Annotated in this window: 112 protein-coding genes and 5 pseudogenes (1 of these 117 running past the window's edge); 48 read left to right on the top strand and 69 right to left on the bottom strand. The window is 69.8% G+C overall.

Annotation, left to right across the window (positions count from 1 at the left end; all coding sequences use genetic code 11):
- Positions 1–728, bottom strand: partial view of a multidrug effflux MFS transporter gene (locus LUZ64_RS19625; RefSeq protein WP_095584700.1) — the 5' portion only. The gene continues 529 nt to the left of window position 1, outside the view; the window shows 728 of its 1257 coding nt (coding positions 1–728); its start codon is at positions 726–728; its stop codon lies beyond the left edge, outside the window.
- 116 nt (positions 729–844) lie between these two features.
- Here LUZ64_RS19625 and LUZ64_RS19620 point away from each other — a divergent pair, with 116 nt between their 5' ends.
- Positions 845–1288, top strand: a complete 444-nt coding sequence (locus LUZ64_RS19620; RefSeq protein ID WP_095584712.1) for a MarR family winged helix-turn-helix transcriptional regulator — start codon at positions 845–847, stop codon at positions 1286–1288.
- Positions 1289–1369: 81 nt separating this feature from the next.
- On the opposite strand, the gene LUZ64_RS19615 is transcribed toward LUZ64_RS19620, so the two are convergent.
- Entirely contained in the window at positions 1370–2314 is a 945-nt protein-coding gene (locus tag LUZ64_RS19615; RefSeq protein WP_095584701.1) for an amidohydrolase family protein, read from the bottom strand.
- Positions 2315–2318: 4 nt separating this feature from the next.
- The gene (locus LUZ64_RS19610) at positions 2319–3545 is read right to left on the bottom strand and encodes an amidohydrolase family protein (protein ID WP_095584702.1); all 1227 of its coding nucleotides are present in this window, start codon (positions 3543–3545) and stop codon (positions 2319–2321) included.
- Positions 3546–3628: 83 nt separating this feature from the next.
- Between LUZ64_RS19610 and LUZ64_RS19605 the strand changes: the two genes are divergently transcribed.
- A complete protein-coding gene (locus LUZ64_RS19605) occupies positions 3629–4555 on the top strand; it encodes a LysR family transcriptional regulator (RefSeq protein WP_095584703.1) in 927 nt (308 codons plus the stop codon).
- An 18-nt stretch (positions 4556–4573) separates the two neighbouring features.
- Here LUZ64_RS19605 and LUZ64_RS19600 read toward each other — a convergent pair whose 3' ends face one another.
- A complete protein-coding gene (locus LUZ64_RS19600) occupies positions 4574–5548 on the bottom strand; it encodes an aldo/keto reductase (RefSeq protein WP_095584713.1) in 975 nt (324 codons plus the stop codon).
- A gap of 60 nt (positions 5549–5608) precedes the next feature.
- The gene (locus LUZ64_RS19595; protein ID WP_095584704.1) at positions 5609–6541 is read right to left on the bottom strand and encodes an oxidoreductase; all 933 of its coding nucleotides are present in this window, start codon (positions 6539–6541) and stop codon (positions 5609–5611) included.
- Between the two features lie 260 nt (positions 6542–6801).
- Between LUZ64_RS19595 and LUZ64_RS19590 the strand changes: the two genes are divergently transcribed.
- The 3 genes from LUZ64_RS19590 (at position 6802) to LUZ64_RS19580 (ending at position 8909) form a co-directional block, all read left to right on the top strand.
- The gene (locus LUZ64_RS19590; RefSeq protein ID WP_095584705.1) at positions 6802–7644 is read left to right on the top strand and encodes a helix-turn-helix transcriptional regulator; all 843 of its coding nucleotides are present in this window, start codon (positions 6802–6804) and stop codon (positions 7642–7644) included.
- A 169-nt stretch (positions 7645–7813) separates the two neighbouring features.
- Entirely contained in the window at positions 7814–8614 is an 801-nt protein-coding gene (locus LUZ64_RS19585; protein WP_143593450.1) for an oxygenase MpaB family protein, read from the top strand.
- A gap of 112 nt (positions 8615–8726) precedes the next feature.
- Positions 8727–8909 carry a hypothetical protein gene (locus LUZ64_RS19580; RefSeq protein WP_170116945.1) on the top strand — a complete coding sequence of 61 codons (183 nt, stop codon included), beginning with the start codon at positions 8727–8729 and terminating at the stop codon, positions 8907–8909.
- A gap of 336 nt (positions 8910–9245) precedes the next feature.
- On the opposite strand, the gene LUZ64_RS19575 is transcribed toward LUZ64_RS19580, so the two are convergent.
- From LUZ64_RS19575 to LUZ64_RS19530, 10 genes and pseudogenes are all read right to left on the bottom strand, one after another.
- Positions 9246–10013: a glycosyltransferase family 2 protein gene (locus LUZ64_RS19575; protein WP_095584707.1), complete on the bottom strand. Its 768-nt coding sequence runs from the start codon at positions 10011–10013 to the stop codon at positions 9246–9248.
- Positions 10014–10048: 35 nt separating this feature from the next.
- The gene (locus tag LUZ64_RS19570; protein WP_308251776.1) at positions 10049–10714 is read right to left on the bottom strand and encodes a glycosyltransferase family 2 protein; all 666 of its coding nucleotides are present in this window, start codon (positions 10712–10714) and stop codon (positions 10049–10051) included.
- 59 nt (positions 10715–10773) lie between these two features.
- The gene (locus LUZ64_RS19565; RefSeq protein ID WP_232398627.1) at positions 10774–11409 is read right to left on the bottom strand and encodes a hypothetical protein; all 636 of its coding nucleotides are present in this window, start codon (positions 11407–11409) and stop codon (positions 10774–10776) included.
- Between the two features lie 33 nt (positions 11410–11442).
- Positions 11443–12957: a VirB4 family type IV secretion system protein gene (locus LUZ64_RS19560; RefSeq protein ID WP_095582795.1), complete on the bottom strand. Its 1515-nt coding sequence runs from the start codon at positions 12955–12957 to the stop codon at positions 11443–11445.
- 28 nt (positions 12958–12985) lie between these two features.
- Positions 12986–13444 (bottom strand): DUF6238 family protein, encoded by a 459-nt coding sequence (locus LUZ64_RS19555; RefSeq protein WP_232398625.1) that lies wholly within the window; start codon positions 13442–13444, stop codon positions 12986–12988.
- 37 nt (positions 13445–13481) lie between these two features.
- On the bottom strand, positions 13482–14954 hold the full coding sequence (locus LUZ64_RS19550) for an SCO6880 family protein (protein ID WP_095581208.1): 1473 nt from the start codon (positions 14952–14954) through the stop codon (positions 13482–13484).
- Positions 14955–15049: 95 nt separating this feature from the next.
- Positions 15050–16434, bottom strand: a pseudogene (locus LUZ64_RS19545) (SCO6881 family protein).
- 35 nt (positions 16435–16469) lie between these two features.
- Entirely contained in the window at positions 16470–17159 is a 690-nt protein-coding gene (locus LUZ64_RS19540; protein WP_095581193.1) for a hypothetical protein, read from the bottom strand.
- Positions 17159–17473 carry a DUF6112 family protein gene (locus LUZ64_RS19535; RefSeq protein ID WP_095581194.1) on the bottom strand — a complete coding sequence of 105 codons (315 nt, stop codon included), beginning with the start codon at positions 17471–17473 and terminating at the stop codon, positions 17159–17161. Before LUZ64_RS19535 ends, LUZ64_RS19540 begins: the two co-directional genes overlap by 1 nt.
- Positions 17474–17599: 126 nt before the next feature.
- Positions 17600–18745, bottom strand: a complete 1146-nt coding sequence (locus LUZ64_RS19530) for a C40 family peptidase (protein WP_095581195.1) — start codon at positions 18743–18745, stop codon at positions 17600–17602.
- A gap of 534 nt (positions 18746–19279) precedes the next feature.
- Between LUZ64_RS19530 and LUZ64_RS19525 the strand changes: the two genes are divergently transcribed.
- The 17 genes from LUZ64_RS19525 to LUZ64_RS19445 all read left to right on the top strand — a co-directional run bounded on the left by LUZ64_RS19525 (position 19280) and on the right by LUZ64_RS19445 (position 32048).
- Positions 19280–20035, top strand: a complete 756-nt coding sequence (locus tag LUZ64_RS19525; protein ID WP_095581196.1) for a DNA-methyltransferase — start codon at positions 19280–19282, stop codon at positions 20033–20035.
- A gap of 158 nt (positions 20036–20193) precedes the next feature.
- Complete coding sequence (locus LUZ64_RS19520) at positions 20194–20850, top strand: DUF4913 domain-containing protein (RefSeq protein ID WP_095581197.1); 657 nt, start codon at positions 20194–20196, stop codon at positions 20848–20850.
- Positions 20847–21326, top strand: coding sequence for a type II toxin-antitoxin system RelE family toxin (locus LUZ64_RS19515; protein WP_095581198.1), 480 nt, complete (start codon positions 20847–20849; stop codon positions 21324–21326). Before LUZ64_RS19520 ends, LUZ64_RS19515 begins: the two co-directional genes overlap by 4 nt.
- Entirely contained in the window at positions 21323–21934 is a 612-nt protein-coding gene (locus tag LUZ64_RS19510) for a DUF3631 domain-containing protein (RefSeq protein ID WP_095581199.1), read from the top strand. The genes LUZ64_RS19515 and LUZ64_RS19510 overlap by 4 nt, the downstream gene beginning before the upstream one ends.
- Positions 21928–22401 (top strand): GNAT family N-acetyltransferase, encoded by a 474-nt coding sequence (locus tag LUZ64_RS36930; protein ID WP_308251775.1) that lies wholly within the window; start codon positions 21928–21930, stop codon positions 22399–22401. The genes LUZ64_RS19510 and LUZ64_RS36930 overlap by 7 nt, the downstream gene beginning before the upstream one ends.
- A gap of 31 nt (positions 22402–22432) precedes the next feature.
- Positions 22433–23155 carry a hypothetical protein gene (locus LUZ64_RS19500; RefSeq protein ID WP_095581201.1) on the top strand — a complete coding sequence of 241 codons (723 nt, stop codon included), beginning with the start codon at positions 22433–22435 and terminating at the stop codon, positions 23153–23155.
- Positions 23156–23169: 14 nt separating this feature from the next.
- On the top strand, positions 23170–23898 hold the full coding sequence (locus tag LUZ64_RS19495) for a hypothetical protein (protein WP_095581202.1): 729 nt from the start codon (positions 23170–23172) through the stop codon (positions 23896–23898).
- 182 nt (positions 23899–24080) lie between these two features.
- The gene (locus LUZ64_RS19490; RefSeq protein WP_211305008.1) at positions 24081–24422 is read left to right on the top strand and encodes an SH3 domain-containing protein; all 342 of its coding nucleotides are present in this window, start codon (positions 24081–24083) and stop codon (positions 24420–24422) included.
- Positions 24423–24516: 94 nt separating this feature from the next.
- A complete protein-coding gene (locus tag LUZ64_RS19485) occupies positions 24517–24972 on the top strand; it encodes a hypothetical protein (protein WP_095581203.1) in 456 nt (151 codons plus the stop codon).
- On the top strand, positions 24969–25415 hold the full coding sequence (locus LUZ64_RS19480) for a hypothetical protein (RefSeq protein ID WP_095581204.1): 447 nt from the start codon (positions 24969–24971) through the stop codon (positions 25413–25415). The genes LUZ64_RS19485 and LUZ64_RS19480 overlap by 4 nt, the downstream gene beginning before the upstream one ends.
- Positions 25416–25426: 11 nt before the next feature.
- A complete protein-coding gene (locus LUZ64_RS19475) occupies positions 25427–25840 on the top strand; it encodes a hypothetical protein (protein WP_095581205.1) in 414 nt (137 codons plus the stop codon).
- Between the two features lie 33 nt (positions 25841–25873).
- Entirely contained in the window at positions 25874–26770 is an 897-nt protein-coding gene (locus LUZ64_RS19470) for a winged helix-turn-helix transcriptional regulator (protein ID WP_232398622.1), read from the top strand.
- The gene (locus LUZ64_RS19465; RefSeq protein ID WP_143593103.1) at positions 26767–27345 is read left to right on the top strand and encodes a hypothetical protein; all 579 of its coding nucleotides are present in this window, start codon (positions 26767–26769) and stop codon (positions 27343–27345) included. The genes LUZ64_RS19470 and LUZ64_RS19465 overlap by 4 nt, the downstream gene beginning before the upstream one ends.
- Entirely contained in the window at positions 27342–28607 is a 1266-nt protein-coding gene (locus tag LUZ64_RS19460; RefSeq protein ID WP_095581207.1) for an MFS transporter, read from the top strand. The genes LUZ64_RS19465 and LUZ64_RS19460 overlap by 4 nt, the downstream gene beginning before the upstream one ends.
- Before the next feature lie 49 nt (positions 28608–28656).
- Positions 28657–29526, top strand: a complete 870-nt coding sequence (locus LUZ64_RS19455) for an SPDY domain-containing protein (RefSeq protein WP_232398620.1) — start codon at positions 28657–28659, stop codon at positions 29524–29526.
- 643 nt (positions 29527–30169) lie between these two features.
- Entirely contained in the window at positions 30170–30955 is a 786-nt protein-coding gene (locus LUZ64_RS19450) for an SPDY domain-containing protein (protein ID WP_095578887.1), read from the top strand.
- Between the two features lie 49 nt (positions 30956–31004).
- Positions 31005–32048 carry an MSCRAMM family protein gene (locus tag LUZ64_RS19445; RefSeq protein ID WP_232398619.1) on the top strand — a complete coding sequence of 348 codons (1044 nt, stop codon included), beginning with the start codon at positions 31005–31007 and terminating at the stop codon, positions 32046–32048.
- Positions 32049–32235: 187 nt separating this feature from the next.
- On the opposite strand, the gene LUZ64_RS19440 is transcribed toward LUZ64_RS19445, so the two are convergent.
- Positions 32236–32964 (bottom strand): nucleotidyl cyclase domain-containing protein, encoded by a 729-nt coding sequence (locus LUZ64_RS19440; RefSeq protein ID WP_095578889.1) that lies wholly within the window; start codon positions 32962–32964, stop codon positions 32236–32238.
- A 15-nt stretch (positions 32965–32979) separates the two neighbouring features.
- Positions 32980–33510: a Pycsar system effector family protein gene (locus tag LUZ64_RS37545; RefSeq protein ID WP_095578890.1), complete on the bottom strand. Its 531-nt coding sequence runs from the start codon at positions 33508–33510 to the stop codon at positions 32980–32982.
- An 847-nt stretch (positions 33511–34357) separates the two neighbouring features.
- On the opposite strand from LUZ64_RS37545, the gene LUZ64_RS19430 reads away from it, so the two are divergent.
- From LUZ64_RS19430 to LUZ64_RS19420, 3 genes are all read left to right on the top strand, one after another.
- Positions 34358–34711: an SPDY domain-containing protein gene (locus tag LUZ64_RS19430; protein ID WP_095578891.1), complete on the top strand. Its 354-nt coding sequence runs from the start codon at positions 34358–34360 to the stop codon at positions 34709–34711.
- Positions 34712–34885: 174 nt separating this feature from the next.
- A complete protein-coding gene (locus tag LUZ64_RS19425; RefSeq protein WP_372478731.1) occupies positions 34886–35191 on the top strand; it encodes a hypothetical protein in 306 nt (101 codons plus the stop codon).
- Between the two features lie 13 nt (positions 35192–35204).
- Entirely contained in the window at positions 35205–35954 is a 750-nt protein-coding gene (locus LUZ64_RS19420) for an SPDY domain-containing protein (RefSeq protein WP_372478733.1), read from the top strand.
- Between the two features lie 206 nt (positions 35955–36160).
- Here the strand turns inward: LUZ64_RS19420 and LUZ64_RS19415 are convergent, their stop codons facing one another.
- The 8 genes from LUZ64_RS19415 to LUZ64_RS19380 all read right to left on the bottom strand — a co-directional run bounded on the left by LUZ64_RS19415 (position 36161) and on the right by LUZ64_RS19380 (position 43450).
- Positions 36161–36607, bottom strand: a complete 447-nt coding sequence (locus LUZ64_RS19415; protein WP_170116647.1) for a hypothetical protein — start codon at positions 36605–36607, stop codon at positions 36161–36163.
- An 83-nt stretch (positions 36608–36690) separates the two neighbouring features.
- Complete coding sequence (locus tag LUZ64_RS19410) at positions 36691–38421, bottom strand: relaxase/mobilization nuclease domain-containing protein (RefSeq protein WP_095578892.1); 1731 nt, start codon at positions 38419–38421, stop codon at positions 36691–36693.
- Positions 38418–38948, bottom strand: coding sequence for a plasmid mobilization protein (locus tag LUZ64_RS19405; RefSeq protein WP_232398616.1), 531 nt, complete (start codon positions 38946–38948; stop codon positions 38418–38420). Before LUZ64_RS19405 ends, LUZ64_RS19410 begins: the two co-directional genes overlap by 4 nt.
- 464 nt (positions 38949–39412) lie before the next feature.
- Positions 39413–39604, bottom strand: coding sequence for a hypothetical protein (locus LUZ64_RS19400; protein ID WP_095578894.1), 192 nt, complete (start codon positions 39602–39604; stop codon positions 39413–39415).
- Positions 39601–40956, bottom strand: coding sequence for a DUF2637 domain-containing protein (locus tag LUZ64_RS19395; protein WP_232398614.1), 1356 nt, complete (start codon positions 40954–40956; stop codon positions 39601–39603). Before LUZ64_RS19395 ends, LUZ64_RS19400 begins: the two co-directional genes overlap by 4 nt.
- The gene (locus LUZ64_RS19390; protein ID WP_095578895.1) at positions 40953–41591 is read right to left on the bottom strand and encodes a WhiB family transcriptional regulator; all 639 of its coding nucleotides are present in this window, start codon (positions 41589–41591) and stop codon (positions 40953–40955) included. The genes LUZ64_RS19395 and LUZ64_RS19390 overlap by 4 nt, the downstream gene beginning before the upstream one ends.
- A 132-nt stretch (positions 41592–41723) precedes the next feature.
- Positions 41724–42482, bottom strand: a complete 759-nt coding sequence (locus LUZ64_RS19385; protein WP_095581323.1) for an ATP-binding protein — start codon at positions 42480–42482, stop codon at positions 41724–41726.
- Entirely contained in the window at positions 42479–43450 is a 972-nt protein-coding gene (locus LUZ64_RS19380) for a hypothetical protein (RefSeq protein WP_143593117.1), read from the bottom strand. The genes LUZ64_RS19385 and LUZ64_RS19380 overlap by 4 nt, the downstream gene beginning before the upstream one ends.
- Positions 43451–44112: 662 nt before the next feature.
- Here LUZ64_RS19380 and LUZ64_RS19375 point away from each other — a divergent pair.
- From LUZ64_RS19375 to LUZ64_RS19365, 3 genes are all read left to right on the top strand, one after another.
- Positions 44113–44388 (top strand): hypothetical protein, encoded by a 276-nt coding sequence (locus LUZ64_RS19375; RefSeq protein WP_143593119.1) that lies wholly within the window; start codon positions 44113–44115, stop codon positions 44386–44388.
- 119 nt (positions 44389–44507) lie between these two features.
- On the top strand, positions 44508–45878 hold the full coding sequence (locus LUZ64_RS19370; RefSeq protein ID WP_232398612.1) for a helix-turn-helix transcriptional regulator: 1371 nt from the start codon (positions 44508–44510) through the stop codon (positions 45876–45878).
- 108 nt (positions 45879–45986) lie between these two features.
- Positions 45987–46400, top strand: coding sequence for an acyl-CoA thioesterase (locus tag LUZ64_RS19365; protein ID WP_095581325.1), 414 nt, complete (start codon positions 45987–45989; stop codon positions 46398–46400).
- 226 nt (positions 46401–46626) lie between these two features.
- Here the strand turns inward: LUZ64_RS19365 and LUZ64_RS19360 are convergent, their stop codons facing one another.
- The 16 genes from LUZ64_RS19360 to LUZ64_RS19285 all read right to left on the bottom strand — a co-directional run bounded on the left by LUZ64_RS19360 (position 46627) and on the right by LUZ64_RS19285 (position 61105).
- On the bottom strand, positions 46627–47370 hold the full coding sequence (locus tag LUZ64_RS19360) for a 3-deoxy-manno-octulosonate cytidylyltransferase (protein WP_095581326.1): 744 nt from the start codon (positions 47368–47370) through the stop codon (positions 46627–46629).
- Between the two features lie 66 nt (positions 47371–47436).
- A complete protein-coding gene (locus LUZ64_RS19355; RefSeq protein ID WP_095581327.1) occupies positions 47437–48558 on the bottom strand; it encodes an adenosylhomocysteinase in 1122 nt (373 codons plus the stop codon).
- 24 nt (positions 48559–48582) lie between these two features.
- The gene (locus LUZ64_RS19350) at positions 48583–49578 is read right to left on the bottom strand and encodes an NAD-dependent epimerase/dehydratase family protein (protein ID WP_095581328.1); all 996 of its coding nucleotides are present in this window, start codon (positions 49576–49578) and stop codon (positions 48583–48585) included.
- 32 nt (positions 49579–49610) lie between these two features.
- Positions 49611–50447, bottom strand: coding sequence for an aminoglycoside phosphotransferase/kinase family protein (locus tag LUZ64_RS19345; protein ID WP_095581329.1), 837 nt, complete (start codon positions 50445–50447; stop codon positions 49611–49613).
- Positions 50444–51100, bottom strand: coding sequence for a histidine phosphatase family protein (locus LUZ64_RS19340; protein ID WP_095581330.1), 657 nt, complete (start codon positions 51098–51100; stop codon positions 50444–50446). The genes LUZ64_RS19345 and LUZ64_RS19340 overlap by 4 nt, the downstream gene beginning before the upstream one ends.
- Positions 51097–51849 carry a phosphotransferase gene (locus LUZ64_RS19335; protein WP_095581331.1) on the bottom strand — a complete coding sequence of 251 codons (753 nt, stop codon included), beginning with the start codon at positions 51847–51849 and terminating at the stop codon, positions 51097–51099. The genes LUZ64_RS19340 and LUZ64_RS19335 overlap by 4 nt, the downstream gene beginning before the upstream one ends.
- Positions 51846–52691: a class I SAM-dependent methyltransferase gene (locus LUZ64_RS19330; protein WP_095581375.1), complete on the bottom strand. Its 846-nt coding sequence runs from the start codon at positions 52689–52691 to the stop codon at positions 51846–51848. The genes LUZ64_RS19335 and LUZ64_RS19330 overlap by 4 nt, the downstream gene beginning before the upstream one ends.
- A 31-nt stretch (positions 52692–52722) precedes the next feature.
- Complete coding sequence (locus tag LUZ64_RS19325; RefSeq protein WP_095581332.1) at positions 52723–53235, bottom strand: P-loop NTPase family protein; 513 nt, start codon at positions 53233–53235, stop codon at positions 52723–52725.
- A gap of 93 nt (positions 53236–53328) precedes the next feature.
- A complete protein-coding gene (locus LUZ64_RS19320) occupies positions 53329–54387 on the bottom strand; it encodes a CgeB family protein (RefSeq protein WP_211305016.1) in 1059 nt (352 codons plus the stop codon).
- Positions 54384–56102: a carbamoyltransferase family protein gene (locus LUZ64_RS19315; RefSeq protein ID WP_095581334.1), complete on the bottom strand. Its 1719-nt coding sequence runs from the start codon at positions 56100–56102 to the stop codon at positions 54384–54386. The genes LUZ64_RS19320 and LUZ64_RS19315 overlap by 4 nt, the downstream gene beginning before the upstream one ends.
- A gap of 6 nt (positions 56103–56108) precedes the next feature.
- Complete coding sequence (locus tag LUZ64_RS19310) at positions 56109–57059, bottom strand: thymidylate synthase (RefSeq protein ID WP_095581335.1); 951 nt, start codon at positions 57057–57059, stop codon at positions 56109–56111.
- A gap of 62 nt (positions 57060–57121) precedes the next feature.
- Positions 57122–58906 (bottom strand): hypothetical protein, encoded by a 1785-nt coding sequence (locus tag LUZ64_RS19305; protein WP_095581336.1) that lies wholly within the window; start codon positions 58904–58906, stop codon positions 57122–57124.
- Positions 58903–59613, bottom strand: a complete 711-nt coding sequence (locus LUZ64_RS19300; RefSeq protein ID WP_095581337.1) for an HAD family hydrolase — start codon at positions 59611–59613, stop codon at positions 58903–58905. The genes LUZ64_RS19305 and LUZ64_RS19300 overlap by 4 nt, the downstream gene beginning before the upstream one ends.
- Positions 59614–59703: 90 nt before the next feature.
- Positions 59704–59898, bottom strand: coding sequence for a hypothetical protein (locus LUZ64_RS19295; RefSeq protein ID WP_143593122.1), 195 nt, complete (start codon positions 59896–59898; stop codon positions 59704–59706).
- On the bottom strand, positions 59895–60212 hold the full coding sequence (locus LUZ64_RS19290; protein ID WP_095581338.1) for a DUF6415 family natural product biosynthesis protein: 318 nt from the start codon (positions 60210–60212) through the stop codon (positions 59895–59897). The genes LUZ64_RS19295 and LUZ64_RS19290 overlap by 4 nt, the downstream gene beginning before the upstream one ends.
- Before the next feature lie 98 nt (positions 60213–60310).
- On the bottom strand, positions 60311–61105 hold the full coding sequence (locus LUZ64_RS19285; protein ID WP_095581339.1) for a TauD/TfdA family dioxygenase: 795 nt from the start codon (positions 61103–61105) through the stop codon (positions 60311–60313).
- A 168-nt stretch (positions 61106–61273) separates the two neighbouring features.
- Between LUZ64_RS19285 and LUZ64_RS19280 the strand changes: the two genes are divergently transcribed.
- Together LUZ64_RS19280 and LUZ64_RS19275 are read left to right on the top strand one after the other, a co-directional pair.
- Positions 61274–61693 (top strand): NUDIX hydrolase, encoded by a 420-nt coding sequence (locus LUZ64_RS19280; protein WP_095581340.1) that lies wholly within the window; start codon positions 61274–61276, stop codon positions 61691–61693.
- 21 nt (positions 61694–61714) lie between these two features.
- Positions 61715–62878, top strand: coding sequence for a helix-turn-helix domain-containing protein (locus LUZ64_RS19275; protein ID WP_211305017.1), 1164 nt, complete (start codon positions 61715–61717; stop codon positions 62876–62878).
- Positions 62879–62898: 20 nt separating this feature from the next.
- Here LUZ64_RS19275 and LUZ64_RS19270 read toward each other — a convergent pair whose 3' ends face one another.
- Positions 62899–63105, bottom strand: a complete 207-nt coding sequence (locus LUZ64_RS19270; RefSeq protein ID WP_095581341.1) for a hypothetical protein — start codon at positions 63103–63105, stop codon at positions 62899–62901.
- Positions 63106–63350: 245 nt separating this feature from the next.
- On the opposite strand from LUZ64_RS19270, the gene LUZ64_RS19265 reads away from it, so the two are divergent.
- The 6 genes from LUZ64_RS19265 (at position 63351) to LUZ64_RS19240 (ending at position 70955) form a co-directional block, all read left to right on the top strand.
- The gene (locus LUZ64_RS19265) at positions 63351–64742 is read left to right on the top strand and encodes a helix-turn-helix domain-containing protein (protein WP_095581342.1); all 1392 of its coding nucleotides are present in this window, start codon (positions 63351–63353) and stop codon (positions 64740–64742) included.
- Positions 64739–65626, top strand: a complete 888-nt coding sequence (locus LUZ64_RS19260; protein ID WP_095581343.1) for a phosphotransferase enzyme family protein — start codon at positions 64739–64741, stop codon at positions 65624–65626. Before LUZ64_RS19265 ends, LUZ64_RS19260 begins: the two co-directional genes overlap by 4 nt.
- Before the next feature lie 395 nt (positions 65627–66021).
- Positions 66022–67020, top strand: a complete 999-nt coding sequence (locus tag LUZ64_RS19255; protein WP_420877538.1) for an Acg family FMN-binding oxidoreductase — start codon at positions 66022–66024, stop codon at positions 67018–67020.
- A 113-nt stretch (positions 67021–67133) separates the two neighbouring features.
- The gene (locus tag LUZ64_RS19250; protein WP_095581345.1) at positions 67134–68012 is read left to right on the top strand and encodes a universal stress protein; all 879 of its coding nucleotides are present in this window, start codon (positions 67134–67136) and stop codon (positions 68010–68012) included.
- 74 nt (positions 68013–68086) lie between these two features.
- Positions 68087–68521, top strand: coding sequence for a CBS domain-containing protein (locus LUZ64_RS19245; protein ID WP_232398607.1), 435 nt, complete (start codon positions 68087–68089; stop codon positions 68519–68521).
- Between the two features lie 25 nt (positions 68522–68546).
- Positions 68547–70955, top strand: a complete 2409-nt coding sequence (locus LUZ64_RS19240) for a glycoside hydrolase family 65 protein (protein ID WP_095581347.1) — start codon at positions 68547–68549, stop codon at positions 70953–70955.
- A gap of 3 nt (positions 70956–70958) precedes the next feature.
- Here the strand turns inward: LUZ64_RS19240 and LUZ64_RS19235 are convergent, their stop codons facing one another.
- From LUZ64_RS19235 to ppsA, 5 genes are all read right to left on the bottom strand, one after another.
- Positions 70959–71648 carry a pyridoxamine 5'-phosphate oxidase family protein gene (locus LUZ64_RS19235; RefSeq protein WP_095581348.1) on the bottom strand — a complete coding sequence of 230 codons (690 nt, stop codon included), beginning with the start codon at positions 71646–71648 and terminating at the stop codon, positions 70959–70961.
- Positions 71649–71806: 158 nt separating this feature from the next.
- Positions 71807–72457 carry a CBS domain-containing protein gene (locus LUZ64_RS19230; RefSeq protein WP_095581349.1) on the bottom strand — a complete coding sequence of 217 codons (651 nt, stop codon included), beginning with the start codon at positions 72455–72457 and terminating at the stop codon, positions 71807–71809.
- 32 nt (positions 72458–72489) lie between these two features.
- Positions 72490–73164: a CBS domain-containing protein gene (locus tag LUZ64_RS19225; protein ID WP_095581376.1), complete on the bottom strand. Its 675-nt coding sequence runs from the start codon at positions 73162–73164 to the stop codon at positions 72490–72492.
- A gap of 48 nt (positions 73165–73212) precedes the next feature.
- Complete coding sequence (locus tag LUZ64_RS37540; RefSeq protein ID WP_170116746.1) at positions 73213–74049, bottom strand: universal stress protein; 837 nt, start codon at positions 74047–74049, stop codon at positions 73213–73215.
- 45 nt (positions 74050–74094) lie between these two features.
- Positions 74095–76464 carry a phosphoenolpyruvate synthase gene (gene ppsA / locus LUZ64_RS19215; RefSeq protein WP_095581351.1) on the bottom strand — a complete coding sequence of 790 codons (2370 nt, stop codon included), beginning with the start codon at positions 76462–76464 and terminating at the stop codon, positions 74095–74097.
- Between the two features lie 451 nt (positions 76465–76915).
- Here ppsA and LUZ64_RS19210 point away from each other — a divergent pair, with 451 nt between their 5' ends.
- The gene (locus tag LUZ64_RS19210; RefSeq protein ID WP_095581377.1) at positions 76916–77929 is read left to right on the top strand and encodes a 2-hydroxyacid dehydrogenase; all 1014 of its coding nucleotides are present in this window, start codon (positions 76916–76918) and stop codon (positions 77927–77929) included.
- Positions 77930–77974: 45 nt separating this feature from the next.
- Here LUZ64_RS19210 and LUZ64_RS19205 read toward each other — a convergent pair whose 3' ends face one another.
- The 12 genes from LUZ64_RS19205 to LUZ64_RS19150 form a co-directional block, all read right to left on the bottom strand.
- On the bottom strand, positions 77975–78262 hold the full coding sequence (locus tag LUZ64_RS19205; RefSeq protein WP_211305019.1) for an SHOCT domain-containing protein: 288 nt from the start codon (positions 78260–78262) through the stop codon (positions 77975–77977).
- An 81-nt stretch (positions 78263–78343) separates the two neighbouring features.
- Positions 78344–79381, bottom strand: a complete 1038-nt coding sequence (gene hypE, locus LUZ64_RS19200) for a hydrogenase expression/formation protein HypE (RefSeq protein WP_095581352.1) — start codon at positions 79379–79381, stop codon at positions 78344–78346.
- Positions 79378–80493, bottom strand: coding sequence for a hydrogenase formation protein HypD (hypD, locus tag LUZ64_RS19195; RefSeq protein WP_095581353.1), 1116 nt, complete (start codon positions 80491–80493; stop codon positions 79378–79380). The genes hypE and hypD overlap by 4 nt, the downstream gene beginning before the upstream one ends.
- A gap of 10 nt (positions 80494–80503) precedes the next feature.
- Positions 80504–81841 carry a Ni/Fe hydrogenase subunit alpha gene (locus LUZ64_RS19190; protein ID WP_095581354.1) on the bottom strand — a complete coding sequence of 446 codons (1338 nt, stop codon included), beginning with the start codon at positions 81839–81841 and terminating at the stop codon, positions 80504–80506.
- Entirely contained in the window at positions 81838–82638 is an 801-nt protein-coding gene (locus LUZ64_RS19185) for an NADH-quinone oxidoreductase subunit B family protein (protein WP_095581355.1), read from the bottom strand. Before LUZ64_RS19185 ends, LUZ64_RS19190 begins: the two co-directional genes overlap by 4 nt.
- 1 nt (position 82639) lies before the next feature.
- Entirely contained in the window at positions 82640–83443 is an 804-nt protein-coding gene (locus LUZ64_RS19180) for an FAD/NAD(P)-binding protein (RefSeq protein ID WP_095581356.1), read from the bottom strand.
- Positions 83440–83841, bottom strand: a complete 402-nt coding sequence (locus LUZ64_RS19175; protein ID WP_095581379.1) for a cyclic nucleotide-binding domain-containing protein — start codon at positions 83839–83841, stop codon at positions 83440–83442. Before LUZ64_RS19175 ends, LUZ64_RS19180 begins: the two co-directional genes overlap by 4 nt.
- 50 nt (positions 83842–83891) lie before the next feature.
- Positions 83892–85070, bottom strand: a complete 1179-nt coding sequence (locus LUZ64_RS19170) for a 4Fe-4S dicluster domain-containing protein (protein WP_095581357.1) — start codon at positions 85068–85070, stop codon at positions 83892–83894.
- Positions 85071–85177: 107 nt separating this feature from the next.
- Complete coding sequence (locus LUZ64_RS19165) at positions 85178–87892, bottom strand: bifunctional acetate--CoA ligase family protein/GNAT family N-acetyltransferase (protein ID WP_095581358.1); 2715 nt, start codon at positions 87890–87892, stop codon at positions 85178–85180.
- Positions 87893–87970: 78 nt separating this feature from the next.
- Positions 87971–88237 (bottom strand): HypC/HybG/HupF family hydrogenase formation chaperone, encoded by a 267-nt coding sequence (locus LUZ64_RS19160; RefSeq protein WP_087925275.1) that lies wholly within the window; start codon positions 88235–88237, stop codon positions 87971–87973.
- A gap of 5 nt (positions 88238–88242) precedes the next feature.
- A complete protein-coding gene (gene hypF, locus LUZ64_RS19155; protein WP_095581359.1) occupies positions 88243–90531 on the bottom strand; it encodes a carbamoyltransferase HypF in 2289 nt (762 codons plus the stop codon).
- Positions 90532–90578: 47 nt separating this feature from the next.
- Positions 90579–91106 carry a hydrogenase maturation protease gene (locus LUZ64_RS19150; protein ID WP_095581360.1) on the bottom strand — a complete coding sequence of 176 codons (528 nt, stop codon included), beginning with the start codon at positions 91104–91106 and terminating at the stop codon, positions 90579–90581.
- Between the two features lie 312 nt (positions 91107–91418).
- On the opposite strand from LUZ64_RS19150, the pseudogene LUZ64_RS19145 reads away from it, so the two are divergent.
- Both LUZ64_RS19145 and LUZ64_RS19140 read left to right on the top strand, forming a co-directional pair.
- Positions 91419–91619, top strand: a pseudogene (locus tag LUZ64_RS19145) (DUF1918 domain-containing protein); the annotation flags it as partial.
- A 33-nt stretch (positions 91620–91652) separates the two neighbouring features.
- Positions 91653–92996, top strand: coding sequence for a nicotinate phosphoribosyltransferase (locus LUZ64_RS19140; protein WP_095581362.1), 1344 nt, complete (start codon positions 91653–91655; stop codon positions 92994–92996).
- A 13-nt stretch (positions 92997–93009) separates the two neighbouring features.
- Here LUZ64_RS19140 and LUZ64_RS19135 read toward each other — a convergent pair whose 3' ends face one another.
- Positions 93010–93879 (bottom strand): universal stress protein, encoded by an 870-nt coding sequence (locus tag LUZ64_RS19135; RefSeq protein ID WP_095581380.1) that lies wholly within the window; start codon positions 93877–93879, stop codon positions 93010–93012.
- Positions 93880–94059: 180 nt separating this feature from the next.
- Between LUZ64_RS19135 and LUZ64_RS19130 the strand changes: the two genes are divergently transcribed.
- Complete coding sequence (locus LUZ64_RS19130) at positions 94060–94743, top strand: helix-turn-helix domain-containing protein (RefSeq protein ID WP_095581363.1); 684 nt, start codon at positions 94060–94062, stop codon at positions 94741–94743.
- A 29-nt stretch (positions 94744–94772) separates the two neighbouring features.
- Entirely contained in the window at positions 94773–97379 is a 2607-nt protein-coding gene (locus LUZ64_RS19125) for a cation-translocating P-type ATPase (protein ID WP_211305018.1), read from the top strand.
- Here the strand turns inward: LUZ64_RS19125 and LUZ64_RS19120 are convergent.
- The 5 genes from LUZ64_RS19120 to LUZ64_RS19100 all read right to left on the bottom strand — a co-directional run bounded on the left by LUZ64_RS19120 (position 97365) and on the right by LUZ64_RS19100 (position 103880).
- Positions 97365–98165, bottom strand: coding sequence for a DUF5710 domain-containing protein (locus LUZ64_RS19120; protein ID WP_232398600.1), 801 nt, complete (start codon positions 98163–98165; stop codon positions 97365–97367). The genes LUZ64_RS19125 and LUZ64_RS19120 overlap by 15 nt on opposite strands.
- Positions 98166–98245: 80 nt before the next feature.
- Positions 98246–98902 carry a potassium channel family protein gene (locus LUZ64_RS19115; RefSeq protein WP_095581364.1) on the bottom strand — a complete coding sequence of 219 codons (657 nt, stop codon included), beginning with the start codon at positions 98900–98902 and terminating at the stop codon, positions 98246–98248.
- Positions 98899–99558, bottom strand: a complete 660-nt coding sequence (locus tag LUZ64_RS19110) for a potassium channel family protein (protein WP_095581365.1) — start codon at positions 99556–99558, stop codon at positions 98899–98901. Before LUZ64_RS19110 ends, LUZ64_RS19115 begins: the two co-directional genes overlap by 4 nt.
- Positions 99555–102371, bottom strand: coding sequence for a cation-translocating P-type ATPase (locus LUZ64_RS19105; protein ID WP_095581366.1), 2817 nt, complete (start codon positions 102369–102371; stop codon positions 99555–99557). The genes LUZ64_RS19110 and LUZ64_RS19105 overlap by 4 nt, the downstream gene beginning before the upstream one ends.
- 87 nt (positions 102372–102458) lie before the next feature.
- Positions 102459–103880, bottom strand: coding sequence for an MBL fold metallo-hydrolase RNA specificity domain-containing protein (locus LUZ64_RS19100; RefSeq protein WP_095581367.1), 1422 nt, complete (start codon positions 103878–103880; stop codon positions 102459–102461).
- Between the two features lie 1519 nt (positions 103881–105399).
- On the opposite strand from LUZ64_RS19100, the gene LUZ64_RS19095 reads away from it, so the two are divergent.
- Both LUZ64_RS19095 and LUZ64_RS19090 read left to right on the top strand, forming a co-directional pair.
- Positions 105400–105582, top strand: a complete 183-nt coding sequence (locus LUZ64_RS19095) for a helix-turn-helix domain-containing protein (RefSeq protein ID WP_095581368.1) — start codon at positions 105400–105402, stop codon at positions 105580–105582.
- A gap of 39 nt (positions 105583–105621) precedes the next feature.
- The gene (locus LUZ64_RS19090; RefSeq protein WP_095581369.1) at positions 105622–106911 is read left to right on the top strand and encodes a tyrosine-type recombinase/integrase; all 1290 of its coding nucleotides are present in this window, start codon (positions 105622–105624) and stop codon (positions 106909–106911) included.
- 483 nt (positions 106912–107394) lie between these two features.
- On the opposite strand, the gene LUZ64_RS37195 is transcribed toward LUZ64_RS19090, so the two are convergent.
- Positions 107395–107730 (bottom strand): hypothetical protein, encoded by a 336-nt coding sequence (locus tag LUZ64_RS37195; protein WP_276522578.1) that lies wholly within the window; start codon positions 107728–107730, stop codon positions 107395–107397.
- On the opposite strand from LUZ64_RS37195, the gene LUZ64_RS37190 reads away from it, so the two are divergent.
- Positions 107666–107830 (top strand): hypothetical protein, encoded by a 165-nt coding sequence (locus LUZ64_RS37190; RefSeq protein WP_276522586.1) that lies wholly within the window; start codon positions 107666–107668, stop codon positions 107828–107830. The genes LUZ64_RS37195 and LUZ64_RS37190 overlap by 65 nt on opposite strands.
- A 214-nt stretch (positions 107831–108044) precedes the next feature.
- Here LUZ64_RS37190 and LUZ64_RS37810 read toward each other — a convergent pair whose 3' ends face one another.
- On the bottom strand, positions 108045–108209 hold the full coding sequence (locus LUZ64_RS37810) for a polyprenyl synthetase family protein (RefSeq protein ID WP_170116747.1): 165 nt from the start codon (positions 108207–108209) through the stop codon (positions 108045–108047).
- A gap of 229 nt (positions 108210–108438) precedes the next feature.
- On the opposite strand from LUZ64_RS37810, the gene LUZ64_RS37535 reads away from it, so the two are divergent.
- The 3 genes and pseudogenes from LUZ64_RS37535 to LUZ64_RS19070 form a co-directional block, all read left to right on the top strand.
- Positions 108439–109341, top strand: a complete 903-nt coding sequence (locus LUZ64_RS37535; protein ID WP_232398598.1) for an SLATT domain-containing protein — start codon at positions 108439–108441, stop codon at positions 109339–109341.
- Between the two features lie 258 nt (positions 109342–109599).
- Positions 109600–109734: a hypothetical protein gene (locus LUZ64_RS37180; RefSeq protein WP_267897174.1), complete on the top strand. Its 135-nt coding sequence runs from the start codon at positions 109600–109602 to the stop codon at positions 109732–109734.
- A gap of 1060 nt (positions 109735–110794) precedes the next feature.
- A pseudogene (locus LUZ64_RS19070) lies at positions 110795–110956 on the top strand (macro domain-containing protein); the annotation flags it as partial.
- 54 nt (positions 110957–111010) lie between these two features.
- On the opposite strand, the pseudogene LUZ64_RS37805 reads toward LUZ64_RS19070, so the two are convergent.
- Positions 111011–111133 (bottom strand): annotated as a pseudogene (locus LUZ64_RS37805) (hypothetical protein); the annotation flags it as partial.
- 484 nt (positions 111134–111617) lie between these two features.
- Here LUZ64_RS37805 and LUZ64_RS19065 point away from each other — a divergent pair.
- Positions 111618–112577 carry a D-2-hydroxyacid dehydrogenase family protein gene (locus LUZ64_RS19065; protein WP_095581372.1) on the top strand — a complete coding sequence of 320 codons (960 nt, stop codon included), beginning with the start codon at positions 111618–111620 and terminating at the stop codon, positions 112575–112577.
- A gap of 319 nt (positions 112578–112896) precedes the next feature.
- Here the strand turns inward: LUZ64_RS19065 and LUZ64_RS19060 are convergent.
- A pseudogene (locus tag LUZ64_RS19060) lies at positions 112897–113145 on the bottom strand (transposase); the annotation flags it as partial.
- Positions 113146–113666 lie beyond the last annotated feature (521 nt).

Genomic DNA, 113666 nt, shown 5'->3' with positions numbered 1-113666 from the left:
AACAGCGCGGCCGAGGTGAGGCCGAGGACGAGGACGTACCCCATGAACGCGCGCCGACGGCACAGGCCGCCCATGGTGCGGAATGTGTTCGCCAGCCCCTGTGACTGCCGCTTCCGCGGGGGCAGGGTCTCGGGGACCTTGGCCAGCACTGCCACGGTGAGCAGGGCGCCGGCCAGGGCGAGGGCGACGAAGATGCCGCGCCAGGTGGTCACGCTGAGGATGGCGCCGCCGAGGACGGGGGCGGCCACCGGGGAGATGCCCAGGACCTGGGCGAGCAGGGCGAAGTAGCGGGGGACCTCGGGGCCGTCGAAGCGGTCGCTGAGGACGGCGCGGGCGAGGACCATGCCGGTGGCGGCCGCGACGCCCTGGAGCAGGCGCAGGATCAGGAGCGTCTGGACGTTCGGTGCGAGGGCGCAGGCCAGGGACAGGGCGGCGAAGGCGGCGGTGCCGCCGATGAGGAGTCTGCGCCGGCCCATCGTGTCGCTGAGGGGGCCGATGACCAGCTGTCCGGCGACCAGGCCGGCGAGGAAGGTGGTCATGGTCAGCTGGATCGCCGTGCTGTTTGCGTGCAGGGCGGCTCCCATGGCGGGGAAGCCGGGCACGTACATGTCGGTGGCCAGCGGTGCCACGGCGCTGAGGGCGCCGAGGACGGCGATCAGGGCGGCGCTGCGGCCTGCGGGGGCGGCCGTGCCGGGGGTGCTGTTTGTGGTTCGGGTCGGGGATACCATGGAAAAACCGTAACCAATACATAACCAGTTAAGCAATTGGAGGTCCGGTGCACGCGCACTCGGACAGGGTCCGCGGCCAGTGGGCGGCGAACAACCCTGGGCTGGACACGTCCTCGATGGAGATCGTCACGCTCATCAAGCGGTGCGCGTCGTTGCTGGACCGCGCGGTGGAGCCGCTCGTCGAGGGCGCCCCGCTGACGTTGCAGGAGCTGGATTTCCTGGTGCCGCTGCGGTACGAGGAAGAGCCGGTGATCGCGCGCCGGCTCGCCGAGGACCTGGGGCTGACCCAGGCGGCGGTGAGCAAGGCGCTGGCGAAGCTGGAGCGGCGGAGGCTGATCGAGCGTGCGCCCAATCCGGCCGACCGGCGTGCGTCGCTGGTGACCATCACCGAGGAGGGCAAGCGCCTGATGGACTCGCTCTTCCCCCGGCGCCTGACGGTGGAGGCCGAGATGTTCCATGCGCTGGGCGGCGCCCGCGCCGAGGTGCTCGAGGCACTGGAGCGTCTCGCCGAGGTGATGGGCGATCACGTCGAGAAGACGGCCGGCGACCGCCGGCGCTGAAGGGCCCCCGCGCGCTCACCGGGCGGTGCGGGGCTGCCCGCCGGCTGTACGGGCAGCCGGCGGGCAGCGATGTCCGGATGTTCAGCTGAAGAGCGCCTCAGTGTTGGCGCGCAAGGCCTTGGTGATGCCGTCCTCACCGAGGGCGGTGGTGGCCGCTTCGAGGCGTCCGGCCCAGGCGAGGACTTCCGGCAGCGGGGTGAAGGGCCAGTCGCTGCCGTAGTGGAGACGGGCCGGGTCGGCGACGTTCAGCAGCGCCGGCAGCATCTCGGGCAGGGGCATGCCCGCCAGGTCGAAGTGGAGCGTGCGCAGGGCGTTGCGCATCGGCTGCTGGTGTTCCTTGCCGGCCGTGCGCGCGCCGATGACGTCGACGCGCGAGGCGACGGCGGGCAGGACGGCACCGGCGTGCGGGACGATCACGCGGAGGCCGGGGTGACGCTCCAGTACACCGGAGAGCACCATGTCGGTCACCGTCCGGGTGGTGTCGAAGAGGAACTCCAGCATGGGCCGCGGATACGGCAGGGCCGGGGCATGCCCGGTACAGGGGGCGGCGGGGCTGGTGGGATGCAGGAACAACACGGCGTTGCGACGGCCGAGTTCGGTATAGACCGGCTCCAATTGCTCGTTACCCAGGTAGAGGCCGTCGAAGTTGGTCTCGAAGACCACGCCGTCGGCGCCGAGCTCGTCGAAGGCGTACGCGATCTCTGCCAGGGCTCCGTCGATGTCGGGCAGCGGCGTCGAGGCGAAGAAGGCGAACCGGCCCGGGTGGGCGCGCGCGAGCCGCGCGGCCTCCTCGTTGACCCGCCGGGCCAGAACACGGGCCGCGGCCGCGTCGCCGAAGTGGACTCCGGGGGAGGAGATCGACAGATACGCCTTGGCGATCCCGGCCTCGTCGAGCATCCGCAGGGCGGAGGTCTCGTCCCAGCCGGGGATGCCCCAGATGCCGTCGGGGCGGGAGTGCCCGTTGTCGATCAGCGCCTGGCGGTAGAAGTCGGGCAGGAAGTGGTGATGGACGTCGATCTTCGTCACGTGGTCACGCTCCCTCGCCGTCGAAGACGACTCGGCCGCTTCGGATCACCTGGTGGACACGGCCGATGGCGGTGATGTCCTGCGTCGGGTCGCCGGAGACGATCAGCAGGTCGGCGCTCTTGCCCGGCTCGACGGTGCCCAGGCGGTCGGCGATGCCGAGCAGCTCGGCATTGGTCTTCGTCGCCATGGACAGGGCTGCGGGGGCCGGGATGCCCTGGTCGTGGACCATCATCACCAGCTCGTCGCGCAGCTTCCAGCCGTGCAGCCCCGGGGAGTGCGCGTCCGAGCCGACCCCGAGCCGTACGCCCGCCTCGTAGGCGCGGCGGACCAGATGGTTGCCGTAACGCAGGGTGCGGGCGTCCCCGTCGGCGGCCGCCTCGAACTGGTGGGCCACCATGGTGGGTACGAGGTAGGTGCCGCGGTCGGCCATCAGGGCGAACAGCGCCTCGGCGGCGGCCTCGTCCTGCGGCTCCTCCGCGCGCAGCACCAGGTGCTCGATGTCGTCGACACCGCGCTCGACCGCCGTCCTGGCGTCCTCGACGGTCTCGGTGTGGGCAGCGACCCGCAGCCCACGGGCGTGGGCGGCATCGGCGATGGCCTCGGTGAGGTGCCAGGGCATCTTCAGTTCGGGGCGGGCCGGGCCGAAGATCGCGTTGTTCGAAATGATGATCTTGACGAGGTCGACGCCCGCGGCGGCGAGCTCGTCGACCATGCGCTCCGCTTCTCCGGCCGTCTTCGGCATGCGTGCGCCTTCCCGCACGGCTGCCGGCTCGCTGCCCCAGACGGTGGCGTTGGGGTGCCCGCCCTCGACCTGGAAGCTCGGCCCGCTGGTCACGACGCGGGCCCCGGCCAGGGTGCCGTTCTCGATGCCGTCCCGCACGGCGATGCTGTCGTGGAGGAAGTCGCCCAGGCTGCGCTGGGTGGTGACCCCGTACCGCAAGGCCCCTTCCCGAGCGGCGGCGTAGTCGTCGGTGGCGGCCCGGCCACCGAACGGCGGCGTGCTCCGAAAGCCCAGTCCTCCCAGGTGCACATGGGCGTCGATCAGCCCCGGAAGGACCGCCTTGCCCTCCAGGTCGACCACCGTCGCGTGGGGAGGGACCGGTGCGCCGGTCCCGGCGGCGGCGATCCGGCCGCCGGAGACGACGACGGTCGCGCCGTCGATCACGGGGCCGCCGGTGCCGTCGATCAGCAGAGCGTTGGTGAGCGCGAGGCTCGGTTCGTGCTGGTTCATGCCATCGAGTCTTCTGCCGCACCAGCCATAAAGGAAATCAATGATCCATATGGATATATCAGCCTGGTTGATAGTCTTGGGGTGTGGCCCGTCCTGATCTCAACCTGCTCATCGCCCTGCAGGCCCTGCTCGAGGAGCGGCACGTCAGCCGCGCGGCCGAGCGGATCGGGGTCAGCCAGCCGGCGGCCAGCGCGATGCTCGCACGCCTGCGCCGGCACTTCGGCGATGACCTGCTCGTACGCGAGGGCAACCGCTACCGCCTCACCCCCCTCGGACAACAACTGCAGGAACAGACCGGCAGCGTCCTGCAGCTCTCCGACCGGCTCTTCGCCACCAAATCCCACTTCGACCCCGCCACCACCGAGCGGGAGTTCACCCTCCACGTCTCCGACTACGCCATGGCCGTCATCGGCCCCCGGCTCCTGACCACCTTCCAGGAGCGGGCACCGCACGCCCGGCTGCGGTTCCGCCAGTTCGCCACTCCCGAAGCCATGCACGACGAAGCCGGCGCCTCCGCAGCGGACGGGCTGATCGCGCCCCGGGACAGCGGCGTGAGCGGACTGCCGAGCCTGGCGCTCTTCGCCGACGAATGGGTTGTCATCGCCGACCGGCACCACCCCCTCACCCGCGCCGCACCCGGTGCGGACGACATCGGCGGACTGCGGTGGGTGCTGGGGCAGTTCGAGCCGCGCGACTCCCGCTTCATGCTGCACCGCCTCGCCGAAAGCGGCCTCCAGCTGAAGCCCGAAGCGGTCACCGACAGCTTCCTGGCCTTGCCCCTGTACGTGGCCGGCACCGACCGCGTCGCCGTCGTTCAGCGACGCCTGACCAGGGCCGTCCCCCTCCCGCCGTCCCTGCGCGTGCTCCCCTGTCCCTTCGACGCCGGGCCGATCAACGAGGCCCTGTGGTGGCACCCCGTCCACACCCACGACACCGGCCACCGCTGGTTCCGCACCCTCGTTCACGACACCGCCCGCCAACTCGAAGCGGAAGAGCCCCTCGTCGGCTGAGGCGGGTCGGGGCCGGTGTCAGCCCTTGGGCATGAAGGGGGCCGCGTAGCGGTCGCCGAAGGCGCCGTTCGGCAGGATCTCCTTGATCCGGGCGAGGTCGTGGCCGGTGAGCGTGACGCCGGTGGCGCCGATGTTCTCCGCCAGACGCTCGGGGCTGCGCGTGCCGGGGATGGGGACGATGTCGTCGCCCTGCGCGAGCAGCCAGGCAAGGGCGAGCTGGGCGGTGGTGATGCCCTTGGACGAGGCCAGCTCGGTGAGGGCGGCGACGGCTTGGGCGTTGGCGTCGAAGTTCTCGCCCTGCCAGCGCGGGTCGAGGCGGCGCCAGTCGTCCGCGGTGTACTGGTCGGCCGGCTTCATCGCTCCGGTGAGGAACCCGCGTCCCAGCGGGGCATAAGGCACGAACCCGATCCCGAGCTCGCGCACGACCGGCAGGACGGTGTCCTCGACGTGCCGCTCGAAGACGGAGTACTCGGTCTGCAGGACCGAGACCGGCTGCACGGCATGAGCGCGGCGGATGGTCTCGGGGCCGGCCTCGGACAGACCCAAGTAGCGGACCTTGCCTGCCTCGATCAGCTCCTTCACCGTCCCGGCGACTTCCTCGATCGGCACGTCCGGGTCGACGCGGTGCTGGTAGAGGACGTCGATGTGATCGGTGCCGAGGTAGCGCAGGCTGTTGTCGGCGACCTTGCGGATGTTGTCGGGCCGGCTGTTGAGACCGCCGGGGCTGGCGAGGTCGTAGCCGAACTTGGTGGCCAGCACCACCTCGTCGCGGAAGCCCTTGACGGCCTCACCGAGCAGCCGCTCGTTCGATCCGGTGCCGCCACCGTAGACCTCGGCGGTGTCGAACAGGGTCACCCCCAGGTCGAACGCGCGGCGGATGGTGGTGATGTTCTCCTCGCGGTTGCTGGGGCCGTAGAACATCGTCATCCCCATCGTGCCCAGCCCCAGGGCGGAAGTGGTCAGGCCCTGGCGGCCGAGAACGCGCTTGTGCATGGTCATCTGTGGTGCCTTCCGGATGTCTTCGTCGATGGACGTGGTGGAGTCGGGCAGTGGTCAGTGGGAGGGGTAGCGGACCTGGGTGAGCTGCTCGGAGACCGACCACAGCTGACGGGCGACGTCCAGGTCCTGGGCGGCCTTGTCGGGCTGGACGACGGCGGGGTGGCCCCGGTACTCGCCGAAGCCGTCCGGGCCGATGAACTGGCCGCCCTGCACCCCGGGTGCGGTGGCCGCGTAGAGCTGGTTCCAGGCGCCCTTCTCCACGCGCTGGGCCATCAGCGGATTGGCGAGCTTGGAGAAGAAGAACCGCAGGAAGCCGGTCGGGCCGCTGGACTGCAGGTTGGTGCTCGCGTAGCCCGGATGGGCCAGGACGCTGGTCACCGTCGATCCGGTCGCGCGCAGCCGCCGGTCGAGTTCCAGGCCGAACAGGGTGTTGGCGAGCTTGGACTGGGAGTAGTAGGCGCGCGGGGCGTAGCCGCGTTCGCCGTGCAGGTCGTCGAAGAAGATGGTGCCGCCGCGGTGCTCGACAGAGCTGACCGTCACCACGCGGGCGTCGCGGCCCTGGGCGGCGGACTTCTCCAGATGGCCCAGCAACAGGCCGGTGAGCGCGAAGTGGCCGAGGTGGTTGGTGGCGAACTGCAGCTCGTAGCCCTGCGGCGTGAGCCGGTGCGGGGGCCACATGACGCCCGCGTTGTTCACCAGGACGTCCACCGGCAGGCCGTCGTCGAGGATCTTCTGTGCGAAGGCGGTCACCGAGTCCAGGTCGGACAGGTCCAGCAGGCGCAGCTCGACGCTCGCCCTCGGCTGCTCGGCCAGGAGCCGCTCCACGGCGGCGGTGCCGCGGTTACGGTCCCGGGCGGTCATCACGACGTGGGCGCCGTGGCGGGCCAGCTCTCGGGCCGTCTGGAAACCCAGACCGCTGTTGGCCCCGGTCACGACAGCCGTCCGGCCCTTCTGGTCGGGGATGCGGGCGCTGGTCCACTTGGCCATGGGATGAAGCTCCTCAGCAGTGCTCGACGGCTGCAAAGCACCGTCTACGTGCGAAAACACCGGTCCGGGAGGAGGTCTCCCAGCGGCTGTCTCCCAGCCTGCTGCAGGCACGAAGAGGTATCCACGGTGCGTTTATCGTCGGTCCGGCAGTACGTGGATAACCGGAGGCGGACGTATCAAGCTGGTCATGTCAGCGACTGCGAGCCGGCCCCGCCCCGATCTGCTCGCAGTGCCCGCCGTACCGCCAGGGAGCACCGAAGATGACCGACCGCCGAGAGCTGGGCCGCTTCCTGCGCGCCCGCCGCGAGGCCCTGCGCCCCGCCGACGTCGGCCTCATCCCCGGCGGACGGCGCCGCACCCCCGGCCTGCGCCGCGAGGAAGTGGCCATGCTGGCGAACATCTCCACCGACTACTACGAACGCCTCGAACAGGCACGCGGAGTCAACCCCTCCGAAGCCCTGATCGGCGCCCTCGCCCGCGCCCTGCGCCTGTCCACCGACGAACGCGACCACCTCTACGCCGTCGCCGGCTACCAGCCCCCACAACACCACTCCGCCGACGGCTACGCCGACCCCGGGTTGATGCACATCGTCGACGCCCTCACCGACACCCCCGCGCAGATTGTCGACGAGCTCGGCACGGTGATCGTGCAGAACGCCGCGGCCGTCGCCCTGCTGGGACCGCTGGCCAACCGTCCGGGCCGGGAGGGCAACGGCGCCTGGCTCTGGTTCACCCACCCCAGCGGCCGCGGTCTGTACCCACAGGAAGACCACGCGTCACTGGGCCGCGTCATCGTCGCCGACCTGCGCGCGGCCGTCTACCGCCACGGCCCCCACCCAGCCGGCGAGCAACTCGTCAACGACCTGCTCGAGCGCAGCGAGGAGTTTTCCGCCATCTGGGAACTGGGTGAGGTCGCCACCGTCCGCTCCGCCCGCAAGACCCTCCTCCACCCGCACGTCGGCCGCCTCGACCTGCAATGCGACGTCGTCCTGAGCCCCAGCACCGGCAACCGCCTCTTCCTCTACCGGCCCCAGCCCGGCACCGACGCCGCCGAACGCCTGGAATTCCTCCGCGTCCTCGGCCACCAGACCTTCACCACCTGACACCACCCGCCCAGCCCAGCCCGCCCAGGCACCCCGGACAGGCGCCGACGAGGGCCGGAATGCGCCCAAGGCGGCGGTCCGGACTCCTTCGCACCACCGAGCGGGAGCGTCCGTCAGCCTCGGCGGCCGCCACCCGACCCGCCCTTGATCACCTGAGCAGGAGGATCCCGTGTCACAACCGCTGCCACAGGAGCCCGACCACCAGCACGAGAGCGCAGAAGATGCCGCGCACATCATGCGCGGCATCGCCCGCCGGATGACCCCGCCGGTCGGAGCAGCCTTCACCAGCCACCTGCTCTACACCCTGGGCCTGATGCGGATCGTCGGCGAGGCCGAGGGGGCAGCCGCCGTCGACCGCGCCGGCACCGGAAAGATCCACCGCAGCGGACAAGCCCGCGCCGACGACACGATCGCCTACTTCCAGCACTGGGTCCGGCACGGTGCGGCAAGCCCGCAGGCCGCCGCATCGATCGACCGGGTCCAGCGCATGCACGTCCACTACGCCCGCAGCTACCCCTTCTCCCACGAAACGTACGTTCACGGCATCGCACTGTTCACTCTTCTGTCAGACGAGATCCTCACCCTCGCCGGCATCAACGCCTTCACCGACAGGGAGAAAGCCGCTCAGGTCCAGCACTGGCGCGCCATCGGCGCCCGTATGAACATCCGCGACCTGCCCACCACCTGGACCGGCATGCAGCAGGCCCTCCGCGACTACGAACAATCCCCCCAGTGGTACCGCCCAACCCCCGCCGGACGACGCAGCGCCGAAGCCCTCATCCACCAGTTCAACCACCGCTGGCTCCCCCGCCCCCTACACCGGCTCGGCCGCGCCGTCCTGCTCTCCCTCCACCACGACCACGTCCTTGCCGCCATCGGGCAGGACCCACCGCCCGCCTACCTGGTCCGCCTGACCCGCCGTGCGCTCCGCATCGCGTACGCAGCGCAGATACGGCTGGCAACCCGTTGACGAAGGTCATGCAGCATCACCTGGTGTCCGCGCAACGTCACAGTTGCTTGCTGTCCATCCTGAGGTAGCGGTAGGTCGTGCGCGGGGTGAATTCGAACTCTTGATCTATCTGGTGGACGGTGTAGTCGCCGGCGAGCAATCCCTGCAGTCCTTCGTCCCGATCTCCCTGGGCGTCCCCACCCTGACCGTGGACACCTCGGACGGCTACCAGCCCGGCGTCCAGGACATCATCGCCTTTCTCCGGGCGTCCGCCGATGAAGGGGCATCACCGGCGCCGACGTCAGGGAACGCATAGCTACCCGAGTAGTGCGCCTGCCCATGGGCAGACCGGACCCGTCTCCACGGCACCGACTCGACGAAATCCGCCACCCGCAGATGCCGGAACGGCACGTCCCGCACCGCCCCGCTCTCGTATCGGATCGACGCCGTGGGCACCCTTCGGGTACGACGAGCGCTGCCCGTACTCCGTACAACCATGCGTGGACGGTACGAAGGACGGGCAGCACAGGTCAGGCGAAGCCCAGAAGTGCTCCCGAGATCACTACGGACCGAGCTCGTTGCTAAGAGAGTCCCGGGGATTTGCTACGACACTGCTAACGAAACGCCGTCATTGCTAGCGGAGTCGCGGATCCTACACAAACTGTTCCGCCCGCAGCTCGCGCTCGGCGAGACCCACCAGCCAGGCGTGCCGGCGGGCGTCGAACTCCACCTGGTCCCGATACGTACTTTGCGAGCTCCACTGCTGATCGTGTGACCTCCGGTGGTACACAACGTCGCCGAGCATGAGGCCGTCACTGCGGCCACAGACGCCGAGGGCGAACTTGTAGTCCTCTCCCTTGTGGAGACCGCCGTGGCCGACCGCGCGCGCCAGGCGGGTATCGGTCAGCAGCATGCAGTGGCCGATAGGTGGCTTGCTGGCCATCGGGTCCGGCCAGAACGTCCAGACGTCGCCGGCCGCATGTCGCCCAACAGGAGTCGGGCACATCCAGGTCGTCAGGCTTCCGGACTCGGCGTGCCAGTCGGCTGACCGACCCGCGACCCAGTGCAGACCCGTGCTGATTGCGTGCTCGTTACGGATGGCCAACGACAGCGGCGGCAGCCGGTCGTCGTCATCCGCAAAGGCCACGCGGGGAGCCCGTACGTAGTTCAACGCCGTGTTGCGCGCGGGCGCTGGGCCCGGGCCCGGCCGCGAGACCACGCTCACGCGCGGGTCCTTAGTGATCACCGACGGGATCAAGTCCGGGTCGGCCTCCGGACCGTTGGGAGCGACGATCCACTCCCAGGTCACGCCTTCTTGGGCAAGGAGGCTCTCATAGAGCTCTTCCAGGAAGGGCAACCGGTTCGGCCGCAGGCCGGTAGGGGTGATCACGGCAACAGCCGGTTCGTTGGGGGTATGCATCAAGGGGACTCCAGACTGAGAGCGGGCGGGGAGGGTCAAGCGAGTTGGCTGGAGGCCCAACATGCTGAACTTGACAGGGAACCTGCATGTTTGCGGTACCGGTACACCGGCACGGGCAGTAGGACGCCGGGGGAGAGGGTCGTGACGCCGAGAGCAGCGACGTAGTCCTCGCCTTGGACGAGCCCGCCCATCGGAGCTGCGCGCATCAGTTCGGTACGAGCCAGGATCGTTGTCGGACCGATGGGGATGGTGTCCGCCGGATCCTTCCAGTACGTCCACACACTGCCGGGGTTGTGCCGCCCGGGTGGGGTGGGGCACTTCCACAGGGTGGTCGTGCCGTCGGGGTGAAGGTCTTCGCTGTATCCGGCGGCCCAGCCGACGTCTTCCGCCTTCAGTGCCTGAAGCCGAACGGCCATCGCTGTGTCGTGGAACTCATCGTCGTCGTCAGCCCAGTTGCAGAACTCGGTGCGTACTTCGTTGAGGGCGAGGTTGCGGGCGCACGCGGCTCCGACGGAGCGTGGCAGCTCCAGGGTGCGCACCCGCGGATCGTGGGCGAGTGGAGCGGGCAGCCGGGCGGGGTCGGCTCCGTCGATCGCGATCACGGCCTCCCAGGGGACGGACTGCCGGGTGAGGCTGGCGTGCATGGCGGCCAGGTACTCCAGTCGGTCTTCTCGTAGCTGGGTGGCGATGACGACGGTGATCTCGGCGCGTTCGGACACGGGGCGGGGGTTCTCCAGGTGACGGGGGGTAAGGGTGGGGGTCAGCGGCGTACGGAGATGCGGACGACGCTCGTAGTGGTGACCGACTTGGCGGGGTTCGCCGGTGGCTGGGCGGTGCGGGGTGGCGCTGTGGCCGGTATGGGGCCGTCGGGCGTCCACAGGGCGTAGTTGTCGCTGAAGCGGGCGCGGGGGTCGGTCTTCCAGCCGACGACGGGTCCGCGGGTTTCGTAGCGGTGGACGACCTCGATGCCGTGTGGGCGGAGGATGTATCCCCAGTCCAGGCCGGAGGCGGAGGTTTCGGCGACGGTCATGCGCTCGGGCGGCGATCCGTCGGGGGTGATGAGGTCGTCCAGCTCGCTGCTGGGGTAGTTATCGCCGCCGGTCAGCGCGTGGCGCAAGGGCTCGGGGGCGCCGTCGAGCAGGTCGGTACCCAGCTCGGACCAGCCGACGGCCACGTTGTCGATCAAGTGCTGGGCCATGGTCTCCAGGTCGCCGGCGAAGCGGTGCCGGAAGGCCGTGAGGAGGAGGGGGAGGTGGTGGCTGGGGTAGCCGTCCCAGTGGACGTAGATGCCGGTGAACCCGGTGTCGGTAGGGCGGGCGATGAAGGAGCGCGTGGCCAGGGGGTCCTCCGGGATGAGTCGAGGAAGAGCGGCTGCCCTTACGACGGCGGTCGGCAACCAGCCTGTGTTCCAAGGGGCTTCTGGGGCGACTCAGTGCATGCGGGCGTCGGTGTCGAAGAGCCTGCTCTCGTGTGGGTGGAGGAGGTGCTGGACGATGAAGGACCGTCCCGCGACCTTCCACAGACCGCGGCCCCGGTTGAGGTGGGCGATGGCTTCGGTCTCGACGGAGGTGAGGCCGAGCAGGGTGGCTGCGGCGTGGAGCTGGTCGGTTTCCTGCCGGTAGACGATGCGGGTGGAGCAGTCGGCCAGCAGGCCCTCGGCGAGGGCTCGGCCGCGGGATCCGGCGTCGCCGGCGGTGAGCAGGTCGGACAGGCGGTGGATGACCATCAGGTTGGCGATGCCCAGGCCGCGGGAGAGTTTCCACTGGGACTGCATGCGCTGGAGGAGGCCGGGGTGGCGCATGAGGCGCCAGGCTTCGTCGTAGACGATCCATCGGCGTCCGCCGCGAGGGTCGGTGAGGGCGGATTCCATCCAGGCGGAGGCGCAGGTCATGGCGAGGACGAGGGCGGTGTCGTCGCCGGAGCCGCCCAGGCGGGAGAGGTCGATGGTCAGCATCGGCGAGTTCGGGTCGAACCGCACGGTGGAGGGTGCGTCGAACATGCCGGCGAGGTCGCCGTGGACCATGCGGCGCAGGGCGTGGGCGAGGTCGCGGGCGGCGTCGCCGAGGTGCCCGGACATGCTGCCGCCAGCGGTGTCGAGGGCGGCGGGGTTGTTGAGGGTGGCGGCGATGTCGCCGAGCAGCGGGGTGTGGCCGGTGGCCGCGGCGTGGGTGACGACGGCGTCGAGGGCGACGTCGAGAGCGGTGTGCTCCATCGGCATCAAGTCCCGTCCGAGAACGGTACGGGCCAGGGAGCCGAGGAGCAGCAGGCGGCGTTTGCGGATCTCGCTCGCCCAGTCGGCCTCGGAGACGCTGTTGGGGCGAGGAGCGGCGTCGAGGGGGTTGAGTTTGCCGGGCAGGCCGGGGCCGAGCGCGATGGAGGTGCCGCCCAGCGCGGTGGCGACCGGCGTCCATTCGCCCTTGGGGTCGCATGGTACGTAGACCCGGTAGCCGAAGGCCACCGACCGCAGGGCGAAGGACTTCGCGAGTGCGGACTTGCCTTGGCCGATGACGCCTGCGAGCAGGACGTTGGGGTTGGTGAACCCTTCGATCTTGCCGTAGAGGGCGAACGGGTCGAAGCAGAAGCTGGCCTCGGCGTGGACGTCGCGGCCGATGTAGATGCCTTCGGCGCCGAGGCCGCCTTCGGCGAGGAAGGGGTAGGCCCCGGAGGCGGTGGCGGTGGTCATGCGGTGGGCGGGCAGCTTGAGCTTGGCGCCCCGGGCTGAGGCCGGTCCCGGACGTCCGCTGGGCGGGTAGAGGGGAGTGTGCGCTTCCTGCTCGGCGGGCTCCTGCCCGGGCGGATGGGCGGCGGCTTCGGCGCGGGCTTTGGCAGCGGCTTCGGCGAGCTGGCGGCGGGCGGCCTTACGGGCTGCGCGGTCGGTGCCGTGCGGGGTGAACAGGGGGGAGGCCGAGGCGCGACGGGCGCGGCGGGCGGGCCGGTGGGTCATCGGTGGTGCTCGATTCGGCGGTGCCCGCTCATGAGGCGCCGGGGATGGTGGGGCGGGGGAGCGGGGTGTTGAGGTCGGTGGGGGTGGTCTTGCGGCGGACGGCGTGGCCGGCGGAGAGGTGGCGCTGGCAGATGGTCAGCACCGGCGGTCCCTCCGGCAGATGCTCGGGCTGGCATTCGCTGTCCGCGTTGCCGTTGGGCGCCGGGGGCAGCAGGTGGAAGGCGTCGTGCACGGCGGCGGTGGCTTGCCACAGCCGGGCGTGCGCCGTGGCGAGGTGGCGGCCTGCTGCGGGGTGCGGGGGCCGGGTGGCGTCGGCGAGGCGGTCGAGCAGCTGGTGCAGCGCGGTGAGGTGCGCGTGCAGCACGTCGAGCTGGACGCGGTCGGCCGGGGCCGGCGCTGCCTGGCTGAGCAAGCGGCCGTGGTGGCGGATGCCGGCGGTGGCGGCGCGCAGGTAGGGGTGCGTATCGGCGGAGGAGGCAGAGGTCAAAGGAGCAGGATCCTTCCTGCCGACAGGCAGGTGCGGGTTACAGGGCGGTGCGGGCCAGGGGCAGGGCGCTCATGGTCAGGGCGTCGGGCTGCTGGAAGTCGAGTCTTCGCAGGTCGACCTGGGCGGTGACGGCGGCGGTTTCGATCTGGGCGCAGGCGGCGTCCAGCAGGGCGTCGGTTTCCGCGGAGACGGTGAGCAGGCCGGTCAGGGCGACGTCGGCGTGGCCGGCGATGAGCTGGCGTTCGCGGGTCTTGACGTCGGCGTACTCGATGGAGTCGGCTTCGGAGTCGACCTGGCCGCGGCGGGTGCGCTCGTTGGCGTCGGCGATGATGGCGGCCTTCTTGCGCTGGACGTCACGCAGGGCCGACTCGAGCCCCTGGGGCACATATATAAGGGACAGGCTGCGTCGGACTCCGGCGGTGAACATCAGCCCGTGCAGGAAGCCGGCGTTCGTTTCGGTCCGTGGCCAGTTCTCGATCCAGTACGTGGCGTGGCGGGCGGAGTCGGTGATCACCCGGTCGGACTCTTCGACCTGGACCACGGGCCCTGCGGCTGCCGGGTCGGCTTCGGCCCGGCCGGAGTCCGACCACTGCTGCAACTTGGAGAGCGCCTTGGGGTCGTAGGCGGTGCGGATGACGGCGGCGATCTCACGAGCGGTGAGCCAGCCGGTCACCATCAGCCCGGCGCTGCGGGCGGCCTGGGCGACCGAGGCGGTGGTCTGCTCCATCACGGTGAACGCGCCGGGCAGTCCGCCGCCGGCCTGGCTGATGAGCCGCTTGGCGGCCTTCATGTCCAAAGAGATCGCCAGGTACGCCTCATGCGGAGCGGCGGCCGGGCCCGCAGAGGCGACGAGGTCGGCGTAGACCTGCCCGGCCACGGGGGTCTCGGGTCGCCCCTGCTGGGCCCAGTGCCGGGCGAGGGTGTCGCCGGAGTCGGGCACGGTGCGCTCCAGGACCTGCACGGTGGCGACATGTCCGGTGCGGGAGATACCGGCCAGGGCACGGCCCCAGGACTGGACGTTGTGGTTCTGGGTGGCGGGGTCCAGGAGGGCGAACGCCCGGGAGGAGACGCGGGCGACGGCGGTGAGCGTCTGGTGGTGCGGGTCATGCACGGCGGCGGCGCCGTTGGCCGAGTCGCCGGGGGTAACCACCCGGAGCGAAGCGGTGGTTCCGGGCAGGTGGAGCAGGCCGTCCTGGCGGGGGCGGGAGACCGGCCGAGCCAGCCACAGGGTCTGGCCGGTACGCCGGCGGTGGGCGTAGCGCGCGACGATCGGTGCCCAGTCGATCAGCGACCGGCCGCGTCGGCGGATCGCGACCAGGGCCGCGCTCGCCACCCAGAGCGGGGTCAGAATGATCGCGCCGACCAGCCCGGTGCTCACCACGGTGACCAGCAGCAGCGCCAGGGTGCACGAGACGAGGACGAGCTGGGGCAGGGACAGGCCGAGCAGGATGCCCCGCCGGGATCTGTGGGGGAATTTGACCGTGAGGGGGGTGGTGGAGAGATCAGTCATGGGCTGTTCCGGGAGGCGCGGGGCGGTGGCCGGGGACGGGACGCACAGTGTGGTGCTGGGCGCGTCCCGCCCCCGGCGATGGGACGGGCGAGGGATCAGAAGCCGGTGGGTGCCGGCGGCGGGGACGCGGGTCCGTTCGCCGCTCCCGCGTTCGGCGCGGGCGGGGCGCCTTGCGGCGGGGGCGTCGCGCCGGTCGGCGGGACGGACATCCATCCGCCGCCCTGGCCGGACGCGGCTGCGGATCCCGGTCCGCCCTGGCCGCCTCCGCCTTGGCCGGGGCCGCCGCCGAACTGGCCGCTGGTGTCGTCGGTCGGACGGGTCGGCGGGGGCTGGACGGCGTTCTCCAGGCCGCTCTTCAGGCCGTCGCCGCCGGAGGAGCCACCGGATCCGCCCTGGCCACCACTGCTGGTGGGGGCAATGTCACCGGGGAAGCCGCCGGGGATGGCATCGGGGCCCTGGGGCGCTGCGGCGCCGGCGGCACCTGCTCCAGCGGCAGCGCCGCCGGTTCCGGCCGCGGCAGCCGCCTGGGCACCCTTGCGGGCAGCGCGTTCGGCGTGCTGCTTAGCGAGCTGGGCACCGGCGCCACCGGCCCGGTGGATGTCCTCGCCGTTGGTGCCTTCAGCGGCCCAGTGAACGAACTTGAAGGTGGCGTACGGGCAGAGCAGCACCAGGATCATGATGACGATGCCGGACATGACGTCGGCGAGCGCGCCGAGGCCGTCCTTGGCGTCGGTCTTGCCCATGGCGGAGATGCCGAGGAGGAAGACCACGGTCATCAGCAGCTTGCTGGCGATGAGCGTGGCGGTGGCTTCGATCCACCCCGCCGCCAGCGCCGGGCGACTTCCCAGCCGCCGCCTGCTCCGGCGAACACGGCGAGGGTGACCATGACGAGGATGCCGACCTTGCGGACCATCATCACGCACCAGTACAGGAAGGCCCCGACTGCGGCTCCGATGCCGCAGAAGGCGCACACCAGCCAGCCCAGCGGTCCGAGGGCACCGAGTTGGGAGACCTTGACCATGCGCCGCACGGCATCGGACAGCGAGGATTCCGCGGCCTTGAACAGCCCGTCGGACAGTGCGTCGACGACTTCGATGGCGACGGTGGTGGCGGCGACGGCGGAGAAAGCGAACAGGACACCGGACATGGTGCCGGTGAACGCTTGCCCCAGGGCCTGGCCGTCGCGTTTGACCGCGGCCCGGATGAGCTGGGCGCAGAACGTGGCCACCAGCAGCACGAGGCCGATCGGCAAGATCAGTTCGTAGTTGCTGCGGAACCAGCCGGCGCCCAGGTCGACCTGGGTGGTCTTGTTGACGGCCTCGGCCGCGAGGTCGGCCGCCGCGGCAGCCAGCTCGCCGGTGGATTTGGCGATCCAGTTGCCGATGCCTTCGGTGATGGCCTTGCCCGGGTCGGAGGCGAAGTTGATGGCGTCGGCTGCGGCGCAGACCTGCCCTGCGAGGGGGATGGAACAGAAGTCCACTGAAACGTTTCCTCCTTTCTTGGATCAGCGGTCCGTCACGGGGCGACGCGGGGCGCGATGGAGACCAGGGAACAGTCGTGCGAGGGTCGGCATTGTGCGGCGAGGGTGACTGAGCGGTCCTCGGCCCCGCCGCCGCCCTTCTTCCAGGTGATCTGCTGCTTGCCGGTGACGGTGACGGCGTAGATGTACGCCTCGTTGATCGCGGACGGGTTGTCGGCCAGGGCCTGCTTGAACGCCGACGGGTAGCGGGCGTCGGTGATCTTCGTGGTGGCGTACTGGGCGTTGTCGGCCATCCGTGACCACAGCACCGGGTCGGGGACCTGGGCGGAGAGGGAGGACCAGTCGGTGTACTTGGTCTCCTTGGTCATCCACGCGTTCATGCCGGCCAGTTGCTGTTCGCGGCTGGTGGTGCGGGTGTCGTAGGACCACAGCATCACCGCGGCGGCCTTGGCGTAGGCGAGAGGGTCGGAGATCTGCGGGGGCTTGGGCACCGAGCCCGACCCGGGGTCTGGCTTGGGTGCTGCCTCGGACGGGGAAGCGCTGCTCGGGGAGATGGCGGTGCTGCCGTCGTGGTCCGGGGCACTGCTGCCGGTGGCCCACGCGGCCAGGCCCGCGACCGCGAGCAGGACGGTCAGCACGAGCGCGCCGGCGAGGATACGGCCCTTGGCCGACCAGGTGGCGCCGTAGCTGGAGAGGGCGGAGAGGGGCGAGGGGAAGCGCGGCATCAGTGGACCTGCGACCCCAGCGCGGAGAAGAACGCGACGATGCCGTTGGCCGCGCCCAGGCCGAGGGCGGCGCCAGCTGCGACAACCGCGCCCTTCTTGCCGTTGGCCTCGGCCTGGTGGCCGCCGGTGTGGTGGCCCCAGGCCCACACGCCGAGCGAGACGGCCAGCGCGCCGACCACGGCGACGATGCCGAAGAGGTTGATCGAGCTGACCACGTTCTTCAGCACCGACAGGCCGGGCAGGCCGCCCTCCTTGGGTGCGACGCCCGGGTCGTAGGCGAGGTAGACAACGCGGTCTGCGAGAGACGGGGGTATGGCGGAACTCCTTGCAGACGCGGGCAGGTTGCAGCCCGCGGTGAGGGGGAGAAGTGGAGGGGGCGGCGGCGCCCGGGGGAGACCGCCGGGCGCTGGTGCGAAGGCCGGGCGGCGGCGGGAGGCGCGTCAGAGCACGCGGCGGGCGGCGAGGGTGTCCCAGTCCTTGACCGGCTGGATCCGGACGGGCTTGGTCGTGCGCGGCGCTTCGATCACGAGGCCCGCGCCCATGTACATGCCGACGTGCTCGGGGACGGCGGCGCTGCCGCGGGTGAACAGCAGGTCACCTGGCTGCAGACTCTTGGGCGAGACGGGCTTGCCCTCGTTGACCTGGGTGTAGGTGGTACGGCTGAGCTGGACGCCGGCGTGGGCGTACGCCTGCTGCATCAGCGAGCTGCAATCGCACCGGCCCATCGGGTCGGGCCCGTGCGAGTTGGTGCACTCGCCGCCCCACTGGTACATCGTCCCGAGCTGGTGCATCGCCCACTCGATGACCTTACGGGCCTTGGGGTTTGCGTCCTTGGGGATCGTGTAGCCCTTGGGAACGGAGCCTTCGGGGATGGGGCCGTAGCCGGATCCGTCGTCGCCGGGCTTGCAGCCTCCGCCGGAGCTCGGGGCAGGCGCGTCCTTCTTGTCCTTGGCGTCCTTGCCGGCGGTGGCGTCCTTGCCGCCGCCCGGGAGCGTTTTGACGATGGCCTGCTGCAACGCGCGGGCCAGCGGCTCCCACTGGGCGTACGCGTCGGGGAATCCGGACGCCTGGACGGCCTGAGCGGCCTGGGTGACGGTCATCTGCTGCCAGCCGTGCACCTCGAGCAGGGCCTTGTAGAACCGGGTGCTCGCGTGGACGGGGTCGCGAACCTGCTCCGGGGTACCCCACCCCTGGCTGGGGCGCTGCTGGAACAGCCCGAGAGAATCGAGGTCGCCGTAGTTCAAGTTGCGGATCCGCGATTCCTGCATCGCGGTGGCGAGGGCGACGATCTGCCCGAGTTCGGGCACCTTCAAGGAGATGCCGGTGGCCGTGATCGTCTTCGCGTTCGGGATCTGCTCCGCGGGCAGCTCCAGGCCCTCGACGTGGACGTCCTTGGTCGAGCCCTTGCCGCCGAGGATCGAGGCCACCTGCTTGGCGACGGCATCGGTGTCGATGTCCGCACCGGTGGTGCAGTTCGCGGACTGGGATTGAGAGCCGCCGGATCCGGCCGCGGCGGTCGCTGCGGCGCCGGCGAGGAGGAGAGGGGAGAGGCAGACGACGCCGAGGACGGCGGCTATGCCCTTCAACCCGCTCCGCCTCCCGGCGGGCGCTGGTGACGCGGTGGCCGTCTTTCAGGCAGGGGAGGGTAGAAGTGGGTCACTGTGGTGTCCTTCGAAGTGGGCCCCGGCCGCTCATGCGCAAAGAGTGGAAAGGGAGCGGCGGCCGGGACGGTGGGTGAATCGAGGCCGACAGGCGGAACGCGAGTTGCAGCTCGTGCCCCCGGGCCGGACGGGCAGGTCAGGTGGGCCGGGACAGGGCGAACCTCCGTGAGGGCATGAGAGAGGGAAGAAGCCGGCGACGGTGTGCGCCGGGCAGTTCCAAAACAGTAAGTGGCGATCCCCGGTTGACGAAAAAGTCTGCGATCAAGGCGTAATTCCGGGAACTTTGGCCAGCGACACAGCTCGACCGGGGTTCGTGCCCTACAGTTTTGAATCCCTCCCCCTCGCACCCCCACCTCTTCGGCTTGCGAGCATCGTCCTGCCCGAATCCAGCTGCGGGGATCTCGCGTCGGGGGGAGCGGCCTTCTCTCTTATCTCCTGACCCGGATTGGGGTTCCCCCTTTGCCTTTTTCCCTTCACCAGGGCGACGCGCTGAGCGTTCTGGCCGGCCTGCCGGACAACTGTGTCGACTCCGTCATCACCGACCCGCCTTACAACTCCGGCGGCCGGACCGCGAAGGAGCGCACGAGCCGGACCGCGCGGCAGAAGTACACCTCCGCCGACGCCGGCCACCAGCTGCCTGACTTCACGGGCGAGAACATGGACCAGCGCAGCTACGGCTTCTGGCTCACCCAGACCATGACCGAGGCCCACCGCCTGACCAAGACCGGTGGCACGGCACTGCTGTTCACCGACTGGCGGCAGCTGCCCATCACCACGGACGCGATCCAGGCCGCCGGCTGGCTGTGGCGCGGGGTGCTGAGCTGGCACAAGCCGCAGGCCAGGCCGCAGAAGGGACGCTTCACGCAGAACTGCGAGTTCATCGTCTGGGCCTCGAAGGGCGCCATCGACGGATCGGCCAACCCGGTGTACCTGCCGGGCCTGTACAGCGCCTCGCAGCCGTCGGGGAAGAACCGGCAGCACATCACGCAGAAGCCCGTGGAGGTGATGCGTGAGCTGGTGCAGATCGCTCCGCCGGGCGGCACCGTGCTGGACTTCTGCGCCGGCTCCGGCTCGACGGGAGTGGCCTCCCTGCTGGAGGGCCGGGACTTCATCGGCGTGGAGAAGACCAAGCATTACGCCGAGGTCGCCGCGGACCGGCTCACCGAGACCCTGCGCCAGACCCTTACCCAGGACGATGTCACGCTCTCCGCCTGACCTTCCGCCCGGTGTACGGCGCGCAAAACGGCAGCGTTGTTCCCCTTCGTGCGCCGGGGCTTTGTAGCAGGCAATCCCCGGTTAGTGAAACCGGGGATTGCCTGGATGGTTGTAGCCACATTCATGAATCACGGCTGCGGCTGCAAGGAGACCCATTCATGCCTGAATCCGTAGATCCCCGCGACGAGGGGGAAATGGAGCCGATCCGGCTTCCGGACTCCAACCTGGAAGGCATCGAGGCCAGCGTCCGCAAGCTGATGGAGCAGTCGGCCGAGCAGGCCCGGCAGCTCGACTACCTGGCCGCCACGCCCGCCCCCTCTCCGTCGCCGTTCCCCGCCTTCGGTATGCCGGGCCTGCCCGGCGTACCGCCGCTGCCCACCACGCCGCCGGAACCGCGCCCGATCCTGGAGCTGGAGGGCGAGGAGTACGAGAACGAGCTGGACGCCCTCTCCGACTGGGTCGACGACTTCCTGATGCCCACCTACGGCGCCGAGGTCACCACTGCTTCCCCGTGGTGCCAGCAGTGGCAGGAGCATGACGACGTCGTGGCCTGGTTGCACGCCCTGTGGATGGCCTACCAGCAGCACAAGGATGCCGAGGCGGGCCCGTCAGGGCCCTTCGTGTGGCATCGAGACTTCCTCACCCACGCCATGGCGGCCGTCCGGGCACCCGGCGGAGCGCTGTCGGCGTGCATGACCGACCCCGACCGGCCCGCCCACCGCCTGCTGCCCGGCCCGAAGCCCTCCCTCCGCTCGGTACGTGCCGACTCCGAGGAACCGGGTGAGACCACAGGCGTGGCCGAGGCCGGGTCATGACCGGCCAGCCGGCCTTCGGCCTGAGCTTCGACCCCCGCGCCCTGACCGACCTGCTCCAGGCCCCCAGTGACATCCGCGACCTGGCCCTCGCCCAGCTCCAGGACGTCGTCAACGCCGATCTGCGCGGCGGCAAGCTGGCCGGCGATCTGGAGGGCTACCGCAAGATCTACGTGGACTCGCGCAACGCGTGGCGCATCGTCTACGCCCAGCGCCTCGCCCCCGCCGACTCGGCTCACCGCACCGAGATCCATGTGGTCGCGGTACGGCAGCGCGCCGGATTCGACGTCTACGACACTGCCCGGGCCCGCCTGGGCATCACCCGGCGCCCTACGAGCTCGCGCACGCACGCTGCCCGGGCCCGCTCCCCGCAGCTGGGTACCCGTCGACCCACTCCGAAACCGGGTCCGCCCTACGCGATGCCCGGCCTTCCGCAACCCACAAGCCCACCCATGCTGTCGAAAGGCCCCGTCCGTTGACACCGTCCCCCACCTTCCTCGCAGCGCTCGTCACCAGCCTGCTGGAGGACGAACCAGTCCAGGAGAACCCGCACCACCGACGGCTGCTGGACACCCTCCTGGAGATTCAGCAGCTCGACCAGCAGATCTTCGACTTCGCCGGCACCGACACACCCACCGGAGCCTGTCCCTTCGGTGATGTGGTGGACTTCGCCGGCCTTCTCCTCGCCCGCGTGGACGCCGGCGACGAACTCCGGCAGCTGCTGTCCTCGCCCTGCTGCTGCCCCACCCCCACAGCGGCGAAGAACGCTCCCGCGGACGTCGCCGACGCGCCGCACCCGAGCTGGCCGGAGCCGTCGGAGAGCATCGTGCACGCGTGCCTGAAGGTCTTCGCCGACCTCGGCGACCCCGACGCCATGGCCTCCACCGACCTCGTCTCCGCGCTGCGGCACCTTCCCGGAGCCGCCGAAGGCCACTGGCGCTACGCCGACCTCACCCCGGCACGCCTTGCCAAGCTCCTGGCTTGCTACGAGGTCTCCACCCGTGACATCACCCTCCCGGACGGCCGGCGACGCAAGTCCTACCGGCGCGCAGCCCTCCAGTCCACCCTGCGAGACCGCCTCTGCTGAACCACCCCGGCGTTCACCTCACACGCCCGGCACGGGCGGCGGACTGGCACCTGATCGACGCCTTCCACCGGAACTGCTCACCCGAGAACCTCCTACGCCGCTGGAGCCGCACACGCATCACACGACGCCATGCCGAAAGCCTGCTGGAGCACAGCAGTTGCTGGATCAGCCTCGATAGCGCCGGATGCCCCCTCGCCCTGACCTCCACTGGGTGGATCAGCCAAGAATCCGGCGTCATCGATCTCGCACTTCAGGTCGCCGACGCCCACCAGGGCCGTGGCATCGGCACTGCCCTGGCCCGGCACGTCGCCGATCACGCCCACCGCCGCGGCGCCCACACCCTGACCGTGCACACCGACGCGGCCAACACCCCGATGCTCCGCCTCCTGCGCCACCTCGGCCCCTCCCGGCACGTACGGGACGGCACCCGCATCGACGTCCGCGTCCCCCTGGGTGCTGCGCCGTGACACCACTACTCCCGAGGAGCATCTGCACTTCATGCCCACAACCCGCGTGCCGGACCAAACCGGGAGGGCGCTGACGGCACTTGATCACCGCATCGAGTCCGTCACGGGCCACAGCGTCGACCAGCTGTGGGAGCACCGAGACCGCGGTCTGCTCGATGCGCCGCGCGCCCGTCTGGTCGACGTCCACCGCAGCCTTGTCCAGGCCGAGACGTCCGTGACCTTCTACCGCGTCCTGCTGAACCGCCTGTCCTCCGGTGAGTTCCTCATCGACAAGGCGCTGTTCGCGCGCATTGATCGCACTGTCGGCCAGCTGAAGGATGCTGTCGCCGCCCGCGGGGAATGCGAACGGGAGGTCCTGGCCGCCTTGGAACCTGTCAAGGCAGCCGCGCGGACGCACGGCCCTGCCGCGACCCAGGAGATGACGGCACCGGACATCGCCGCCCTCCTGGCCATCGCCCAGGGCGCCAAGCTGCACGAACACCTGCTCACCCAGCGATTGTCGGTCGTCACCGCCTCCGGAGCCCGCATCGCCTACGGCCAGCTTCAGCGCCTGGACGAGGCCGGTCTCGTGGAGCGGGACACCTCCCATCCCGTGCACGCCGGGCAACCCGTGACCCTCACCGACGCCGGCCGCGCCGCGCTGTCCGGATCACGCCGCACCAGCCTGCCCATCGCGCCTGCCCACCGGGCCGGGGCCTGGCCGCCGGCACTCGCCGCTGACGCCCGCGGCACCACCGCCGCCCGCCGCCACTGACCCCGAGAGCCCTTATGCCGCACGACGAACCCGACCTCCTCCGCCTCGACGGCTTTGAAGCCGAGACCCCGCAGGTCGAGGAGCAGTTCTGGCAGCACATCGCCGGCGAGCAGGACATGCTCACTGTGCTGGCCGAACACCACACCGACGACGCCCGGCACAGCTTCTACGTCCTCCACAACGGCGCCGTCACCTGGGGCATCCCGGGCGAGCCGCAGATCGTCGCCCTGCACCTGCAACGCGACATCGCCGCCCGTACGTTCCGCTTCGAGCACGCCGAACTGCCGTTGCCGGCGATGGCCCAGTCCTGGCTGATCGCCCGCGGCTGCCCGAAGGAGGCCATCCGCCTCCCGGACGGCATGGGCACGCGGCCCGCCGACGAGGCAACCCGTGCCTTGCAGGAGCGGTTGATGACCGACGGCGATCACTTCGCCCTGCTGACCAGTTACACCGACGACACCTCGGCCCGGCCGGAGACCATGGTGGTCCTGCGCGCCCTGGACGAGCGGGCACCGCTGCCCTTCCGCATCCTGCTGGAGGAAGCCGACCTCGACGCGGGGACGCACACGCTGCGCGAAGGAGGCTTCGCCACCTTCGAGGCCGCCACCGAGTGGTGGGAGAACCACTACTCCGGCGATGCCGCCGCTCTGCCGACCGCTCCACCGCTCGCGCGCCGCAGCCCCGTGCCCGCCTCGCCCGCACGACCTGCGCCGACTGCACCGCCGCGCGGCAGAAGCCGCTGAGTCCGCGGCCCGCGTGACGCGCTGGGGATTGCCGCCGGAATCCCCCCGTGAGGTGGCCGGAACATAACAGGCGATCCCCGGTTAGCGAAACCGGGAATTCTCCGGACTCTTGTATTCGCCTCGCCCGTCTCACGTCGAGGCTCGCCTCTGCATTCCCGCACCTGTCTGGAGATTAATTCTTCATGCGCTCTTCCCGAGTCGCTGCCTGCGCCGCCGTGCTCGGCGCACTGTCCCTGCCCCTGGCCTCCGCCACCGTAGCCAGCGCAGCGCCCGCTGCCGCGCCGACCGCGTCAGCCGTTGACTGTCACCGGCCCGGACCGTGGGTGGTCGGCACCAAGGCCGTCACCATTCGCTCCAAGGCGACCACGCAATCCACCGCTGTCGGCGTCCTGTACCAGAGGCACCAGTTCACCGTCCACAAGAGCAGTGGGAACTGGCACTACATCACGGACCGGGCCACGGGTATTACGGGCTGGGTATCCGGCACCTACGTCTATCGAGACGTCTACATGTGTTTGGACTAAGCACCCGTAGTCGCCCTGGCTTTCTTGGAGTGAATTCCACCGAGGTAGACGAGGCACCTTCCATTGCTGGAAGACTCACGATGAGGAGCTGGCTGTGCCGGACGACGCCGACGACGTGATGGGCGTCATCACCCAGCAGATCGAGGCCCGATTCCAGATGAGCGTGCCCGAGCTGCGCCAGGCTGTCGCGACGGCCCCGCACGCCAACGAGCAGGCGACGGAAGTCGTGTACTGGCATGGCCTGTTGGCGCAGGCTCAGGTGGCGCTGGAGCGATGTGAGGACGACCTTGTCGCCGTTCTTTCCCAGGATCCCGTACCGCTCGACGATTCGGTGATGGATCTCGCCCACCGGGTGAACGCTGCTGTCACTGCTCGGGATGGCCGTGCCATGGTCGTGCGCTTCCTCCTCGAACCGGCCGCCCTGAGCAAGCGCGGCCCCGGCACCTGGCGCGGCGCCACCGTGGCCGCCAGCCGGGGGCCGGCCCTGCAGACCAGCGCGCCGACGCGTCCGTCCACGGCGGCCGTCCCGATCCGGGGAGCGACACGGTGAGCGTGACCATCAAGCCCAGCAGTCAGGACCGCCGGCTCGAAGACACCTTCGGTGCCGCCATCGGTGAGCTGTACGAGACGGCGGCCACCGAGGTGGCGCCGGTGGCGTTGCGGCGCGCGCTGGAGCTGCGCAGCTTCCTGGTCCTCGCTGAGGAACAGGTCGCACGGGTCCGGGATCGTGTCCACCAAGCGACGGACCCCGACCGCGATATGGGCGAGCTGTCTGCGGAGGATCTGCGGATGGACGCCCAGTGGCTGGAGGCAGCGCTGGACGCCCGCGAGGGATACCGCGCCGCCCTGGACGAGCTGCTGCGCACGATGCCTGCGCCGGCCACCGGCACGTCGCGGTCCGTGCAGTTCGCCCGGCCGAAGATCACTACTGCCCTTCCCCCGGCCGCCCCGGTACCCGTGCGGGCCGGGGCGATGCGGGCCCGCCGACCGTGAAAGGGAGCTGATTGCCCCACACCGCCTCCCAGGCCCTCGCCGACCGCATCGAAGCCCTCTACGGACAGCCGCTCTCCACCCTCGAAGCCCACGCCGGCGCCACTGCCCGCGACAGCATGCTGGGCGCCCTTCTCGGTAGCCACACCGACCTTTCCCTCGCCGAGCGGAACATCGACTTCCAACTGGAACGGCTGCGGCAACTCGCCGGTCCAGACCGGGAGATCGGCCGCTTCGATGCCGGCCACATCCTCGACTGCGCCCGCCGCATCGCTGAATCCGTCGCTGTCCGCGACGCCCATGCGAAGAGCGTGACCGCGGTCCTCGCGAGTCTTCGCCGGCTGCCCGGCCCGGACACCAAGTCCCCGACGGCCGCCCTGCCGGCAGTGCCAGCACGTCCGGTACCTGCCGCCTCTCGCGCCCGCTGACGCTCAGCCCCCTTTTCTCCAGGAGTTCCCCCTTTGGCCACCACTGGTCTGCCCCGCACCACGCTCACTGACCTCTCCCGTGTCACCGAAGCGCTGGAGATGCTCGCTCCCCGCTGGAGCGTCTGGGCGCTGATGACGCTCGCCGGCCAGCCGCTGCGGTACGCGGAGATCAAGCCGAAGCTGCCGTGGCTCGCCGACGGCCAGCTCCACCCCCGGCTCCGCAAGCTCACCGACGCCGGCCTGGTCGAGCGCACCGCATACGCGCCCCGGCACGTCACCTACGGCCTCACCGCCCGCGGCGCCGAGCTGATGCCCGTCCTGACCGTGATCGCCGCCTGGGGCAACACGCACCTGGAGAAGAACCTGGTGCCCAATGCGAAGACCGGCGAACCCGAGCCCGAACGCATCGCGGCGGCCGACAACATCGAGGACTCCCTCACCCTGCTCACCCCCCGCCACGCCACCCCGCTGCTGTGGGCGCTGAAGGCGCGGGGTGCCGCCAGCGCCCGAGGGCTTGCCGCCGCCGCGATGCCGGGCTACAACCTCAGTGCCGTCTACCCGCCGCTGCGTCAGCTCATCGACGACGGCCTCGTCGAGGCCACCGACGAATCGGCCTTTCAGCTGTCCGCCCAGGGCCGCGACCTCGCCCCGCTCTACCGTGCCCTTTCGGCCTGGGCGGGGGGACGGCCCCTGTCCGACTCCGGCAGCCACCCGGTGTGGGGGCAGGCGCCGGCCCCCTCTCAGGTTCGGACGGGGGCCTGGGTCACTCACCAGTCGCGCGTGCCGGCACTCCCGGCCCCCGCCCCCTCGGCCCCGGTACTCCCGGCGGCGCAGCGACCGGTAGCCAGGTGGCAGCCGGGCGACCTCTTCTCGCACCAGGTACCCGCCCGCCCGATCACGGCCCCGTCCGCGGGAGTCCACCGCCGATGAGCACCACCTCAACGCTCACCGCTGCACAGGTGACCCGCGCCGTCACAGTGCTGTCCCATCCGGGCCTGATCCGGCTGGTCACCGAGATCGACGACAACGGGCCCGTCAACCGCCGCATGCTCGGGCGCACCTTCGCCGACCTCACGCGCCACCAGATCCGTCACGCGCTGGGCATCGGACGTGCCCACCAGCTCATCCGCGCCGGACACCGAAATGGGCCCTGCCACCGGCTCACCGGCCGCGGCGCCGACCTGGCCGACGTATACGACACGGTTGCCCGCTGGGCTCGTACCCAGCAGTTCCCCGTACCGGCCAGCGACTTCGTCACCCGCGTCCAGCAGACCCTCGCGCTGCTGCACCGCGAGGCGGTCCTGGGCCTGGTGGCCGGGGAGACCGTCGATCCGCACCAGGTGCGGCAGGCTGGGGACGCCGGGCTGCTTCCCGACGCGGATGCGTTGATCAGCCTGCACCGGCCGTGGACCGCAGTCGCTGAGTGGATCCGTACGAACCCGTCCGTCCTCGCCCCCATCCGCCGGTCAACCGTCGCACCGGCCGAGGCGGAGCGCAGCCGTTGAGCTCTGGCCTCCGACCGCGGCATGCCCGCCGCCCGGTCCACGGCGTCGTGCGCGGCATCTACCTGCCGCGCACCGCCGACGCCGGCGCCTTCGCGATGACGACGTACGGCATTCCCCTGCTCGTGCTGGCCACCACCGACTCGGCCGCGCTCACTGGGCTGGCGTTCGCCCTGGAGTGGATTCCCCGCCTCTCGGCGTTCGCCCTCGCCGGCGCGATGGTCGACCGCTACGGCACCACGCGCGTCCTGCGGTACGCCTCGGTGGCCCGAGCCCTCGTGGTACTGGCTGCCGCCCTGATGCTCCCCGCCCGTTCCGCAGGGCCGGAAGCGACGGCCACGGTCATGCTGCTGGCCGCCAGCACCGGCGTACTCACCGAGTTCAGCTACATCGCGGCCGAGACCGCAGGAGCCGCCGCCAGCCGCCAAGCCGGCCAGCACGCACACCGCGTGCAGACGGTACTCCTCGGCATCGACCAGGTCGCCACCCTGGCTGGACCCGCGCTCGCCGGCGTGCTGCTCCAGCACACCGGCGCCTCCGGCATGCTGGCCACCCTCGCCTGCTTCTCCCTAACCGGAGCCGCCCTCACCCCACGCCAGCCCCAGCACGCTGGCGAGGAACCGGTTCCGGTGATGAAGGGGCTGCGCACCGGGTGGGAAACCTTGCGGTCCCTGCCCGCGTTGGCCTGGCTGGTGACGGGCATGACGCTGGCGAACCTGGGGATCGGCCTGGTCCAGGCCGCCGCCCCGGTCATCGTGGTCCAGCACCTGGGGCACTCCAGCGCCTCCGTCGGCCTGATCTGGTCGGCCGCCGCCCTCGCCTCCCTGATCGCCCTCGCTGTGTGCCGGAAGGCGATCGACCGGTACGGACTGTGGGTTGTGGGCGCCACCTCCGCCGCGGTGGTCACCGGCGCTGGCTGGGCGGTCGCCACCGCCCACACCTACACCACCTACCTGATCCTGATCGCCGTTCTCATGGCCGGCGAAGGCGGCATGTCCGTGGTCCTGCGCACCCTGCGCTCCCACCTCATCCCGCCCGACGTCTTCGGCGCCACCCTCAGCCTGACCATCCTGCTCTTCCTCTTGCCCTTCCCACTCGCCGGGCTCCTGGTCGCCCTCACCCCCGGTCCCGCACTGAACAGCGTCATCACCGTCTGCGCCGCCGTCCAGACGATCGGGCTCGCCCTCACCTTCGCCCGGCTGCGGACCCTTCCCGGGCTGCACACCGCGCAGGTCCGGCCGTCCGGCGCCCAGCCGTGCAGTTGACCGGCCGCCCCGCCCTCCGCGTCCACGACCCCACCCCTTGCAGGTGCTCATGCCCGACCCCGATCAGATCGACGGGGACGTCCACGTCTCCCCGCGCTACCTCGCCGGCAGCACCTTCACCGGCGACCCGGCCCTGAAGCCCCTCCTCGCCCTGGGCTGGAAGTCGCGTTACGACAAGGCCGGCAACGTCTACCTCTCCTCACCTGACGGCAAGCTCCGCCTGGGCTATCTGCCCGAAGGCGACGACGACGGTCTGTGGCGGATCTCCGCCTACGCCGACGCCTTCGCACAGCCGCACTGGGGCGTGTGCTTCAACGACGCAGCGCCCACCGAGTTCGTCACCGCCTTCACCACCGCCCTGGCCCAGGCGTATACCGACGGTCCCGACGCCTACCTCACCGGCCGCGAGCTGGCCCACGGCCCGGCATCCCCGTTCGACGCCGTGGTGCCCCTGATCAACCGCGGCTGGCAACTCCAGGGCCCGCGCGGGGACATCATGGAGCTGAAGAGCGCCGACGGCATGGCCGGCCTGGAGTACGCCGTCGGCCGGCTCGACCCGGGTCGCGAGCTGACCACACTGGAGGCCCGCTGGCACCTGTGGTGCGGACCGGCCGGACCCCGCTGGTACGCCACCGCCTCCTCCCACACCCCCGTCCACCTGGTCACCGCCATCACCACCGCGGTCTGCGACCCGGCCCCGGTGCCGCGCTGGAAGGACGCGATGCCCCGCGCCCTGCGCGAGGCCGCCCAGCTCACCCCCCTCACGCCGCCACCGCCCCCAGCGCCCACCCCACTCGACGTACGACGCACCGCTGCCCGCCGCCCACCGGCGCTGGGCACGGTCAGCGTCCCCCGCTGGAGCACCACCTCACAGCCCGCCGCCCTACCCGCGAGCCGCGCCGCCGGCCCCCGCCGCTGACCCGCCTCTCCTCTGCCGGAAGGCTCCTCCCCGTGTCCTTGCACGCCCACCAGTTCTTCACTGAGCAGCTCGGGCTTCCCTTCGACGACAGCACCGTCGTCGCAACACCTACTACGCCACCCCCGCCCCCGGCTCCCTGCTGCGCCTGCGCATCAACTTTGCGCCCACCATCTTCGAGGGTCAGTACGACGGCCTGCGCCTGCAGGCGATCCATCCCGAGCAGGGGGTAGTCGACAGCGCGATCCTCACCTTCGCCGACCACGACACCTTCACCCAACGGGATGTCGCCCCCGCGATGTGCGCCCAGGCCAGGACGGATACGCGCGCATCCGCGACTGGCACCGCGACGGCGAACCACCCTGGAAGGGAGCCGACGTCCGCGGACTGCGCCACGCGATCGAGCAGTACACGCAGGTGTGGTTCCCGGCACCGCCACGGTCTCCGCTCCGCAGCGCACATCCCTTGCCCCCACAACTGGGCGGCCACCGGCCGCACCAGCTGGCCGCCCGGCCTCTCGTACTCCCTGACCCGACCGCGGGCAGACGGACGTCCGCTGAGTGCTGCCAACCGATTGCCCGGGCCGCCAGCCCACCGCCCATTTCCTGGCGGAGCCGCCCCGCCCGCCGCCGCTGAGGACCTGCTCATGCCGACCGACCCCTTCGTCAACCTCGCCCCGGATCATCAGGTGAAGGTCATACCCCGCCACCTCGCGGGCCCCGGAGCAGCCGACCTCCGTACGGTCTGGCCCTTCCCCAAGGACTGGTCCCTGCACCAGACCGACGCAGGGGCAGCCCTCGCCACCAGCCCCTGCCTGCGGTTGTTCACCGGCCTGGTCCCCGACCCCGACAGCCCCCGCAACGGGAAGTGGACCGTCACCGCAAACCGCGCCCCGTTCGGGCCTGCGGCCTGGCAGGTCACCTTCGACGCCACCACCCCCGTCGAACTGCTCCACGACTTCCACGCCGAACTGCTCGACCTCTACCTCGAAGGCCGCCACAGCGACCACGACTGGCTGTTCGATGACGACACACCGCCGCAGGAGGCATACACCCTGCTCCTCGCCCGCGGCTGGAGCCACCAGGTCAAGACCGACGGCGCCCAGTTCTTCCGCGACCCCGAGTCTCTCGGCGTCGTGCAGCACCGCTACGCCGCGACCAGCACCGACTCGCCGACCTGGAGGGTCTGGGGCGGATACCCGAGCGAGCCCCACTGGCGCGCACGGTTCTCCCACGGCACGCCCACCTCGTTGGTCGCGGCCTTCACCGCGTCACTGATCTCCACGGAGCCGCTGAGCCGCGCGGTGAAGGACATCCCCTTCCACACCCGTCGCCACGTCCACATCGCGGCGACAACCCCGGCTCAGCAGCCGCCCGTCGCCTCACCGATCGCGACGCCGCCTGCGCTCCCCGGGCCGAGCCGGGCCCGCTGACCACCCTCACCCCACGGGCAGCTCTGCCCCTTCCATGGAGAAGTCCTACTTGCACACCCATTCCGTCCGCCATCTCCCTGCCGCGGCCCTCACCGTTGCCGCTGCTGTCACCGGCACCCTGGCCTGGGCCCCGACCGCCTCGGCCAACGCCCCCGAGCCCACCCCGACCACATCCGCTTCCGCGCGAAGCATGCCGGAGGCCCAGGCTGGTGGTGTCCAGATCACCAAGAAGGACCCCAGCGGAGCCGTCCTGGAAGGCGCCCAGTTCAGCCTCCTCGACACCATCAACGGAACGAAGGCCCTCCAGGGAAAGACCAACAGCGAAGGAATCCTGCGCTTCGAAGGCGTCACCCCGGGCGTGTACCGCCTCAAGGAGACTTCCACCGGGAGTTCCCTCCACGACCTCGTGCCCGACCAGGACGTCATCGTCACCGCCGGCCTGGATTCGCCACTGACGATCATCGACCCGTTCAAGCCCGCCGACATGACCGTCAAGAAGACCGACAAGGCCAATGGCAAGCCACTGGCCGGTGCCGTCATCAACATCACGCCGACCGGCAAGGGCGACTCAGTCACCCTGACCACCGGCAAGGACGGCACGGCCTCGGTCAAGCTCCCCGTCTCCTCCCGCACCGGCACCGAATACACCGCCACGGAGACCAAGGCCCCCGCCGGCTACACACTGGACGCCAAGCCGGTGAAGATCACCGCCAAGCCCGGCGCGACGGTCGCCGTCACCCTCACCAACACGGCGAACGACCGGCCGACCAAACCGCCCACCACCCCGCCCGCCTCACCGGACACGACCACCCCGGCGAAGCCTTCGGACAAGCCGACGCCGGACAAGCCGTCCGAAACCAGGACCGCCCCTTCCCCGTCCGCCTCCCGTACCCCGACCACAGACGAGACCACCTCGAGCACCGTGCCGCCCGAGCCCGAGCCCGAGGGCTCGCTCGCCCACACCGGCGCCGACGCCACCCCGTGGCTTCTCGGCGCCGCCGGCCTCCTGCTCGCTGCCGGCGGAGGAGCGGTCATCGCCGTGCGCCGACGCCGTACGGACGACGAGAGCGACGAACACCCTGTTGAGAGCTGACACAACCTGATCAACCGCTGACAAGGCCCCTGGAATCCGCACGATTCCGGGGGCCTTCGCATGCCCTGCCGACGATCGCGTTCGGCCAGCGGACCTTCCTCGCCCTCAGCCCGGACGTGTACGGGTCTTTGTGTCCAGCCTCAGCCCGTACACGTGAGCCTGCGCCGAGGTGCCCCCCCCGCTCGGGCTAGTTGCAGTTCTCCTTGAACCACTCTTCCATCGCCGTATTGACCACGTTCCCGGTGTAACACTGGCGATCGCTGTCGTACCGAAGCAGACCCTGGTTGTGCTCATTCAGATTGGAGTGGAAGAGGGACGACGTCACGAGCGCGGACACGCCTGGGCGACTGTTGCCGTAGTTGGCGAGCTTCGCTGCCTCGTTGACAACATCCCCCATGTAGACAATGTCGTTGATCCCGCTTCCGTTATATCCCGCCTTGATCATGAGTGCCCGGCCGTACGACATTCCAATGCCGATCTTGATCGGATAGCCGTACGACGCCTTGGCCATCTCGTAATTCAGGACCTTGGCCATCGAGTTGGCTTGCGCACCCAGGCTGAAGACGCTGTTGATGTCGGCCTTGAAGGGGGTGTTGATGACCGCCCAAGCCGCGTCTCCAGCGATGTTGATCTCTCGGGCGTTGGTGTCGCCGTTGAAAATCGCGACCAGCTCGGAAAGATATGCCCGGTAGATCCGTGCGAGCCGGGGGCGCTTGTACTGGCTAGGGAGCTGGGAGGAGCCGCGGATGTCGACGAAGATCGCCGAGCAGTAAGCGTAGAAGCCGTTGGTAAAAGTGAGCTTGTCCCGATCGGGCAGCTCTTTGACCTCTTCATACGTGCCCTGGGTTCCGGTCAGATATTCCTTGATCCGGTGGGCGCTCGCGACATGATCGTACGGCTTGTGGTTGCTGTCCAAAGTTCCTTCTCGGGGCTAGTCGATCACACGGAAACCGGCAGCTACGGCAAGGGCCATGAAGGCGATCAGCAGCAGGCGGATGGCCCAACCGCCCCACATGTACTTGTCGTGGGCCACCTTGGAGTTCGCCCAGCTCTGGCTGGCGATCTCGGTGACGAGGGCTTCTGCGTCCTTGGTCAGGGCGACCAACGAGGTGGCGTAGGTGCTGCTGGCGATATGCCCGCGGGCTATGTGGTGGAAGTAGAGAAGGCTGGTCGGGTCTTCCTTCATCTTCAGGCGGGGCCAGAGCACAAGGCTGGCGCAGAGTCCCGCTCCTAGCACCGCGAGCGCGCAGACGGCGGCACTGGCGATCAGCCAGGTCGAGGGAGTTTCCACGTCTTTGGTGAGGTTGTAGAGCACACCACCGGTGACTCCCGTGGCGGCCAGCGTGGCGCCGGCCTTCGTCTCGGCGTGTTTGATCCAGTCGATGACCAGAGCCAGGGCTTTCCAGGCGTGGTCGGGATTCGGAGGCGGCTCGGCCTCTGGTGTCGAAGATGTATCCGTCACATGCCCATCCTCCACCGCAGCACTGACAGTGCAGCCGGGAATGCCACAGGCTCCCGAAGACTCAGCTGCGGGAGCCTGATGCCGGTGGGGCGTGAGTCTCACGCGAGGGCCGCCGCGCCTCGATGGAACGTGAGGTCGAATTCCCGGGCAAGGTCACTCCTGACCGCAAGCGCCTTGAACGATACATGCGCCACAATGATCCGCGCGTCTACCCGGGCGCCTTCGTCGCTTGCGTGGACAACCCCGACCGCGCTCTGTGCCGCCGCTCACGCGAGGGCGTGCCCTCGCTGCCCGACTGCCAGCCGCTCAAGTGTCGCAACGTCGCCCTCACCTCAGAAAACCTCGACAAGCTTCTGGACCAAGTCAACCGCCTGGAGAGGTACCTCGCCGAGGGCACCGTCCTGGCCCCGTGCGTACGAGACCGGCTGCAGCGGCGCCACGACGAAGACGCCGCCTTCCTTACCGCACAGCCTCACCAGCACGGTCATCGCGGGCCCCGGCACGCGGTGGCCCCGTTGATGTTCCCACTGGCCCACCCAGAGCCGCGCCCGCCCGCGGCGCGGTGTCCCAGGCCCCGCGAATTGCGGGTGCTCCCACCCGCCGCGTTCGAACCGTCACTAATGCCTCAGCTGCCCAGAGTTCCGGCTCGCTGGCGACGACGCATTGCGGGTCGGTGCGCACCGCGATAGTGAGATCCGGAGGGCTTCTGAGGTTAGGGGTGGCCCGCGGCTAATAGCAGTTCGCCTCGGGCAGACGGAGAAGATCCCGAAAGGGCTGGCCAACACTTCTACGGCATGTCAACGTAGACGCCTCCTGGAAAACCCCAGGTCAGAGAGGGGATCGCTCCGTGACCGTGGATGTAGCCCGTCCCGGGTTCTCAACGACTGTTGAGGCACTGCGACTGCGCCGGTGGAGGCTGGGCCCCGGGCAGCCGGCCCTGGTGACCGACCAATTCGGGGCCGAGGAATTCAATCTCATCGTGGACGACCGCAGCGATGTTCATATCGGCAGCAAGGACGGCCGCTTCTACCTCGGCTGGTTCCCCACCGGCCGATCCGGCACCGACGGCGAGGGCTGGAGGCTCTCTGTCACCGGTACCGCGACGGTCCCCGGCTATCACGTGTCCTTCGACATCGAGACCCCAGCTGAGATCGTCGCCGCCACGATGGCCCGCGTCCTGGCGACGTCCTGGCCTGTGTGAGGCCGCTCGCCACACGATGATCGGCTGCCTAGTCGTTACTTGTCGGCCGGCCTCGCCCACGCCGGTGCTGGCCCGTTCGATTTCCGGGACTCAGCTGGCCCTTCGCCTTGCGTGCCACCTCTGTTCGCACGCGGCTCGAACCTTCCCCCGCCCGTTACCGCAAGGAGATCCACAGTGGACGTGCACAAGCCGGAGATGACGGTAGGCGAGTTGATCGACTCCCTGTCCGCCTGCAACCGGGACGCGGCGGTCCGCCTGGCCGTCAACCCGTTCTTCCCCATGGCCCACCAGATCGCCGGCGTCATCGGCTCGCGGGACGAGCAGGGACATCCCGTGGTCTTCATTGCGGAGGACAGGGCAGGCGAGCAGCACGGACACCTTCCGCCCGACGTCGCTGTCCAGCTGACCTGGCAGGAGCCGGTCGAGGTCCCCCGGCGCAGGCGACGCGGGACGCTCCGTCCCGTCGACGGTGGTCAGTGAACACCCCGATCTCCTGGAGGTGCCCCTGAGTCCGCACCCTTCCTTCGACCCTTCCATCCCGAGCTCCACGCCACCCGCGTACTGGGTCTCACCACGCCACCTGGCCGGTGACGACGGCTGCCTGGCCGAGCAGGCCGGCACACTCCTCACCAGTGCCGGGTGGAAGAACTGGCCGACCGCCCGCGACACCCTGCTCTACGTGAGCCCGGACGAACTGCGCGGCGCGGAATGGATTCTGGCCAGCTACCCCTTCGAACTGGGTGGGCTGCCCGTGGCGTGGCAGGTCTCTGCTCGGGCCCACTCCACCAGCGCCATGACGGAGTGGAACGCGTACTTCACCACCGGTACCCCACCCGAGGCGCTGGCTGACTTCCTCCTCGCCCTCGATGCCCGTGCTGAACCGGACGTCGGCTTCGACGGGCCCGAATCCGTCCTCACCGCGCTGACCGCCCAGGGGTGGATCCGCGACATCGACCGCCCCGCCACCACGGCCACGGACCCGGCGTTCACCTCCAGTGTCTCGCTCGAGCCCCTGCCGGATCTCGTCCACGACGCCGACCCACGCACCGACCTGGTCGGCTGGCAGGCATGGGTGGAACCGGTCCTGGGAGACCCCTACCTGTGGTGCGCCACCTTCAGTGCCAGCGTCCCGCACGACCTGGTCGCCGCCTTCGCCTCCTCCCTCGCCTCGCAGGCTCCCGTCCTACGGCGCACGCTGCCCGAGAGCACCGAGGGACAGCTCACCGTCATCTCGCTCAGCTGATCTCGCGGACCGTCGCGAGGTCGACTCAGCGCCGCGGTGCCCAAGCCGCCGTCGCTTACCGCGACGGCGGCTTCCGCCTTCCCCCTTGCGCGCAGAGGTGTTTAGGTGACCGAACGCCGATGCCCCTGCCGCTGCTTGTAAGGGCGGCAGGGGCATTCTCATGCCTGGGCCCGTCAGCGGACGGTCCGGGCGCCTGGCGCGTGGGGTCAGTGGCCGAGGTGATTCAGGCCGTCTTCGAGAGTGGGGTGCATTCGATCCATCGGGCCTGAATTGCGGTTGTACCAGGCGGCATTCAGTCGGGGCTCAAGGGTTTCGTGGCCGACGCGGCAGCGCAGCCACACCTCGTCGCGGACGCTCAGCAGGATCCAGTCGCGGTACGCGCCGCACTGCGGGCAGGACCGGACCTCGCCGTTGAGGATGAGCGGCTTGTCGTAGCGCATCATCATCCCGGCGATCTCGTCCCGGGAAGGCACCCGCAGGTCCGGCGGCAGGAAGTCGTCCACCTCCACGACCGGAGCGCTGTCCGGGTCGGCGGGCGTCGACGCCGACGCGGGGGTCTGGGAGAAGGGCGACTCCGGGTGCGCCTGGAGCCATTTCGCCGTCTCCTGCTGGATTTCGCGCAGGTCCTGTATGGCGCGCTTGCGGCCGAACATCCTGTCTCCCTCACGTCGTCCTCGTGGGCCGTACAGAGCGTGCCCCACCCCTTTGACCTGCTGCAACTCACAAATTCCATAACTCACCTGCGCCCCCGGCGCTGGTCGGCACGGGCCCCGGCAGTGTGGGCGGCCCGCGGAGCGGAGTGCGCTGAGGTGTTCTGGTCGGTCAGGGGGGTGGCTGAGGCGTCGGCGGGCAGGTCGGCCATGCGGCGCAGCCGCCACACGAGCACGTCGCTGACCGATTCGGCGGTGTTCAACTCCCGGCGGGTGGCGGCTTCGGTGAGCAGGGTGGTGGGGTCGTGGCCGGCGGCTTCGGCGTCGGCCAGGGTGGCGGCCAGGGCGTACCAGCCCGGCTCGGCGAGTACCTGCTCGGCGAGGTAGGGCAGGGCCGTTCGCACGGTGGCTGCGTGCCGCCGTTGCAGGGGCTGGGCGAGGTGGCGGCCCCGCTGGTGGAGAACGGCCATGGGGGTCCCGGCGGCTGCCCGGTAGGCTGCGCGCAGGTGCTCGGCGGCCTGGTGGGCGGCGGCGGCCTGCTGGGCGTGCTCCTTCTTCCCGTGCCAGTGGGCGGCGGCGATCACGAGGAAGAAGGCCATGTCGATCAGCATCGCGGTGGTGGCCCCGTCCTCCCCGCGGCCGAGCGCCGGCCCGCTGTAGGCCAGGTCGCGGGCGGCCTGCCGCAGGGCACGGTCGTGGCCGCGCTCGGCCCGGATATGCGAGCGGGAGGCTCGTTCGAAGGCGAAGGCGGCCTCGCGCAGCTGCTTGCGGGTGTGGGCGGCGGAGGTCTTGGCGAGCGCGTCCAGGACCTCGCCGGCCGCCGCGATCTGGGCGGCGACCGCCGCGTCGTCTCCGTGGTCGATGATCAGCACGGCCTGCCACGCGGCCGTGGCCGCACGGCGCCGTGCGGATGCCGGGGCGCTCGCGACCGTACGAGGATCTCGGCATGGCGGTTCCTCGTGCTCCCGGTCTTGTTTCACATCGGCGGACCAGCGTTCGCGGATGCGAGGCAGCGACAAGTCGGGGGCCAGCTTGGACCCCGAGTAGAAGACGGGCTCGCCGTCCTTGTTGCGGTCGTCGGGCAGAGCGACGGTGTAGCCGAGCAGATCACCTGAGGGGGCGATGCGCCGCCGGATGAGCAGGCCAGCGGCGGCCAGCCGGTCGAAGAACTCCTCCTCGCTGCTGGCGCCGGCGACGGAGCGACGCACTGCCTCCCGCAATTCCTCGCGCGGGGTGCGCTCCCGTTGCTGCCGTTCGGCCTTGTGTCGTTCGGCGCTGGTGGGCCGCTGGGCGGCGGTCCCGTCACCAGCGTTGAGCTGCTTGAGACCGTACTCGGCCTCGATGAGGCGGGCTTCGGCCTGGGCGCGTCCTGCGTCGTTGTTCAGGCGGGGCCGTCGGCCGTCCTCGCGGACGAGGGTGGCGATGATGTGGATGTGATCGTCGGCGTGGCGGACGGCTGCCCACCGGCAGGCGGCGTCGTCGCCGTCGGGGGCGACGCCGGTGGCCGCGACCATGCGCCGGGCGATCTCGCCCCACTGCTCGTCGGAGAGGACGGGGTCCTCCGGTGCGACGCGGACCGACAGGTGCCAGACATGCTTGGCCGGGCGGCGGCTCTTGGCGAGCGCGTCGACCGGCTGGTCGAGGAGCCGTTGGAGGTCCGCGTACGTGGCCTGCGGGTCGCGGCCGGGGTCGGGGGCGAGGGGGTCCCAGGCCGCCACGAGGTGCGGATCGACGTGTTCCTCGTGCGTGCCGGGCCCGTACAGGTAGTAGAGCAGCCCGAGGGTGCGGGTGCCGCGCTTGTGGACTCTGGGGATCATGCGGCGTGGCTCTGGTCGTCCAGGTAGTGCTGGGTGAAGGTCTCGACGCGCTTCGCGGCGCGGTGGACGGCGTCGAGGACGGCGCGGGTGTGCGGGACGTCGGCGCCGGCGTTGGTGGCCTTGGCCACCTGGTTGACGTTGTTGCCGATTTGGCCGAGGTGCCGGCGCACGGCGAACAGTTCGGTCAGCACTTCACGTTCGGTGGCGATCTCGGCGGCGGTGCGGTCGAGATCACGGGCGGCTTTGAGCGCGGCGTGGGCGAGGAAACTGGCGACGCTCATGCGGCAGGCGGACGCGGCGCGGAGGAGAAGCTGGTATTCGTCGTCGTTCATGCGGCAGCTGGGCTGGCGCATGCGCTTGTTCTCGTCGCGCAGGCGCTCACGCTGGCGCACGTGCGGCTGCGGCGGCGCGGCGTGCGCGCAGTGCGCGGTGTGACAGGTGTGCTGCTGGTCCCCTTCCGGATGCGGTCCGCCCTCGGCCGCATCCGGGTGGACCGGCGCCCCCTGGTGCCGGTCCGCTCCCGCCACTCCTGGGGCGGGGGAGGCAAGAGCGTTGCTCCCAGCGGGAGCAACGCTCTTGCGATAACTTGCTCGCGCCGAGGTCGAGTTGGATTCCGGCTCACCCGGCGCGGGGACGGAGGTCGTGTTCGGGTTCGTCATCGGATACGGGTCCTGGTCGTGCGGATGCGGTGCTGGATGTCGGCGGCGAGGTCGACCATGGCGGCCGGTCCGTCGACGATGAGGGCTGGCGCGTCGGGCGTGTGCTGGACGAGCCACTGGCCGTTCGGGGCACGGACCGCGCTGTGCAGGAGGCTGTAGCGGACCAGAACGTCCGCCCAGGCGTCGGCCTCAGCGTCGCTCGCCCCGGTCGTGCGCGGGTGTCGAGAGTGGATGCGAGGGGCCCTTTCGTCAGGGACGGTGGCCCGGTGACGTGCCGGGCCACCGCGTCCAACCAGTTCAGGAGTAGGCGGATGACCTGCGTCTTTGCGGGCTCAGCCGCATTGCAGGCAGCGGTCGACGTGCCGGTTCAGGGCCCTGGCCATGCTCCGCTTCACCGTGAACGCGTTCTTGACGCTTGTCTTGGCCGGTGCGGTGCCCGGGTTCCGCTCGGCATAACTGTGCAGGAAGTAGATGTCCTGCTCGTAACCGAACTTGATCCGGGCGAAGCGCTCACAGGTCTTCATCGGGCACTGCTCCTCGTCGTGGTGGTGCCGGCCGTCTCGCTGCGCAGGCGTTGCAGGACGGGCGTGAGCCGGTCGTTGCGGATGGCGATGTTCTGGGCGCGCATGATCTGCCGCAGCTGGACGCGGGTGATCGCGCTGTTGCCGTCCCGCTTCAGGACGGCGGGGACGTGGGGACGCAGGCGCTGGACGACCTCGTCCTCTGTCAGCTGCGGTGACCGCTTGCCCGCGCTGCTGCGGGACCGGTCCCCGGTCCCCTTCGGGCTGTCGCCGGTGTTCTTCGTCCCCGATGCCTTGTCGGGACTCACACTGATTCGGTCCCCACCCTTGCTCGCGGGGGCCGGACGGGGACCGTCCCCGGTGGGCTCGGTCCCGGTCGGCGGGGCAGAGTTGTTGGCGGTTGGCCCGGTGCCAGGAACCGCGTCGCTCGCGTCCCCGAAGTTCCCCTGGGGACGGGTGGTCCTGGTCCCCGGTTCCCCGGCGGGCTCGACACCGCAGGCGGAGTCCGTCGCGGCCTGGTCCCCGACGTCGGCGACCGATGCGCCGTCGTCCCTGTCCCCCTCCCTGTCCCCGCTTTCGTTGCCATCCCCGTCCGGGACGGTGTCGCTCCCCGGTCCCCGGTCCCCATCGGCCGGATGCTGCCGTGGTGCTGGCCGGTCTCCGGGGTGCATCTCGGGGACGGCGGGGCGGTCCCGGTCCCCGGTCGTGCTCGGGACGGCGGTCCCGGAGCGCGCTCCCGTAGATGCTCCGGCAGGACGGTCCCCCACCGCACACTGGTCGGTGCGGGCACCGGTGGCCGGGTCGGGGACCAAGCTGAGCCGGTGGGGACCGCGGTTCCCGTCGACGGTCCGTCCGGGGACGGGGACCGGCCGTTCTTCGTCTCCGTCCGCCGCCGCATCCCCTGCGGGAACGGGCTGGGGGTGGTGGCGGGTGATGAGGATGTACAGGTGGACCGCGCCGGCGAGGGCGAGCGGGGCGAGGGTGGACAGGATGGCCACCACGGTGTCGCCCAGCCGCAGACCTTCGTGAGCGGTCTGCTGGTTGAGGCGGACGGCGTGGAGGGCGTTGGCCCAGATGCTCGCCGCGGTGGCGGTGCCGAAGAGCGTCCACACGTAGGCGCGTGCGTGCCAGGGCGCGGTGCGGGTGAGGATCAGGGCGCGGACGCCGTAGGCGATGAAGCCGTCGATCACGAGCGGGAAGAGGTAGGTCAGGAATCCGCGGACGTGGATGGCGACGGCCATCTGCTGCAGGGCGTCGTAGCTCAGGGCGCAGCCGGCCGAGCCGAGGGCGACGATGGCCAGGCGGTCCCAGGCGCCGACGGGGGCGACGGGCAGGGGAGTGCTGGGGTGGGTCATGCGGCCTTTCCGAGCGCGGCGATCAGGGCGCGGGTGTGCACCTGGCGGGTGACGGGCGAGGAGGAGGGCTCGCTGTCGTCGTCGCGGTCGCTCTGGTCGGGGGCGGAGGTCTGCTCGTCCTGGTTGCCGTAGAGGTCCCCGTACCGGTCGCGATCGGCGACGGCGTGGGCGGCCTCGCGCATCAGGTCGCGGGCGTAGTCCAGGTTGAGCCGGAGGGTGTGGGCCAGGCGTTCGGGCGTCCAGCCCCGGACGTAGGCGTGACGGGTGACGGCGGCGCGTTCGGCGTCGCTGAGGTGGACGTCGCGGCCCTCGAAGGCGGCGCGGACCCGGGCGTAGTCCAGCCGCTGGTTGACCTTGGCGTGCCAGGGCCGGCGTTCGGCCTCGGTCAGGCCGCCCCAGACCCCGTCCTTGATCGCGTTGTCCAGGGCGTGGTTGAAGCAGTCGCGCTTGACCGGGCACCGGCCGCAGAGGGACTTGGCTTCGGCGATGGCCTGGTGGTCACGCGGCTTAGGGAAGAAGATCTTGTCGGCGTCTTCGGGTGCCATGCTGTGGCACAGGCCGCGCACGTGCCAGCTGTGGTCGGCGATGCCGCGCAGCGGCGTGGGCGGGGCATCGTCGGTGGTGATGTAGCGCAAGGTGGTCTCCGGGGTACGCCTCACGGCCGGCGGGCGGGTTGCGATGGCGCGCGACGGGGGAGGGTGAGGCGGGGCAGGGGGCGCGGGGCGAGATGGCGGGGCCGCCGCACCGGGTGGTTCGGGCAGGCGGGGTCAGGCGCGCTGGAAGCGGCGGTCCGGACCGATGAACTCGACCGGTACGCACATGCCGGACAAGCGGCTCAGGACGCGGTCGCCGACCTTGTCGCGCAGCACCGGCTGGCGAGGGTCCATCGCCGGCGTGCGGACCGGGGGCAGGTTGCTGGTGACGATCGTCGGCAGGTGGTTCTGAGCCCGCCAGTTCAGCAGCCGGAAGTTGATCTCCTCGGTCCACTCCGAGCCCTTGGCGGCACCGAGGTCATCCAGGAGCAGCAGCGGCACGCGGACGATCCGGCGCAGCAGGTACTCGGGGTCCACCCCGGCGCGGGGTCGCATCTCGGCGTACAGGTCGGCAGCCGTGGTCGCGTGCCACCGCACGCCGCACCCGGCGGTCAGCGCACGGATCGCACCGAACGCCTCGTGGGTCTTGCCTACGCCGGTGCTGCCCCACAGCAGCAGCGAGGGCCCATGGGCGACCTGCCGCCGGCCCGTGCTGCCGAAGTGCGGGTGCAGATCGGCAGCGTGCGGTGCGACGGCGGACTCGGCGATGGTGCGCACCCACCGGATCACGTCCGGGTGGGTGGGCATCGCACCGCGGAAGTCGATGGGGATGCGGGCCTGCGCCGCCTCCAGGGCGGGGATCGACTCGGGGGAGTCCGGGACCGGAGCGGTGTCGCGGAGTTCGATGCCGCGTTCGGCGAGCTTCGCCTCAAGCCGAGCGCGGAGCCGGTCGGAGACAGCCGGCTGCGGGTCGGCGAGTCGGGCGCGGGTCACAGACGGCCTCCGAACGTGGTCGGCTCGATCGGGTTGAGGTACGGGGTGTAGGAGGAGCGGTTGCTGGCCCAGGGCCCCGCGCCGGAGGCGGACGATGCCGGAGAACCGTCCTGCTGGGGCCGGGCGTTGACCACCTCGTTCACCAGACTCGGCAGAACACTCGGATGCAGTCCTCGGGCGCGGAGCCGGTCCAGCGCCGTGCGGATGTCCTGCGCGTCGAAGTGCTCTTCCAGCAGCGTCTTGACCTTGCGCCCGAGGAGCCCGAGGACGTCCTCCGGCGGGCGGCGGTGGCAGCCTGCCACGTACTCGTTCACCAGCGACTTCGCCGATGCCGTCACCGGGGCGATGTGTGGCACGGGGGCGCTTGCGCCCCCCAACGGGTTATCTCCTAGATCCCTGTTCCTAGGTCCTAGATCCGGACCGTGAGGACTCACCGATGCCTCAGTGAGCCCTTCGTGTGCACTCCATGAAGGCTCGCTGAAATCGCTGTGACCTGCGGTTTTCCGATGGTGAGGGATCTCGCGTATGTGACGGGAGCCCTCAGTGAGCCCTTCCTGACCGCTCACCGGGGTGGCCGTGACGGTTCCCCGCGGTGCTGCGGAGGACTCGTCGGACGAGGCACCGTGGTGGCGCGGGCAAGCAGGGTGACGGACGCCGCTGGGCCGGTTGATCTTCTGGTGGCGGCGCCAGGTGACGATGTGCAGGTAGCGCTTGCTGTCCGGCCCTTTGTAGCGGCAGATCAGCTCGGCGTCGGCGAGCTGGCTCAGGTCTTCCTCGACCTCCAGCGGGCCGTGCTCCGGGCGCAGCGACCACAGCAGCCCGGCGATGACGGCCGGCTGGTCGCGGAAGCAGCCGTGGTCGTCGGCCTGAGTCAGCAGGCCGAAGAAGGTGCGTTCCGCGGCGACACTCACAGCGGCGAGGGACTCGGAGCAGAAAGCTTCGGGCTTGATAGTGCGTATGCGCGCCATCAGACGTCACCCTCGCCCGGCTGTCCTGGGCGTCGGCGGGATGCTGGCATCCGGCCGACGGAGGGGGAAGGGACGCAGGCTGCCGCGCGGGCCGTGTTGTCCGGCCTTTTGCGCAGAGCAGTCGGCATGCGACACTCTCCTTCGAAGTGAGCCGCTCCGGTATGCCCCGTGGAAAGGGCCGGTGCGGTGAAGGTGGGTAAATCTCCGGCCCTTGCACAGGCAGGAGTGCCATTTAGCGTTCGGCGTCCGGAGTTGCAGCTCTCGGACGCCGTCGCTGTTTTCGGGGGGCTACCCCGTTCGACTGGGCCGTGTGCCCCGCATATCGCTCCATTCGTCGTCCGCCCGCCGGGCGAGGTGCCCGGCGGGCGGACGACGAACATATGCGGAGCCAGCCTCAAGATCCAGACTTAGCTAAGAAACCTTCTACAACTCGCCGTGGCGGTCGGCGTCGCTCGCATCCACGGAGAGGGGCGGCCGGGCCGAGTGAGGGCAGCAGCAAGATCGTCCCGAGCGCCTCGGAAATGATCTCCACTTCAGGTCCCTATCTGGTATTCGCAACGTCCCGCCGAACTGGCTGGTCAGAAGGATTTAAGCCAAGCGTTATGAGACCGTCAATCGAGTCGATTTGACCGATTTACCCGCGTAGGTCAGTTGCCCAGTGCATGTTGATCAATCTGCCGATGGCGCCCAAGTGGCTTGCAGGGAAAGGAGATTGGGGCGCTCCGGTTGCTGGCGGGAGGGTTTTTGCCGTGTGGTCTAGTCCGGTCGTGGGAGGTGCGGATGAAAATCGGCAAGGATTTGCCGATTTCGAGAACCGGCTTGCGCTGGAGGGTGGAGATGTCCGCTTTCGGGTGATCCGTTCCGACGAGTTGTTGAATCCCGAACCCGATCTCCTTGGTGATGTGCAGCCTGTGGCGCCAGTGGTCAAGATCATTTGAATCTTGCGTATTGTCTACGGAGACACAGCAGGGCGGGGGTCAGCGATTACGCTGCCCTCTTTTTTCTTGCCCGAAATCGGGTTTTACCCACCATGCCGACAATGCGAGAGCGAGGGCTGATGGTCGCGCAGATGCGGACCGACGGCAGTAACGACGCTGTTGGAAAGGAGGTCCTCGCGGTACGGCCCGACGGAGTCGCCGGCCAATACATGGGATTCGGCGCAATGCTGAAGCGGTGGCGCAAGGCCGCCGGCCTCATCCAGCCGACGGCCGCGCGGGCCCTGGGCATCAGCGTCAGGACCTACCGCAACATCGAGCGCGGTGCGACGCCGCGGTTCACCCGTGCCCAGTGCGACTCCCTGGCCGAGGTACTGGGACTCGACCAGGAGGAGCGCCACGCCCTGCTCCTCCACAACGTGGGCACGTACCTTCGAGCGCCGGCGGAGGGCCGCCAGGAGGTACCGTCCGCGCTGAGGCTGCTCATGGACGGCCAGATGCCCAGCCCCACCTACCTGTCCGACCGCAACTGGAACATCCTCGCGTACAACCAGGCCATGGCCGAGCTGTGGCCGTGGGTGATGGAACCACGGGCCAACCTGATCCGCTGGGCCCTCACGACCGCCGAGGGGCGCGCCACCTACCACGACTGGCACAAACACGCCACGGTCTTCGCGCGGATGCTCCGGTTCGCGCTCACCACCCATGGCGACGACACGGATCTCCAGGAACTGATCGAGGACGTCAGAAAAAACCCCGACGTCCAGCACATCTGGGAATCGGACGACGACCTGGTCGAGCACCGCGACGGACACGTCTTCCTGGCCACCGTGCCCACACTGGGCTGGAGGACGATCGAGATCGTCAGCCACGTGGCGTACCCCGCGGTCATGCCTGACTGCAAATTTGTGGTCATGACCTGGGTCGAAGCTAAGGCTGAATCAGACAGCAAGAGGGACGCGCTGGGTGGCGTGCGCAATGCCTGGGTGCACGAGACCCACAACACGCCACAAGAGCGGGACCGGGCCCAGGAGCGGATCGCCGAGGCTGAACGACGTCGTGCCGCCGACGTCCACACAGCTCGCCTCGTGGTGGAGACCGCGGACGAGGCCGCAGCGCAGGCCGGGCAAGGAGCCATCCCCCTGCCTGCCCTCAGCCGCCATGTAGCGTCCGACTGCCAGCTGACGCTCTCGCCGTCCCGGCGCAACGTGGTTTGGGCTGTCGAGGAGGCGCCCGGAGAATGGGGCGTGACGCAGGTATCTCCCGCCACCGTGATCGCGCGGGTACCGCGGATCCTGTCGGCGGAGGCCCGGGCCGAGATGAAGATGGTGATCGGTATCGCGCTGCCGGCTCCCCGCGAAGCCGCCGCATCCCGTGTGAAGCAGCTCCTCGGCGAGCTTGACGAGGAGCAGCGCCTCCTCTGCGAAATACAGGAAGAGCTGGCTCAGAACGGCGCCGTGTCCGGTCTCCAAGGCGTGAGCGAGCAGGTCTGAGACGGGGCGTGGCTTGGTGCTGCGCGCGGCGCCAGGCCACGCCAGGATCGGCGTGGCACACTTCCCGCTGATGACCATTCCCGCAGATCTTCTTGTGGAAAGAACTCCGTGAACAGGTTCACCTACCCCTGCCCGCTGCGATGGTCCGACGCTGATGCATACGGGCACATCAACAACACCCTCTTCCTCCGGTACATGGAAGAGGCACGCACACGCATGTTCCGGGAATTTCTCGCCACCGATGAAGAGGAGCGCCGCGAGGCCGCGTTCGTCGTGGCCCGCTCCATCATCGACTACAAGGTCCCTCTCCACTACCGTGAGGAACCTGTCGACGTGGACGTCTGGGCTACTAAGAGTGCCGGAGCTAGCTTCGAACTCGCCTATGAGATCCGTGATGCCGATCGACTGTACGCAGAAGCGACGACCAAAATCGTCGCCTACAACCTCAACGCCAACCGGCCTCGCCGTCTCTCCGACCGCGAGCGTGATTTCGTGGCCCATTACACCCAATCCCAGCCCTGATCGGTTGTGCACCCCCGGCGTGTCGGCGGCGATGCTGTCCCACAAAGCAAGGCTGACGTGTGCTAACAGGGGACTTGAGTCGCTGTCGCCGAAAGCCTGTGACGCACGTCGCCTGGGACTCGTTCCGCTATGGCTGTGACGACCCAGAACAGCCCTCCGCGAGCAAATAGACCGCGGACCCGGCTGAGGGCAAGCCGGCTGCACTCTGTCCGTTCGGCCTACTCGGTCAGGCTGGCTTTTCCGTCAACAGCATTGTGCGGGCTCTTTCGAGGTCTTCTGGCGTATCGATGGCGATTCCGTTGTCCGATACGGGCAGCATGCGGACTCCGTAGCCGTGTTCGATGAGCCGGAGCATCTCTATGCCCTCGGCACGCTCGACGGGTCCTTGTTCGAGCTGCTGAAACAGTTCGAGCCCGTCATGGGTGAAGCCGTAAAGGCCGAGCTGTCGCAGGTAGGTGGGGCGGTGGCTCTTGGGGTACGGGATCGGCTGGCGGGAGAACATCATGGCCTTGTCGTTGTCGTCGACGATGACCTTGACGACGTTGTGGTCGACGACTGCTGCCGCGTCGCTCAGCGTCGCGTACGCGTTGACAGCCAGGGCACCAGGGTCCAGGCGCGTGAGCGCGTCCGATACAGCATCGATCGCCTCGGGGGAGATGAAAGGCTCGTCGCCCTGGACGTTGATGTATGCGTCCGCTTGAAGGTGTTGTGCGCACTCGGCGACTCGGTCGGTGCCGGTAGGGTGCTCGCCGGTCATGACACAGGGGATGTCGAGCCGACGGCAGGTGGCTTCGATGCGGTGGTCGTCGGTTGCGACGACGGCGTCATCCAGGTGGTGCGCCTGCCGGCAACGTTGATGGACGTGCCAGAGCATCGGCATCGTGCCGAGCACGGCGAGTGGCTTTCCCGGGAATCTCGATGCTCCCCAGCGGCAGGGGATGACCGCTACGTGGCGGCGTGTGGCAAACATGGTCAGCTCCCGTTGACGGCGTGATGGGCGTGGGCGTGCACACCACGGCAGAAACGCGTGAGTTGATCACCTTTCGAAGTGGTCGAGCCAGACTTGCGCAATGGTCTGCCGGACGGCCGAGGGCACTTCGTGCAGGCCGGGGTCGTACCGGCCGCGGCTGAGCGCGGCGGTGGCGGCGAGGATCTCGGCCTGGACGAGGTGGATGTAGCTGCCGACCGCCGCGCCGTGCACGAAGTTGACGGCTCCTCCCTCGGCGAGCACGTAGAAGTAATGCCCGGTCACCTCGTAACGGGTCAGGTGATCGCCGACGGGAGCGCGCTGGTAGAGGCCGTCGAGCGTGTCGAGTTCGAGCTCGTCTTCGGAGGAGGTGACCGAGGCGACGTAGGCGCCGTTGCGTAGGGCTTCGAAGTGGCCTTGCCGCAGCGCCAGGTTGCCCGTGGCACAGAGAACGAGTTCGGCGTCGCGGATCGCCTCTGTGCAGGATGACGGGGTGCGGAAGCCCTGGGAGCGTGCCTGTACCCGTTTGACCGGGTCGCTGTCGAAGACGGTGACACGCAGGTCGTGGGCGCGCAGGGTGTGTGCGATGGAGCGGCCGATCTTGCCGAAGCCGATGACGCAGGCACCGCGGCTTGTGAGGATGTCGCCCCGGGTGCGGACGAGCGCATCGGTCGAGAAGACGATGGAGCGGCCGACGAGGTGGTCCTCGCAGTGCTTCAAGGGGGAGCGGGCCACGGAGAGGACTGGGCAGGGCAGCTCTTCCAGGGCCTCGTACCGCTGGTGACCGTTCTCCGTGTCTTCGACGATGCCCAGGATGTGGCCGGAGAACTTCTCGGCCAGGGTCGTGATGGCCGGAGCGAAGTAGCCGCCGATGTCGAGAAGGACGACGTCCTGGCCCGGGACGGTCTTCTCCAGGTACTCCAGGGCCCTCGCCGGGTCGGTGAACGTGGCACGGCTGAGGTCGTGCACGGCGTAAGTGCGCCGGACTTCCAGGAGCGCCTGGCGGTTTACGGAGCGGGGCTTGGGCAGGACGGCCGCGATGGTCGACGTGCGGGCCAGCGCGTGCAGGAAGGTTGGCCTTTCCGCGAGCAGGTGGGTGATGACCAGCAAGCTGATCGCGCCGTCGACGGGGAATTCGGCGGTGATCCGACGGTAGTACGCGTCGAGCCGGGCTTTCTCGGGTCCTTCCACGGCATCTCCCTCTCTGCGGCGGGGTCAGGCCGCGGCGGGGTAGGCGGAGTGGGCGAGTGCCTGCATCTGGGCGCGCATGCCGCTGGGCAGGTCGGTCGTGGCGCGCCAGCCGAGAGCGGCTTCGGCGAGCCGGGTATCGGCTCGGGTGCTCAGGACGTCTCCGCTGCGCGCCGTGTCGGAACGAACGTCGATTTCCCGGCCCGCGAGGCTCTGGACGATGTTGATCACGTCGATGAGGGAGGCGTTGGTCCCGCCACCGATGTTGACGATGCTCGTGTTGTTCGGGGCGGTGCCGGCGGCGATGGTGGCGGCGACCGCGTCGTCGATGAAGGTGAAGTCCCGGCGCTGGTGTCCGTCTCCGTACAGCCGCAGGGAGCGGCCGGTGAGCGCGGCGTCGAGCGCGCGGTGGATGAACATGTCGGGGCGCTGGCGGGGACCGTAGACCGTGAAGTACCGCAGAGCGATGACGGATGTCGGGCATGCGGCGCGGGCCGCGTGAGCCAGGCACAGCTGCTCCTCGGCGAGCTTGGTGACCGCGTACGGAGATGCCGGACGGGGGCGGTCGCTCTCGACGCTGGGCCCTCCGCTGGTCACCCCGTAGACGCTCGAGGAGGAGGCCACCACCAGGCGCGGGACGTGCATGCGGGTGGCCGCGTCCATCACGCGCTGGGTGGCGAGGATGTTGGAGCGGACGTACTCGCTGAACTGCCCTCCCCATGACGGGCGCACACCGGGGACGCCGGCCAGGTGGAAGACGACGTCCGCGTCGACGAGCAGCGGGTCGATCGCGCAGTCGAGGAGGTCGGCGGTCACGGGGATGTAGCCCTCGCGGCCATGCAGCACGCTGAGGTTGGCGGCTGAGGAATCGTCGCCGGCAGGGCCGCGCCGGTCCACGCCGATCACGGTGGCGCCCGCCTGGAGGAGAGCGTGTGCGAGGTGGGAGCCGATGAACCCGGCCGCGCCCGTCACGACCGCACGCCGAATGACCGGTGCGGTGACGGCGGGGTGGATCTCTGACATAGGGGACCTCCGAAAGGGTCGTGGCGAAGGGGTTAGCTCAGGCGTGAGAGAACGGTGCGGCCGTGGGCGGTCAGGGTGGGGTCGTCCTGTTCGTGTCCGCGGACCAAGGCGGTGGCGGCTTCGATGGCGCCGAAGCGCTCGAGAAGACGCTGCTCGGTGGCGGACGGGCGGGATCGGTAGCCTTCGAAGAAGGCGTCGCGCAGGTGCGGCGCTGCCTGCCAGCGGCGGAATTCGAGCCGTGCGAAGTCGCGCACGCGGGCATCACGTCGCATGTGCTCCATGTCGATGACCCGGAACTCGTCTCCGGAGATCCAGTTCTGCGGTTGGTAGTCGAGGTGGCAGACGGCGCTGTCCATCGGGGTGCCGGCCAGCTCGGCGGCGATCCGGCCGAGGAGCCGATGTTCGGCTCCTGAGAGGAGGTCGGCACGCTCAGCCTTGGCGATCCAGCTGCGCAGGCGGGTGGCGAGCTCGATGCTCAGGGCGCCGGCACTTCGTCCTGCCGTGCCCCGATGCAGATCCTGGAGGACACGGCCGGCGTCGTGGTGCGCCTGCTCCTCCTCGGCGGATCCGGGAGGCAGGCTCTGGCCTCGTTGTCCGGGCACGGCAGTGAGCAGCAGTGTTCGCGTGGTGTCCTGTCGGCCGACGAGCGCCGGTGCGTGACCGTGCAGGTGGCGGACCCACGTCATGTAGGCCCGGACCTCTTGGGCGTAACGGGCGGATCGCTCGTGCTGCTTGGCGAAGTAGACGTTCCCTACGCTGTCGGCGAGGCGTAGCAGACGTGGGGGGAGTGCCGGGTCTGCGACGACGGTGACCTGGCCGACGACTCGGCGAGCGAGTTGGACGCGCGGGTCGTCGGAGTCCGTGCTCACGGCGCGGGCTCCGCCGCCGGCCCGGTGAGGTGCGCGGTGCCGTTGTGGACCTTCAGCAGCCACCGGTGCTGGCCGAGCCGGTTGAGGTGGTGCTGCCACCGGCTGATCGACGCGTGGGAGATGGCGAAGCCGGCATCGGTGCCTGGACCGAGACCGAGCAGCAGGGTGTGGGCGGCGATAACGGTCTCGCCGTGCGCGGCGAACAGGAGGCGGTCGCCTTCGTGGGTGGCGATGAGGTCGCGGAGAAAGGCACTGGCCCGTCGCAGGTAGCCGTTCCAGGTGTCGGATCCCTCCGCCCATGGTTGGTCAGGATGGGCATAGGGCGCGCCTCCGGCGGCGGTTTTCACCTCGGCCCAGGGTTTGCCGTCGGCTGCGCCGTGGACTGGACCGTCGAGGCCAGGGTCGGTGCGAACCGGCAGGTTGAGGGCCTGGCTGAGGATCTCGCCGGTCTGGCGGAGCCGGAGGCGTGGGCCCGTGTAGAGCGCGGTGAACGGCTTGCTTCGGTGCTCGGCGGACAGCCGGGCAGCCGCCAGTGTCACCTGGGCGTGGCCGCGGGTGGTGAGTCCTGTGCAGGTCGTGGGGCCGCCGACGACGCCGTCAACGTTGCACTGGGCCTCGCCGTGCCGGATGAAGACGAGTTCGGTGGTGATCACGATTGGCCTCCGAATGCGGGTATGCCGAAGCGGTAGCCGTTGCGTCCGGCGTACGGGGCGGTCAGGTGCACGTGGAGGGTGAGAAAGGCGTGAAGGCGCTGGAGACCGGTGGCGGCGAGCCGGGAGTCGTGCCGGGAGGCGGCCTCGTTGTAGAGGTCCAGTGCCTGCTCGATGCCGGGCGGTTCGATCAGGCCGTGCGTCATGACCAGCGTGGTGATCAGCTTGGCCAGGTCGTATCCGAAGGGTGCGAGCGTGAGGTCGTCGGTGTCGACCGTGAAGATCGTGCCGTCGGTGGTGATCAGGAAGTTGCGCGGGTTGCTGTCCTTGTAGAAGGCGACAGGCCCTCCAGCGGTCTCTTCCAGGAGCGCGAGCAGCATGTCCAGAACCGACGCGTCGGGTAGGTGGCCCTGCTCCAGCCGCTTGCGCAGGGCGACCTTGCGGCACGCGACATAGTCGGGGAACGGGGCGCCGTCGCGGAAGGTGTGCGGCATGGCGAGCGAGGCGTGATGCAGGTCGCTGGTCCAGGCGGCGCCATGGGCGTCACCCAGCATGCCGGCCAGTCGCGGCAGATCGTGCGGCTCGGCGTGCCGGCCCTCGACCCATGCGAACGTCAGGCTGGCTGGGGCAACGGCGGTGAGCGCCGGTTGCAGGAGCGGCCGGGCGTGTGCGGTGAGCCAGTGGTAGTGCCGGGCGGCTTCGGCCGCCTGCCTCGCGCTGACGTAGCCCTTGGTGAACTGGGTGGAGGTCATGGTCGGCCTCCCCGGTGCCGGGCCACGACGTAGGTGATGACGGAGCTGGTGGTGATCGGCTGCTCGGGGAGCGCTTCGTGGAGTGCCTCGGCCAGTGCGCTCGGGTTGCCGTAGAGACCAGGGGGGAGGTGGTACTTCGGGTTCGTGGCGAGGTACTCCGCTGCATGATCAAGACCGTCGAACGTGAAGCGGTGCTCTTCGTGCTCGGTCGTGATCACTTCCAAGGAGGTGTCCGTCAGCTCCGCGAGGTTGCCGCTGTGCGCGGCGGTGTAAAGGCTCTCGTGCTGCTCGGCGCGCGGGTCGAGCCCGGCGTCGGCGACGAGGGCGTCCATCTCCCGATAGCTGTCGAGCGATTTGGTGACCAGGACGGCGAGCCCGTCACCAGCCAGCACGCGGGCGATCTCGGCGAGGGCCCGTTCGGGCTGCGGCGAGTGGTAGAGGCAGAAGGCGGCCACCACCGACTCGGCTGAACCGTCGGCCAGAGGCAGATGGTGGAAGTCCGCCTGGACGAACTCCGTACGAACATCGCGATGCATTCCCGCCCGCTCGCGGGCGTCGGCCAGGAGCGCCGGGGCCAGGTCGATGCAGACCATCCTCGTCGGCCGGAGCTGCTCGGCCAAGGCCCGGCTGGTGGTACCGCGTCCGCAACCGATGTCCACCACCAGCCCAAGCTGTGTTGCGCCCTCGCCGCGATGATCCGTAAGGCTGCGGACGATGGCCTCGGGCACCGGTCGACCGGAGGTCTTCGCGCGCATGAGAGCGCCGGTCCGGTGGGCCAGCCGGGCAGCACGACCGTACAGATCGTGATGCTGTCCCGGATCGAGAAAGGGGTTGGTGATCATGAGCCGCACCCCCGCAGGAGCTGCGACCGGCTCAGCTGTGCTCGGCGGCGACCTGTCGGAGCCAGCGGCGCGTGTGGCGTCGGCTGGTCAGCAGCACCACGGTGGCGTGCCCGGCGGCGAACTGTTCGATCTTGGCCATGACGCGGGGCCGCATCTTGCGCCGGTACGTCGCGACATACTTGATCACGCCCCAGTGGATCCGGTTGTGCACCCCGTTGCCCTGGTGACCGGCGCCGTGCCGGATCTGCCGGGAGAGGACCCCCCACAGGGCGGCTGGCGTGGAGACATCCATGAACACGACCGTGTCGCAGGCTTCGAGCCGGATCTGGAGCGTGGAGTTGTAGTTGCCGTCGATCACCCAGGCCGGCTCGGCGACGAGATTCCGCTGCATCTCGGAGAACTCCGCCATGGGCAGCTCGTTCCAGTCGTCGTCGTAGAACGCGGCATCCAGGTGCGTCACCGGCGCGCCGAGCAGGGTGCCGAGCTCGCGGGCGACGTGCGACTTGCCGCTGCCTCCGCAGCCGACGACGGCGACTTTCTTCATGGTGCTCCAGCCTAGGGCTACGGGGACGGCCATGCGGCCTGGCTGCCGAGAAAGGTCCGGGTGATCCGGGACGGGCTGCCCGAGCGTGGTGATTCATCGGGCCGCTCCATGGGAGGCCCCCGCTGGAGCGCCGGAGACCGAGTCGAGGATGGCTTCCAGCGCGTCCACCTGGCGGCTCAGGCCGAAGAGCTCGAGGCGGGCGAGGCAGGCGGAGATCAGTTCCGCGTGCCGGCGTGTGCCGACGATCTTCTTCAGATCAGTGATCTTGCGGACCACGTGGCCGCCCGACCGGACCACCAGCTCGTCGGGGACGAACCGCTCGACGTGCCGGATGCCGGACGGGGCCAGTGGCAGGCAGCCGGCCAGCACGGCCTCGGAGATCCGCTGCGTCATCTGGCCTGCCGCGGCGTACCGCTCGGGCAGCAGCAGGACAGTGGTCAGCGCGCCACCGTACAAGTGGGCGACCTCCGTGAAAGGGACCCGTCCGAGAAAGGTGACGTGCGGCCAGCGACCGGTCTGGGTCCACTTGCCGCCGACCTGGTGCTCGAAGCAGGAGGCGGCCGGGGCGAAGAAGCGGTCGAAGGCTTCGTTGCGGTCGTACTGGTTGCCCACGTAGGCCAGCGGCACCTCGCGGGGCTTCATCGCCAGAGTGTTCGGATCGACCTGGGCGAGGAGCCCCTCGTCGACGGGGAACAGGAACGTGTGGGCGCCCGGGGTGGGCTCCAGGGCGGCCTCGCACACCGCGACCGTGGGGCGGCGCCGCCAGATGCTGTCCGGTCGCAGCTGGCGGTCCTTGTCCCAGATCACCGTGGGCACGCGACGGTGCGTGGTGTAGTGCAGCAGCAGCTCGGACTGGCGGTGCAGATCACAGGTGTGGCCCGAGGTTCCACAGATGGTCGTGTTGCGCCCTTCGATAGGCCAGCGCCACTCGAGGAACAGGACGTCGATGTCGGGGAACCCGGCATCGAAGGCGTAAGGGCTGCCGACGGTGTCGCCGGCTTCGAGCCGGTCGCGGTCGACTTGCAGGAAGACGATGTCGTGGCCGCGCGCGAGGAGGGCGTCGATCAGGGGACGGCGGTGGCTGCGGCCTCCGTCGGGGGTGTCGGTGATGCCGTTGCCGAGGAAGCCCCAGAAGCTGTACCCGATCTTCATTTGGTGATCCACCGGCCTTCCAGGAGCAGTGCGTCCAGCCCGGAGGTCGCGAGGCAGTCGAGCGCCATGTCCGGGGTTCCGCAGATGGGCTTGCCCTTGACGTTGAGCGACGTGTTGATCAGCACGGGGACGCCGGTGCGGCGCCCGAACGCCTGAAGAACGTCGTGAACGAAGGGGTTCTGCTGTGCGGTGACGGTCTGGAGCCGGGAGGTTCCGTTGGCATGGACGACGGTGGGGATCTGCTCGCGGGCCTTGGGGGTGACCCGGGAGGCCATCGACATGTACGGGGCGTCCTGGCCGAGGGTGAAGAACTCCCCGGCCCTCTCGGCGAGGGTGATCGGGGCGAACGGGCGGAACGGCTCCCGGAATTTCACCGTGGCGTTGAGCCGTTCCACGACGCCGTCCTCCAGTGGGGAGGCGAGGATCGACCGGTTTCCCAAGGCGCGGGGGCCGGCCTCGACGCGTCCCTGGAACACGCCGACGATCATCCCGTGGGCCAGCTGGTCGGCGAGGAATTCCGCGGCTTCTGCGCCCAGGGTCTTCTGCTTCAGGCCCGGCCACCGGGTGAGGTCCAGGTGCGGCTGCGGGTAGGACGGGCCGAGGTAGCAGGCCCGGGCGACCCCTTCGATAGGCTGCCGACTGCCGGTATCCGTGTGCATGGCGACCGCGGCGCCGATCGCGGTGCCGGCGTCGCCCGGCGCGGGCGGGACGAAGACCTCATCGAAGACCCCTTCCTCGATGATCCGCCCGATACTGACGCAGTTCGTGGCCACGCCCCCGCCTACGCACAGCCTCCGTGACCCGGTGACCCGGTGAGCGCGGCGGGCCAGGTGGAGCATGACCTGCTCGGTGCGTTCCTGGAGCGCTGCGGCGAGGTCCTGGTGGACCGGCTGGGGCTGCTCTCCTGGGTTTCGCGGCGGGCAAGTATCGGTGGTGAAGAGGGGCGAGATCCGGGGGTAGCCGGAGTGGAGCACCCGTGGGGGGAAGTAGGCCGGGTCCACGACGAAGCCGGTGGCGGTGGTGCGGAGCGCGCGGGCGAAGACGGGCCGGAACCGGGCGGCGTCGCCGAGGGCCGCGAGCGCCATCACGGTGCCTTCCTCATCTCCGCGTCGCCAGCCGAGATGTTCGGTGACGGCCCCGTACACGTAGCCGAGAGAGGCCGGATCGCAGATCTCCTCCAGGGAGCGGATGCACGGGCGTTCGGCATGGCGGCCGTGGGCGATGGTGGTGGTCTGCCGTTCCCCGACGCTGTCCACGACGAGGACGGCCGCCTCACTCCATCCCGAGGCCGCGAAGGCGATCAGTTGATGAGCGCGGTGATGCAGTACCGGGACGACGCGGGCGCGGGGGAATTGCCGCCGCAGGTATTGGAGGCGGCGCTGGGTGCGTACGGCGACCTTGGCGAACCCGGTGGCGCGCGGCAGGGCTTGCGAGCGGGTCGCGCTCGACAGCAGCAGACGCGCCGAGGCGGGGACCTCGGCTAAGTAGCGGACGGGCTGGAAGTTGTACGCGACGGCGTCCACGTCGGCCGGCGCGAGGCCGGCCCGGCCGAGGAGCCAGGCGATCGCGTGGTGGGGGTATTCCGGGGTGTGCTTCTTGCCGGAGAGACGTTCCTCTTCGATGAAGCCGACCAGCTCGCCGTTCACCAGGAGGGCTGCGGCCGAGTCGTGTGTGAAGGAGCACAGGCCGAGGACGACGGCGGGTACCTGATCCATCGCGGCTCACCCTTCCGCTGCGGACGGGACAGAGGCACCGGCGCGGCGGTTCAGTTCGCCGTACCAGTGGATCAGCGCCTCGCCGAGCGGTCCGTCGACGGTCGTTGCGATGCGTTGTGCCTCCTGGCGCGCCCCGTCCTTCCACAGGCGGTAGCTGCGCATCGTTGCGGCCATGGAGCCCCAGGTGGGATGCCCGGTCTCGTCTCCGGCTTCGACGCGGTCGAGCAGTTTGTCGAAGCCCTCCCATGGGGTGGCCAGGGCGGGCATGACCTGGCTCGCGTTGACGTCGGTCAGGCCGTCGGCTTGCTCGAGGTCACGTTCGTAGACGTGCAAGGAGCCGACCTGGTGGTGGTACTCCCCGAGTTCGGCATCCAGCCATCCGGCGACCAGCTCGTGCAGCGTGGTGTAGAAGAACAGGTCGTACGGCAGGCCGATCCACACATCCTGGCCGCGCATGCTCGTCGTCATGTGCAGGCGGCCGGCGCGCAGGTGGAAGCGGAAACCGAGGGTGCACGGGACGTCCTTGTGGCCGGCGGCATCCTGCGCCGGGTCGTAGAGCTGGATCAGGGCCCGGCGGGAATCGGGGTCATCCTTGAGGATCTCGACGACCCTCTGGAGCTGGTCGATCCTCCCAGCCCAGTTGCGCATCCGGGGCCCGTACGCACCCTTGAGAACGCCGTCGTCGGCGTAGTGGCGCAGCCGTCCGTTGAACTCGTGGATCCACGGAGCATCGGTTCCGGACAGGTACCAGACCGTCTCGGCCACGGCGAAGGCCGGGTTGATGATCCGGGCCGGCGGAGCGCACAGCAGCCGCGCCCTGGGCTGGGTCAGCCGCATGGTGACGTTGAGGACCTCGCGGGTGGCCATGCCACGAGGGCTGACTTTGTCGCCGTTCTTGGTCAAGGCCACGGCTCCAACGAAGAGTTCGGCAATGCTGTCGGCGGTCAGATGCGTCATGGTTGCGTCTCCTCACCTTGCGATTCGCCGGGACCAACGCCCCAGCACGGTGGTGAACGTGGCTACGCCGGGCCGGTCCGAGACCGGTCGACGACGAGGCGGGCGATGTCGCGGGCGCTGGTGCCGTGCCAGTGGCACACCGCATCGGTGGCCCCGCGCGAACCCTGCGATTGGGGTGGTGTGCTCAGTGCGTTGGCGATGTCGTCCGCCGAGCTGCAGCGCTGGGCGAGGCCATGGTCGGCGAGGCCCAACGTCCGCCCGCCGGGATGAGCAAGTTCGAGAACGGGGATGTTCAGCAGCACAGCCTCGATGCCGCAGGTGGAGTAGGCGCTCAGGACCGCGTCGGCGCCGGCCAGGCACCCGCGGGCACCGACTCCTGGATCGGCAGCCGCCACCGGCAGCCTGCTTGCCCTTTCGAGGAAGAGGCCGAAGGAGCCAGCGGTCTGCGCAGGGTGGGGTGCGATGATCAGGCCCCAATCCCCCTCGGCCTTCCGCAGGCCCTCCAGGACGAGGCTTCCCTGGGCGCGGAGAAGGCCGGGGCCGAAAGGCTGACAGGCCCATACCGCGATCTTCTCCGGGCAGCGGTCCACGCGGGCCGCCAGAAGTTCGTCGAGGTAGCAACGCTGCTGCTCTTGATCGATTTCGGCAAGGGCATCGAACCGCGGTTGCCCCAGGACGTGGATCTCGGCGTCCGGGTGCCGTGCCCAGGCCCTCGCGGGCGCGACGTCCCGTTCGCCCATGACGACGATGTGACGGCTGTGCAGGGCCGGCCACGCCACCGACTGCGGGGTCCAAGCCCCGTGCTGGACGTAGACCGTCGTGATGCCGAGCCGTTCGGCAGCGTGGACCCCGAGTGCCCCCAGCGGGCTGGTGTCGTTGCAGAGCAGGACGGTGTGCGGCCGGGTGGACGCGAACACGCCGTCCAGCCAGGTCTCGGCGCGGAGCACCGCGCGCCACGACGGCTGGGTGCTGCCGCCGCTCGTCTCGACGACGGAGGCAGCAAGGCGCTCCAGCCGGTCCAGTCGCACGGCCAGCTCGCGGACACGGATTGTCTCGGCAGGGCTCTCGTCGGTGAAGACGAGGCCGGAGACCGTACCGGCGGGGGAGAGGAGGCCGGCCGACGCCGGGCACAGGCGGATGGACGGGGTCGCCGGCTCCGGGCATCGGTCCGCGGCGTCCGTGCCCAGATCGACCAGGACACTGGGGTGGCCGCCGCGGGCCAGCTCTTTCAGCACCGGCAGGAGGGTCTCGGCATGGCGGGACGACCACGACAACGCCACAACCTCCGACTGTGGCAGTGTCGAAGGCACCGGGCTGGGCACGGGCGAAACCTCCGCGCGGGAGACCGCGAGCTGTTGGAGCTGAGCGGACCGCCTCGGATCGCCGGGAGCCGGCGCATCCAGGAGGTAGGCGATGCCGGACCAGGCGACGGTGTAGAGGCGGTACTCACGGGAGCTTGTCTCACGCGTACCGATCAGTGCTTCGCCCGCAGCGGGGATGATGCAGCCGGGTTTTTGCGCGAACGGCTCCCACGCGCTCAGGGCAAGCAGCTTGCGCACAAGCCGACCTACGAGGCGGCGCACCGGAACGTGCTGCACGTGCAGCCACGAGGCCCCACCGGGCGTCAGAGCCCGCTGGGCGCTGTACGCCTCCAGCTCAGCCATCACGGCCTGGACGTGGGAGTTCAACTCCTCTCGACCGGTGGGCACAGCATCGAGAGCCGTTGTGGCGATACGCGCCGCCGTCCGCTGGTCCGGCAGGGCGTCTTCCGTGACGAGCGCCCACTGGCACGCCTCGTCCGTCCGCACCTGGGCGAGAACGAGGGGGCCCGCATCGTCCGGGTTCACAGCAGGCTTCCTTCGAGGAAGGGCCCGGAGTGCCGGCCTTCACCGAGGAACTGGAGGAGATCCTTCGGAGCGCGCGCGGTCGGAGGGACCGGGGCACCGGGAGAGCCGTAGCCCCAGGCCGCGTGGACGTAGGCGACTCCAGCTCGGCGCGCCGCTTCATGGTCGACCGCCATGTCGCCCACGAAAGTTGCTTCCGCCGGATCAGCACAGAGATCGACGAGCGCGAGCAGCAGGGGATCGGGGGCCGGCTTGCTGCGGCCAGGTCCGCCGGCTGCGCGAACCGAGCCGAACGGGCACCCGAGCTGTGCCAGCAGCGGGGCCGCGCGATCCAGTGGCTTGGACGTGACGACACCGAGGAGCCACCCGCGGGCGACGAGGGTGTGGAGTACTTCTTTCATGCCCTCGAACGGCCGAGCGAGATGGGTGACGGCCTTCGACGCTTCCGAGTACGTCTGATGCACCGCCTCGGCATCGGTCACGGCCAGGCGCCTCATGATGTCGTTGAACGGGCGGCCCAAGTGCTGCTCGTACTGTTCGAACGGCACATCGATGCGGTGGTGCTGCTGGACCGCGCGCCACGCCTTCTGCATCACCGGTCGTGTGTCGAGCAGGACTCCGTCGAGGTCGAGGAGCAGCGAGCGCTGTCCGTCGCGGCGCGCCGGATCGGTGTGAGGGCTCCGTATCGCGGGGCGAGGTGTCGAGGCCATGTTCTTCTCCCTGGAGTCCGGGGTGGGAGTGCCGTGGTTCGAAAGGGCGTGCCGAGCCTTTGGATGTCGGTGAGAGCGACGCGTGGGCGGTCATTCCTCGGGCGGTAGATCGGGCACGCTGGCAGGCGGTGTACTCGGGACGGCGTTGTGGTGGTGTTCGAGCCGGACGAGCTGCCCGAGCAGCCCCAGCGTGGCGACGACGCCGACCCCGTACGTCCACTTGCACACGGTGCCGACGGGGTCGTACCAGGCGAGGCGGCGTCGAGGCTGTGCGTGGTCGCTCATGAAGCAGCCGCCGGGTAGGGCTGCTCGAAGCCCGGTTCGGCGAGCGCGAGAGCGAGGAGGTCGCGACAGATGTGGGCGAGCTCTTGGGCGTACACGCAGCGCACGACCGCGGGGCCGGTCTTCGGCTCGTTGTTGAACCTGTCTCGCACGGAGGCGGTCATGAGGCGGATCTGGTCCTCCTGGCCGTACCGTGCCCAGCCCTTGGCCTCGATCTCGGGCAGCAGCAGCTGGATGTGACCGCGCAGGCGCAGCAGCAGGTGCTCGACGATGGCAGTCGGCGGCAGCCTGTCGAGGGTGACGCGGACCGTACTCATGATGTCGTCGACACCGATGGGGCAATGGGCCTGCCTGGCTGGGGAAGCGCCCTGGCGGGTAGCGCGCAGTCGGCGACCGGCGGCTGTCTTGAGCGTTCTCATGACACGACCACCCGCCCGGATGCGGCCGGCTTCGTGGCGGATCGCGAGGCGGGCGCGAAGCCGCGGAGGAGACGGAAACGGGGCTCGCCGAGGACGCGCCAGCACAGGCGGCTGCCGGTGAAGGATTCGCGGGCGTGGAGCCAGCGCCCGTTGTCGATCAGGTAGCCCTGGCCGGCGTCCAGCGGAAGGCGAATCTGGTAGGTGGTGAGCGCGCTTCGGAGATCCGGCAGGTAGCTCTGCACGATGGGGCTGAAGCGGGCGAGGCCGTCGAGCCTGAGCCGCACGGACACCCGGCCATCGGGGTGCTCGGTGAACACCTGCGTCGCGTGGCCGTCTCCGCCGCCGAAGAACGCCGTGCGCTCCTTGCCCAGCGCGACGATGGCCTCGCGGTGGCGTGCCGCGATGTCCGTGTAGACCGCTCGGCCGTCGGTGAGCAGGCAGTCGCCGCCGTTGTGGGCGGGGGTGCCGCAGACCAGGAGCATGAGCCGGGGCGGCTCGGGGACGCCGGAGCGCTCGGTGTGCGGGGCGAGTTCGCCGTTGCCGAAACCCCCGTATCCGGCAAGGTGTATGTGGCGGCGGGTGTCGCGGAGGGTGGTCAGCCCGTCGGGGTCACTGTCGCGGTGAGGAGTGATGTCCATGATTCGGGAGGCGAACTCGCGAACGACGGTTCGGGAGGTGAAGCCGGTGAGGGTGACCATCCCGGTGACGCGTAACCGCTCGTGGACCGCCTCTTCGGCCCGCGACGACTGAACGTCGACGTAGTGGGCCGTGTGCGGCTTGGCCTCGCGCATCAGTGCGATCCTCTCCTCGGGGACGGTGCGGCCAGGGTCGACTCGGACCGGTGGCGTGGTACAGCGACGGATTGTCGACTCGGACAATTCGCTTATAGGCGTGGCGGGTTGTCGGGCGCGTGCTATGTTCCGCAGGCCCCAAGGACCGGCGACGTACGAAGGACAGCGATGACCTACACGCCCCCGACCTGGCCCGTTTCCGTCAAGGCCGTCGCCCTCGACATCCACCAGCGCGTGCTGCTGCTCAAGAACGAACGCGCGGAGTGGGAGCTGCCGGGCGGCCGCCTCGAACACCACGACGACAGTCCGGAGACGACGGTCGAGCGGGAGCTTCTGGAGGAGACCGGCTGGGAGGTCAAGACCGGGCCGCTCATCGACGGCGGCGTGTGGGTCTACGAGCCGATCCCTGGCCGGCGCGTGCTGATCGTGACGTACGGCTGCACGGTGCTCACCCCGGATCGCGCGCCGGTCGTCAGCCATGAGCACAAGAGCATCGGCCTCTTCACAGCCGACGAGGTCCCGGGACTGAACATGCCCGACGGCTACAAGCGCGCCATCGCCACCTGGTATGGACAGCGGCAGCGCTGACCGGCTGCCGGAGAGAGCGACATGATGCCGCCGGCGCCCCGCCCTGCCGCCCGCCATGTGGTCTGGCACTGGGCAACCCCGCAAGCCGAGGCCGTCCTCGCCAGCCATGACCTGGGGGCGATCTTGCGGTTCCACCGGGCCGTGCACCAGCTCAACCAGACCGAGCTCGGCGAGGTCCTGGGCTACGACAAGACGTACGTCTCGGCCCTGGAACTCGGCAAACGCCCGCTGGACGACGTCGGCTCTCGCCGCCGCATCGCGGAGCGGCTCGGCCTGCCACCGCACGTCCTCGGCGTGACCGACGTCGCCGACACCGACCACCGGGCCATGGTGCAGTTCGGGGAGTCGACCGTACGGCTCGCCGAGATCGCCCGCCAGTCCGGCCACGCTTCCGAAGCCGTCGCCGAACTCTGGCCGCTCGTCGCACGACTCGAAGCCCGCGTCGAAGACGGGCACAGCGAACGTGACGTCGTACGGCTTCTTGCCCGCGCCCGCGTTGGCCTCGGCGTCGCCCTCGGCAACGTGCTCCCCGAGGAGCGCCTGGCCACCGCGGCCCGCTGGACCGCCCGCAGCCTGGAAGCGGCCGGTCACCTCGGCGACGATCCTGCCCTGCTCTCCGGCATCCTGCGCATGCACGGCAACGAACTGCGCAAGGCCCGCCTCACCGGTGCCGCTGTCGAACGCCTGCGCCACGCTGCCGCCATCGCGCCCACGTTCGACGACCGCGCCGCCGTCCTGCCGCTCCTGGCCCGTGCCGCCGGGGCCATCGGAGACCGAAACCTGTTCGACACGGTGATGCGCGAGACCGACAGTCTTCTCGATCGGGCCGCACACACCTCGCTGTTCAACCCCTACTCGCTGCACGAGATCCGCCTGCGCGGACTCCTGGCCACGGGCCGCGCACCGGCGGCGATACGGCTCGTCGAGGAACGGCCGGCTCTCACGACCAGGGTGGCGCCGCAGTGGCGGGTGATCGAGCTGGTCACCGTCGCCCAGGTCCGTCTCATCGGCGGGGACCGCGCGGGGGCAGCTGAGGCCCTGGACGTGGCGCTGGGCGAAGCGGTGGTGCAGCGACTGCCGCACCAAGTGCAGCGCATGATGCGCGCCGCCGGCCAGCGGCTGCCGGACATCCGGGTCACCGCGGGCGAGGCGCTGGGCCGGATGCGACAGGAGATGGCTGCGTAGGACCGCGGCCGCGAGCCCGCTCACTGGATCTGCCCGGGGCCGAGATCGGGGAAAGGGACCGCGCGGGCGAGGTCGTAGTAGACCTCGAAGTCGTGGGCGGGCCAGGATGTCGCATCGCCGTGCGCTTTCCGGTAGTGGGCCCCTACGGGGGATTCGGCGGGGCTCTCGAACTTCTGCTCCGGATGGGGCGTGGGTCCGGACATGGCCGTGCCAGGAAAATCGGGCATGGGGAGGCTCCAGACTGAGCGGTCTGCGGGCGCGGCGAGCCATCGTTGTCCATCGGTTCGAGACGATGGCCCACCGCGTTGTGTACGGGGGATGGAAGGCGTTGCCCAAAACCAGTAAGAATCAGGGTCGTTGAGCCATGCGCCTGGGCACGGATACTGCACTTCGCCGCCACGGCTGTGAAAGCAGCGGATGCGTACGGCCCCCGGGTGTACGCATCAACGGCGTGGACGATGAAGGAGACGCGATGCCGCAGCCGCCGAAGCCACTGAACCCGACAGGATCGGTCAGGGAACGGTTCGGTGCCCACCTCCGCCACTGGCGCATGGTCCGGCGCCTGTCGCAGACGCAGCTCGGCGCCCTGGTCCACGTCAGCGGCAACCAGATCGGCAAGATCGAAAAGGGTGAGCGGACATGCCGGGCACCGCTGGCACGCCTTCTCGACGCCGCGCTCGACACGGGCGGAATTCTGGAGTGGATGTGCCCCTACGTCGAAGCCGAAGCGGACAACGGCGGGCGTGATGCGTACAAGACCAAGGACGGGACAGACTCTGGCCGTATAGGTGTTCCCGAGGCGGTCATGCTGTCACTCGACGATGACACGCTGAGTGACAACTGGAGTGACGTGCGACGCCGTTCCTTCCTCACCGCTGGAGGCGCGACCGCGATAGCGGCCTCCCCCTTCTCCCACCTGCTCGCGCCCACCGAGCCCGCACAGCTTCCGGCCGTCGTGCGCCTTCAGGACATCGAGCAGATCCAGGACGCCGCGAACGTGGTCTCCGGCTGGGACAACGCCTACGGTGGGGGCGGCATCGTCCGCCAAGTGGCCACGGCACAGCTGAAGTGGGCCTCTGCCCTCCTCGAGTGCCGCTGCCCGGAGAAGATCCGGCCTCAGCTTTTTGCCGCCGCCGCGCGGCTCGGCATGGTCGTCGGCGCCACCGACTTCGACGCCTACGCCCACGACGACGCTCGCCGCGTGTTCGCCTTCGCCGCAGCCTGTGCGGAGGAAGCCGGGGAATGGCACCTGCGTGCGAAGATCTACAGCTTCCGGGCCCGGCAGGCCATCTGGCTCGGCGACGCGGACACCGGGTTAACCCATGCAGAACTCGGCCTTGCCCGCTCCGAACGACTCACTGCCACCGAGCTCGCCATGCTCCACACCGCCCGTGCCCGCGCCTACGCCAAGCTCGGCGACACCGAAGCCGCCCTCAAGGCAATCGGCGCAGCAGATGAGGCATTCTCCCACCGTGTCCCGGAGGCCGATCCACCGTGGATGGCCTACTACGACGAGGCCCAGCATCAGGGCGACACCGGTCACGCCCTGTACGACATCGCCCTCGCCGGTCACCATCAGCCGACAGCCGTCGAACGCTTCGACACCGCGGTGAAGCTCCACACCGATGCTTACGTGCGGTCGCGGGCGATGTCCCGCACGAAGCTCGCCGCTTTGAACATGGCCGTCGGCGACCCGCGCGAGGCCGTCGCCATGGGAGAACTGGCCCTTGAGGATGTGGGGCAGATGCGTTCTAGGCGGGCAGCAGATGGGCTGCGGGAACTCGCAGCCCTCGGGTACCGGCACCGGGCCATCCCGGAGGTCGTGCAGCTGCGTGAGCGCATCCAGGAGGCGATCAACGCGTGAGCGCCGTCGTCATTGAGTCCCGTCGCGTCCTGGAAGAAGCCTGCCGCCGGGCCGGCCTTTCCACCGCGGGGGCGGAGCCGATCCGGATAGCGGGGAACGCCATCTGGCGACTGACCGGTCGGATCGTCGCCCGCATCGGTCGCCCCGACGGTCGAGCTGTCGCCGAACGCGAACTGGCCGTGGCCCGCTGGCTCACCGACAACGGGATCAGCACGGTTCGGCCGGCCGTCACGGACGGGCCCGTCCTCGTTGAGGGACGACCGGTGACGTTCTGGGCTGAACTGCCTCCCCACCAGCCGGGCACCGTTGCTGATATCGCCCGGCTGCTGAAGCAGATGCACGCGCTCAGCCCTCCCGGCTCCCTCGGCCTGCGGCCGTTGGAGCCCCTTACCAAACCAAAGCGCCGGATCGCCGAAGCCGGCATCCTCACCCCGGACGACCGGAGCTGGCTCCAAGACCACGCCGACCGGCTCAGTGCGGACTTCGCACGGCTCCCGTCCGGTCTGCCGTTCTGTGCTCTGCACGGCGACGCCTGGGACGGCAACGTCGCTGTCGACGCCGACGGCATCGCGTACCTCCTCGATCTGGAGAACACCTGCTTTGGCCCCCCGGAATGGGACCTGGTCTCCACAGCGGTCAAGCGCATCACGACCGCCACTGTCACCGTGCCTGAGTACGAGGACTTCTGCGCCACGTACGGCATGGACGTGACCGCATGGCCCGGCTACCCGGTACTGGCAGGCATCCGGGAACTGCGCATGGTCACCTTCGCCCTCCAGATCGCCGATGAACACCCACACGCCCGCGCCGAGGCACAACACCGCGTCGACTGCCTCCGTGGCCGCAAGGGCGCACGCCCGTGGACATGGACAGCCGTGCCGTGACCGGAAAGTCACTCCGCGAAGACTTACGGAGGTGTCCGAATGACCAGTGGCCAAGGCGACACCACGCCTCCGCAGCGGCCTGACCTGACGAACACCGCGAGTTCCAAGAGGAGGCGCTTGTCCTGCTGCGTGCAGCCGTCGGGCTGGAGTCGCATGCCGAGTACGACGCTCGGATGCGTGACCTCTGACCACAGGGTCTGGGCCGGAAATGCCGCCGGTGCTGTCACGCGTGGCAATGATCTCGCGCCCACGCACTCTGGGCGGGCGCCTCCGTTGTGTCAATTGGGCCGCGGCCTGGGACAGGGGCAATCCTGCTCACGCCACGTCCAACCTGGAAGAGAGAGGATGGGAGAGAGCCGGTGTCGCCGCCGGCCCCTGCTGGAAGGGAGATCCCGGTGACAGCATCACCCACCTTGGACGACGGCCAAGTGACGGAGCTGGTCGGTGAGGCAGTGGCTGCCCCCTCCATGCACAACGCACAGCCCTGGCGTTTCCGGTACTCACGGGGAAACCGCACGTTCCGTCTGTACGCGGACCCGGAGCGGGTCATGCCCCACTCCGACCCCGACGGCCGAGCCCTGCACATCGGATGCGGAGCCGCCCTCTTCAACCTTCGTGTCGCCCTCGCGACGGCCGGCTTCCAGTCGGACGTCGCACTGTTGCCCGCCTCCCAGGACACCGCCTTGCTGGCTCTTGTCCACACGGCACCGTCCGACGACGGTGAGGACATTGGGCTCAGGCTGCTCGGGTCCGCGATCCACCAGCGGCACACCAGCCGGTACCCGTTCGCCGAAAAGGCGATTCCGGAGAACGCGCGCACCGCCCTGGTCGACGCCGCACACCGGGAAGGAGCCGTGCTCTCCTTCCCCGAGTCCTGGCAGTCGCGCTGGGTGGAGGAACTGGTGGAGGAAGCCGAAGCGCGCAATCTTACGGACCAGGGCAGTGAGCAGGACCTCGCCCAATGGACGCGGATCGGCGCCGGCGAAGCGGACACGGCGACGGACGGGGTTCCGGAGTACGCCTTCGGTCCGCGCAAGCACGGCGGACGGGCACCGATGCGCGACTTCTCGGGCGGGAAGCCGGTGGCCGATCGCGGAACAACGCCCTTCGAGGACGAGCCACACCTTGCCGTGCTCAGCACGGACGGCGACGAACCGCTGCATTGGCTGCGCGCGGGGCAGGCCATGCAGCGCGTCCTGCTCCTCGCCACCCTCAAGGGCCTGGCCACCTCGTTCTCCACCCAGGCACTGGAATGGCCCGACCTGCGCTGGCCCCTGCGCGACCCCCTCACCGGTACCGGCCAGGTACAGATGATCCTGCGTATCGGCTACGGACCGCAGGGCCCGGCTACACCACGTCGCCCAGTCTCTGACGTCCTTGTCCTCGAAGACTGACCCTTGGCTTCGGGCGCCTCCAGTGGCTGTTCTGCCCGGCCGGACTCAGGCTGGAGGGGACGAGTCACAGAGGGCTCGGAGGGCATACGTCGATCGCACGGAGGTGACCCGCCATGGAGCCGGCACCCATCACCGTCGGGCTCGACGGTTCCCCGGAGAGCCTTGAGGCTGCCCTCTGGGCATCGGACGAGGCGGACCGCCGCGGACTGGGCCTGCGCCTTCTGCATGCCTGGGTCCTGCTGGCCGGTGAACCTTCCACCGGCCTTCCGGCCGACAAGGACAAGAACTACTGGGCGAAGCGCATCGTGCGGGCGGCTGTGGCAGCCGTGCACGAGCGACACCATGACCTAGCCGTCATCGAGGACCTGGTGGCGGAAGAGCCCGAGACCGCGCTGCTCCGGGCTGCTGAGAGTTCAACGATGGTCGTACTGGGGTCACGGGGTCTGGAACGCGTCGAGAGCTTCTTCCTGGGCGACATCAGCCTCCAAGTGGCAGGCAGAGCCGAACGACCGGTGGTACTCGTACGGTCCGCGGCAGGCGGGGCTCGACCACTCGCCGGTACCGACGAGGGGGGCGTGGTCGTCGGCGTCAGTCTGCATGGCCCATGCGACAGCGTGCTGGAGTTCGCCTTCGAGACGGCTGCGGCACGAGGTGTGCCCTTGCTCGTCGTACATGGCTGTCCGTTGCCGGTGCAGGCTTACGCGCCCTGGGGCGTCGATCCCGACGTGGCGGGCGAGATCAGCAAGGAGGCAGGGGGCAAACTGTCCCGGGCCGTGCAGCCGTGGCGCGAGCGCAACCCGGGCGTCACGGTGACCAGCACTGTCCGGCTGGGAAGCCCCGCCCGCGCCGCCCTCGGGGCAGCTGAAGGAGCCGGCCTTCTGGTGGTCGGTAGACGTAGGCACCACCAGCCCTTTACGCCGCGCTTGGGGAATGTCGCACAGGCGTGCGTGCACCACGCCCGGTGTCCGGTCGCTGTCGTCCCCCACGACTGAGGTGTGGGGCCGATGGGGCGTGTGGAAGGCGTGGGGCTCCGGAGCGAGGGCGGGCTATGAAAGTGTCGGCGTTGATGACCACGCCCCCGGTCACGGTGAGCCACCAGGCAACCGCAGCGGAGGCAGCCGTACTCATGGCGGAAGAGGCGGTGGGTTGCGTTATGATCACCGAGGGTGACATTCTGTGCGGCGTTCTCGCTGATCGTGACATCGTGGTGCGCGGTGTCGCACAAGCCGCCCGGCCGGACGAGCCGGTCACCCGCCTGATGAGCACACCCGTGGTCACCGTGAGTGCATCGGAGGATCTGGACGTCGCCTACCAGCTGTACCGACGCGAAGACATCCGGCGCCTGCCGGTATTCGACAGCGGGCGGCTCGTCGGCGTCCTCAGCATCGACGACCTCTTCGCCGACGCCCTGCAGCGTCTGGCGGACCTGCTCGGGCCCGTCTCCTGGAGCGCACTGCGCGAGCAGACGGGCAGCTGCCCGCGCCCGCGTTCGCTCCCCTGAGCGCGGAGCGGGAAGCGAGGCGGTCATGGGGCAGTGGACCTGGGAGTACGAGGGCTACGATCCCGCCACGGAGCGCTTGCGGGAGACGCTCCACACGCTCGGGAACGGCTACTTCGCGACACGGGGTGCGGCGCCCGAATCCCGGGGAGGGCTGGTCCACTGCCCGGGCACCTACGTGGCCGGCTGCTACGACCGCCTCGTCTCCTCGGTGGCGGGCCGCCAGGTCGAGAACGAGGATCTGGTCAACCTTCCGAACTGGCTGCTCCTGCGCTTCCGGCCGCTGTCTCCTGACGGCTCGCCCGGGCCGTGGTTCACGCCGGACACCTGCGAAGTCACGGACTACCGGCAGGTGCTCGATCTCCGACAGGGCACACTGACCCGGACCTTCCGATACCGGGCGGCCGACGGTCGCGTGTTGCGAGTGGAGCAGTGCCGTCTTGTCCACCTGGGCGACCCGCACATCGGAGCCTTGCGGACGGTCTTCGTGGCCGAGGGGTGGAGCGGGCGGATCGAGGTGGAGGCAGGGCTGGACGGGAACGTCACCAACGCCAACGTGCACCGTTACCGCGCTCTGGACCGCCGCCACCTCACTGGAGTACACGTCGGGGCGGCGGAGCCGGACACGGTCTGGCTCCGCTGCCGTACCAGGACGTCGGAGACCGGCGTCGGCATGGCCCAGCGAGCCGAGGTCGTCGGGCCGCCGCCGGTGTCGGCCTCACTGAGCGCGGCAGGGCACCTGGCGGTCCACCGCTTCGAGCTCGCCCTGCCCGAGGGGCGGCCCACCACGGTGGTCAAGACCGTGGCGCTGCACACGTCCCGTGACCGAGCGATCAGCGACCCACTCACAGCGGCCACCGAACGGGCAGCCCGTGCCCCGGACTTCGCCGCACTCCTCCAGTCGCACGCCGTCGCCTGGAAGCAGCTGTGGCGACGTGCGGAACTCGAGGTGCCGGGCGAGGCGGGCCACGTGTTGCGCCTGCACCTCTTCCACGTCCTGCAGACGCTCTCCCCGCACATCGCGGATCTCGACATCGGCGTGCCGGCGCGGGGACTGCACGGGGAGGCATACCGAGGGCACGTCTTCTGGGACGAGCTGTTCGTGCTGCCCTACCTCAACCTGCACTTTCCCGAGGTGTCGCGAGCCCTGCTCAACTACCGTCACCGGCGGCTCCCGCAGGCTGTGTGGGCGGCGCGGCAAGTGGGCCGGGCCGGCGCGATATATCCCTGGCAGAGCGGCAGCGACGGCCGGGACGAGAGCCAGCGGCTGCACCTGAACCCGCGCTCCGGACGCTGGCTGCCCGACCACACCTGGCTCCAGCGGCACGTCGGCTCCGCGATCGCGTACAACGTGTGGCAGTACTGCCAGGCCACCGGCGACACGGAATACCTGCACACCAAGGGCGCGGACATGGTGTTGCAGATCGCCCGCTTCTGGGCGAGCAGCGCAGTTCTCGACCCTGCGAGTGGCCGGTACCGCATCCGCGAAGTCGTCGGCCCCGACGAGTACCACGACGCTTACCCCGGCGCCGGCCGGCCTGGAATCGACGACAACGCGTACACCAACGCCACGGCCGCGTGGGTTCTCGCCCGCGCCCTCGACATCGCCCGTGGCCTTCCGGCCCGGCACCGGCAGGAACTCGTCGAACGCGGCAGCCTCGACACCGGCGAACTCCCGCTGTGGGAGGAGCTCTCCCGGCGCCTCATGGTGCCGTTTCACCAAGGGGTCATCAGTCAGTTCGACGGCTACGGGGAACTGGCCGAGCTGGACTGGGACCGATACCGGGCACGCTACGGCAACATCTGCCGACTGGACCGCATTCTCGAAGCCGAGGGCGACGCGGTCAACCGGTACCAGGTATCGAAGCAGGCGGACGTGCTGATGCTCGGCTATCTCTTCTCACCAGCTGAACTCGCCTCGCTCTTCCAGCGTCTCGGCTACCGGCTCACGGGCGAACTCTGGCAGCGCACTGTCGACTACTATCTGCGCCGCACCAGCCACGGTTCCACCCTCAGCGAGGTTGTCCACGGCTGGGTCCTGGCCCGCGCACGCCGCGCCGACGCATGGCGCTACTGCCATGAAGCGCTCGAGGGCGATGTCGCGGACCTCCAGGGCGGCACCACGCCGGAAGGCATCCACCTCGGTGCCATGGCCGGGACCCTCGACCTTTTCCAGCGTGGCCTGACGGGGCTGGAGACCCGGGAGGATGCCCTCTGGTTGGACCCGGTGGAGCTGCCGGAACTCTCCGAGTTCGGCTTCACCCTGCGCTACCGGGGGCATTGGGGCATCGGAGTGCGGGTGCGGAGCGACGAGTTGACGGTCAGTGTGCCGGACTCGGAGGAGTCGGCGGTCAGGATCGTCCTGCCCGATCGCTCGCTCACCGTGCTGCCGGGCGAGGTGACCTCGGTGAGATTGCCCGGGCGACAGAACGGCTGAGGCTCACCGGGTGTGGATGGTGCGCCCGGTCACCTGGCCGGGGCGAATCCGGATCCACAGGTCACGCTTGCCGCCGGCCCAGGGTTCCGCTCCGGGGCGGGTGGCGAGGGCCTCGACCGTGCCGGGGTCGGTGATGTGCTCGGCCGTTCCGGTGATGAGGACGCTCCAGCCGCGGCTGAGGTGTTCGTCGATGTGGTCGGCTTCGAACGCGAGCTGGTCCGCGTCGGCTGCGGCCGACGCGCCTCCCGTCTCGGTTCGGTAGACGATGGTGCGGCCGTCGACCAGGAAGTTCACGGGCAGGACGACGGGTGCGGGCCCGGCGGTCAGGCCGATCCTGCCGATGCCGTGCGTGCCGAGTTTCTGCCAGCAGTCGTCTTCGGAGAGCTGCGCGAGCAGGGGGCCAGCCCCGGCGGGCTGCTGGCCGGGTGCCGCCTCGCGCGGGCCTCCCGCGAGTTCGTCGTAGGGCATCTCCAGGGCGGCGGCGAGGCGGATGAGGGCGGCGGGGTCGAAGTCGCCGCTGAACGTCTCCAGCTGGCTCAGGTAGGCGGCGGACATGCCGGCCCGGTGTGCCACCTCTTCCCGGGTCAGTCCCAGCTGCTCGCGGCGTACTGCACAGCGGATCGCCATCGTGTCCTTGTGCGGACCGGCGGAGTCCGTGTCGGGGTCGCCGGGTCGCGGCCCGCCGTTTTGCATCGTCCCAGCCTCCACATGGCCGCCCGGTGCGGGGTACCGTCGCCGTCGGTCCGCGGCTCGCGAGCCGCCTCTTCCAGGGGATCAGAACGTGAGGACTCGTGCCAGTGCTGTGCCGCCGACCGGGAGCCCGGACGATGGCGTCCGGGGCCGGGGGGTGTTCAGCTCGTCGGGCCGTCCAGGCGGAGGTCGACGTTGACGACGCCTTCAGCGGCCCTGACCAGCCGTGCCACGAGCGGGACCATGGTCGCGTCCGGCAGGTGGCCCGAGAGGGTGACCACACCTTCGGCCACCTGGACCTCGACGGTGGGGCTCCGGTGGGGGAAGAGGCGGGCGATTACTTCGTCGCGGACCTCCTGCGCGATGTCCTCGTCGCTGCGGAGGTAGACCTTGAGCAGGTCGGCGCGGCTGACGATGCCGGCGAGCATCCCTTCGGCGTCGACAACGGGCAGGCGCTTGACGCCCTTACGGGCCATGATGCGGGCGGCTTCGGCGACGGTGGCGTCCGCGTGCACGGTGACGGCGGGAGTGCTCATCAAGTCCTCCGCGGTCCTCGCACCCGCCTTCGCCAGGTCACCGAGCTGCTCGGGCCGGGCGACGTCGGTCGGCTCGCGTCCCTTGTACTCCTCCTTCGACAAGAGATCGGCCTCGGAGACGACGCCGATGACACGGCCCTCGCCCGCCAGGACGGGTACGGCGCTGACCTTCCACTCCGCGAGCGTCCGGGCGATCTGCTTGTAGGGCGCATCACCGCTGACCGCCACGACGGTCTGCGTCATCACGTCACTGACGGTGCGCTGCGTGCCGTACATCTCTGGCTCCTCGTGAGGGTGCCCGCGCGCGGTCATGCGGCGGGGAAGCCGCCTCCGGTGTCGTCCGTCGTGTACGTCAGGCGCTGGTGGACCGAGACGACGCCGTCCACTGAACGGCACAGGTGTTCGATGAGCGGGATCGTGCTGCGGGTCTCGACGTTGCCGGTGAGGATGACCTGCCCTTCGGACACCTCGGCCCGCACCGCCGAGGGCGCCAGACCCATGGTGCGTTCCAAGAGATCACGTTCGATCTCGGAGCGGATGGCGGCGTCCTCGCGGAGGAAGACCCGTAGGATGTCGGCCCGGCTGATGATGCCGACGAGATGGTCGGTCTCGTCGACCACCGGCAGGCGCTTGACGTTCTGCGTCGTCATCAGCCGGGCGGTCTCCACGACGTTCCACTCCGGCCGCGCGCACACCGGGGGAGCGGACATGAGTTCCTCGGCCCTGGCGCCTTCCGCCTTGGCCCGCTCCCACGCTTCGAGACTGGGTACGGCCACGCGGCCGAAGGGGTCAGGCTGGTCGGCCGACTTGCGCATCAGGTCCGCCTCGGAGACCACGCCGACCACTCGGCCGCTGGGGTCGATGACCGGCACGGCCGTGACGTCGTTCTCGGCGAGCTCCCTGACGATCTCCTTGAACGGCGTGTCCGGCCGCACCCGCACCACGTTGCGGGTCATGAGCTCATCAACCGTCCGGTGCTGCAGCATGACGTTCGCTTTCCTTCCGGAAGATCCCAGATACTCCCGTTTATGTCAGCTGTGCGGTACAACCGCCACCGGACATCTGACGTGGTGGACCGCAGCGTGGGTCACGGGGCCGATATGCGCGCCGAGGGCCGGCCGGTGCACACGACGGCCGACGACCAGGAGCTCCGCGTCCCTGGCTGCCTCGACCAGACGCTGGGCGGCCGGCCCGGTCGTCAGCCACTCGTCCACTTCCACGCCCGGCCCCTGCTGCCGCCATGGGGCCAATCGGCCCACGAGGACGCCGCCGCCCGGTTTCTCTTCGCCTTCACTGCCGTCGGTGAGTTCCTGCTGTCGGGCGTGGACGACCCGCAGCACGACCTGCCTGGCCGCCGCGGCGCGGAAGGCGAAGTCCAGCAACGGTCCGTACGAACCAACCCGCCCGACCCCCACCACGACCGGACCCTCGCCTCCGCGCACCGGCGGCTTCACCCCGGCACGGACCAACACCACAGGTACGGTCGCGTGGGCGATCACCGCCAGGCTCACCGAGCCCAGCAGCCACCCCTCGAAGCCGCCGAGCCCTCGCGATCCCAGCGCGAGCAGCTGCGACTCCCGGCCCGCCTCGATGAGTGCCTTCGCCGGCAGCTCGGAAACGCCGTCCACGTCGACCCGCAGGCCCGGATGCGCCTCGGCCAGCTCCTGCCGGACGGTCTCGATCCTGCCCTCCGCCCATTCGCGCTGGGCGGAGACGCCGGGGGAGAACTGCAGATTGCTTGTCCTCCACTCCAGTGCGTGTACGACGCGCAATGCCGCGTCCCGTGTCACCGCCTCGCGCGCGGCCCAGGCCACAGCGGCGAGGCTCTCCTCCGAGCCGTCGACGCCTACGGCGACCGGACGTGCCACGATGACCACCTCCACGGGTGGGCGGTGCCCGGGCGCCGCTCCCACTCACTGCTGTTCGGCCGCCGCCACATGCTGTTTCACCGGGACGAAGCTGTCGGGCGCGACAGAGATGGAGTCGATCCCGGCTGCGACCAGGAACGCCGCGAAGTCAGGGTCGTCACTCGGGCGTTGACCGCACAGGCCCACAGGACGGCCTGCGTCATGGGCGGTGGAGACCAGGGATTCGATGCTCCTGGTCACCGCGCGGTTCGTCTCGTCGAAGAGCCCGGCCAGCTCCTCCGAGTCGCGGTCCACGCCCAAGGTGAGCTGCGTGAGATCGTTGCTGCCGATGGAGAAGCCGTCGAAGCGCTCGGCGAATTCGCGAGCGAGAACAATGTTCGCCGGGATCTCCGCCATGACGTACACCTGCAACCCGTGCTCACCTCGCCGTAGTTCTTCCTGAGCCATGACTTCCAGGACACGGTCCGCTTCCGCCGGAGTGCGACAGAAGGGGATCATCACTACGACGTTGGTCAGTCCGAAGCCCTCGCGCACCCGCCGGATCGCCTGGCACTCCAGGGCGAACCCGTCCCGGTAGCCCTCGCTGTAGTAGCGGCTGGCGCCACGCCACCCGATCATCGGGTTTGCCTCGGTCGGTTCGAAGGGGCGGCCGCCGACCAACTTGGCGTACTCGTTGGTCTTGAAGTCGCTGGTGCGCAGGATCACCGGAGCCGGCCATCGGGAGGCGGCGATGGTGGCCACCCCGCGCGCCAGACGATCGACGAAGTATTCGGCATGGTCGGCATACCCCTCGGTGAGTTCGTCGACGGCGCGCCGCTCCTCGGCGGAGAGCCGGCCGGGCCGGAGCAGCGCCATGGGATGGACTTTCACCTGATGGGCCACCATGAACTCCATACGGGCCAGCCCCACGCCGTCCGCCGGCAGTTGCCACCAGCGGAAGGCCGCGGCCGGGTCCGCGAGGTTCAGCATGACCCGGGTATGCGTCGCGGGCAGCTCCGTGACGTCGATGTCCGTCTCCTCGTAGCCGACCAGGCCCGCGTAGACGCGGCCCTCCGAGCCCTCGGCGCAGGAGACGGTGACCGGGTCGCTGTCGGCCAGGATGGCCGTCGCGTTGCCGGTGCCGACGACAGCCGGGACGCCGAGCTCCCGGCTGACGATGGCGGCGTGGGAGGTGCGTCCGCCGTGGTCGGTGACGATGGCCGCGGCCCGCTTCATCAGCGGTTCCCAGTCGGGGTCGGTCACCGACGTCACCAGCACCGAGCCGGTGGGGAAGCGTTCCAGCCCCACGGGGGTCGCGAGCGCGCACGCCGGGCCGGCGCCCACTGCTTCACCCACGGCCACCCCGGTGACCAGGCATTCGCCGGTGCCGGTGAGCTTGTAGCGGCGCAGCACGGCAGGGGCCCGCCGGGACCGTACCGTCTCGGGGCGGGCCTGCACCACGAACACCTCCCCGGTACGGCCGTCCTTGGCCCACTCCAGGTCCATGGGCGTCCCGTAATGCCGCTCGACCGCCACGGCCCACTCGGCGAGAGACCGCGCTTCGCTATCGTCGAGCACGCGCGCACCACGCTCCGCACGGCCGGTGTCCACCGTGTGGGTGAGGCCGCCCTCGGCGTAGACGACCTTGATGTGCTTGCTGCCGGTCGCCGCACGGATCACCGGGTTCAGGACCGGATTCTCGAGCAGGGGCTTGAACACGACGTACTCGTCAGGATCGACCTGCCCGCTGACGACGCTCTCGCCGAGCCCCCACGCCGCGTTGATCACCACGACCTCCGGGAACCCGGTCTCGGTGTCCAGAGTGAACATCACCCCCGAGCAGCCCAGGTCGGAGCGGACCATCAGCTGCACGCCGACCGACAGGGCCACGGCGAGCTGGTCGAAGCGCATCCGTTCCCGGTAGTCGATCGCCCGGTCGGTGAAGAGGGAGGCGTAGCAGCGGTGACACGCGTCGAGCAGCGCTTCGGCACCGCGAACGTTGAGGTAGGTCTCCTGCTGCCCGGCGAAGCTCGCCTCGGGCAGGTCCTCGGCGGTGGCGCTGCTGCGCACGGCGACATCGGGATCGGTACGCCCGGCCTCGTGAGCGAGCCGGGCGTACGCCTGGATGACCTCGTCCCCCAAGGCCGTGGGCAGGGGGGTGGCGAGGATGTCGGCGCGGATCGCCGCGCCCACCTCCGACAGCGCCGCGCCTGACGGCAGGCGGGCCAGATGCCCGGCGATCCGGTCGCCCAGGGCATCCGTCCGCAGGAACTCGCGGTAGGCGTCGGCGGTGGTGGCGAACCCGTCGGGGACGTTGACCCCTACGGGGGACAGGTGCCGGATGAGTTCACCGAGCGAGGCGTTCTTGCCGCCCACCACGGACACATCCGAGCGGCCCAGCTCGGAGAAGGGGATGACGCGTCCGGTAAGGGACATCGCGCCTCCTTGGCGAGCACGGAGCCGCCATCGGCTTGGGTGCCCCGGACGTCCTGGGGGCGACGCCGCTAACGGGAGGGCCCATCCGCTTCTCGCGGATCCCGATTGCGCGGTGCACGGTCGTGAACCGCTTCCCCGCGTCTCTTGCGGGTCCTCCCGCCACTTCCATCACACCACGCTCAGGAGCTCCCCGCCAGTGCTTTGACCAGCCGGTTTGCAGGCTTCGGGCGGAACCCGCCGCCTTGAATTCTGGGGCTCATCCATGTGGTACGAGAGCCACGGGACGGCCGGCGTGGCGGTCGTGATCTCGATGTCCTTCTCGGGAGCGACCTCGCCGGGGAGGAAGCCTCATGCGCAGGCCGTCACGCTGATGCCGGTCCGGCTGATGACACGGTTCCGAATGCCGGGATCATGGGTAGGGAGGACCGGGTGACGGGAGCGCGGGATCATGGTGGGAGTCGTCGCGTACGGGGTGACCGCCGACGAGCGGCCACTGCTGGAACGAGCACTGGGCAAGGAGTACGACCTGCGCTGCCTGGACCTTGTCCTCAACCGGGACACGGCCGCGACGGCGGAGGGGCGCCGGGTGGTGTGCAGCAGCGTCAACGACGTGCTGGATAAGGAGGTGCTGCGGATCCTCGCCGACGGCGGCACCGAGTTTGTCACCCAGCGTGCCACCGGCTACAACAACATCGACCTGGCGGCGGCGCGGGCGCTGGGCCTGACGGTGGCCCGCGTGTCCTGGTACTCGCCATACGCGGTGGCGGAGTTCGCCTGGGCGCTGGCCCTGGCGGTCAACCGCAGGATCCCACGGGCGGTGGCCCGCACGCGGGATTTCGACTTCCGGCTGGACGGGCTCATGGGCCGGGACTTCCACGGGCGGACCGCTGGGATCCTGGGCACCGGGAAGATTGGTACGGCCTTCGCCCGCATCGCCGCCGGCTTCGGCATGCGGCTGCTGGGCTACGACGTCACGCCGAGCGACGGGTGCCGCGCGCTGGGCGTGAAGTACGTCGAACGCGACCGGCTCTTCGCCGAGTCCGATCTGCTGAGCCTGCACGCACCGCTGATGCCCGATACCCACCACATCGTCGATGCTCCGGCGCTGGCACTGATGAAGGACGACGCCATCCTGATCAACACCAGCAGAGGCGGACTCGTCGACGCCCACGCACTGGTCGAGAACCTGCTCGCCGGGCGGCTTCTGGGGGTGGGCCTGGATGTCTACGAGGAGGAGGTCGGCGTCTTCTTCTTCGACAAGTCGCTGGAAGTGATGACCGACGACACCCTTGCCCGGCTCATGACCTTCGGCAATGTCCTGGTTACCTCCCACCAGGGCTACTTCAGCCAGGACGCCGTCGGGCAGATCGTCGAGACCACCGCCCGGAACATCGCCGATTACCTCGCCGGCCGGACCAGTGACAACACACTCGTGCCGTCCGGTGCAGGTGAGACAGGGCGGTAGCAGCGGCACGGCTTCCTCAGGCAGGCCGCCGCCTCTTTCGACGTGTCACTGTTCGGCAGGACCGGGCGGTGAGCCTCTCAGGGTGGCCAGGCGTCGCGCGTACTCCTCTTCGTCGATCTCGCCGCGAGCGTAGCGCTCGGCGAGGATCTGCTCGGCGTGGCCAGGTGTCGGGGCCTTGTGCCAGCCGGTGTGCTCACCGCCGTGCGGCGGGCGGGCGAGCGCACGGAAGAGCAGGACGGCAACGGTGATGATCAGCGCCCAGAACAGGACCATGCTCACCGTCATCGCGAACAGGCCCCAGCCACTGACGTCGTGGTCGTACCAGAACATCATCGGTTCACTTCCCCAGGTCATCCGGGGTTCGGGGCACGGGTGCCCTGATGTCTCACCTCCATGGTCCCTCGGTGCGGCGGCTCAGCAGATGCGGGGCAGTAGCTCGCCGAGTGGCATGTCCACTACGCGACGGGCGCCCACGGCCGTCCGCATGGTGACACGGCCGGGGCGCCCGTCGGCCGGTAGGACGTCCCCAATGCGCACGGCACCGCTACCTTCCGGCAGGGAGCGCATGGAAGCCAGGGCCTCGTCGGCGGCATCGGGCGCGACGAAGGCGACCATGCAGCCTTCGTTGGCCACGTGCAGGGGGTCGAGCCCGAGGATGTCGCAGGCGGCCGCGACCGGCTCCGGCACCGGGACGGCGCGCTCGTCGATGTCGACCGCCAAGCGCGAGTCGCGCGCGATTTCGTTGAGCGCGGCGGCCAGCCCGCCGCGGGTGGGGTCGCGCAGAACGTGCAGCCGGTCGGCGAGCGGGGCGAGGGCTGCCACCAGGCGGTGGAGGGGGCGGGTGTCGGAGGCGATGTCAGCTTCGAAGCCCAGGCCCTCCCGGGTGCTGAGCACGGCCGTGCCGTGCAGGCCGATGGGGCCCGACAGCAGCACGGCGTCGCCCGGGCGGGCATTCGCGGCGGAGACGGCGAGACCGGGGAGGAGCTTGCCGACGCCGGTCGTGGTGATGAACACCTTGTCGGCCGCGCCCCGGCCCACCACCTTGGTGTCTCCGGTGACCACCGGCACGCCCGCCTCCTGGGCAGCTTTACCGAGGGAGCGCATAACGGCCTCCAACTGCCCCAGTTCGAGTCCTTCCTCGACGATCAGGGCGACGGACAGGGCGACGGGCTCGGCGCCGCGCATCGCCAGGTCGTTGACGGTGCCGTGGACGGCCAGGGAGCCGATGTCGCCGCCGGGGAAGAACAGCGGGCTGACGACGAAACCGTCCGTGCTCATCACCAACTCCTTGGAACCGGGAAGGAGCGAGGCGTCCTCCAGCGGGCCTTCCTGTCCGCCGAAGGCGGGGAGGACCGTGTGCTCCAGGAGTTCCGCGGTGAGCCGCCCGCCGGCTCCGTGACCGAGGAGGACCCGCTCGGTTTCCGCGCGGGGTACGGGGCATTCGGTGATCACGAGGACGTTCCCTCCTTGACAGACGTGGCGACCCGTCCGGCGGCGTGGAAGGCGGCACAGGTTCCCTCCGTCGACACCATGGGTGCGCCGAGCGGGTGGCGGGGCGTGCAACGGGTTCCGTAGGCGGTGCAGTCGGTGGGCAGCCGCGCGCCGGTGAGGATGCCGCCGGCGATGCACTCGGGGTCCTCCGCGGAGTGCAGGCCGTCGACGTCGTACCGCCGCGCGGCGTCGAACGCGGCGAACTCCGGGCGGAGTTCCAGGCCGCTGTGGGGGAGCTCGCCGATGCCGCGCCAGGCACGGTCGGTGACCTGGAAGACGCGGGCGACGGCGGACTGCGCCTCGCCGTTACCCTGGCGGCGCACGGCCCGTACGTACTGGTTCTCGACCTCGGCCCTACCTCCTTCGAGTTGCCGTGTGGCCATCAGGATGCCTTCGAGCAGGTCGAGCGGTTCGAAGCCGGTGACCACGACCGGCACCTGGTAGCGGGCGACGATGGGTTCGTACTCGGTCCAGCCCATGACCGCGCACACGTGCCCGGCTGCCAGGAACGCCTGGACCTCGCATTCGGGCGACTCCAGCAGCGCCGTCATGGCAGGCGGTACGAGGACATGGCTGACCAGCATGCTGAAGTTGCTCAGCCCCAGGCGGGAGGCGTGCCATACGGCCATGGCGTTGGCTGGGGCGGTGGTCTCGAAGCCGACGGCGAGGAAGACGACGTCCCGGTCCGGGTGCTCCTCGGCGAGCTTGACCGCGTCCATGGGGGAGTAGACGACGCGGACGTCCGCTCCGCGGGCCCTCAGGGCGAGCAGGTCGGTGTGGGAGCCGGGGACGCGGAGCATATCGCCGAAGCTGGCGAGGATCACCCCTGTGCGGGCGGCGATGGCCATGGCGCGGTCGAGGGTCTCCAGTGGGGTGACGCAGACGGGGCAGCCGGGGCCGTGGATCATGCGCATGCCGGCGGGCAGGAGTTCGTCGATGCCCTGGCGGACGAGGGTGTGGGTCTGGCCGCCGCAGACCTCCATGATCTGCCATGGGCGGGTGGCGGTGCGGTGGAGTTCGTCCAGCAGCCGGCGGGCGAGCTCCGGGTCGCGGTATTCGTCGAGATGTTTCACGCGGCTTTCCTCACGCTCGTACGACGGTCAGGTCGAGGAAGTGGGCCGAGCAGGAGATGCACGGATCGTGATTGCGAATGGCCCGTTCACACAGCCGGGTCAGCTCGGCATCGGTGGCCTCGCCCTGCCGCAGCCGGTCCTGAACGATTCGCCTCAGGTCTTCCTCGATGGCGCCCTGGTTCTGGGAGGTGGGCGGGATGAGACATGCGTCGGTGACGAGCCCTTCGTCGTCGAGGGTGTAGCGGTGGTAGAGGGTGCCGCGCGGTGCCTCGGTGGCGCCGTGGCCCGTCCCGGCCCGTGGGGGGACATCCACGGCGGGGTACGGCGGGGGTTCGTACGCGTCGATCAGGCGCAGGGCTTCCTCCACGGCATAAAGAACTTCGACGGCGCGGACGACGACGCTGCGGAAGGGGTTGCGGCAGACCTGCCCGGAGGCCGGGTCGGCCAGGCCGGCCGCCCGTGCCGCTTCCCGGACGGTGGGCGGGAGTCGGTGTCCACTGATGGCGTAGCGGGCCAGAGCACCGGTGAGGTGGCGTCCGCCGTCCAGCCGGGCCTGGAGTGCGGTGGAGTGGGGGACCTGTTCCTCGACCACGCGGGTGGTGAAGTCCGCCAGGGGGAACGTCCTCGTGCGGTGCCCGTCGCCGTGGGGTAGCACGGTGGGGGTACCTGTCTCGATGGCGTACGTGCCCGGTTCGGTGAGGGCGAGCAGGTCGGCGTCGCACTCGGCTTCGGGGAAGTCGAAGCCGGCCACCCAGGCGACGGTCGCGAGCGCGTCGTCGCGCGCCTGCCGCAGCCGCTCGGCCAGCGGGCGGAATTCGGTACGTGTAGGGGTGCGGTGGAAGCCGCCGACGCGGACATTGATGGGATGGATGGAGCGGCCGCCCAGGAACTCCATGATGCTGTTGCCGGCCTGCTTGAGCCGTAGTCCCCGTTCGACGTCGGCACGATGGGTGCGGGAGAGTTCGATCGCGTTGTCGCAGCCGAGGAAGTCGGGTGCGTGGAGTAGATAGATGTGCAGGGTGTGGCTTTCGATCCACTCGCCGCAGTACAGCAGCCGCCGCAGTGCGGCCAGTTGTCCGTCGACGGTGATGCCGCAGACGTCCTCGATAGCGTGGCAGGCGCTCGTCTGGTAGGCGACGGGGCAGATGCCGCACACGCGCGAGGTGATGTCCGGTGGTTCGGTGTGCCGGCGGCCACGTAGGAATGCTTCGAAGAACCGTGGCGGCTCGTAGATGCTGAGCTGGGCCTGGGTGACGGTGCCGTCGCTGATCCGCAGGCGCAGTGCTCCTTCTCCCTCGACGCGGGCGAGGGCGCCGACGTGCAGCACGCGCGAGCCGCGGTGTGTCATGAGTCCGCCCCCTCTTCGCCGAGTTCCCCCGGTGGTTCGATCGCGGCGAAGTCGTGAACGTTGAAGGTGTGCAGGAAGCGGAGGATGTCCTCGTCGCTCATGCCGTCACTGCGCAGCAGCGGGATCATCGCGGGCATATTCGTCGATGCCGATGGTCCGAAGCAGCCGTAGCAGCCCCGCCCGTAGGCCGGGCACAGTGCCCCGCATCCCGCGTGCGTCACCGGCCCCAGGCACGGGATGCCGCGTGCGACGGGGAGGCAGGTGATGCCGCGTCGCTTGCACGCGAAGCAGACGCTGTGGTTGGGGATGTCGGGGCGGCGGTCGGCGAGGAAGGCGGTGATGACCTCGATGAGCTGGCCGCGGTCGATGGGGCAGCCGCGCAGTTCGAAGTCGACGGGGACGTGGGCGGAGATGGGGGTGGAGGTGGCGAGGGTCTCGATGTACTCGGGTTTCGCGTAGACGGTCGCGCGGAATTCGGCGACGTCGGCGAAGTTGCGCAGGGCCTGGACACCACCCGCTGTGGCGCACGCGCCGATGGTCACCAGGTGGCGGGACTCGGCGCGGATGCGCCGGATGCGTTCGAGGTGTTCGGGGGTGGAGACCGATCCTTCGACGAGGGAGAGGTCGTACGGGCCCGGCTGGATGTCGCTCGACGCCTCAACGAAATGGGCGATGTCGATATCGGCGGCCAGCGGCAACAGCTCGTCCTCGCAGTCCAGCAAGGTCAGCTGGCAGCCGTCGCAGGAGGCGAACTTGAACACGCCGAGCCGAGGGCGGGAGCGTACGGGCGCGGTCATCTCACAGTTCCCGTACGGCGAGTAGGGGCTCGGCACGGTCGTATCCGACGACGGGCCCGTCCCGGCACAGGAGCAGCGGACCGAGCTGGCAGTGGCCGCAGTGGCCGGTGGCGCAGTGCATGTTGCGTTCGAGGGAGACGCGGATGTGCTGCGCCGGTACGCCGCGGTGAAGCAGTTCGCGGCCGGTGGCGCGGATCATGACCTCGGGCCCGCAGACGAATGCCGTGGTCTCGTGCGGGGTGAACGCCGCCTGGTCGAGCAGCGTGGTCACCACTCCGACGTGACCGGTCCACTCAGGTCCTGCACGGTCCACGGTCATACCGCAGTACGGTCGCCCCCAGGCATCCGGTTCCGATCGGTACAGCAGGTCCTCGGGCGTGCGGGCGCCGATGAGGATGTTCAGTCGGCCGTGGTTGCGGGGCGTGGACAATGCCGCCTGGACGAGGGGCCGCAGTGGGGCCAGGCCGATGCCTCCCGCCACCACGAGCAGGTCACGTCCGGTGGCGGCCGGCAGGTCCCAGCCGGTGCCGAAGGGGCCCCGCACACCCACCTGCGTCCCAGGGCGGACGGCGCACAGGGCGCGCGACACGGCGCCTACGCCGCGGAGGGTGTGGGTCAGGGCGCCGTCCTGCAAACCGGCGACGGACACCGGGATCTCGCCGACCCCGAAGGCGTAGAGCATGGCGAACTGGCCCGGGGCGAAGGCAGGCAGGGCTTCGCCTACGGGCCGCAAGGTAAGCGTGCGGGTGTCGGTGGTCTCGGGCCGGTTGCTCACCACCCTGTAGGGGAGGGGGACGGCGGTCATCCGGGCGACCCGCTCCCGTAGGGGCCGTAGAGGTCCAGCAGGCGTGTGCGCGCGGCCCGCAGGCGGCGGCCGATGACCTCCACCACATAGGTGAGCAGCGCGTGGTCGAGTTCGGGGTCGCGCTCGCACAGGGCGAGCACCTCGCTGGCGTCGAACTCCCAGGCGTGGACGGGGCTCGTCGCCTCTGCCCCCAGATGCCACTGATGCGGTGGGCACAGCCAGGACCACCCCAGCAAGCGCCCGGCGCCCAGCGTCTCGACGACCGCGCTACGGCGACCGGGCACGTGGATGTCGAGGTTGACGCCACCGTCGCGAATCACCCAGAAGTGGTCGGCTCTGCCGCCCTCCTCGAAGATCCGCGCCCCGGCGGGGAACGACACCTCGCGCCCCAGCTCCATCAGCCGTTCGCGCGGGCCCTCCGGCAGCGCGGCGAGCAACCCTGTCGGCTTCACGACGCCTCGCCCTTCGTTTCAGCCTGCGGTTCGAGGGATTCCTGGTGCAGGGCGTGCGCTTCCTCGGTGATGTCGATGGCAACCGGGCACCACACGATGCAACGGCCGCAGCCCACGCAGCCGGAGCTGTCGAACTGGTCCCACCAGGTGCCGAGTTTGTGGGTGAGCCACTGGCGGTAGCGGCTGCGCCCGGTGCTCCGGACGGAACCGCCGGGCAGATGGGTGAAGTCCATGTCGTAACAGGACTCCCAACGGCGCCAGCGTTCAGCGTGATCACCGGTTAGGTCGGTGACGTCCTCAGTGGTGGTGCAGAAACACGTCGGGCAGGCCATGGTGCAGTTGCCGCAGGTCAGGCAGCGGGCGGCGACATCGTTCCAGCGCTCGGCGTCCAGTGTGCCCGCGAGCAGCGCGCGCAGGTCGACGTCCGGCATGGTGCGGCCCATCCGCCCGGCGGCGGCCTCGACGTCCTCGCGGGCCCGAGTGCGCGTGATGTCGTCGGCGGGCCGGTGCGGAAGGCTCTCCAGGATCTCCGCGCCTTCCTCGGTGCCGGCGCGGGCCAGGAAGCGGTGCCCGCTGTCGTCCAGCACCTCGGTGAGCGCCAGGTCGTAGCCGGGCTGCGCGGCGGGGCCGGTGCCCATGGAGACGCAGAAGCAGGTGGCGCCCGGTTCAACGCACTCGACCACGATCAGGAACGCTCCGGTACGGCGTTCCTCGTAGGCATCGTCCCGGTGCCGGCCACCGATCATGACGCGGTCCTGGATCTGGATGGCCCTCAGATCGCAGGGCCGTACGCCCAGGAAGGCGAACGAGGTCGGCTCCGGGCGTTCGGCACGGACCGTCATCCCACCGTCGGGAGCCCGGTCGGCGGTCCACTGCCGTGCTCGCTCGGGGTGCAGGAAGTTCTTCCACGACTGGGGGCCGGCGCTATGGGCGAAGGCCATGGCGTCGGTCCGCCGCTTCATCCGGTAGTAGCCGGCCTCCAGCTCCACTCCCCAGCCGTAGGGCAGCTCGTCGGCGGACTCGAGTTCGGCCAGCACGATGGCGCCGTCCCGCGCGGTCGGTCCGATCACTGTCCTGCCCCGGGCGCGCAGCTCCCGCACGAGGGCCTCGATGCCTTCCAGGTCCAGCACGCAGGCCGTGCTGTCGGCGTCCGGCGGTGCCGTCGCGGAGGGCATGGCGTCTCCTGCTCGCTCGGTGGCAGTGTTCCCCTCAGCCTGACCACATCCGGGACGGCCCGCACGCCGAGCGCGCCGGCAGGGGGCGGGCCATCCGGGCGCGGGTCTCAGCGCAGGCGCCGCAGGTACGGGTCGTACGCCTTGTGGGGTTCCAGCCGCACGCGGACGTCCAGCGCCATGACGCCGTCCGGGCAGGGCACCACCGGATTGAGGTCGGCCTCGGCGAGCTGGGGCAGGTCACAGGCCATCCGGGACAGGCACAACAGCAGGCGTTCGAGGGCACCGAGGTCGACGGGGATGCCGCCGTGGCGGCCCGACAGGAGAACGGAGCAGCGCGGCGAGGTGATGAGGTCGTCGAGATCGTAGGTGGTGAGCGGGGCGAGGCGGGCGGCGTGGTCGGCCAGGACGTCGGTGGCCGTACCGCCCTGGCCGAAGAGCACGAGCGAGCCGAAGACCGGGTCCTGGACGACGCCTGCCACCAACTCCAGGACGTGCGGGGCATGAGGCTGCACCACCACGCCGGAGAGCCGGTCGCCGAAGTGGTCTACGAAGTCGCGGTAGGCGGCTCGTACCTGCCCTTCGCCCTGGAGGTCGAGGCGGACGGCGCCCTCGTCGGTCTTGTGCACCAGCCCCGGCCAGTGGGCTTTGAGTACGACCCGGCCGTCCGGGCCGGCGAGGCGCGTGGCTGCCGCTGCGGCTGTCTCCTCGTCGCACATCCACTCCCAGGCGACCTGCGGGATGCCGTAGCGGGTGAGGAGCCGTGCGCATTGGACCGGGTCGAGCCAGCCGCCCTCGGGACGTTCGGCGAGCCACTCCGCCACATCCGCTCGGGCACCTTCGGTATCGACGCTGGACGGATCCGGTGGCAGGCTCTGCGGCCTGCTTCGCCGCCGGGCGTAAGCGGCCGTGTACGACAGGGCACGGGCGGCGTCCTGTGGGTCGGCGTACGCGGGCACAGCTCCGCCGCGCTCGGCTGGCAACAACTCCACACGCGCGGCCCGGTCCACCAGGACGAGGGCCGTCGTGCACGGAGCCCGTTCCGGGGCATCGGTGAACGCCCGCACCAGGTCGTCGCCGGTGGCCGCGGCCAGGGCCGTTGGGACCAGTACCCCCAGCACCGCGTCGACGTCCCGGTGCGCCGCCAGCAGGTCCACACAGGCGCGCAGCCGGTCCTCGGGCACGGCGGCGGTGGCGTCGACCGGATTGCCGACCGCCGCACCCCCCGGCAGCACGGCCGCGACCTCCGCCGCCAGGGCGGGCTCCAGCGGACGGACGCTCAGCCCGGCTTCGCTGCACGCGTCGGCGGCCAGCACGCCCACCCCGCCGGCGTTGGTGACCACCACCACGCGCTCGCCGGCGGGCAGCGGCTGTGTGTGCAGGAGTGCCATTGTGTCCAGGAGTTCCCCGATGCTCCGGGTGGCGATGACACCGGCCTGGTGGAAGAGCGCCTGCCGGGTCATTGTCGGCGTGGCGGCGGCAGCTGTGTGCGAGGCCGCCGCCCTGCGCCCGGCCTCCGAGCGCCCCGCGTCCACTGTGAGCACTGGCATGCGCCTGCTCACCCGCCGGGCGGTACGGGAGAACGCACGGGGATTGCCGAACGACTCCAGGTGCAGCACCGCGAGATCGGTACGTCCGTCCTCTTCCCACCACTGCAGGAGGTCGTTGCCGCTGACGTCGTACTTGTCGCCGAGCGAGACGAACGTCGACACGCCGATCCCGAGCCGGGACAGTCCGTCCAGCAGCGCGATGCCGACGCCGCCCGACTGGGTGGCGACCCCGGCCGTGCCGGGCAGAAGGAAGCGGGCGGCGAACGTCGCGTCCAGCCGGACGTCCTTCTCCGTATTGGCCAGGCCCAGGCAGTTAGGGCCGACCATGCGCATGCCGTGCTGGCGGCAGGCCGCCCGCAGCCCGGCCGCCTGGACGGCGTCGAGCCCGGACGTCACCACCGCCAGTGCCCGCACTCCGCGCGCGCCGCACTCCTCGGCGATAGTGGGTACCGCGTGGGCGGGGACGGCCAGCACGGCCAGTTCGGGAGTCTCCGGCAGGTCGGAGACGGCGGGGTGACAGGGCAGGCCGTCGAGGGCGGGCCCGTGCGGGTTCACGACGTGCACCGGGCCGGTGAAACCGTTGGCACGCAGATTGCGCAGGATGGCCCGTCCTACGGATCCGGGGCGGTGGCCGGCGCCCACCACGGCGACGGAGCCGGGCCGCAGCAGTGGCCGGAGGCTGGCGACGTCGGCGGTGCGCCCGCGTGTGTCGAGGGCGGTCAGATAGTGCTCGTCCGGCGTCAGCGCCACCCGAATGTGGATCTCCGGCCCCTCGAAGCGCCGTCGTACAGGCAGCCCGAGGTCGGCGAAGACCCTGATGACTCGCATGTTCTGGCTCAGCGCGTCGGCCGTCAGCTCCTGGACCCCCTTGGCCCGCGCGAGGTCGACGAGGTGTTCCAAAAGGAGCGTTCCGACGCCATGGTGGTGCCATTCGTCCGCCACGGCGAGGGCGACCTCGGCGGCGGTCGGTCTGCCTCCGGGCGGGTCGGTGGGTGTCGCGTGGTACTCGGTCAGCCCCACCACCTCACCGTCCACTTCGGCTACCAGAGCCCGGTCTCCCGGCCCGGCGCCCAGACACAACGCCTCCGCCGCCTTCTGCGCGACGAGGGGGCCAGTGGAGAAGAAGCGCAACCGCAGGTTCTTGGGGGACATGCGCTCGTACAGCCGGAGTACCGCCGCACGGTCCTCCGGTACGACAGGTCTGACCCGCACGGTCGTCCCGTCGGCAAGCAGCGCGTAGACCGCAGGGGCCGGCGACTCCGGGGTACGGGTCATGGCACGGTCGCCTCCTCGCCTTCCAGCATGGCCCGTGTCGTGCGGGGGCGCATGGGCCGGTCGGGCGCTGTTCGTACGTCAGGGGGAGCGGGGCAGTGGCTCCCCGAGTTCGCCTTCCACGGCGTCGGCCATGGCCCGGAGCACCTCCAGCGTTCGTTCCGCCTCGGCCTCGTCGACCGTGGTGATGGCGAACCCCACGTGGATCACGACGTAGGTGCCCACAGCGGCCTCGGGTGTGTAGGCCAGGCACGCCTCGCGGCGGACCCCGCCGAAGTCGACCGTGGCCATCCGCAGCCCGGCACGGTCGTGGATCTCCACCACCCGGCCCGGAATGCCCAGACACATCGTCGTCACCCTTCCTGTAGGCGGGCTGCGGCCACTGCCGCCTGCCCGTAGCTGATTCCTCCGTCGTTGACCGGCACGGCACTGTTCACGAGCACCCGTAGTCCCTGTTCCTCGAGCAGGGATCTTGTCTCTGTGAGCAGGCGTGCGTTCTGGAAGCAGCCGCCCGACAGGCACACGGTCGACGGTGCCCCGGCTGCCACGGCTCGCTGGACCATGCCGGAGGTCACCTCAGCCAGTGTGCGGTGAAAAGCCGCGGCGAGCGTGCTCGTCCGCTCGTCGGCCACGGTGCGGTCGAGCAGGGCGGTCAAGGTGGGTACGGGGTCGTACACCCACAGCCCGTCAGCCCGTGCGAGACGCCAAGGGAGGGCTTCGGCGCGCTCTTCCCCCGCCGTCGTTTCCAGGGCGACGGCTGCCTGTCCCTCGTAGGTGGCGTCGTCGCACAGGCCGAGCAGGGCGGCCGCGGCGTCGAAGAGACGCCCGGCACTGGACGCGCGCGGGCAGTTGACGTCCCGCTCGACCACCGTCTGGATCACCCGGACTTCGTCCGGCGGGAGCCGCCGCTCGAACGCGACAGCCAGCGACGGCGGGATACCGGTGCCGCCGAGCGCCTCCACCCCGTACAGGTACCCCAGGGCCATACGAGCGGGCCTGCGCACGGCCGCCGCCCCGCCGGGCAGCGGAGCGGTGGCGAACCGCCCTACCCGGCGGTAGCGGGTGAGGTCGGCGACCAGGATCTCTCCGCCCCACAGTGTGCCGTCGTCGCCGAGGCCCAGCCCGTCGTAGGCCACCCCGAGGAAAGGACGGTCGAGCCCGTGTTCGGCGGCGCATGCGGCGACGTGCGCGTGGTGGTGCTGCACGGCGATCCTTCGCTCGGCGGGCTGAGCTCGCGCCCATTGGGTGGACAGGTAGCCGGGGTGCAGGTCGTGGGCGACGACCTGCGGTTCGATCCCGGTCAGCCGTACCAGGTCGGCGTAGGCCGCTTCGAAGGCGTCCAGCGTCCGTGCGTCCTCCAGGTCGCCGGTGTGCGGCCCGAGAACAGCACGGGTCCCTTCCGCGAGGGTGAAGGTGTGCTTCAGCTGCGCACCGGCCGCCACGACCGGCTGAGCGGCCGCGACGGGGATCGCGAGCGGGGCAGGGGCCAGCCCACGGGCCCGGCGCACGGTCGTGACCGTGCGGCCCACTGGGCGCACCACCGAGTCGTCGTAGCGGGCCCTGATGGGCCGGTCGTGGACGAGGAAGCTGTCGGCCACTCCCGCCAACGTCTCGCGGGCCGTCGGCTCGTCAACGGCGATGGGCTCGCCCGAGCGGTTGCCGCTGGTCACGACCAGCGGCCTGCCGAGATCCCGCAGCAGCAAGTGATGCAGCGGCGTGGTGGGCAGGAACACGCCGATGTGGTCGGTCCCCACGTGTACGCCGGGTGGGATGCCGGAGCCCTGGCGGGCCGGCGCCAGCACCACGGGCGCGGCCGGGGACGTCAGTGCCGTCACCCCGGCGGAGGACAGCCGTGCCAGGCGCCGGGCGGCCGCGATATCGCTGGTCATGACGGCGAACGGTTTGGCCGGCCGCAGCTTGCGGGCGCGCAGGCGGTTCACGGCCTCTGCGTCGGTGGCGTCGCACACCAGCTGGAAGCCGCCCAGCCCCTTGATCGCCACGATGCCACCGCTGTCGACGACCGATTCCGCGGCACGCAGGGCCTCCTCGCCGGTGAGGTCCTCCCATTCCAGGCGGGGTCCGCAGTCCGGGCATGCCACCGGCTCGGCGTGGAAGCGCCGGTCGGCCGGATCCGCGTATTCGGCGGCACATGCGGCGCACAGCGGAAAGCGCCGCATGGCGGTGCGTTCACGGTCGTACGGAAGGTCTTCGACGACGGTGGCCCGCGGACCGCAGTCCGTACAGTTGACGAACGGGTAGCGGTAACGCCGGTCGGCGGGGGCGAACAGTTCGCGCAGGCACGCTTCGCAGGTGGCGGCGTCCGGCGGGATCTCGCGGGCGGCGGGCCGGCTGCTGCCGGTCCGGGCACTGGCCCGGACGGTGAAACCCGAGCCCGGCGGCGGAGGAGGGCCGGACAGGTCCGCCACGGCCACTCGGCGGATGTCGGCCAACGGCGGCGCCTCCGCGCGCAGCAGCTCGACAAGGGCCTGCACCGATGGCGGCGGCCCGGCCACGGTCAGCTCGACACGGTCGTCGGCGTTGAGGACCCACCCGTCGAGCCCCAGCCGCGTCGCCAGGCGGTGGACGAAGGGACGGAAACCCACGCCCTGGACTCTGCCGAAGACCGTGACCGCCCGAGCCACCCGGACCGGGGCTTGCGGGCCGGTCGTAGCGCCCGTGGACGCGACTCTCACAGCCGCACGCTCCGGGACGATGCCTTGCCGTGAGGTCCGGCGAGGTAGTGGGTGATCTCCTGCTCGATCCGTTCCGTGAGGGGACCGACCGCCGCGGCGACTGCGGAGGTCAGTCCCGTGCCCAGGGAACCGTCGGCTCCTTCGACCGCGTAGACGAGCAGGCGCCGGGGCATCCTGTCGAGCGCACGTGCCAGCTCGACCGCCTCACCCAGGCCGAGCCCGTGGCTGCTCGCCGTGCCCGCCTGCCACGCCGCGCATCCGTCCAGCTCCAGCCGGTGGATCCGGCCCGGATGCCCGGGGTGGGCATGGGCAGCGTCCACGACCACGGCAAGCTCGGCGCCCTCCCACAGCCCGATCAACCGACCTGGTTCCCCGTCGCAGCACACCAGTCGGATTCCGGCCGACAGGCCGCCATGGGCCGCGCGTTCCCGCAGTCGGGCGACGACCGCGGGACCCGCGCCGTCGTCCCGGCGGAACTCGTTGCCGACTCCGATGACCGTGATGCGGTCGGACACCGCCGCCATGGTCCGCTCCCTGTACTCGGGCCGCTTGCCTGTGGTGTCCCACCTTCGCTGAGGCGCCCTGCGCGTGCGTGGCACCGGACGTCGCCCATTCGGGGCAAGGAGCTTTGTGGCCACTGATTCCTCTGTCCGCGAGGCAACGAGGCGGTTCGGCTGAACGAGGCTGCCCTGCTCTGCCCGGGCAGAGCGCGTGCCTGTGCGAGCCTTCGTGGGCAGCGGGGCTGCTGACCGGCCCTTCCGCAGGTCGACCGGCCGTGTTGTGCTGGAGGGACGGAGTCCGATATTCCGGAGGCACGGCAGGGAAGCGGTGACGACATGCACGCGAAACTCGGTGACCACTTGATCGTCGAGAGCCCGACCACGGGCGCGACCAAACGTGACGGGGAGATCATCGGCCTTCATCACTCCGACGGCACACCGCCTTATGACGTGCGCTGGTCGGACACCAACAGAGTGACCCTGGTCTACCCCGGCCCGGACGCCCACGTACACCACCCGGGGCACAACCCGAAGCCGGGACACCTCCGCTGAGGGAGGAGGGCGGCGGCGATGTCGGACGCTACGACGACAGATCTCTACGAGGTCACCATGACCCTGTCGTACCTGCGTGAGGGGCTGACCCGACCGGCGACGTTCAGCCTGTTCGTACGGGACGTCCCGGCCGATCGCGGCTTCCTCGTGGCCGCCGGCCTGGAGCCCGTCCTCGACTACCTCTCCGGCTTCCGAGTGGACGCCGACGACGTGGAGGTTTTCGCCGCCGCGCTGGACCGACCTTCGGAGGACGCTGAACCGCTTCTCGGCCTCGCGTTCACCGGTGACGTACGGGCCGTGCCCGAGGGGCGCGTGGTCCTGGCTGGCGAACCGCTGTTGGAGGTCACCGCGCCTCTTCCGCAGGCGCAACTGGTGGAGAGCTACGTCCTCAACCAGATCAACCACCAGACCACCATCGCCTCGAAGTGCGCCCGCTGCGTAATGGCCGCCGACGGGCATCCGGTTGTGGACTTCTCGCTGCGCCGCACGCACGGCACAGAGGCCGGGTACCAGGCCGCGCGGCTGGGCGCCATGGTCGGTTTCGCCGGGACCAGCAATGTGTCGGCCGCCTACGCGGAGGGCCCCGCCGTCGGGACGATGGCCCACTCCTACATCGAGGCGTTCGGGACCGAGGAGCAGGCATTCCGCGCCTTCGCCCGCACCCACCCGGGCCCGGTGACCTTCCTGGTGGACACCTACGACACCGAACGCGGCGTGGCGACTGCGGGCCGCGTCCTGAAAGACCTGGGACTCGGGCCCGGGTGCGCGGTCCGTCTGGACAGCGGCGACCTGGGCACGCTGGCAGTGCGCTCCCGCCGGATCCTCGACGGCGCCGGGCTGAACGAGGTGCGCATCGTGGCCGGCGGTGGTCTCGACGAGTTCGCCGTGGACCGGCTCGTCCGGTCGGGGGCACCAATCGACAGATACGCGGTCGGCACGAAAGCCGGCGTCTCTGCCGACGCGCCCTACCTGGACTCCGCCTACAAGCTGGTCGAGTACGACGGACGGCCCGTCATGAAGCTGTCCTCCGCCAAGGTGACGGCGCCGGGCCGCGAGCAGGTCTTCCGGCGGCCCGGGTACGCAGACATCATCGGCCTGCTCGACGAGCCTCCGCCGCCGGGCGGCGAACCGCTGCTGAAGACGGTCATGCGGCGCGGTCGGCGCGCCCAGTCCGGCAACCGGCGTTCTCGCTTGGACGACGCCCGCAGCCGGTTCGCCGACGATCTCGCGGCGCTGCCGGATGACGCGCGGAGGATCGCCTCGCCCGTCGCCCCCAAGGCCGTTCTTTCTCAGCCGCTCACCGAACTCGCAGACCGCGTTCGCCACCACATCGAGACGGACGTCCTGGCCGGTACGAGGTGAAGCGCCGCGTGCTTCAGCGGTGCGGCACCACCGCGACAGGGCAAGCCGCCCGGTGCAGGGCGGCGTGACTGACCCGGCCGAGCTGTAGCCCGAACTGGCCCTGCCGTCTGGTCGCGCCGAGGACCAGCAGGTCGGCGTCGGCCGCCGGCCCGAGCAGCATCCGGTGCGCGGGGCCTTCAAGTACTGTGCGCTTGACGGATACCTTCGGGTGCTCGGCCACGGCCTCCTCCAGCACTTCGTCCAGGACGGCGGCGGCCTGTTCCTCGTAGGCCCGGGCAGCGGAATCGAGCACGATCAAGGGGTCCGCCGGCTGCTGGGGGCTGCGCCACGCCCGCACGGCCTGGAGCTCGCACCTTCGGGCCTCGGCTTCACGCAGGGCGAACCGCACGGCGGTGGCGGCCTCGTCCGCCTCGCCCACGCCGACGACGATCCGGTTGCTCATGCCCTTGATGTTGCGCTCTTCGCCGCGTACGACGACGACCGGGCAGTCGGCACGTCCCGCCACCGCAAGACTCACGGAGCCCAGCAGAAGTTCCTTGACGGCTCCACGCCCGGACGAGCCCGTCACCAGGACAGCCGCGCTCCGCGACTCCTCCACCAGCGCGTCCACCGCGTCGTTCGGCACGGTCACGGCGTTCACCTGCAAGTCCGGGGAGAGCTGCCGGGCTCGTTGCTCGGACGAGGCGACAATGTGTTGGGCCGCCACCTCCTCCGCCGGTTGTTGACCGGTGAACGAGGGCACCGCCCCTTCGTAGCGCTCCCACAGCGACGCGTAGACCACCCGCAAGGGGAGCTGGAAGCGGACTGCTTCTTCCACAGCCCAGTCCAGGGCAGCAAGGCTGCCATCGGACCCGTCGACGCCCACAACCACGGGACGCTCCATCATGCTCACCGCCTCACCGGCATCTCGGACCGGGCGGAGCCCGTGTCGTCTGCCTCTTCCACCATCTCTCCTCGTCGCTGTCGCGGCATGTCATGGCCCACGCGCCTCCGGAGTGCGGACACCTGTCTCACTGGGGAAGATAGGTCGGACGGTGCTTGCGGAAGGAAGCGGGACACGGCCATGAGCACGGAACCAGGAGACGGGACAGGTCCCCTTCAGGCACGTCCCGGCAGCGACCTCGGTCGGCGTGTGGCCCAGCGCCGGGAGGAACTGGGCCTGACCCGGGAGGAGGCCGCCGCCCGCGCGAGCATGGATCCCGGATATCTCGAGTACGTCGAGTCGCAGGCCGGAGTGGTCTCGATGGAGGCGCTCACCGCGATGGCGGACGCGCTGGAGACCACGGTCTCCACCCTGCTGGGGGCGGGAACAGAGCAGCTTCTCGGAAGGGGACCGCTGGCACTCAGGCCGACTCTGGAGGAGCTGCCGCCCGCAGAGTGCCGGGAGAAGCTGGCACACGGCGGCGTCGGGCGGGTTGTGTTCTCGGCGCCGGGGGGACCCGAGGCTGTCCCCGTCAACTTCCGGCTCGTCGGCGACGCGATCGTCTTCCGTACGGCAGCCGGGGGCGTGCTCGCCGGGGCGGTCGGCAGTGTTGTCGCCTTCGAGGTCGACCGGATCGACGAGGCGCGTAGCGAAGGATGGAGCATCCTCGTCAGAGGAGTGGCTGAACCGGTCACCGAACCGGAAGAGCGGCAACACCTGAGCGAAACCGCGGACCCGCACTCCTGGGCGGGCGGCGAGCGGCACACCTGGGTGCGCATCCCCCTCGGCCGGATCACCGGCCGCCGTATCCGCAGTGGCCTGTAGACCCGGCGGATCGGGAGGACGACCGACCGGTGACGACACGACCGCAGGACCTCCAAGGCCTGCCCCAGGCCGAAGCGGAGCGCCGCCTGGCGCGCCACGGCCCCAACATCGTCAGCTCCGGCCGCCCCACACCGGTGTGGCGCCGGGTACTCGCCCAGCTGCGCGATCCGTTGATCCTGGTGTTGCTGGGAGCCATGGCGCTCACCGTCGCCACCGGCGACCTGGTCGATACATCGATCATCGCCATCGTCATCGTGGCCAACAGCACGGTGGGCGTGGCCCAGGAGGTACGCGCCGAACGGGCCGTGGCTGCCCTGCGGGCCCTGAGTGCTCCGGTCGTACGCGTGGTGCGCGACGGCGCCGAGCGGGAGGTGAACGCCGCGGATGTAGTACCCGGTGACGTCGTCCTGCTGGGCGAAGGCGACATCGTTCCGGCCGACGGCCGCGTCATCGAGGCAGCTACGTTGCTGGTGGACGAATCCTCCCTGACCGGCGAGTCGGTGCCGGTGGCCAAGGAAACCTCGCCGGACGATCCGGTCCTGGGAGCGGTGTCAGCAGGCACGACGGTCCTGCGAGGGCGCGGACGCGTCGAGGTGACGGCGACCGGAGCCGCCAGTGCCACGGGCCGGATCGCCGCCTTGATGGCCGCGCCGCCCGGCCTCACCCCGCTCCAGCACCGGCTGGCGCGCTTCGGCCGCGCCCTGGCCCTGGCCGCCGTCGCGCTGTCCGCCGTGGTGCTTGCCGTCGGGATCACGCGTGGGCAGCCCGTGGAGCTGATGGTGGTGACCGCGATCAGCCTGGTCGTCGCGGCCGTCCCCGAGTCGTTGCCGGCCGTGGTGACGCTCGCCCTGGCTCTGGGCGCGCGTCGGATGGCCCAACGGCATGCCATTGTCCGCAGGTTGCCCGCTGTCGAGACGTTGGGGTCGATCACCGTACTGGCCACGGACAAGACCGGAACCCTCACCGAAGGCCGTATGGCCGCGCAGCGGCTGTGGACCCCCGCCGGTGGCGAGGCCACCGTCTCGGGCATCGGCTACGTACCCCAGGGCCATGTCGAGCGGGACGGACACGTACTCACCGCCGGTCAAGCCGCGGACCTTTCGGAGTTGCTCACTGCCGCAGTGCTGTGCAACGACGCTGCGCTGCAACCGCCAGGCGCCGGCAACGGGACCTGGACGGCGCTCGGGGATCCCACGGAAGCCGCGCTCCTGACCGCCGCGGCGCGACTCGGGCTGGACATGGCGGAGTTGCGCGAGCGCATGCCGCGCGTGGACGAGATCCCGTTCAGCAGCGAGCGCAAGCGCATGACCACCGTGCATCGCCGCCCCGGAGGAGACCTGCGCGTCGTCTGTAAAGGTGCCCCCGAAACCGTCCTTCGCGCAGGACTCCTGGCCGAGGGTGGTCCGGAGCCACGTGACCGAGCACTGGAGCGGGCGCGGCAATGGGCGCAGCAGGGGTACCGGGTCCTGGCCGTGGCCGCGGCCGACAGAACGGGGCCCGCACCGGACGACTGGGAGGGCGGCCTGACTCTCCTCGGGATGGTCGCGATCCTCGACCCGCCGCGGGAGGCCGCCGCCGGCACGGTCACGGCGTGCCGGGCGGCCGGTATCACTCCTGTGCTCGTCACCGGCGACCATCCGCTGACGGCCGAAGCCGTGGCCCGGCGGCTGGGCATCGCCTCCGCCCAGGACGCAGCCGTCACTGGGGAGGGGATCCAGGGCGGGACCGTAGGGGATCCCACGGCAGTGCGTGTGTTCGCCCGTACGACACCGGAGCAGAAGGTCGGCATCGTCGAGTCCTGGCGGCAGGCCGGGCACGTGGTGGCCATGACGGGCGACGGCGTCAACGACGGGCCGGCACTGCGCCGGGCCGACATCGGCGTGGCCATGGGCCGACGCGGGACGGAGGTCGCCCGGCAGGCCGCCGACCTCGTCCTGGCCGACGACGACATCGGCACGGTCGTGGCGGCGGTCGAGGAAGGACGGCGCGTGTACGCCAACGTACGGCGCTTCCTGCTCTACGCCCTGGCGGGTGGCAGCGCGGAGATCCTGGTCATGCTCACCGGTCCAGCTCTGGGCATGGCCCTGCCACTGCTGCCGGCCCAGATCCTGTGGATCAACCTGCTCACCCACGGTCTGCCGGGCGTGGCGCTCGGCGCCGAACCCACGGCCGGCGACTCGATGCATCGGCCACCCAGACCGCCGGAGGAAAGCGTGCTGGGGCAGGGGCTGTGGGCCCGCATCCTCGCGCTGGGCGTGCTCATCACGGCGGTGACCCTGGCCGTCGGATACTGGGCCCACGGTACGGGCCGCCCCTGGCAGACGCTGGTCTTCCTGACACTGGGCGCCACCCAGCTGGGCGTCGGCCTGGGGTCCCGGGCCCGTCCAGGAACCCTGACCAATCCCTTCCTCCTCCTGGCACTGACGGCCGCCCTGGCCCTGCAGATCGCCGGAGCGTACGTGCCGGTGCTGCGCGACCTGCTCGGCACCCGGCCGCCCGAGTGGGCGGACCTGGGTGCCGTGGGCGCTGCGTTCGTACTCGGCTATGGTGCGATGCGCCTTCAGGCGTGGCTGGTGCCCGAGGGCGGCGGAGCCCGGCGGGTGCGCAGGTCCGGCGACGCCTCAGCCGCGGCGTGAGCCGCGGAACAGATTCTGGACGAAGGCCGAGGGCCTGCCCTGGCGGGGCACCGACGGCACGTCGTGCGGCGCCGGGTGTGCTCCGGCGGTTTCCTCCGAGGCCAGGGTCGCGGCGGCGATACCGGGCCGGTCGCGGGCGTCCGGCGGCGGTGTGACAGTGATACCGGCTCCGGTCAGGATGCTCAGGTCCAGGCTCCAGATCGTGGCCGAGCGTTGCTCCCACAGCGCGAAGGCCGCGTCGACGTGCCGCCGGGCCTGGTCCGGGCTCATCCGGGTGACCTTGACCAGGTGTGCGAAGGCCTGCGCTTCCAGGCCGCGGACCTGGGCGTAGCCGAAGTGCGTGACGGTGTGACAGTCGGTGCACAGGCAGATCAGCCGCTTGAGCGTCTGCACGCGGCGCGTCCCGTCGTACTCCCACCGCTCGTGCGCCTCGAGCCACCTCTTCGCCTGCCGGTCCTCTCCCGCCCCGCACGCCTCGCAGCGCATGCCGGCCCGCCGCGTGATCATGCGGCGGAGCCGTTCCCAGTCCTGCTGGGTGACACAGGAGCGGACGTTGGTGAACCAGCAGCTGCTGGGCACCAGGTCGACGAACAAGCCGCTGCCGAGTGTCCGGTCCTCACCGGGCAGGAGATCCGGGATATCCGGCGCGGCTGCCCACGGGGCGAGAGCGGTCATCCCCTCTCGTGGCGCGTACCAGCGTTTGACGGCCGGGTCCCAGCGGGCCCCGGCCCGCTTCGCCTCGTCCTTCTGCGCGTACGGAACGTCCAGCCATATGCGCTCAACCACCCGTGTGCCCCTCCCCGTTGGTGACGTGGCAACGCTATCGGTACGACTGGGCCTCTCGCCGACCGTTACGGGTTCCGTCGCTATTGGAAGGCGGCGTGGATTTCTCGTTCCGACGCCTCGTGCGAGACCAGCAGTACCTCGTCGCCCGGCTCCAGCAGCAATTCGGGGGCGGGCGCGGTGGGCTGACCACCGCGGATGACGGTCGCGACAATCGTGCCTGCGGGCAGCGTGATGCCGCTCAGGGCCTGTCCCGCCGCCCGGGACCGGTCGGTGATGGCGGTTTCGATCACGTCGACGCCTGCCTTGCTCAGGCGGAGCAGAGCTACGGTGTCGGTGGCTCCCGTGGCTTCCTCCATCAGCGAGACCAGGGGCGAGGCGGACGGAAGAGCGATGTCGACGCCCCAGTGCCGGTCGAACAGCCACGCGTTCTCGTCGTCGTTGACGCGTGCCGCGACACGCGGGACCGAGAAGTGCCGCTTGGCCAGCAGGCCGGCGACCAGATTGGTGTCGTCCTGGCCCGTCGCGATGACGATCAGGTCGGCCGTCCGCGCCCCGGCGTGCTCCAGGACCGTCGGCTCGCAGGCATCGCCGGTAATCAGCTCGGCCGCCACCTGGCCGCGCAGTTCGGCGACTCTCTCCTCGTCACTGTCGAGGAGTGCCACCTGATGGTGTGCGGCGACCAGGACTTGGGCGATCTTCTTCCCGAGCCTCCCGGCACCGGCGACCACGACCTTCATGTTCCCAGCTCCTTGTCGAGAAAGGCACGCAGCCTCCCCAGGGACTTGGCGGCGACGGCGAAGGTCACGACGTCGTGCGGCTCGGCTGAGGTGCCGTGGGCGGGGAGGAGGGAGTGCCCGGCGCGGGTGACTTCCACAACGCGAATCTCTCCGTCCACGTCGAAGTCGGTGACCGGCCGGCCCGTCAGATAGTGGGGGAGGGAGGAACGGACCAGGAGGGTCTCCCCGTTGCCGAAAGTGAACTCCGGCTCCAGGTGGCGGTGCAGCAGCATCCTGTGGATCCGGTCGACCGTCCAGCCCACGCTGGCGATCGTCGGGATCCCCAGCTCCCGGTAGAGGCCGGCACGCCGCGGTTCATAGACGCGGGCGAAGACCATCGGTACGCGGTAGGTCTCCTTCGCCGTACGGGCGCACACGATGTTGCTGTCGTCGCGGGAGGTGACGGCGACGAAGGCATCGGCGTGCTCGATACCGGCTGACTCCAGGGCTGCCCTGCCGTAGCCGTTGCCCGTGTGGAATCTGCCGCCGAAGTTCTCCGGAAGCAGCCGGCGGGTCCGGGCGAGCAGGTCGATGACATCGACGTCGTGGCTCTCTGCGACGAGCCGGGTGGCCAGGGCGGAGCCCACTCTGCCGCAGCCGACGATGATCAGCTTCATCGGTGCGCCCCCTCTCGGACGGACGATTTCCTGTGCCGCAGCCACCACTTCCGCATCTCCTCGGCGACCAGCAGGAGAAGCCCGAGGCACACCAGCAGCGCCCAGTCGGCCGCGCTCAAGGGAGCGGTGTGGAAGACGGCCTGCAGCGGGGGCGCGTAGCTGATGGCCGCCATCAGGCCGATGCCCAGCCCCCCGGCGGCCAGCAGCGCGGGGTTCGAGAACAGGCCGACGCGTAGGACACTCTGCCGTTCCGTGCGCACCGCCAGGGCGTTGAAGAACTGGCTGACCACGATGCCGGCCTGGGTCATGGTGATCGCCTCCCGGTAGACGGGGTTGTCCGCGGTGAAGGCGGAGTAGGGGATGCCGGCGGAGTTCACGCGCCAGAAGAACACGGCGCACACGCCGAGCGCCTGGATGGTGCCCAGGAAGAGGAAGCGTTGTACGACGTCGGTGGAGAAGAGCCGTTCGCTCCGCGAGCGCGGGGGGCGGTCCATGACGTCGGGCTCCGGCGGCTCGGTGCCCAGGGCGAGCGCCGGCAGGACGTCCGAGCCCAGGTCGATGGCCAGGATCTGTACGGCGCTGATGGGCACCAGCGGGAAGCCCACGAAGGTTGCGGCGAGGATGGGCACCAGCTCCGCGATGTTGTGGCTGAAGAGGTAGACAAGGAACTTGCGGATGTTCTGGTAGACCGAGCGGCCAAGCCGTACCGCCACGGCGATGGAGGCGAACGAGTCGTCCAGCAGCACCATGACCGCCGCTTCCCGGGCCACGTCCGTACCGGAGGCGCCCATGGCGACGCCGATGTCGGCGTGCTTGAGGGCGGGTGCGTCGTTGGCCCCGTCGCCGGTCACCGCCACGACCTCGCCGCGCCGCTGGAAGGCGGTGACCACCCGCATCTTGTGCTCGGGGCTGACCCGGCACAACAGCAGCTCACCGGACGAGGCGAGCAGCCGGTCCAGATCCGCGTCTTCCATGGCGTCCAGGCGGTCGCCGGTCACCACGGTGGGGTGTGGCTCACGGACGATGCCCACGCGACGAGCCATGGCCTCGGCCGTCAGCGGGTGGTCGCCGGTCACCATGGCGATGCGGATGCCGGCGGAGCGGCAGGCGGTCACCGCGGCGCTGACCTCCGGGCGGGGCGGGTCGAGCATGCCCACGAGCCCCAGCAGCGTCAGCCCGTTCTCGGTCTCGTCCTGAGCCGGCCGGGGGCCGGAGACCGTGCGGGCCGCCACGCCGAGTACCCGCAGCCCTTGGGCGGCCAGTTCGTCGATGGCCGTGGCGACCGCGCCCCGTGTTTCACCGGTCAGGGGCCTGGATGAGCCCTGCCAGTCGATATCGGCGCACCGGCTCAGCAGCTCCTGCGGCGCCCCTTTGACGTACGCGCGGTGGTCGTCGCCGGAATCCGTGCACACCACGCTCATCATCTTGCGCACCGGGTCGAACGGGTACTCGGCCGTACGGGGTGCGGCGGCCCTGCTTGAGGCCGCGTCGAGGCCCGCCTTGGCCGCCGCCACGAGAAGGGCACCCTCGGTCGTGTCACCCAGCACCCGCCACCCTTGCCGGTCGGACGGCGGCACCAGACGCGCGTCGCAGCACAAAGCCGCTCCCCGCAGCAGGCCGTGCACCTGCCCGTTGCCGGAGACCTCGCCCTCGGGTGCGTACCCGACACCGGACACGGCGTGCGTCCCGCCACCCGCCCACACCTGCACCACGGTCATCTCCGCCTGGGTGAGCGTGCCGGTCTTGTCCGTGCAGACGACGGTGGTGGAGCCGAGCGCTTCGACAGCCAGCAGTTTCTTCACGAGCGCGTGCCGACGGGCCATGCGCCGCACCCCGACGGCGAGCGACACCGACAACGTCGCCGGAAGCCCCTCGGGCACCAGCGCCACCATCACCCCGAGCGCGAACACGAACGACGACACCAGCGACTGCCCGGTCGGCAGCCGCACGGCGAACAACACGGCACCCGTCGCCAGGGCCGCCACCGCCACCCGGCGCGCCATGACGGCCACCTGCCGCTGCAGCGGGGTGCGCTGGCGTGGAGCCGAGGCGGCAAGGTGGAAGATCCGCCCGAACTCCGTCGCCCCGCCCGTCGCACAGACGACGGCCTTGGCCGAGCCGACGACCACATCGGTGCCCATGAACACGAAGTTCCGGGCCTGCAGCACGGGCCCGGCCGCCACGGCTTCGGCCGTCCGCGCCACTGCGTCGCTCTCTCCGGTCAGCGCCGCGTTGTTGACGGACAGGTCGTACGCCTCGACCAGCCGGCAGTCCGCCGGCACCGCGTCCCCCGCCTCCAACAGGACCACGTCCCCGGGGACCAGCTCACGAACGGGCACCTCTCGCCGCTCCCCGTCGCGCAGCACACGGCAGGCGTGCGGGACCATCGCCTGCAGCGACTCCGCCGTACGCTCCGCCGCATACTCCTGAAAGAAGCCGATGCCCGCATTGAGCAGCACCACGCCCAGGATGGCGACGGCCAGCTGCAGCGTGCCGACGTCTCTTGGGTCTTGGAGCCTCCAGGCGAGGAACGTGATCGCCGAGGCGACCATCAGCACGACGGCGAACAGGTCGGTGAACTGAGAGGCCAGCTGCCGCCAAGGCGCCCTACGGGCCGCACGTGGCAGCTCGTTCGCACCGAAACGTACGGTGCGCGATACCACCTCCGTGTCCGGCAGACCGCTGGCGCTGCTGTCCAGGCCGGCGACAACGGCTGACGGCGGCAGGGTCTGGACCTCGGACCGGTCCGCCGGCGGGGGAGCGCCAGGGCCGGGAGCGTCACCCGGTCGCAGAAGACCGGTGTCGACCGGCATCACGGACCGCCCAGGCGACAGCGGATGGCTCGGTGCGCAGTATCGACCACGCGATACCTCCCTTGTGATCGCCCTGGCCGGGAAAGCTCAACGGACCAGTACTCGCTCGCCGGACCGGGGCACCACCGCGGTCCACCCCAGGCTCCGGTCGATACGGTCCCGCAACGCCGCGGCTGACTCCGGCTCACCGTGCACAAGGTACGTCGCGCTCGGAGCGGGAGCGCCGCGGAGCCAGCCCAGGATTTCGGCCGCGTCCGCATGGGCCGACAGTCCTGGAACGCTCACGACATCCGCCCGTACGGGCACGTAGCCGCCGAACATCTTGAGCGTGCGCGCGCCGTCGACCAGGTCGCGGGCCCGGGTGCCCTGCGCGGCGAATCCGACGATGACGACGGTGTTCCGGGCATCGGGGAGAAGACGCACCAAGTGGCGCAGGACGCGGCCGCCGGTTGCCATCCCCGACGCGGAGACGATGACGGCCGGGCCCTTCACCTCTTGGATGGCCATCGACTCCTCCACTGAACGGGCGGCCGAGACAGGGGCCGGGTCCAGGACGGACGCCCCGGCGTCCACTACCTCCGGCCGTATCTCGGGTGCTCGTGCGACCAGTGCCTCCTCGTAGATGCGCAGCGTGGCCAGTGCCATGGGGCTGTCCACGTACACGGGCACCGCACGAGGGAGCGCGCCGGCCCGTCGTAGCCGGGCCAGCTCGTGCAGCACGACCTCGGTGCGGTCCACAGCGAACGCGGGGATCACCACGGTCCCGCCACGTTCCAACGTCCTGTTCAGCGCCTCTCTGAACACCGCACGGCTGCTGTCGCTGTCGTGGCGCCGGTTGCCGTACGTGGACTCGAGCAGCAGTACGTCGGCTCTAGTGAACGGCTCCGGCGGTCGCAGCAGCGGGTGCACCGGCCTGCCGAGGTCACCGCTGGAGGCCAGCGTGTGCCCGTCCTCCAGGGTGAGAAACGCCCATGTGGAGCCCAGGATGTGCCCTGCGTGGTGCAGGATCAGCCGGGTTTCGCGGGCGATCTCCGTCTCTGCGCCCGGCTCGACGGTCCGGAACAGCCGCATCGTGCGGTCGACGTCCATCTCGTCGTAGAGCGGTTCCGCGGGGTGGTGCTTCGAGTGGCCGTAGCGGTTGCAGTGGTCGGCTTGCTCCATCTGTAGCCGGGCACTGTCGCGCAGCACGATCTCGGCGAGCCGGGCGGTGTTCGGGCTGCAGAACACGTCCCCGTGAAAGCCCTGCCTGACCAGTCTGGGCAGGTAGCCACAGTGATCGACGTGGGCGTGGGTGAGGACGACGGCGTGAACGGCCGAGGCGTCGACCGGGAAGCGCCGCCAGTTCAGGCGGCGCAGCTCGGCCGGCCCCTGGAAGAGACCGCAGTCCACCAAGACCCGGACGTGATCAGACTCGATCATGAATTTGCTGCCCGTCACGGTGCCCACGCCGCCGAGGAAGGACAGCAGCCCAGGCCGGGATCTCGCCGTCGCCTGTGAAGTGCTGGTCATCCTCACCTCCAGGATGCCAAGGACGGGGCCGGTCCGGGGGGCGTGTCGCCCGTCCTTCCACCGTGCCCCCGATCCACTGCGCGCGCACGGGGACCGGTGCCCGGCCACAGGCCGGGACCGCTCCGTGGCGCGGCGTCGGTAGAGATCGCAGGTTGAAAAGTGGCGGGCAGGCCGAAGAATCGGAGGGAGTCTCCGGGGTTGGTGGGAGGTGGCGGACGAAGCGGATCTCCGTGGTCTGCCCTGGCGGCTGCTCAACGCCCAAGTGGGGCTGGCAGGCGCACCGCCGGACACGCGCCCGGAAACCGGGCCCATTCAAGGGTGGGGCTGACCGTCGGATTGGGTCTTGTCATCGCGCCAAGGAACCCGCGAGGGGGTCAGCGGCCGGCGCTCTCTCGTTCAAGGGCGCAGCGTAGTTGTTCAAGGTCCGGGGGCAGGAGGTGTGCGAGCCCGTATCGGTGGCGTCCGCTGTTGTAGCTGCGGATCAGGCCGCGTTGAGGGCATCTCGGCTCAGAGACGACAGAGAGACGATCTGGTGGTCCGGTTCGACGTCCGTGCCGAATGCGACGTACTCGCCGCGGGCTACATCCAGTCCGGTGTTGCGGGCGTGTGGGGCACCCCTGCCGGGGTTCGATGTCGATGAGGGGGACCGCGAAGGCCGGGTTGCGGCGCCGGCGGTCCGGGCGCGGCGTTGATGATCAGCTCGCTGGTGATGGCGGGGACCGGTTCCTCGCGGTCCGCTCAAGTCCCTTTCGTGTCACAACCCCGCTGTACACGGGCGGCATGTGAATGTACCTCTGCCGTAATTCGCCCACGGCAGACAACGAAACGCCTCCAAGGAGTGGAATGTTTTCCCAGGGCCATGTCAATGTACAGCGTCCCCGAAAACATCCAGGCTAATGGAGGTGCAGGGTCTCGCAAGTCGAGTGCTGGCCAACCGCCATTATCGGTCCATCTTGTGAGGCCGTGCCCCTTCGCCGTCCTTGCTTCGTGAGAGGCGGTACGCCCAAGGAGCCCACCTGTCCAACACTGTGTTTTAGTTCCCTGCGCTTCACTGTTCCGATCCTCTTCGCTCTCGGCGCACTCAAAGCCTGGGGTGCAGCAGTGCCAAGACCGCGAGGCCCGGGCCGCCGCCCTATGTCTCTACGTCAGTATGGCCGGCCTCTTGCAGAGGACTCGCTGCAACGCGACTTCCGAGTGGGCAGGTACATCGCGCACTTTGCCGGAAATCCGGGCGCCGCTACCGGCGCATCGCCCGCGCTGTTGGAGTCCGGGGACGCATCCTGGTCTGCAATCTTGACTGCCTCACCGCTGACGACTTCGTCGCCCTGGAGACCGACATCGAACTGGCTGGCCTTATGGCACCTGGCCGACTTACAGCAGGAGTGTCCCCCACCCGGGCGACAGCCATACATAGCCGACGATCTCCGGTTAGTCAAACCGGGATATCTCCGCACCATAAAGGTGAAGTCAGCCGCAGGAGCGGCTGCGCTCGGGAATCAGACGATCGAGGGAGTGTGCCTTGGCGCAGGGTGGCAGTTATCGCCTGCTTACACCGGCGGAAGTGGCTGACTGGCTGAAGGTCAGCGAGAACACCATCAAGAACAAGTACCGGGGCTGGGGGCTGAAGCCACAAAAGGTGGGACGTCTGCTTCGCTTCCGCGAGCGCGACGTGGTGGCCTACTTGGACCGCAGATACGGATAATGCAGAAATTTATGATGAGCACGGGGCGGACGGCATAGCTTGGCCAGGGTATTTCAGAAATGTAAGGAAGATGAGAAGAGCAGGAACTACCCGTGTGATCAGACACGGTGCGGCCACCCCTGGACCGCGCGCTACCGTGAGCCCGGAGGCCGCACCGGCCGTCAGCGGGAGAGGGCCTTCGCCAAGAAGGGCCAGGCCGATGCGTTCGTCGCCAAGATCGAGCGGGAGAAGGACCTCGGCACCTACATCGAGCCCCTCGGCTTCCTGACCCCGCTGGTTCAGGTCTACCGCGAGTTCATCGACATCGGCGGTGACGAACGCGTCAACAGCACCCGCTACGCCTACGAGACCAGCCTCCGTCTCCACGTGGAGCCGTACTTCGGCGCCCGGGCCATCGGGGCCATAAAGCCCAAGGACCTCAAGGCCTGGCTGAAGTGGATGGTCGAGGACCGGGGCTACGAAGCCAGCACCGCCATCAACCGCTACGAGACCCTCAGCGGCGTCTTCAGCTTTGCCCTCGCCAACGACTACATCGCCAAAAACCCCTGCCAACAGGTCAAGGCAGGCCGCACCCGCGCCAAGCGCAAGACCAAGAAGACCATCCACCTGCCCACCCTGGCGGAAATCAAGGCCATCGCCGCCAACCTCCCCGGACCGTTCCGGCTCCTGGTCTGGCTCATGGCCGGCTGCGGGCTGCGCATCGGCGAAGCCAGCGCAGTGTCCCTGCAGCAGATCGACTTCGACAACGGCACCCTCTACGTCGACCGGCAGATCACCCAGGACGGCAAGAACGAGGAGCCCATCACCAAACGGCAGAAGGCGGCGACCAAGGGCAGGGGGCGTGCCCACTGCATCCGCCACCTCAAGTGGCGGGACCAGGACGAAGGACGCTCCGTCCCTTTGCCGGCCACCATCGCCGCCAAGATCCGTGAACATCTGCAACTGCACGGCACGTTCCGAGTCGAGGACGGTCTGAACCGGATCGCGGGGGACTACCTGTTCTCCAACGTCGGACGGACCAACATCCTCATGTACTCCCTCGTCGACCGGCTCTGGCGCAACGCCAAGAAAGCCGCCGGCATCACGAGGAAGATCACCCCACACTGGCTCCGGCACTTCTTCGCCTCCGCCGGCCTGTGCAAGGGCGTCCCCGTCACCGACATGGCCGAATGGCTCGGCCACCGCGACCCCAAAATCACCCACCAGACCTACGCCCACATCATGCCCGACGCCCCACAGCGTCTCCGAACCGTGATGGACTCCGTCTTCATGCTCGAGACCGAGCTGAACCTGCCCCTACAGTTCGACGCACTCGTCGAAGCCGCGTAGGGTGTCTCGGCGCGCCGTACGCCGAGTGATTCCTCGGCTGCTCCCTGGGACTCTCGCCTCTCGTATCCCCGTGACCGAGGCGAGCCGTTATCTGGAACTTGCCGACTGTGAAGGCTTGCGGTGTCAGTTTCTCCGCCCTGCCTGGGTGGCTTCTCGCAGGTGGCGGTGCGGGCGCCAGGTATCGACGCGGTCGACCTTTGATGATGGCGCACCGTGACCGAAGCGAGCAGCTGATGCACTGTTGCGTGGAAGTAGCTGAGCTGGACAGGGACCGGGCGCGCCTGCTCCGTCAAGTTGTGTCGCGGAGTCACCAGCTCACCCAGCAGGGTCCCGTCCAACAGCCTCGTGGAGGCACTGCAGGCATGCCAGGTGGCCTTGGCCTGCAGGGTCGGCTCCCCATGCGGGGGCGAGAGGCGGTGCTGCGGATCGGCTTGGCCGTCAGGGCCCTACCCAGCACCCTGACCCCACCGAGTGGCGTCCCCTTCAGGACGTCTTGACCGTTATTGACGTAGCCAGGTCTGTCAGGCACTTGCGTACAAGAGCGGCACGTCCTGAAGGGTCTTGAGGGCATGCCGCGCCCGGCTCGTACGGTCTGTTGGTGTTGGCCTGCGGCCCGACCGCCAGCAGCCTCGACCGCTTGCCGTACGCGCTTGGCGCCGTCCTCGTAGAGGAGCGGGTCGCCGACGTGTCGGTCGAGGACGGCGTGCTGCCGGGGGCGGCCCGCTGGTAGGCCAGAGCGAGGAGCAGGGGGTGCTTGCCCTCACGCAAGTCGTCCATGTCCGGTTTTCCGGTCCGTCTCTCGCTGCCGAAGACGCCCAGGAGGTCGTCGCCGAGCTGGAACGTCTCCTGCCACACGCCCGTACGAGGCCAGGGCGGCAGTGAGGTTCTGACCGGTGCCAGCGAGTTCGGCGCCGAGTAGGAGGGGGCACTCGAAGGTGCGCGGTCTTGTATCGCAGGACGTTCCAGGGGACGTCCGTGTCCGGTCCCGCCCGGCGGAGAGCTGGCCCAGGTGCTGCCCGCACGTGACCAGCGTGCGCATCACAACTGTACGTGCGAGAGCTGCTGTGAGCTGACGGGAGGTCAAGTTCGCGTGTTTATGCGCGCGCCCGACCAGGGCAGCGCCACATCGCCGGCTAGCAGGCGGCCGCGGCTCCGAAACGGCTCGCGGCCGCGTCCGGACGATAGCTGTCGCAGTGGCGGTCAGTCAGCAGGCGGTGCAGGGCGAGTGGGTCCCGGCGGGTGTCGGAGTCGTCCATCAGATCGTCGTGGATGAGCGCAAAGGAATGGAACAGTTCCAATGCCGCAACCTGCACCGCGGGCCGCTGAGGTCCGCGGCGTGCCAGCCCAGCAGGCACTGCATCGGCCCCACCTGTTTGCCACCCGCCCGGACGAAATCGTGCAGGAGCCAAGGCACGTCGGCGGGCAAACTGACCGCGAGCGCAGTTTCCGCACGGCAGGTCGATCATCTGCCTGACACGGAAGCTACCCGCATGGCAGGGTCAACGGTGATTGTGGGAGGAGGAGGGCGTGCCCCGCAGCCTTGACGACGATGCGTCCAGTCGCATGAGTAGTGCCGATCAGCAGCTGAGCGACGAAGAACGGCAAGCGGCAGCTGATGAGAGAGACGGCCTCCGCCGGCTCCGGCATGAGGTGAAACAGGCGGAGCGAGACTTGGCCCGCCGAAAGAAGGCCACCCGGATAGGGCGCTTGGCGAAGGTGGTCGCCGGTGGTGCTTGCCTGGCAGGGCTGGTCTGGACCGTCGTGTTCTGGGGTGCCCCCTCGAAGGTTGTGCGCTTCGATTTCATCTGCGCCGCAATGATCGTGATCGCAGTGGTGGTCGCCCTGACGGCCGCCACTCGGCGTGGCTCCCGTCCCCTAGCCGAGCTTGAGGACATGCTCGAGACTAATCGGGAGGCGCTGCGGTTCCTGAGCGCCCTCATCTACCCGACGCTGAAGGAACGGCGCAGTCTTTATCGCGAGGATGTCGCCGGGGTCGTCGAGCAACATCGGACCGACAGCCGAAGGTACCGGATCGTCCACAACGCGCTGCAGAACCTCATCATGATCGGCTCCGCAGCCACGACCACCGTTGCCGCCTTGGACACTGGCGAAAAGCTGACCTGGCAAAACGTTACAATCGTCGCTATTGGCTTCACCGTCACACTGGCAGCAGCCTTCACCGGCTACTACAAGTACCGCGAGCGCAGCTACTTCCTACTGCAGACGGCTGACGCCATTGAGGAAGAGGCCAATGCCTTCACCCTCGGAGTTGGTGCTTGCAGCGACTTCGGCCCGGATCAGGAGCAGGAGGCGCTGAAATTGTTCACCCAGCGCGTCGAGGAGCACCGCAACGAGCAGCGGCGCCGTCAACAGCAGCTGGACCAGCCCGCCGATCAGGCCTCGCCGACGGCGGGATCGTCGCCGACCTGAGTGCGAACGACGATCGGCCTGGGTCTGTAAAGTGCAGCCGGTCCCCGTCGGGCCCAGGCTCATCACCGTGAGGTAGACGAATTTCAAAGCGGCGGCTCCAGACGGGAAGTGGCCGCGGGCCTGGAGTCGAACAGGCCATTTCCCTGACTGACCGGAAGCGTCCATTCCGCGTCGGTCGGCTCCGGGGCGGAGGCCCCAAGCCATCTCTGTGGACCTTGAGGCGATGGCGCTGGCCCGGTCCGGGCGGTCGGGGTCGCCATGGCGGACCTCGACGCGGGGATGGGAGCGGATGAACTCGGTGTCGACCAGGCGGACCTGGCCGGGTGGCCGACCGTGCGCACGGCGATGTCCGTGTCGAGGAAGAAGCTGAACTCGCCCGGGGCCGGGGCGTAGACGAAGAACTCGCCGCCCTTGAACTTCTGCCGCGTGATGTCGTCCGTCAGGACCATGGACCAGAAGTCCACGCAGTGGCCTGTGGGACACATGAACTGGAAGCCGGCCCGCAGTCCGTCCAGTTCCATCCAATGGCTGTGTACGTGCCCGTGGACCCTGACTCTCCGGCCGAGTCGATTGACCACATGCTCGCCGACGCGCGGCCGGCCGTGTTCCTCGACGACGGCTGGACAGCCGGGGTGGACTTCGCGGCCGGGGTGGACAGGATCACCGTCACGGTGGTCGGTGCCAGCGCCGGGGGTGGCGGTGGCGGTTCTGCCGGCGGGGCTGCGTACACGCCTTCTGTCTGCTGCCGATGCCATGGGCCAAGTCTGGATGCAGTCGGCGAGCCGTGCGGGTGCTCCTTGCTACGTTCCGTCACTACCGGTGAGTCTGGCCGTTGGGTGCTCCCTCACCTACGCAGCGGATGCTGACGGCGGGCTTGAGTTCCCGTGCTGGTTTGGTGCTGACTTTTGGGCCTGTGATCAGGAAAACCGCAGGTCCTAGCCCTGTCCGGATGAGTTGTCGTACCACTCGATAGTGGTCCCGATGAGGCTGGCTGCGACGATTCTGGGGAGCGAGTTGGGAGGGGCCATGGTCATCACTTCCGGGTGGGCGAGGGGTGCGTCATTGCGTCGCCATACCGTAGGAAGGCGCAGGTCAGGGGCCTATGTGGTGAGGGACCACACTTCGGGGGCGGGGTGTGAGGGCGGAGCCCATGAGGGAGCGCTACGGGCGTTGCGAATTGCTCAACTCGATCTAGGAATTCGGCGAGGAGTAATGTCGCGGTTGGGGTGATCTGGTGCTCGGGTGTTGACTCCCGTGCTGACTTGGTGCTGACTACGCAGCGTTGAAGCAGGGCATTTGGCGCGCATCGCCCGGCTGTGCTGAGAGGGCGGAGGTGGACTCTCCACTGGGGGCTCGCGGGATCGCCCAGGGCGAGGACCTTCAGCACAGGGCGCCCTGCTCTGCCTGCTGCGGCAGGAAGGGGTAGCCGGACGTACTTGACCGCTTCGGGGGTATTCATTTCGTGGGCCCGGTGTTCTAGCAGGACGAGGACCGCTCGGCCCTGCCGGCGTCCTGCCACCGGGAGTCCCTCCGCGTCGCGGACGAACTGGGCGCGAAGGCAGTCGCCTTCCCAGCGATCTCCACGGGCGTCTACCGCTGGCCGGTTGAGGATGCGCCCGGGCCGGCCCTGCCTGCGCAGTTCGGCGGTGACGCGTGGGACGCCGTAGTTCCGCCGGGACGCGATGTGGATCACCGTGATCTGATGGACCAGAGCCTCATCGGCCCGTCGCCTCGCCTCGCGGGGCTCGGCTCCCGCCACCCACGCGTAGTACGTGGAGCGGGCGGTCTTCATCACCTTGCACAGCAGCACGGCCGTGAAGTTCGCCTTCTCCGCGTGGATGAACCGGCATATCTCGCTCACCGGTCGCTCTCCTTCGCGAAGAAGGTGGTCGCTTTTTCAGGATCTCGATCGTCTTCGCCTGCTCGGCGGTCAGCTTCCGCAGCCGCTTCAGCTCTTCGTCCCGGTCGGCGCCACTCTGCACGGCCCGCCCTGCATACCTTCACCACCGGCCAGAGCCACGGTTCAAGTGACGTCGACACGCCAGGACCAGGGGCGGGCAGGTGTAGAGCATGGCGCCGGCCCACCTCCACGTCTCTTCGACGCGCGGCCACCATAGGCGTGTCTGAGCGCGTGGTTCGTGTAGACGAGGAGGACCGAGACCGGTCACAGACAAACAGCCGCCCAGATGGGCATGCTGGGGCCTCACACTGCCCGATGGCCCCGTCCCGGGGCGACCCGGGTCACCCCCTGACACCACCGATGGAGAAGAGCAGTCATGACACTACGTTGCGCCGTGCTTGATGACTTCCAGTCCATAGCGACCACCATCGCCGACTGGTCGCCGCTGGCCGGGAAGGTCGATGTCGTCAGCTTCCCCGACCATTTCGGCAGCGAGGGAGAGCTGGCCGTGGCTCTGGCGGAGTTCGACATCGTGGTCACCTTGCGGGAGCGGGTGCCCTTCCCCGCGTCACTGCTCGCCCGTCTGCCGCGGCTGCGGCTGCTGGTCGCCTCGGGGATGCGCAATTCGGTCATCGACTACGCCGCGGCGAGGGCGCAGAGGGTGACGGTGTGCGGTACGACCAGTTCTTCGACTCCGCCGGTGGAGCTGACCTGGGCATTGCTGCTGGGCCTGGCTCGGGGCATCGTGCCCGAGGCCGAAGCCGTCCGGGAAGGCGGCCGGTGGCAGTCCACGGTCGGAGCGGACCTGCACGGCCGCCGCCTGGGCCTGCTGGGGCTGGGCAAGATCGGCAGCCGGGTGGCCCAGGTAGGCCTGGCCTTCGGCATGGACGTCATCGCCTGGAGCCAGAACCTCACCAAGGAACGCACGGACGAGGCCGGCACCGCGCTTGCGGCGACGAAGGAAGAACTACTGGAGAGCAGCGACTTCGTCTCCGTCCACCTCGCCCTGAGCGACCGCACCCGCGGCCTGGTCGGCGCCGCCGAGCTCGCCCGGATGCGCCCGACCGCCTACCTGATCAACACTTCACGGGCCGCAATCGTGGACCAGGACGCCCTGCTGTCCGCCCTGCGGGCCGGGACCATAGCCGGCGCGGGGGTCGATGTCTTCCACACCGAACCACTGCCCGCAGACCACCCCATGCGCACCGCGCCACGCCTGCTTGCCACTCCGCACCTGGGCTACGTCACCCGCGCCAACTACGAGAGGTACTACGGCCAGGCCATCGAAGACATCCAAGCCTTCCTGGCAGACGCGCCCATCCGCCTCCTCGGCTGACTCCGGGCCCGTGCCACCGACGAGCCGTCCGGTCGCCTGCCGTGCGCAGGCGTGAGCAGTCGAGTACAGATATCCCACGAGATCGGCTCGCGCCCGTCCCGCCGCACTGTGCGGGCTGGGCGCAGCTGCTGCCGCTTGACCTTGTGGCCGCAGCCGTTCTTCCGCGCCGCCTCCATCGGCACGCAGCCCCCCGCGGGCTGCGCCGGGCCACCCGACCAGGTCGCCGAGCACGCCGAACTGCTCATCTGTCGACGTCACTTGAACCGTGGCTCTGTTTCACCTTCCGTGTCAGAGCCATGGAGGGTCACCACATCCGCGATCACGACCGGCCTCGCGCGGCGAGGAGGACCCGTTTGCGGAGCAGTTCGAAGCTCGCGCGGCCGAACATCTGCCGTTTCAGCATCTTGATCTTGTTGTTGTGGCCCTCGACCGGGCCGGAGCTGTAGCGCATGCTCAGTCCGGCGACGACGGCGTCGAGGTCGTGTCCGAGGCCGGTGGTGAAGGTATGCGGGGCGGGCAGGTCGTCGACCTGGACCCGGGCAATCCAGCGGTGGAGGTGGCGGCGGCCCTAGCGGTTGTTCACAGCTGGGCGAAGGATGACTGCTCACGTCGGCCTGAGACCTGTCCGCCGAGTCATGAGCGGAGCCAGAGCCGGGCCGTGGCCACGGTTCACCGTGCCTCAAATCTGTCGGCGCCGCAGATCGCGACGGGGCGCGTCCGGTGAGCCGTCTCGCAGGTGGGTAGCTCGTGGGGCGCGTGCGCCCGGAGCGTACGCGTCGCCGCCGCCCCTTTTGAGTGCTCTCCTGGCTGGAGGGCGGCGGGCCTGCGGGCATTTCTGCTGTGCTGACTTGGCACACCGTCCGCTAAGAGAGCAGGGGGTTCTTTATGCGCAGGTGGAGACGAGTGGCCCGGATGATCGTGGTGGCCGCTTCCGCGGCCGTGCTGGTGACCGGACTGTCGACCTGAACCGTTCCGACTTTCCTGCCGGTGGTTTGTTGGCCGGTGATCAGCCGGCTACTGGTTCTGTGTCAGCGTAGTGTGCTGCTTCGTACTCGGTGGGACTGGTCATGCCCAGACTTGAGTGCAGTC

The sequence above is a fragment of the Streptomyces albireticuli genome (assembly GCF_021228125.1).
Lineage (GTDB): Bacteria > Actinomycetota > Actinomycetes > Streptomycetales > Streptomycetaceae > Streptomyces > Streptomyces albireticuli.
Note: the sequence above shows the minus strand (reverse complement) of the source record. Positions and strands in the feature narration are given on the sequence as shown.

Coding starts and splice junctions, on each gene's coding strand:
- LUZ64_RS19620 (WP_095584712.1), top strand. CDS start 845: ATGGAGATCGTCACGCTCATCAAGCGGTGCGCGTCGTTGCTGGACCGC.
- LUZ64_RS19610 (WP_095584702.1), bottom strand. CDS start 3,545: ATGAACCAGCACGAACCGAGCCTCGCGCTCACCAACGCTCTGCTGATC.
- LUZ64_RS19600 (WP_095584713.1), bottom strand. CDS start 5,548: ATGCACAAGCGCGTTCTCGGCCGCCAGGGCCTGACCACTTCCGCCCTG.
- LUZ64_RS19595 (WP_095584704.1), bottom strand. CDS start 6,541: ATGGCCAAGTGGACCAGCGCCCGCATCCCCGACCAGAAGGGCCGGACG.
- LUZ64_RS19590 (WP_095584705.1), top strand. CDS start 6,802: ATGACCGACCGCCGAGAGCTGGGCCGCTTCCTGCGCGCCCGCCGCGAG.
- LUZ64_RS19575 (WP_095584707.1), bottom strand. CDS start 10,013: ATGCATACCCCCAACGAACCGGCTGTTGCCGTGATCACCCCTACCGGC.
- LUZ64_RS19560 (WP_095582795.1), bottom strand. CDS start 12,957: ATGACCCACCGGCCCGCCCGCCGCGCCCGTCGCGCCTCGGCCTCCCCC.
- LUZ64_RS19550 (WP_095581208.1), bottom strand. CDS start 14,954: ATGACTGATCTCTCCACCACCCCCCTCACGGTCAAATTCCCCCACAGA.
- LUZ64_RS19540 (WP_095581193.1), bottom strand. CDS start 17,159: ATGCCGCGCTTCCCCTCGCCCCTCTCCGCCCTCTCCAGCTACGGCGCC.
- LUZ64_RS19520 (WP_095581197.1), top strand. CDS start 20,194: ATGCCTGAATCCGTAGATCCCCGCGACGAGGGGGAAATGGAGCCGATC.
- LUZ64_RS19515 (WP_095581198.1), top strand. CDS start 20,847: ATGACCGGCCAGCCGGCCTTCGGCCTGAGCTTCGACCCCCGCGCCCTG.
- LUZ64_RS19500 (WP_095581201.1), top strand. CDS start 22,433: ATGCCCACAACCCGCGTGCCGGACCAAACCGGGAGGGCGCTGACGGCA.
- LUZ64_RS19495 (WP_095581202.1), top strand. CDS start 23,170: ATGCCGCACGACGAACCCGACCTCCTCCGCCTCGACGGCTTTGAAGCC.
- LUZ64_RS19490 (WP_211305008.1), top strand. CDS start 24,081: ATGCGCTCTTCCCGAGTCGCTGCCTGCGCCGCCGTGCTCGGCGCACTG.
- LUZ64_RS19465 (WP_143593103.1), top strand. CDS start 26,767: ATGAGCACCACCTCAACGCTCACCGCTGCACAGGTGACCCGCGCCGTC.
- LUZ64_RS19455 (WP_232398620.1), top strand. CDS start 28,657: ATGCCCGACCCCGATCAGATCGACGGGGACGTCCACGTCTCCCCGCGC.
- LUZ64_RS19450 (WP_095578887.1), top strand. CDS start 30,170: ATGCCGACCGACCCCTTCGTCAACCTCGCCCCGGATCATCAGGTGAAG.
- LUZ64_RS19415 (WP_170116647.1), bottom strand. CDS start 36,607: ATGTTCGGCCGCAAGCGCGCCATACAGGACCTGCGCGAAATCCAGCAG.
- LUZ64_RS19410 (WP_095578892.1), bottom strand. CDS start 38,421: ATGATCCCCAGAGTCCACAAGCGCGGCACCCGCACCCTCGGGCTGCTC.
- LUZ64_RS19400 (WP_095578894.1), bottom strand. CDS start 39,604: ATGAAGACCTGTGAGCGCTTCGCCCGGATCAAGTTCGGTTACGAGCAG.
- LUZ64_RS19395 (WP_232398614.1), bottom strand. CDS start 40,956: ATGACCCACCCCAGCACTCCCCTGCCCGTCGCCCCCGTCGGCGCCTGG.
- LUZ64_RS19380 (WP_143593117.1), bottom strand. CDS start 43,450: ATGGCGCGCATACGCACTATCAAGCCCGAAGCTTTCTGCTCCGAGTCC.
- LUZ64_RS19375 (WP_143593119.1), top strand. CDS start 44,113: ATGTTGATCAATCTGCCGATGGCGCCCAAGTGGCTTGCAGGGAAAGGA.
- LUZ64_RS19370 (WP_232398612.1), top strand. CDS start 44,508: ATGGTCGCGCAGATGCGGACCGACGGCAGTAACGACGCTGTTGGAAAG.
- LUZ64_RS19360 (WP_095581326.1), bottom strand. CDS start 47,370: ATGTTTGCCACACGCCGCCACGTAGCGGTCATCCCCTGCCGCTGGGGA.
- LUZ64_RS19350 (WP_095581328.1), bottom strand. CDS start 49,578: ATGTCAGAGATCCACCCCGCCGTCACCGCACCGGTCATTCGGCGTGCG.
- LUZ64_RS19335 (WP_095581331.1), bottom strand. CDS start 51,849: ATGACCTCCACCCAGTTCACCAAGGGCTACGTCAGCGCGAGGCAGGCG.
- LUZ64_RS19330 (WP_095581375.1), bottom strand. CDS start 52,691: ATGATCACCAACCCCTTTCTCGATCCGGGACAGCATCACGATCTGTAC.
- LUZ64_RS19325 (WP_095581332.1), bottom strand. CDS start 53,235: ATGAAGAAAGTCGCCGTCGTCGGCTGCGGAGGCAGCGGCAAGTCGCAC.
- LUZ64_RS19320 (WP_211305016.1), bottom strand. CDS start 54,387: ATGAAGATCGGGTACAGCTTCTGGGGCTTCCTCGGCAACGGCATCACC.
- LUZ64_RS19315 (WP_095581334.1), bottom strand. CDS start 56,102: ATGGATCAGGTACCCGCCGTCGTCCTCGGCCTGTGCTCCTTCACACAC.
- LUZ64_RS19310 (WP_095581335.1), bottom strand. CDS start 57,059: ATGACGCATCTGACCGCCGACAGCATTGCCGAACTCTTCGTTGGAGCC.
- LUZ64_RS19300 (WP_095581337.1), bottom strand. CDS start 59,613: ATGGCCTCGACACCTCGCCCCGCGATACGGAGCCCTCACACCGATCCG.
- LUZ64_RS19295 (WP_143593122.1), bottom strand. CDS start 59,898: ATGAGCGACCACGCACAGCCTCGACGCCGCCTCGCCTGGTACGACCCC.
- LUZ64_RS19290 (WP_095581338.1), bottom strand. CDS start 60,212: ATGAGTACGGTCCGCGTCACCCTCGACAGGCTGCCGCCGACTGCCATC.
- LUZ64_RS19285 (WP_095581339.1), bottom strand. CDS start 61,105: ATGCGCGAGGCCAAGCCGCACACGGCCCACTACGTCGACGTTCAGTCG.
- LUZ64_RS19280 (WP_095581340.1), top strand. CDS start 61,274: ATGACCTACACGCCCCCGACCTGGCCCGTTTCCGTCAAGGCCGTCGCC.
- LUZ64_RS19275 (WP_211305017.1), top strand. CDS start 61,715: ATGATGCCGCCGGCGCCCCGCCCTGCCGCCCGCCATGTGGTCTGGCAC.
- LUZ64_RS19270 (WP_095581341.1), bottom strand. CDS start 63,105: ATGCCCGATTTTCCTGGCACGGCCATGTCCGGACCCACGCCCCATCCG.
- LUZ64_RS19265 (WP_095581342.1), top strand. CDS start 63,351: ATGCCGCAGCCGCCGAAGCCACTGAACCCGACAGGATCGGTCAGGGAA.
- LUZ64_RS19250 (WP_095581345.1), top strand. CDS start 67,134: ATGGAGCCGGCACCCATCACCGTCGGGCTCGACGGTTCCCCGGAGAGC.
- LUZ64_RS19245 (WP_232398607.1), top strand. CDS start 68,087: ATGACCACGCCCCCGGTCACGGTGAGCCACCAGGCAACCGCAGCGGAG.
- LUZ64_RS19240 (WP_095581347.1), top strand. CDS start 68,547: ATGGGGCAGTGGACCTGGGAGTACGAGGGCTACGATCCCGCCACGGAG.
- LUZ64_RS19235 (WP_095581348.1), bottom strand. CDS start 71,648: ATGCAAAACGGCGGGCCGCGACCCGGCGACCCCGACACGGACTCCGCC.
- LUZ64_RS19230 (WP_095581349.1), bottom strand. CDS start 72,457: ATGTACGGCACGCAGCGCACCGTCAGTGACGTGATGACGCAGACCGTC.
- ppsA (WP_095581351.1), bottom strand. CDS start 76,464: ATGTCCCTTACCGGACGCGTCATCCCCTTCTCCGAGCTGGGCCGCTCG.
- LUZ64_RS19205 (WP_211305019.1), bottom strand. CDS start 78,262: ATGATGTTCTGGTACGACCACGACGTCAGTGGCTGGGGCCTGTTCGCG.
- LUZ64_RS19190 (WP_095581354.1), bottom strand. CDS start 81,841: ATGACACACCGCGGCTCGCGCGTGCTGCACGTCGGCGCCCTCGCCCGC.
- LUZ64_RS19185 (WP_095581355.1), bottom strand. CDS start 82,638: ATGACCGCGCCCGTACGCTCCCGCCCTCGGCTCGGCGTGTTCAAGTTC.
- LUZ64_RS19180 (WP_095581356.1), bottom strand. CDS start 83,443: ATGACCGCCGTCCCCCTCCCCTACAGGGTGGTGAGCAACCGGCCCGAG.
- LUZ64_RS19175 (WP_095581379.1), bottom strand. CDS start 83,841: ATGGAGCTGGGGCGCGAGGTGTCGTTCCCCGCCGGGGCGCGGATCTTC.
- LUZ64_RS19170 (WP_095581357.1), bottom strand. CDS start 85,070: ATGCCCTCCGCGACGGCACCGCCGGACGCCGACAGCACGGCCTGCGTG.
- LUZ64_RS19165 (WP_095581358.1), bottom strand. CDS start 87,892: ATGACCCGTACCCCGGAGTCGCCGGCCCCTGCGGTCTACGCGCTGCTT.
- LUZ64_RS19160 (WP_087925275.1), bottom strand. CDS start 88,237: ATGTGTCTGGGCATTCCGGGCCGGGTGGTGGAGATCCACGACCGTGCC.
- LUZ64_RS19150 (WP_095581360.1), bottom strand. CDS start 91,106: ATGGCGGCGGTGTCCGACCGCATCACGGTCATCGGAGTCGGCAACGAG.
- LUZ64_RS19140 (WP_095581362.1), top strand. CDS start 91,653: ATGTCGGACGCTACGACGACAGATCTCTACGAGGTCACCATGACCCTG.
- LUZ64_RS19135 (WP_095581380.1), bottom strand. CDS start 93,879: ATGGAGCGTCCCGTGGTTGTGGGCGTCGACGGGTCCGATGGCAGCCTT.
- LUZ64_RS19130 (WP_095581363.1), top strand. CDS start 94,060: ATGAGCACGGAACCAGGAGACGGGACAGGTCCCCTTCAGGCACGTCCC.
- LUZ64_RS19115 (WP_095581364.1), bottom strand. CDS start 98,902: ATGAAGGTCGTGGTCGCCGGTGCCGGGAGGCTCGGGAAGAAGATCGCC.
- LUZ64_RS19110 (WP_095581365.1), bottom strand. CDS start 99,558: ATGAAGCTGATCATCGTCGGCTGCGGCAGAGTGGGCTCCGCCCTGGCC.
- LUZ64_RS19105 (WP_095581366.1), bottom strand. CDS start 102,371: ATGCCGGTCGACACCGGTCTTCTGCGACCGGGTGACGCTCCCGGCCCT.
- LUZ64_RS19100 (WP_095581367.1), bottom strand. CDS start 103,880: ATGACCAGCACTTCACAGGCGACGGCGAGATCCCGGCCTGGGCTGCTG.
- LUZ64_RS37180 (WP_267897174.1), top strand. CDS start 109,600: ATGGCGGACCTCGACGCGGGGATGGGAGCGGATGAACTCGGTGTCGAC.
- LUZ64_RS19065 (WP_095581372.1), top strand. CDS start 111,618: ATGACACTACGTTGCGCCGTGCTTGATGACTTCCAGTCCATAGCGACC.